The organism is Pantoea sp. Tr-811 (assembly GCF_011752535.1).
GTDB lineage: Bacteria > Pseudomonadota > Gammaproteobacteria > Pseudomonadales > Pseudomonadaceae > Aquipseudomonas.
Genome location: NZ_VWXJ01000004.1, coordinates 1 through 113,767, shown reverse-complemented (window position 1 = coordinate 113,767; position 113,767 = coordinate 1). Strand labels below are relative to the sequence as shown.

Below are 113,767 nucleotides of genomic sequence, written 5' to 3'. Positions count from 1 at the left end.
GATGCCCAGGGCCTGGTCAAGTCGGCCTGGCTGACCCGCTACGTGAAGGCGCCGGTGGCTGGCCTTGACCGCTATTCGGCCCGTGAAGGCTGGGCCAGCCGTTTCTACGACCGGCGCCTGTCGGTTGCCGTTGGCCAGCATGCCGTGGAGCGTGTGCGCCAGCTGTTCGCCATGGCCCTGGCCTACGACCTGCCCGAGGGCATCGGCAACTACGGCCTGGACCTCGACCGCCTGCAACTGCCGCCGGCGGCGCCCTACGTGGTGTTCCTGCACGGTACCACCTGGGCCACCAAGCACTGGCCCGAAGCCTACTGGCGCGAGCTGGCCGAGCGCCTGGGCCAGCGCAAGCTGCAAGTGCGCCTGCCCTGGGGCAACCCGGCGGAGAAAGCCCGCGCCGAGCGTATCGCCCAGGGCTTGAACAATTGCCAGGTGCTCCCCAAGTTGAACTTGGCAGGCGTTGCCCGCGTGCTGGCGGCGGCCAAGGCCTGCGTTGCCGTGGACACCGGCCTGGGTCACCTGGCCGCGGCACTGGATGTGCCGACCATTTCGCTGTTCGGCCCGACCAACCCGGGCCTGACCGGCGCCTATGGCCGGGTGCAGGTGCACCAGGCCAGCGACTTCCCCTGCGCCCCGTGCCTGCAGAAGAAGTGCACCTACAAACCGAGCGCCGACGACCTGCGCCGGTTCGATATCAAACGCGAGTGGCCGCTGTGCTTCACTCGCCTGAATCCCGAGCATGTGGCGAGCCGCCTGAGCGCGCTGCTGCTGGCTGAGGATGTTCGTTGATGCAACTGGCTTTCGTGCTTTACAAATATTTCCCCTTCGGCGGGCTGCAGCGCGACTTCATGCGCATTGCCCTGGAGTGCCAGAAGCGTGGCCACCAGATCCGTGTGTACACGCTGATCTGGGAAGGTGACATTCCGCCGGGCTTCGAGGTGCTGGTGGCGCCGGTGAAGGCGATCTTCAACCACCGCCGCAACGAGAAGCTCAGCGCCTGGATGGCCGCCGACCTCGCCAAGCGCCCGGTCGACCGCCTGATCGGCTTCAACAAGATGCCGGGGCTGGACGTTTACTATGCCGCCGACGGCTGCTTCGAGGACAAGGCCCAGACCCTGCGGGGTGGCCTGTACCGCCGCTGGGGCCGCTACCGGCACTTTGCCGAGTACGAGCGCGCCGTGTTCGCCAAGGACGCGCACACCGAAGTGCTGATGATTTCCGAAGTGCAGCAGCCACTGTTCATCAAGCACTACGGCACCCCCGTGGAGCGCTTCCACCTGCTGCCGCCGGGCATTTCCCAGGACCGCCGGGCACCGGCCAACGCCGCCGAGATCCGCGCCGAGTTCCGCAAGGAATTCAACCTGGGCGATGACGACCTGCTGCTGGTACAGATTGGCTCCGGGTTCAAGACCAAGGGCGTCGACCGCAGCCTCAAGGCCCTGGCCGCGCTGCCCTCGGCCCTGCGCAAGCGCACCAGGCTGATGGTCATCGGCCAGGACGACCCCAAGGTGTTCCAGCTGCAAAGCGCCACCCAGGGGCTGGGCGAGCAGGTGCAGTTCCTCAAGGGCCGCAGCGACATCCCACGCTTCCTGTTGGGCGCCGACTTGCTGATTCACCCAGCCTACAACGAGAACACCGGCACCGTGCTGCTTGAAGCCCTGGTGGCCGGGCTGCCGGTGCTGGTGTCCAAGGTGTGCGGTTATGCCCACTACATTGCCGAGGCCAACAGCGGCCTGGTGCTGGACGAGCCGTTCGAGCAGGAACAGCTCAACGGCCACCTGCAGCGCATGCTCGAAGACCCGCAGGCGCGTGCCGATTGGGCGCGCAATGGCCTGGCCTTCGCCGACACCGCCGACCTGTACAGCATGCCCCAGCATGCTGCCGATGTGATTCTGGGGCAGGAGACTGCATGAAGCTGAAGCTGGCCGAACCGTTCAAGCGCCTGTGGGCCGGGCGCGACCCCTTCGAGGCTGTGGAGGCGCTGCAGGGCGAGGTGTTCCGCGAACTGGAAGGCCGCCGCACGCTGCGTACCGAAGTGGAGGGCGAAGGCTACTTCGTGAAGATCCACCGGGGCATCGGCTGGGGCGAGATCTTCAAGAACCTGCTGACCGCCAAGCTGCCGGTGCTGGGCGCCGGCCAGGAATGGCAGGCCATCGAGCGCCTGCATCAAGTGGGCGTGCCGACCATGACCGCCGTGGCGTATGGCGAGCGGGGCAGCAACCCGGCTGCCCAGCATTCGTTCATCGTCACCGAGGAGCTGGCGCCGACCATCAGCCTTGAAGACTACAGCATCGACTGGGTTCGCCAGCCACCTGAGCCACGCCTCAAGCGTGCGCTGATAGCCGAGGTGGCGAAAATGATCGGCACCATGCACCGCGCCGGGGTCAACCACCGCGACTGCTACATCTGCCATTTCCTGCTGCACACCGACCGCCCGGTGACGCCGGACGACTTCAAGCTGTCGGTGATCGACCTGCACCGCGCCCAGACCCGCCCTGCCATCAGCCGCCGCTGGCGCGACAAGGACCTGGCCGCGCTGTATTTCTCGGCGCTGGACATCGGCCTTACCCGGCGCGACAAGCTGCGCTTCTTGCGCGGTTACTTCCAGCGCCCGCTGCGCCAGGTGCTGGCCGAGGAAGCGGCGCTGCTCGCCTGGCTGGAGCGCAAGGCGCAGAAGCTTTACGACCGCAAGCTACGTTATGGGGATGCACTCTGATGGCGGGTTGGACACTGGCGCCGGGCTATGAGCACCTGGCGGCGGACTTCGGCAGCCTCGATGCGGTGTTCGCCATCAAGGGCGAACGCCTGACCCGCGACCCGCTCAGCGAGGTCATTCGCATCGAGCGCGACGGGGTCAACTATTACGTCAAGCGCTACACCGGCGCCGGCAAGCACATGCGCCGCTACCTGGGCCGCCCACGGATCAAGGCCGAGTGGCAGAACCTCAAGCAGTTCGCCAAGTGGGACATCCCTACCGCTGAAGTGGTGGCCTGGGGCCTGGAGCGCAATGGCCTGGCCTTTGGCCGGGGCGCCATGGTCACCCGCGAGCTGCCGCGCACCGAAGACCTGTCGGCCCTGGCCGAGCGCAACGACCCGCGGCTGGCCGACCGCCTCTGGGTCGACAAGCTCAGCCGCCAGCTGGCGCGCCATACCCGGGTGATGCACGAACACCGCTTCGCCCACAACGACCTGAAGTGGCGCAACCTGCTGGTCGACGACCTGGGCACGCTATTCTTCATCGATTGCCCCACCGGCGATTTCTGGCGCGGCTTCATGTGGCGCCACCGGATGATCAAGGACCTGGCGTGCCTGGACAAGGTCGCCAAATACCACCTGTCGGCGACCCAGCGGCTGCGTTTCTACCTGCAGTACCGCGGGCGCCAACGCCTGAACGCTCGCGACAAGCGGCGTATCCGCCAGGTGCTGAGCTTCTTCGAGGGAAGGGAATGACCGATTACCTGGCCAGCGCGGAGCTCGCGCTGCTCAAACGCCATGGCTTGAACGACTTCGAGGCGCTGTGGGCGCTGCAGCTCGACGCCGTGGACGAACCCAACACCGGCCGTGGCGGCTGGAGCAGCGTCTATCGGCTGGAGCTGGAGGGCAAGGGGTACTACCTCAAGCGCCAGAGCGACTACCTGACCCGCACCCTGCACAGCCCGTTCGGCGAGCCCACCTTCGCCCGCGAGTTCCGCAACATCAGCCGCTACCAGAAGCTGCGCATTCCAGCGCTGCAGGCGGTGTTCTACGGTGAGCGCAAGCAGGGCGGCAAGCACCGGGCCATCCTCATGACCCGCGCCCTGGACGAATGGCGCGACCTGGACGGCCTGCTGGCCGAGTGGGCGCAGCTGGACGCTGGCGCGCGTGCCGGCATCCTCAAGGCCTGTGGCCGGCTGGCGCGCACCCTGCACGGGGCTGGCCAGGTGCATGGCTGCTTCTACCCCAAGCATATTTTCCTGCGCCAGCGCCGCGAAGGCTGGGAAGCCCAGCTGATCGACCTGGAAAAGACCCGGCCGCTGCTGTTTGGCATGCGTGACCGCCTCAAGGACCTGGAGCCGCTGCTGCGCCGCGCGCCGGCATGGGCCGAGGCGGAGGTGCGCGAGCTGTTGGCTGCCTACCTGGAACAACCCGCCAGCAGCCCGCTGGTGGGCACCTGGCTCAAGCGCCTGACGCAACGCCGTCGTGAAAAAGAGGCCCGCTGATGCGTTTGTCTGAACTCAAGGACGCTGGCCGCAGCCCGTCCTTGCCCCTGAGCATTACCCTGGCCGATGCCGCAGGCCCAGCCGACCTGCAACTGCTGAGCCTGTTGCGCGTGTTGCCCGGCCAGCGCTATGTCGGCGCCGGCGTCTGGCGCGGCACCCCAGTGCTGGCCAAGCTGTTGGTCGGCAGCAGCGCCGCCCGGCATTTCCAGCGTGAGCTGGACGGCGTGAAGCGGCTGGCCGAGCAGCGCCTGACCACCCCACAACTGCTGGCCGATGGCCTCAAGGAAGGCGAGGGCGGCTGGCTGTTGTTCGAATACCTCGACGGTGCGCAAAGCCTGGCCGATGCCTGGGCGGCGGTAGAGCAGTTGCCGGTGCTGGCCGACGAGCAGCACCTGGTGTTGGGCGAAGCGTTGACCGCCGTTGCCCAGATGCACGCCCAGGGCCTGTGGCAGGAAGACCTGCACCTGGACAACCTGCTGCGCCATGGCGGCAAGCTGTACCTGATCGACGGCGCCGGCATCAAGGCCGAAACCCCCGGCCAGCAGTTGTCGCGGCCACGGGTACTGGAAAACCTCGGGGTGTTCTTCGCCCAGTTGCCCAAGCGCCTGGAGCCGTTCATCGAGGAGTTGCTGGTGCACTACCTGCTGGCCAACGCCGAGCATGCGCTGCCGATGGAAGCGCTGCAGAAGCAGGTGGACAAGGTGCGCAACTGGCGCCAGAAGGACTACCTGGAAAAGGCTGGCCGTGAGTGCAGCCTGTTCAGTGTCGAACGTAGCCTTTCAGGCCTGCGGGCGATTCGCCGTGGCGAGGTCGAGGCCATGCTCCCGGTGCTGGCGCGGGCCGACGAATTGATCGACCAGGGCCATTTGTACAAGACCGGCGGCGCCGCCAGCGTGGCCCGCATCGACGTCGATGGCCGCACGCTGGTGCTCAAGCGCTACAACATCAAGAACACCGCCCACTGGTTCAAGCGCTTCTGGCGCCCGAGCCGGGCCTGGCATTCCTGGATCGAAGGGCATCGCCTGGAATTTCTCGACATCGCCACGCCGCGCCCGCTGGCCGTGCTGGAGCAGCGGGTGATGGGGCTGCGCAGCCGCGCCTACCTGGTGACCGAGTACGTCGATGGCCCGGACCTCACCGCGTGCTTTGCGCCCTATGTGGAAAACGGCGATGCACCTGAAGAGCAGGTCGATGCCCTGGTGCAGGTGATGCAGCAGCTGATTCGCGAGCGCATCAGCCATGGCGACTTCAAGGGCCATAACCTGTTCTGGCACAACGGCCAGTGGTCGCTGATCGACCTGGACGCGATGTGCCAGCATGCCACCCAGCTCAGCTTCGCCCCGGCCTTTGCCCGTGACCGGGCGCGGCTGCTGCGCAACTGGCCGAGCAGCAGTGCCCTGCATCAGCGGCTCGACCGGCTGTTGCCACGGCTGGCCGAGTAAGCGCCGGGCAGCGCCAGCCAACTGCTGCTGCGCCCCGCCTGGCGCACGCGAATGCGCCATTGCGCGTCCTGCCAGCGCAGCACCGCCCAAGGCACCACCCCGGCCCCCGTGGCCTGGGGAATGGGCAAGTGGTAGTGCCCGGGCAGCAGGTGGCGGCGTAGCGGCAGCTGGCCGCCCGGGGTTTGCAGGTAAAGCTGCCCATCGACGCTGAACAGGCCGCTGGCATCGCTGGCGGTGGCGTCGGTAATCGGCTCGGGTAGGCGGCAATCGTCGAACAGGCGCTTAAGGTCCGGCAGGCCGTCGTGCCAGAGCAAGGGCGAGTCGATGACCCAGTTGCCATCGGCCAGGCGCTTGACCGGCTGCGTCAGGTAGGCATCCGGGCGGTCGGGGTCGATGGCCCGCCAGCGGCTGCCGTCGAACGACACCTTGAAATAGCGCCCCTGGGCATCCTGCACGAAATACTCGGACAACCCCTCGACCGTCGAGGCCTTCTCGTAGACTTCTTCGCCATACAGCCCGTCGATGCGGTAGCGCAGGTTGCTGGTTTCAGGTGTGACGGCGAAGCGCAGCGGCAATGGCAAGGGCGGTTGCTTGGGCATGCCGCGCAGTACCCGGCGCATCAGCCCGGTGCTGAGCAGGCTGGTGCCGGCATCGTTGAAATGGCTCAGGGCGTTGTAGGCGTGGCTGAGCACTTCGTTGAGGTCTTCATTGCGGTAGGCCGCCACGCCGTTCCAGATTTCCAGGGCCATGCGCCCCAGGGCCAGCGGGATCATCACTTTTACCGGCAGGAAGATGCTGATCAGGTCGAGCAGGGTCCAGCCCAGCTTCAACGCCTGTTCGGCATCGGACTCGGCGGTGCTGTGGCTGTTGGCGTCGGCGGCGGCCAGCATGGCGCGCACTTCGGCCCTGTAGCAGGCCAGGAACAGCTCGTCGGTGATGGCTGGGGTTTGCAGCACTTTGCCCAGGCGGCCCTTGAGCAACAGGCCCTCGACCTGTGCGCTGGGCAGCAGGGGCAGGCGCTGGGCGAGGTAGCTGCGCAGTGCCGGCTTGTTGCGCAGCAGGCGTAGCAGGGCGCGGGTATTGGCGAACGAGCGCCAGGCGCGCCGGTCGGGGGCGTCGGGGGTGTAGAGCACGAACGAGGTGTCGTTGGGGGATTCGCTGGCGAGCAGTAGCAGGCCTTGCAGCGTATTGCCATCGACCAGCAATTGCCGGGCAATCACCGGGTGGCCGTCTACCCGTGGCCGTAGGGTGTTGTGCGGTTGTGCCAGCACCTGCTGCACCCAACGGTAGTGCCGCTCGGCCCAGTCCGGGGCCAGGTGCCCGGCATAGCGTGCCTTGGCCATTTCGGCGCGCATGCGGGCGTAGTTGACCTTGCGGTGGGCCTGCAGCCGCCAGATGCCCAGTGGTGAATCAAGCAACTGGGTGCGCAGGTAGCTGGCGTAGCTGTCGCCGACATTCAGGTTCCTGACCAGCGCCTTGACGTAGCCCGGGGTTAATCCGGCCGGCAGGGCAGTGCCGTCGGCGGTGCTTACCCGCGCTGTCAGCCAGTAGTCGTAGTCGAACCAGGCCACATTGCGCACGGCCAGTTCGTCCAGTGGGTAGCGCGCGCGATAGGCTTCGACCAGCTCGCCGCCTACGCGCTCGAAACCACGCCAGGTCACATAGGAGGAGGGTTGCAAGGGGTTGAGCCAGGGGCCCGTCTGGCGGGTGTGGGTGACCGTGATGTAAATGGCGGAAGGCTCGATGGCCAGGCCCAGGTCGTTGCGCAGCTGTTCTTGCACCCGCTCCCGCGCCCAGCGTTGCAGGGTTTCACGCTGCTGGAACTGGCGCAACGTAAGGATACCGGGGGCCGCGACCTGCTCACCGGCCGCCACCAGTTCCTGCATGCCTTGCATGATATGGGCAAGTGCTTGCGGGCTGGCCGAGCGCAGCCAGTTGGGCAGGTTCTGTTCGAGCAGGGCCGCATAGCGGCTGTCGAGCAGTACCTTGCTGCCGGCTTCCAGCTCCAGCGCCATGGCCTTGCGCAGCTGTTCAGCGGTTGGCGCAGGTTCGCTTGCCCAGGCTTGGTTCAGGCGCAGGCGCTGGGCTTCCAGCAAGTGCTCGACCTGCGCGTGCAGCGGGTCGTCGGCATACCATTCATAGCGCAGGCGGTCGGCCTGGCCGGCCTGTTCGATCTGCGCCGGGTCCACCAGCAGGCGCAACAAGGGGGCACCTTGCAGCGGGTCATCCAGGCGCTCGCACAGCTCCTGGTGCAGGTGGCCCAGGGTCGGGTAGGCCTCCAGGCCCTGGGCCAGGCCCCAGAGCAGCACCGGGCCGGTGGCCTGGTCGGCTTCAAGGTTTTGCCCTTCCTCGGTTCCGCTGACGATCACGAACATGCCAGGCAATGCCGCACGCCAGGCAGGGCGGCTACGTGAGAGCACCGGGCGGTAGGCCTGGGCACGCCCGGCGAGCGGTTGATGCCGGCGCTGCCAGGCGTAGGGCAGGTCGAGAAACAGGCTGAGGGTGTTGGCCAGTGCTGCGCTCAAGGTTTGGTCGGCCAGGCGCAGGTCGGCTTCGGCTTGCATCATCGCCCGGCGGATGTCGGCCAGCCGGGTCGTGCGTGAGCGGCCCTGGCTGTCGGCCTCGGCCCAAAAGGCGGCGAGGTCGCCATGCAGCTGCTGGCGTGTGGGCAAGGGTGAGGGAATGCCTGGCATGGTGTCGAGCAGGGCCAGGGCCTGTTGGTGCAGGAAGTTGATGCGTTGCAGGGGTAGCATGCGCCGCTCCTTGGATGAGGGAGCGGGCATGCTGAAAGGGGCGTGTGCTGGCCGGGGGGTAACCGGCTACCTCATTTGCACAGGCCGCGCAGGCTGAACCACGCCGGAAGGCCAAGCCCAAGCCAGGCGAGCATGTCCCAGGCGCCGTCACCCAGTAGCGCGGCGAACAGCCCCAGCGCCCCGAGCAAGGCAATGGCGGCGGGCCAGGCGAACACCTTGGCGGTGGATTGCGAGCGGTGGCTCATGCCCTGGCCTCCCGGGGGCGGCGGTGCTTGCCCAGCCAGAGGTACAGGCCACTGCCCAGGACGATGATGGTCAGCACGTCGAGCACGGCCCACAGTACCTGCATCGGGCGGCCGCCGTAGTCACCGAAATGCAGCGGTTGCGACAGGCCCATGGCGTCCATGTACCAGGGCCGCTCGCCCACGGCGGTGACTGCCAGGGTGCGGGCATCGATCAGCACGGGGGTGAGCAGGTGCGAGGTCAGGTGCGTGGCGCCTTTCATGAACACCGCGTAGTGGTGCTCGCTGGAAAAGCGTGTGCCGGGGAAGGCGATGAAGTCCGCGCGCATGCCGGGCGCGGCCCGTTCGGCGATGGCCAGCAGGCCGCTGGCGGGGGCGCGCTCGGCCAGCGGCGGGGCGTTTTGGTAGGGGGCGACCATGGCCGCCAGGCTGTCGTTGCGCCAGGCGGCGATCACCAGGTCGGACAGGGCGCTGATTACTCCGGTGACGCCGACGGTCAGCGCCCAGGCCAGGGTGACGATGCCGATCAGGTTGTGCAGGTCGAGCCAGCGCAGGCGCCGGGACTTGTCATGGCGCACGGTGGCAAATTCCAGGCGGCGCATGAAGGGCGCATAGAGCACGGTGCCGGAGACGATCGCGACGATGAACAGCACGCCCATGAAGGCCAGCAGCAGCTTGCCGGGCAGGCCTGCGAACAGGTCCACGTGCAGGCGCAGCATGAGCATCATGAAGCCGCCGTTGGCAGCGGGCATGGCCACGGCTTCGCCGGTGCGGGCGTCGAGCATGAAGGTGTGCGACGAATTGGGTTCGGTGCCGGCGGTGGCGGCGGTGATTGCCACGACGCCGTTGGGTTCGTCTTCGTCGAAGCCAAAGTATTGCATCACTTCGCCGGGGCGGTGCTGCTCGGCCTTGATGACCAGTTGCTGCAAGTCCAGGTGGGGGGTGTTGGCGGGCATTTCGCGCAACTCGGCGGCGTCGCCGAGCAGGTGTTCGAGTTCGTGGTGGAAGATCAGGGGCAGGCCGGTGAGTGCCAGCAACAGCAGGAACAGGGTGCAGACCAGGCTGCTCCAGGTGTGGATCACGGACCAGCGGCGGATGGTTGGGCTTTTCATCACGGTACCGTTTTTGTCTGTTGGAGCGGGGGGCTGCTTTGCAGCCCAATCGCGACCTTTGGTCGCTCCTACAGGGGGGCGATGTGTTTTCCCCGGTAGGAGCGACCAAAGGTCGCGATTGGGCCGCAAGGCGGCCCCGGCTCACTCAGAACTTATAAGAAGCACTGGCCACGACGCTGCGCTCGTCGCCGTAGTAGCAGTAGTACGAGTCACAGGTGGAGATGTAGTCCTTGTTGAACAGGTTGGTGGCGTTGACTGCCACCGACGCGCCCTTGAGGCTGGTGCTCAGGCGGCCCAGGTCGTAGTGCACGGAGGCATCGAACACGGTGTAGGCGTTGGCCTTGCCCAGGTAGGTGTTGGCCTGGTCGCCGTAGGTGTTGCCGGTGTAGCGCGCGCCACCGCCGATGCCGAAGCCATCGAGGATGCCGCTGTGCCAGGTGTAGTCGGCCCACAGCGAGGCTTGCTGGTTAGGCATCAGTTGCAGGCGGTTGCCTTTGTACTGGCCGTCCTGTACTTCCGATTTGGCCAGGGTGTAGGCGGCGGTCAACTTGAGGTTTTCGGTGACGTCGGAAACGGCTTCCAGTTCAAGGCCGCGTACCTTCACTTCGCCGTTCTGGCTTGTCACGCTGGTGTTGCCGTCATTGTTGGTGACCAGTACGTTTTTCTGAGTCAGGTCGTACACGGCCGCAGACAGCAGAGTGTTGGAGCCTGGCGGCTGGTACTTGATACCCAGCTCCCATTGTTTGCCTTCGGTTGGCTTGAACGAGCTGGTTGGGTCAACGTCCGCCTTGCTTGCCGGCTGGAAAGACTCGGCATAAGACAGATACGGCACGAAGCCAGAATCGAAGACGTAACTGATTGCTGCGTTACCGCTGAAGTTACTGTCGCGCTGAGTGTTGGTGGCATTGCCCTTGTTGAAGAATTTGGTGTCTGTATGTACCCAATCTTCGCGGCCACCTAAGGTCAGGCGCCAGTTGCCGAGTGCCATTTGGTCTTGGATGTAGACACCAGTCTGACGGGTTTTCTGGTCGTAGTCGTAGTAGGCGCCAGAACGGTCTGGACGGGTGATTGGCAAACCGTAAACGGGATTGTTGACGTTGATGCTTGGTGCAGTGCCGTAAATGGTCAGGAAATTGTTGTTGGTCCGCTGATGGTCCAGGCCGATCAGCAGGGTATGGCTGATGTCGCCGGTTTTAAAGTCACCCTGGAAGTTGTTGTCGACGGCGAATTGACTAATGTCCTCATCGACATTGGTGGTGCTGCGACCGACGTTACCGTCGTTATCCACCACCATGCCGTACTGGGGGAAGTAGCTATTGACGGTAATCGTCTGGAACGACAGGTCCGACTTGGTATAGCGCAGGTTCTGGTGGAACTGCCAAACGTCGTTGAAGCGGTGCTCGAAGGCATAGCCCAGGGCGTAGTAGGTGCGGTCGTAGTATTCGTAGTTCGGGTCGCCCAGGTTCTTGTGGTGCGAGATCTTGCCAAACGGCATGTCGATCTTGGTGCCTTGGATCGGCCGGAACTGGCTGGTGACGCCGGTATCGTCACGGGTGAACTGGGTGAGCAAGGTCAGCGAGGTGTCCTCGTCGATGTTCCAGGTCAGGCTCGGGGCGATGTTGTAGCGCTTGTCGTCGATATGGTCGATTTGCGTGCCGCCGTCGCGGATCACGCCGCTGACGCTGTACAGGAACTGGCCCTGGTCGTCGATCTTGCCGGTGCTGGCGAAGTTGATCTGGCGGTGGTTGTCGCTGCCGTACTGCACCTCGATTTCATGGGAGGCTTCGGCTTGCGGGCGGCGGCTGACCATGTCCAGCAGGCCGCCGGGCGGGGTTTGGCCGTAGATCGACGAGGCCGGGCCGCGCAGCAGGGCGAGGCGGTCGAGGTTCCAGGTTTCGGCTTTCGGGTTGGCGTACACGCCGCGCGGCAGGGGCAGGCCGTCGAGGAACTGGGTGGGCTCGAAGCCACGCACGCGCATCCAGTCGTAGCGGGTGTCGCTGCCGAAGCTGGCTGAAACGATACCCGGCATGTATTTCACCGCGTCGTCCAGGCTGTGCACGCCACGGTCGCTCATCTGCTGGCGGGTGGCCACGGAGATCGAGCGTGGCACCTCCACCAGGGCGGTGTCGGTCTTGGTGCCGACGGCGGTGCGCTTGGCCAGGTAGCCATCCACCGGGCCCCAGGCGCTTTCGCCAACGCTGGCGGCATTCACCGTGGTTTCCGGCAGGGCCAGGGCGCCCTCGGGCACGGCTACCAGGCTGTAGCTGCCAACGCTGCTCTGCTGCAGCTGCAAGCCGGTGCCGAGCAAGGCGGCCTGCAGCGCGCCGAGGCCGGTGTACTGGCCGTTGACCGGGGCCGACGTACGGCCACTGACCAGCGCCGGGTCGATGGCCAGGGCGATGCCCGACTGGCTGGCGATCTGGTTGAGGGTGGTGGCCAGCGGCGCGGCGGGCAGGTTGTAGGCGCGCGGTGCGGACTGCTCGGCGGCGAACAGGGCAGGGCTGGCAAGTGGTGCGGCCAGGGCGACGGCCAGGGCCATCAGGCTGGGACGCAGGATACGATCAACGGCACGGGACATTCAGCGGCTCCTCAAGGGATAAGTGCTAACTGCTTCCTTGCCGCACGAGAATTGGAAAGTGACAGGGGGAATCGGAAAAAAAGTGAGAATTATTTGAGGTTGGGATTTTCATGTGCCGGCCCTTTCGCGGGGCAAGCCCGCTCCTACAAGAGCGGGCTTGCCCCGCGAAGAGGCCGGTACAGGTTTACTTGGAAACGACAGTCACCCACCAAGGCGTACGCTGCTCGACCTTCACCGGCAGCGCCGGCACCAGCGAGGCCAGCGCCAGGTCGGTGTCGGTCAGCGGGAAGCTGCCGGTTACACGCAGGTCGGCAACTTCCTTGGCGACGCCCAGGTGGCCGCTGCGGTACTGCCCCAACTGCGCCAGCAGGTCAGCCAGGCGCACGTTGTCGACCACCAGCATGCCGCGGGTCCAGGCATCGGCGCCGGCCTGCACCGGGCTTACCCGGCCCAGGCCATCGGCGGTCATCAGCACTTGCTGGCCTTCGTGCAGCACCTGTTCGTCGCCACTGTTGTGCGCCATGGCGGCTACCGACGACTGCAACACCTCCAGGCGCGTGCCGGCCTGTTCGCGGCGCACCAGGAAGCGCGTGCCCAGCGGGCGCAGGCGGCCGTCGTCGGTGCGCACCAGCAGCGGGCGTGGGTCGTTGTGGCCGGTTTCCACGGAAATCTCGCCCTGGTGCAGCACCAGCACGCGCTGGTCGCCGTTGTAGTCGATGTCTACGGCGGTGTGGGTATTGAGGCTGAGCAGGGTGCCGTCTTCCAGGCGCAGGGTGCGCAGCTCGCCGGTGGCGGTACGCTGGTCGGCCAGCCAATAGCTGGGCGCCAGCGACGGGGCGCCGACCCAGGCCAGCAGCGCGCCGAGCACGAACATGCCGGCCAGCCCGCTGCCGGCCTTGCCGATGCGCCGGCGCAAGCTGACGCGCGATTGCAGCAAGGCCTGGCGTGCCGGCCCTGCGGCGGCGCTGACGCGCTGGTCGAGTGCACCGAGCTGGCGCCAGGCGCGGGCGTGTTCTTCGCTGGCGGCATGCCAGCGCATGAAGGCGCTGCGTTCACCCGGTGTGCCGCTGCTTTCATCGAGGCTCATCTTCCAGGCAATGGCAGCTTCCAGCACCTGGGCCGAGACGGGCGCGTTGTTCACGTCGGCTCCCCGTACAGCGCCACGTAGCACTGGCGCATGCCCTGGGCGATGTACTGGCGCACGCGGGAAACCGAGACGCCCAGGCGCTCGGCGATTTCGGCGTGGCCCAGGCCGTCCAGGCGGTTGTGCAGGAAGGCGGCGCGGGCTTTGCTCGACAGCTTGCCGAGCAGGCGGTCGATGGCCTTGAGGTCTTCGAGGATCAGGTGCTGAAGCTCCGGTGAGGGGTGTTCGGCTTCCGGCAGCACGGCCAGTTCCGCCAGGTAGGCCTGTTCCAGCGCCGAGCGACGGAAGTGGTCGAACATCAGGCCTTTGGCTACCGCGGCTAGGAAGGCGCGGGGTTCACGCGGGGTGTCGAGCTGCTCGCGGCCGAGCAGGCGCACGAAGGTGTCCTGGCTCAGGTCTTCGGCGCGTTGGCGGCAGGCCATGCTGCGCTGCAGCCAGGCGAGCAACCAGCTGCGGTGGTCGCGGTAGAGCGAACCGACCAGATCGGCATGTGGGCTGTTGGCAGAAGGCATGCAGCGTCCCCCCGGAACGAATGCATTAACTAACGATAATTATTCGCGATTGTTGCAGAGCCGAGGGGGTGGGTGCAATGGACGCTTATCGGATTGCCATCATGGAAAAGGCTGATGGCCCTTTCGCGGGGCAAGCCCGCTCCTACAGCGGTCCCATCAATCCAAAGGTTTGTGCGGTCCCTGTAGGAGCGGGCTTGCCCCGCGAAGAGCCCCACGCCGATCTAAAGCCCGTGATTGTGCACCTTGCGCCGTCGCCATCCACCCAGCCGTTGTTCCAGCTGCAACGGGCTGTCGAGCTGCTGGCGGCGGGCCTGGCTGAACAGGATCAACGCCAGTTCCGCCGTCACCTGGGCGTCGGCACTGGCGTGGTGACGCTCCTGCACCTGCAGGCCAAAGCGCGCCACCCAGTCATCCAGCCCGGCCTCGCGCAGCACGGTGTCGGGGTTGAGCATCGGCGCCAGTTCGGCGACGTCGAGAAACGCCAGTTGCAGGCGCTGGCCCAGGCTTTCCTTCAGGGCACGGGCCAGCATGCGCTGGTCGAACGGTGCATGGAAGGCCAGCACCGGGCTGTCACCGATGAACTCCAGCAGGTCCAGCAGTGCCTCGGCCGGGTCGCAACCAGCCGCCAGGGCGCTTGGCCCCAGGCCGTGGATCAGCACGCTGGCGTTGGTTTTCTGCGCCGGCCGGCACAGGGTGCGCTCGAACTGCTGGGCAAAGTCGATGGCACCGTCCTCGATGGCCACCGCGCCGACCGACAGCACTTGGTCGCGGTTGGGGTTCAGGCCGCTGGTTTCCAGGTCGAGTACCACCCAGCGCTGCTCGCGCAGCGAACACACCCCCAGCGGCCTGGCCTTGGGCAGGCGTGCCAGGCGCTGGCGCTGGCCAGCGTCCAGCTCGGGGGCCGCAGGGCGCAGCCAGGCGAACAGGCTCATAGCTGGTACCGCAGGGCCAGGCTGCTTTGCAGGCGCTGGGCCTGGCGCAGGGACTCGCGCAGGATGCGCCGGTCCAGGTGGTTGAGGCTGTCGGGGTCGAGGCGGTTGGAGTACGGCAGGTTGTCGCGGCTCTGGCGCTGGTGTTGCTGCATGCGGGTTTGCTGGATGAAGTGGTAGGCCTCTTCGTAGGCGGCGCCATCCAGGGCCTCGATCACCCCCTTGGCGACCAGCTGGCGCAGGCGCTCCTGGGTGTTGCAGGCGCCAATGCCATGGGCCAGGGCGAGCAGCCGGGCGCCATCGACGAAGGGCGTCAGGCCCTGCACCTTGAGGTCCAGGGTGGCGGCCTTGTCGTTGCCCTGGCGTGTCAGCACGAACTCGCGCAGGCGGCCCACCGGTGGCTTCTGGCGCAGGGCGTTGTCGGCCAGCATGCGCTGGAAAATCCGGTTGTCGGCCACCTGCTCCAGCAGTTGCGCGCGCAGTTGCTCGCCGCCGCGCTCGTCACCCCAGACCACCCGCAGGTCGAAGTAGATGCTCGACGCCAGCAGGTTTTCCGGGCTGGCTTCACGCACGAACCCGGCAAAGCGCCGCGACCACTCGCTGCGCGACAGGCACAGCTCGGGGTTGCTGGCCATGACGTTGCCCTTGCACAGGGTGAAGCCACACTGGGCAAGGCCCTGGTTGATGGCCTGGGCCAGGGGCAGCAGGCGCGCGCGAATGGCTTCGGCCTCGGCGCTGCTGCTGGCCTCGAACAGGATGCCGTTGTCCTGGTCGGTGTGCAGGGTCTGCTCGCGGCGCCCTTCGCTGCCGAAGCACAACCAGCTGAACGGCACGCCAGGGTCGCCGCGCTCGGCGATGGCCAGCTCGATCACCCGGCACACGGTGTGGTCGTTGAGCAGGGTGATGATCTGGGTGATCTGTGTGGACGACGCGCCGTGGGCGAGCATGCGCTCGACCAGCTGGCCGATCTCGCCGCGCAGTTGCACCAGCGACTCCAGGCGCGGTGCATGGCGGATGGTGCGTGCCAGGTGCACCAGGTCGACCCGCTGCAGGGAAAACAGGTCGCGCTCGGACACCACGCCGCACAGGCGGCGGTTTTCCACCAGGCACACATGGGCGATATGCCGCTCGGTCATGGCCATGGCGGCGTCGAACGCGCTGGCCTGGGGGCTGAGGTAGAACGGCTGCAGGGTCATGTGGCGCTCGGTGGGCGCGCCCAGGTCGGTGTCGGCGCTGGCCACCACCTGGCGCAGGTCGCGCAGGGTGAAGATGCCCACCGGGTAGCGCTGCGGGTCGACTACGACAATGCTGCCCACCTGCTGCTCGTGCATCAGCCGCACGGCCTCGCGCAGGGGGGTATCCGCCGCGCAGACCACCGGGTGGCGCATGGCCAACTCGCCCAGCGGGGTGTTCAGCGAATACTGGCTGCCCAGGGTTTCCACGGCGCGCTGGCGCACCTGCTGGTTGACCTGGTCGAGCAGGCTGCTGACGCCGCGCAGGGCAAAGTCGCGGAACACTTCCGACAGGGAGAACACGCGGATGAACGCCGCCTTGTTCAGTTGCAGGCAGAAGGTGTCTTCGCCGGCCAGGTGCTCGGTGCGCGTGGCGCGTTCGCCCAGTAGCGCCGCCAGCGGGAAGCACTCGCCACTGGTGATTTCGAAGGTGGTTTCCACGCCGGGCTTGACCAGGTGCTGGCGCTCGCCCACCACCCGGCCCTGCTTGACGATGTAGAAGTGTTCAACCGGCCCGTCGGCGGGCTTGATGATGCTTTCGCCGCTGGCATAGAAGCGCAGCTGGCATTGCTCCACAAGGTAGGCCAGGTGGCTGTGTTCCATCTGGTTGAACGGCGCAAAGCGTTGCAGGAGCTGCAAGGTGCCCTGGATGTTCTGCAGCACTGCCGTTCTGCCCGCCTGGCTGTAGGCGTCCTTTTTGCTCATGACACTGACCGTATCGCTACGCCGAACTATATATATCTATATATAGGTGCGGCCTTGTTGTTCTCGGTCCCCATGGTCGGCTGGCGGCGCCATGGTGCCCATTGGACGTAAGTCTAGGAGCGGCGCTGTCAAAGACCCGACGAAAGGCGAACAGGGTTACACGGCTTTTGCGGTCCTACCCGATGAGCGAGATATTTTTGACGAGATGACCATGGCTGAGCATGACCAAATCCTGAGTGACGCAGAACGTGAAGCCTTGGCCGTGGTGAGTGCACCCGTGGCGCCGAGCCCGGTGGTGCTGGTTGTCGATGACAATCCGGTCAACAGCGAGGCGCTGAAGCTGTACCTGAAAAGCCGGGGCATCGAATGCATGACGGCGGATGGGGCGCAGGAGGCGATGCTCAAGTTGCATTACGAACCGCGTATCGCCTTGATGATTACCGACCTGCGCATGCAGCCCAGCGATGGCCTGGAACTGATCCGGCGGATTCGTGAGACGGAGCGGGCGGCGTTGTCGATCATCGTGGTGTCGGGCGACACCGATGTGAAGGAGGCGGTGGACGTGATGCACCTGGGGGTGGTGGATTTTCTGCTCAAGCCAGTGGATTTGGGGAAACTGCTGGAGCTGGTGAAGAAGGAATTGAAGATCGAGTAATGGCAATCGCGAGCTGTGCTCGCTCCTACGGGTAGGAGCGAGCACAGCTCGCGATTGGGACGCAAAGCGGCCCCGTGCGATTACAGCCCGTTACGCGCCTTGAACTCGCGACGACGGCGGTGCAGCACCGGCTCGGTGTAGCCGTTCGGTTGCTTGGCGCCTTCGATCACCAGCTCGATGGCCGCCTGGAACGCGACGTTGTCGTCGAAGTTCGGCGCCATCGGGCGGTACAGGGCATCGCCGGCGTTCTGCTTGTCCACCACCGCGGCCATGCGATTGAGGCTTTCCAGCACCTGCTCCTGGCTGACCACGCCGTGGCGCAGCCAGTTGGCCAGCAGCTGGGCGGAGATGCGCAGGGTGGCGCGGTCTTCCATCAGGCCGACATCGTTGATGTCTGGCACTTTCGAGCAACCCACGCCCTGGTCGATCCAGCGCACCACGTAGCCGAGGATGCCCTGGGCGTTGTTGTCCAGCTCGTTGCGGATCTCTTCAGCCGACCAGTTGGTGTTGGCCGCCAGCGGGATGGTCAGGATGTCATCGACCGATGCCGGGGTGCGCGATGCCAGCTCGCGCTGGCGGGCCTGCACATCGACCTTGTGGTAGTGCAGGGCGTGCAGGGTGGCGGCAGTTGGCGACGGCACCCAGGCGGTGTTGGCACCGGCCAGTGGGTGGGCGATTTTCTGCTCAAGCATGGCGGCCATCAGGTCCGGCATGGCCCACATGCCCTTGCCGATCTGCGCGCGGCCTTGCAGGCCGGTGGCCAGGCCCACGTCGACGTTGTTGTTCTCGTAGGCGCCGATCCATTTCTCGTTCTTCATGGCGCCCTTGCGCACCACGGCGCCGGCTTCCATCGAGGTGTGGATTTCGTCACCGGTGCGGTCGAGGAAGCCGGTGTTGATGAACACCACGCGCTCGGCAGCAGCCTTGATGCACGACTTCAGGTTCACCGTGGTGCGGCGCTCCTCGTCCATGATGCCCACCTTGACGGTGTTGCGCGGCATGCCCAGCAGGTCTTCGATGCGGCTGAAGATTTCGGCGGCGAATGCCACTTCTTCAGGGCCGTGCATCTTCGGCTTGACGATGTACACGCTGCCGCTACGGGTGTTCTTGCGGGTGGTGTTGCCGTTGAGGTTGTGCAGGGCGATCAGGTTGGTGAACAGGCCGTCCTGGATGCCTTCGGGAATTTCATTGCCCTGGCCATCGAGGATCGCCGGGTTGGTCATCAGGTGGCCAACGTTGCGCACGAACAGCAGCGAACGGCCGTGCAGGGTAACGCTGCCACCGTTGGGGGCGGCGTACTCGCGGTCCGGGTTCATGGTGCGGGTGAAGGTCTTGCCGCCTTTGCTCACGCTTTCGGCCAGGTCGCCTTTCATCAGGCCCAGCCAGTTGCGGTAGACGATTACCTTGTCGTCGGCGTCGACGGCGGCCACCGAGTCTTCGCAGTCCATGATGGTGGTCAGCGCCGATTCCATCAGGATGTCTTTCACGCCAGCGGCGTCGGTGCTGCCCACTGGGGTGCTGGCGTCGACCTGGATTTCGAAGTGCAGGCCGTTGTGCTTGAGCAGCACGGCGGTCGGCGCCTTGGCATCGCCATGGAAGCCGATCAGCTGGGCATCGTCACGCAGGCCGCTGTTGCTGCCACCCTTGAGGGTGACCACCAGCTTGCCGGCTTCGATGCGGTAGCCGGTGGAGTCGACGTGGGAGCCGGCAGCCAGTGGCGCGGCTTCGTCGAGGAAGGCGCGGGCAAAGGCGATGACTTTGTCGCCACGCACCTTGTTGTAGCCCTGGCCTTTTTCGGCGCCGCCTTCATCGCTGATGGCATCGGTGCCATAGAGCGCGTCGTACAGCGAGCCCCAACGGGCGTTGGCGGCGTTCAGGGCGAAGCGGGCGTTCATCACCGGCACCACCAGCTGCGGGCCGGCCATGTGGGCGATTTCTTCGTCCACGTTCTGGGTGGTGGCCTGGAAATCGTCGGCTTGTGGCAGCAGGTAGCCGATTTCCTGAAGGAATGTCTTGTAGGCGGCGGCGTCGTGGGCCTGGCCTTTGCGCGCCTGGTGCCAGGCGTCGATCTTGGCTTGCAGCTCGTCGCGCTTGGCGAGCAGGGCTTTGTTCTTGGGAGCGAGGTCGTTAATGATCTCTGCCGCCCCGGCCCAGAACTTCTCGGCTTCGATGCCGGTTCCAGGAATGGCTTCGTTGTTGACGAAGTCGTACAGGGCCTTGGCGACCTGAAGGCCACCGACTTGAACGTATCCAGTCATTGCTTGCCTCACCTCTGCTCAGCTATTTCGCTCTTCTGTATTAAGCCTGTAGCGCTTCTCTAAACACGTACCAGTGCATGCCAACGGACTAGACCCGAGGGCGGCTGGGTGCAGCCTGCCAGGCAATCTGGCAGACAGTGTGCGTATTTTCACAGGCGCCTTGGCAGACATCCAAACGACGTTTTGTAGTCCGCGCCACGGGATACTACATGATGCAGTAGGCGAGGCAACATCAGACTAAAAGCGCCGTTATGCGACCGGCTGGTCGCGTATGGTCACGCTGGGAGTGCGTATGTTCGCAAAAAACCAGTGGATTGTTCCAGATAAATCTTGAAACAGTACACGATTGTTTGTGCGGGTTGCCCTGCGGCAGGTTGCCGCGCCTTGCCTATACTGAACCGATCCCCCGTATTTTCGCCGCCCCGGGCGGCCCGACGCAGAGGAAAGGCCCTGTGGATCATCTTGTACTGACCGTGATCGCCCCGGACAAGGCCGGCCAGGTGGAGCGCATTGCCCAGTGCATCGCCGACCACAACGGTAACTGGTTGGAGAGCCGCATGTCGCGCATGGCCGGGCAGTTCGCCGGGATTCTGCGGGTGGCGGTGCCTGCGGAAAACTACGACGAACTGGTGAAGTCGCTGCAGGCACTGGGCAAGCATGACATACGGGTGCTGATCGCCCAGAGCGGGATCGAGCCGTCCTGTACCTGGAAGCCAATTGCCATGGAGCTGGTGGGCAATGACCGGCCGGGCATCGTGCGCGACATCACCCGGCTGCTGGCAGAGCAGGGGGTGAACCTGGAGCGCTTCACCACCGGCGTGCGCCCGGCGCCGATGAGCAGCGAGCCGCTGTTCTATGCCGATGCCTTGCTGGCGCTGCCGTTGACGCTGTCGCTGGATGACCTGCAGCAGAAGCTGGAGAGCCTGGCGGATGATTTGATGGTGGAGTTGACGCTGCGGGCGGAGGATTGAGCTGGGAATGCCGGGGCCGCTTCGCGCCCCATTCGCGGCACAAGGCCGCTCCTACAAGAGAATGCGAACTTCTGTAGGAGCGGCCTTGTGCCGCGAATGGGGCGCGAAGCGGCCCCAGGGTTATCCCGTTTTACCGGGGAAGGCCCTGTGGATAACCTTTGGAGACAATGCTACAGGCCACAACCCTCGTGGCCTGTAGATCTTTGATCATTTATCGATCAAGCGCGCTTGCGCAAATTCAGCCAGGCATCGACGCTGTAAACCGCCAGCCCCGCCCAGATGAACACGAACGCCATCAGGCTGCTCGGCGACATGTGCTCATCGAACAGCAGCACCGCCTGCAGCAGCACCAGGGTAGGCGCCAGGTACTGCAGGAAGCCCAGGGTGGTGTAGGGCAGGTGGCGCGCCGCAGCGTTGAAGCACACCAGCGGCACCAGGGTGACCGGGCCCGCTGCCATCAACCACAGCGCTTCGCTGCTGGTGTAGAAATCAGCCTGGGCGCTCATCGCCGTCGGGTGCAGCAGCAGCCAGCCGGCTGCCAGTGGCACCAGCATCCAGGTTTCCACCACCAGGCCGGGCAAGGCGGCCACCGGTGCCTTCTTGCGAATCAGGCCATAGAAGCCAAAGGTCAGTGCCAGCACCAGCGACACCCAGGGCAGGCTGCCCACTTGCCACACCTGCTGCGCCACGCCCACCGCCGCCATCATCACGGCCAGCCATTGCAGGCGGCGCAGGCGCTCGCCGAGCAGCAGCATGCCCAACAGCACGTTGACCAGCGGGTTGATGTAGTAGCCCAGGCTGGCTTCGAGCATGCGGCCGTTGTTCACTGCCCAGACATAGGTCAGCCAGTTGCCGGCAATCAAGGTACCGCTCAGGGCCAGGATGGCCAGGCGCTTGGGGTTTTCACGCAGTTCGCGCCACCAGCCGGGGTGCTTCCACACCAGCAACAGCAACGAGCCGAACAGGGCCGACCAGAGCACCCGGTGGACGATGATCTCCACCGCCGGAACGCTCTGGATGGCTTTGAAGTAAATCGGGAACAGGCCCCAGATGATGTAGGCACCAAGGCCCAGGAGGTACCCGCGGCGCGGGTTTGCAGCTTGCATGGAGAGTCCTTGCTGAACAAAGCGACGCCTATTGTAGACAGAGGCGCGCCTGCATCTAGAACAATTTCAGCGGCGCTTCATCCAGTGCGGCCATTTGCTCGCGCAGGGCGAGCACCTGGTCCCCCCAGTAGCGTGGCTGGCCAAACCACGGGAAGCTCGGCGGGAACGCCGGGTCATCCCAGCGCCGTGCCAGCCAGGCGCTGTAGTGCAGCTGGCGCAGGGCGCGCAGGGGTTCGATCAGGGCCAGCTCGCGCGGGTCGAAGTCGTGGAACTCGTTGTAGCCGTCGATCAGCTCGGCCAGTTGGCCCAGACGCTCCTCGCGGCTGCCGGCCAGCATCATCCACAGGTCCTGCACGGCCGGGCCCATGCGGCAGTCGTCGAGGTCGACCACGTGGTACACCTCGTCGCGGTGCATGAGGTTGCCGGGGTGCAAGTCGCCGTGCAGGCGGATCACCTGGTGCGGGGTGCGGGCGTAGGCGTCCTCGACCCGCTTGAGCAGGTCGCGGGCCACGGATTCGTAGGCAGGCAGCAACTCCTTGGGCACGAAGTTGCCTTCGAGCAGGGTGTTGAGCGAGGCATGGCCGAAGTTGTCCACAGCCAGCGCCTCGCGGTGGGCGAACGGGCGTGCGGCGCCGACGGCGTGCAGGCGGCCGAGCAGTTGGCCCAGGCGGTAGAGCTGGTCGAGGTTGCCGGGCTCTGGCGCGTGGCCACCGCGGCGGGGGAACAGGGTGAAGCGAAAGCCCTGGTGTTCGAACAGGCTCTGGCCTTCATGCTGCAGCGGGGCCACCACCGGGACTTCGCAATCGGCGAGTTCGGCGGTGAACTGGTGTTCTTCGAGGATCGCCTCGGTGCTCCAGCGGCCTGGGCGGTAGAACTTGGCGATCAGGGGTTGCGCGCCTTCGATGCCGACCTGGTAGACACGGTTTTCGTAGCTGTTCAGCGCCAGGACCCGCGCGTCGCTGAGAAAGCCGAGGCTTTCCACGGCGTCCAGGACCAGGTCGGGGGTGAGGGTGTCGAAGGGGTGGGACATGGGGGCTCCGGGGGTGGGCGGCATGTCGGCATGGTAACCCATTCCATGGTCTGGCCTGGGGGTTGCCTGTGCCGGCCCTTTCGCGGGGCAAGCCCGCTCCTACATCAGCGAAAGGGCCGACACTGGCTAAACCGGCACCCCGAGCAACACATAGGACGGATGAAACTGCACCCGCACTCTGCGCCCTTCACCTACCGACTGCCCAGCCAACCACTCGGCATCGGCAAACGCACACAATGTTTGCCCATTGCCCAGCGCCAGCCGCACCTCGCTGTCGCCCTGGGTATCGGGCAGCACCTGCTCGACCGTCGCGTTCAGCACATTGCTGCCAGCCTCGGCCTGTTCATCATCACCCAGCAACCGTACCCAGCCAGCCTTGAGCAGCGCCATTACCGTGGTACCCAGGGTCAGCTCCAGGCGCGCCGTGCTGTCGTGGGTAATCAGCGCCTCGATCTCCAGCCCGCCGCCCAGGGCCAGGCTTACCCGGTCATGCCGGCCTTCGCGGCGTAGCCCGCTGACCTGCCCCTGCAACTGGTTGCGGGCGCTGGTGCGCAGCATCAGGCGGCCCAGCAGGTCGAGGTCGCTGGACTCTTCAGCCGCTTCCAGAATCTGTGCCTGCAGGGCCTGCACCTTCTGGTACAGGCGCAGCACCCGCTCGCCCTCCGCCGACAGCCGGGCACCGCCGCCGCCCCGGCCCCCGGTGCTGCGCTCGACCAAGGGCTGGCTGGCCAGGTTGTTGAGTTCGTCGATGGCATCCCAGGCGGCCTTGTAGCTGATGCCGGCGGCCTTGGCCGCGCGGGTGATCGAGCCTTGTTCGGCAATGTGCTGCAGCAAGGCGATGCGCTGTGGGCGGCGGGCAATGTGTTGGGTAAGGACGGTGGGCAGGGACATGTGGGCGCCTAGGGGTAGGGGACCTGTCAAGCTTGCCCCGGTTTTGCCGTGCGTGCCAGGCAATACACATCCACCCGGCTTGCGCCCGCTTGGCGCAGCACCTGGGCGATGGCCTGGGCGGTGGCGCCAGTGGTTACCACGTCATCCACCACGGCCACATGACGGCCCTCGCAGGCGCCCTGGTCGGCCACGCTAAAGGCCTGGCGCAGGTTGCGCCTGCGGGCCCTGGCATCGAGCGTTTGCTGGGCCGGGGTGTCCCGGGTGCGCAGCAACACACTTTCCTGGCAGGCGATGCCCAGCTCCTTGGCCAACCAGTGGGCGAGCATGCCGGCCTGGTTGAAGCCGCGTTCACGCAACCTGCGCCTGGCCAATGGCACCGGCAGCAGCAAGGTGGGGCGGGCAAGGCCCTGGGCATAACGGTGGCGCAAGTTCAGGCTGAGCATTTGCGCCAGCAGGCGGCCCAGGGGCCATTGGCGGTTGTGCTTGAAGCGGCTGACCAGGGTGTCCAGCGGGAAGCCGTAGTGCCAGGGCGCCACGACCTGCTCGAAGGCCGGCGGGCGGCGGCTGCAATGGGCGCAGGTCAGGCCGGCCATGGGCAGCGGCAGGGCGCAGCGCAGGCAATATTCGTCCAGCCACGGCAGCGCCTGTTCGCAGGCGGCGCAGATAGGGTGGGGCTGTTCGGCGAGTTCGTCGCAGAGTAAACAGGTGTGGTTAATATTCGTACACTTGTAAACCAGAGCTTTTAACCAAGGTTGACAGTTCATAGGCCTTCCATGACTATGCGAGCTATCCGTGATGCGCTGGCAGGCACTTGTGCCTCGGCGCCAGCTACAGCCTAAACAAGGAAACGCCGATGAGCGCCAGCACAACTGCAACAACACGTCACGACTGGTCCCTGCCTGAGGTCAAGGCACTGTTCCAGCAACCGTTCAACGACTTGCTGTTCCAGGCGCAATCCGTGCACCGCGCGCATTTCGACCCGAACCGCGTCCAGGTGTCGACGTTGCTGTCGATCAAGACCGGCGCCTGCCCGGAAGATTGCAAGTACTGCCCACAGTCCGGCCACTACAACACCGGGCTGGAAAAGCAAAAGCTGATGGAAGTGCAGAAGGTGCTGGAGGAAGCCGCCCGGGCCAAGGCCATCGGCTCCACGCGCTTCTGCATGGGCGCGGCCTGGAAGCACCCGTCGGCCAAGGACATGCCCTACGTGCTGGAGATGGTCAAAGGGGTCAAGGCCATGGGCCTGGAAACCTGCATGACCCTCGGCAAGCTCGACCAGGAGCAGACCGTGGCCCTGGCCCAGGCCGGCCTTGACTACTACAACCACAACCTCGACACCTCGCCTGAGTTCTACGGCAGCATCATCACCACCCGCACCTACAGCGAGCGCCTGCAAACCCTGGCCTACGTGCGCGACGCCGGGATGAAGATCTGCTCTGGCGGCATCCTGGGCATGGGCGAGTCGCTGGACGACCGCGCAGGCCTGCTGATCCAGCTGGCCAACCTGCCCGAGCACCCGGAGTCGGTGCCGATCAACATGCTGGTGAAAGTGGCCGGTACGCCCCTGGCCGATGAAGAAGATGTCGACCCGTTCGATTTCATCCGCATGCTGGCGGTTGCCCGCATCCTGATGCCCAAGTCGCACGTGCGCCTGTCCGCCGGCCGTGAGCAGATGAACGAACAGATGCAAGCCCTGGCCTTCATGGCCGGCGCCAACTCGATCTTCTATGGCGAGAAGCTGCTGACCACCGCCAACCCGCAGGCCGACAAGGACATGCAGCTGTTCGCCCGCCTCGGCATCAAGCCCGAAGCCCGTGAAGAGCACGCCGATGAAGTGCACCAGGCGGCCATCGAGCAGGCCCTGGTGGAACAACGCAGCAGCGAGCTGTTCTACGACGCCGCGACGGCCTGATGGCCTTCGACCTCGCGGCGCGCCTGGCCGAACGGCGCGCCGCAGACCTGTATCGGCAGCGGCCAATGCTGGAAAGCCCGCAAGGGCCGCAAGTGGTGGTCGATGGCCAGCACCTGCTGGCCTTCTGCAGCAATGACTACCTGGGCCTTGCCAACCACCCCGACGTGATTGCCGCCTGGCAGGCCGGTGCCGAGCGCTGGGGTGTCGGCGGTGGCGCCTCGCACCTGGTGCTTGGCCACAGCACCCCGCACCACCAGGTGGAGGAGGCGCTGGCCGAACTCACCGGCCGCCCGCGCGCGCTGCTGTTTTCCACCGGCTACATGGCCAACCTTGGGGCCATCACCGCGTTGCTGGGGCAGGGCGATACCGTTCTGCAAGACCGCCTGAACCATGCCTCGCTGCTCGATGGCGGGTTGCTCAGTGGCGCCCGCTTCAGCCGTTACCTGCACAACGGCCCGGCAAGCCTGGCCAGCCGCCTGGAGAAAGCCACCGGCAACACCCTGGTGGTCACCGATGGTGTGTTCAGCATGGACGGCGACCTTGCCGATTTGCCGGCGCTGGCCGCTGCCAGCCGCGCCCGCGGCGCCTGGCTGATGGTCGATGACGCCCATGGCCTGGGCACTTTGGGCGCCCAGGGTGGCGGTATCGTCGAGCACTTCGGCCTGGGCGTGGACGATGTGCCGGTGCTGATCGGCACCTTGGGCAAGGCGTGCGGCACGGCCGGTGCCTTCGTGGCTGGCAGCGAGGAATTGATCGAGGCGCTGGTACAGTTCGCCCGGCCTTACATCTACACCACCAGCCAGCCCCCGGCCTTGGCCTGCGCCACGCTCAAGAGCCTGGAGTTGCTGCGCCGGGAAACCTGGCGCCGTGAGCACCTGGCCGCGCTGATTCGCCAGTTCCGCGAGGGCGCTGCGCAGATCGGCCTGCAGCTGATGGACAGCCCCACGCCGATCCAGCCGATCGTGATCGGCGACAGTGCCCAGGCCTTGAAACTGTCCCGCCTGTTGCGCGAGCGCGGCCTGCTGGTAACCGCCATTCGTCCGCCCACCGTGCCAGCGGGCAGTGCACGCCTGCGGGTAACCCTGAGCGCCGCCCACAGCGCGGCGCAGGTGCAGCTATTGTTGAATGCATTGGCCGAGTGTTATCCACAGCTGGAGGCCGCCGATGCGTAACCGAATGATCCTTCTGCCCGGCTGGGGCCTGGGCACCGCCGCCCTGGAGCCGCTGGCCGCCAGCCTGCGCGCTCAGGATGCGCGCCTGCACGTTGAGCTGATGCCCCTGCCGGAACTGGCCGACACCGATGTGCAGGCCTGGGTCGACTACCTGGACCGCAAGCTGCCCACCGACACCTGGCTGGGTGGTTGGTCGTTGGGCGGCATGCTGGCCAGTGAGCTGGCGCGCAAGCGCGGCGACCACTGTTGCGGCTTGCTGACCTTGGGCAGCAACCCCAGTTTCGTGGCGCGCGCCGACTGGCCGCATGGCATGGCCGACGACACCTTTGGCACCTTCCTCGACGGTTGCCGCAGCCACACCTCGGTCACCCTCAAGCGCTTTCGCAGCTTGTGCAGCGACGGCGCCCTGCAGCCGCGCACGCTGTTGCGCCAGCTGGGCGTTGGCGTGCCGGACACCGACCCGCTGTACCTGGCAAACGGCCTGGAGGTGCTGGCCCAGCTCGATACCCGTGAAGCGCTGCAGGCCTATGCTGGCCCGCAACTGCACCTGTTCGCCGGCAGCGACGCGCTGGTGCCGGCCGAGGCGGCCAAGGCGCTGAGCGAGTTGCTGCCGGACGTCGAGGTTGGCCTGGTCGAAGACAGTTCCCACGCCTTCTTGCTGGAATACCCACAAGAGCTGGCGGCGGGCATCAAGAGTTTCCTGCATGAGAGTGGCGATGACTGACCTTTCCCGTCCAACCCTGCCCGGCGCCTTGCCAGACAAGCGCCAGGTGGCCGCTTCGTTTTCCCGCGCCGCAGCCAGCTACGACAGCGTGGCGGCCCTGCAGCGGGCGGTGGGCATAAGCCTGCTGGAGCAGTTGCCGGAGGGCCTGGCGCCATCGCGCTGGCTCGACCTTGGCAGCGGCACCGGGCATTTCAGCCGGGTGCTGGCCGAGCGTTTCGCCCCGGCCAGCGGCGTGGCGGTGGACATCGCCGAGGGCATGCTGCGCCATGCCCGCAACGAGCAGGGCGGCGCCCGCTACCATGTGGCGGGCGATGCCGAACGGCTGCCGCTGCGCGATGGCAGTGTCGACCTGGTGTTCAGCAGCCTGGCCGTGCAGTGGTGCAGCCAGTTCGCCAGCGTGCTTGAGCAAGCGCTGCGAGTGCTTCGCCCAGGCGGGGTGCTGGCCTTCAGCAGCCTGTGCGTGGGCACCCTGGATGAACTGCGTGCCAGTTGGCAGGCCGTTGACGGCATGGTGCATGTAAACCGCTTCCGCCGTTTCGAGGACTACCAGGGCCTGTGTGCCGCCAGTGGCTTCGAAACGCTCGGCCTGCAACGCCTGGCCCATGTGCTGCACTACCCGGACGTGCGCAGCCTGACCCATGAACTCAAGGCCCTCGGTGCCCACAACCTGAACCCGGGGCGCCCTGCGGGCCTGACCGGGCGGGCCCGGATGCAGGGGCTTTTGCAGGCGTATGAAGCGTTCCGCCAGCCCCAGGGGCTGCCGGCCACCTATCAGGTGGTCTATGGTGTGTTGCGCAAGCCACAGGCATGAGAGGAGCGACATGAGCCAGGCCTATTTCATCGCCGGGACCGACACCGATGTCGGCAAGACCACCATCGCCGCCGGGTTGCTGCATGCGGCGCGCCTGCAGGGGCTGAGTACGTTGGGGGCAAAGCCGGTTGCCTCGGGCTGCAGCATGACCCCCAAGGGCCTGCGCAACAGCGATGCGCAGGCGCTGATCGATGAGAGTTCGATCAAGCTGCCCTATGCGGAGGTGAACCCGTTTGCCTTCGAGCCTGCGATCGCCCCGCATGTGGCGGCGCGCGAGGCGGGCGTTACGCTGGACGTGCCGGTGTTGCTCAAGGCCATGCGCCATGTGCTGGCCCAGGAAGCGGACTTCACCCTGGTGGAAGGTGCGGGGGGCTGGCGAGTGCCGCTGTCTGCCCATGCCAACCTGTCGGACCTGGCCATTGCCTTGCGGCTGCCGGTGATCCTGGTGGTGGGCGTGCGCCTGGGGTGCATCAACCATGCCTTGCTCAGCGCCGAAGCCATCGACCGGGACGGCCTGCAATTGGCGGGGTGGGTGGCGAACATCATCGAGCCGAAGACCGCTCGGCTGGAAGAGAACCTGGCCAGCCTGGCGGAGCGCCTGCCGGCGCCATGCCTGGGGCGGGTGCCCAAGCTCAAGCTGGCCACGGCCGATGCGGTGGCCGAGCATCTGCAACTGGACCTGCTGGATTGACCGCCTCTTCGCGCCTGTAGGCGCGGGCTTGCCTTGCGAAAAGGCCGGCCCAGGAATACCCATGGCCTATCAGCTAGCACCGAGCCATTAGGGATTTAAACGGGCCTTTTCGCCCCTGGGCTGCTTTAATTGGGCCAGTTCCTATCCAGCGTCATTGGAGTTCTGACATGGAAATCACCGGCAGCACCGCGTACTACGCGGGCCTCAACGCCATCTACAACGGCCAGAACCGTGTCGATCAGGCCGCCGGCCAGATCGCCAACGCTTCGGTCGAGCGCGCCGCCACCAGCCAGTCCAGCGACTTTCAGGCCGAGCGCCTGCGCGCAGTGGACCGCAGCCAGCAGATGGACATGGCCACCAGCACCGTGCAACTGGCGTTGGGCAAGACCGAAGTCGAAGCCGGCGCCAAGGTCGCCAAGGCGTCCGACGAAATGCTCGGGCGGTTCATCGACACCTACGCCTGATTCCAGCCTGCACGCAGCCCCCTGTAGGAGCGGGTTTACCCGCGAATGCGTCCGCCCAGACATCTCTGTTGTCTGGGCGGGCCCTTTCGCGGGTAAACCCGCTCCTACAGTCGTTTGTGGGTGCCCAAAATGTCGAATGGCACAAACGCCATCTTTCGCGGCGAAAATGGCACCATAGTCCCTCCTTGACATCGGGCGGTCCTAAACGTAAGTTTCAAACAACTGTTTGACCGAAAGCCACCAAGAGCTGGTCGGTATCAGCGGTCCCCCACCGAACTCATCACAGAGGTTCATCGCAATGCCTGATTACAAAGCCCCCTTGCGTGATATTCGTTTCGTGCGCGATGAGCTGCTCGGCTACGAGGCGCACTATCAGAGCCTGCCGGGTTGCCAGGACGCAACGCCCGACATGGTCGACGCGATCCTTGAAGAAGGCGCGAAATTCTGTGAGCAGGTGCTGTCCCCGCTGAACCGCGTCGGTGACCTGGAAGGCTGCACCTGGAGCGAGTCGGGGGTGAAGACCCCAACCGGCTTCAAGGCGGCGTACCAGCAGTTCGTCGAAGGTGGCTGGCCGAGCCTGGCCCATGACGTCGAGCACGGCGGCCAGGGCCTGCCGGAGTCGCTGGGCCTGGCCCTGAGCGAAATGGTCGGTGGTTCGAACTGGTCGTGGGGCATGTACCCAGGCCTGTCCCATGGCGCGATGAACACCATTTCCGCCCACGGCACTGCCGAACAACAGCACACCTACCTGACCAAGCTGGTGTCTGGTGAGTGGACCGGCACCATGTGCCTGACCGAGCCCCACTGCGGCACCGACCTGGGCATGCTGCGTACCAAGGCCGAGCCACAGGCCGATGGCAGCTACAAGGTGTCTGGCACCAAGATCTTCATCTCGGCCGGTGAGCACGACATGGCCGACAACATCGTCCATATCGTCCTGGCCCGCCTGCCGGATGCACCGGCCGGCACCAAAGGTATCTCGTTGTTCATCGTGCCGAAATTCCTGCCCAACGCCGAAGGCGGCGTAGGCGAGCGCAATGGCGTGACCTGCGGTTCGATCGAACACAAGATGGGCATTCACGGCAACGCCACCTGCGTGATGAACTTCGACGGCGCCACCGGCTACCTGATCGGCCCGGCCAACAAAGGCCTGAACTGCATGTTCACCTTCATGAACACCGCTCGCCTGGGGACCGCGCTGCAAGGCCTGGCCCATGCCGAAGTGGCGTTCCAGGGTGGCCTGAAATACGCCCGCGACCGCCTGCAAATGCGCTCGCTGACCGGCCCGAAAGCACCGGACAAGGCGGCTGACCCGATCATCGTCCACCCAGACGTGCGCCGCATGCTGCTGACCATGAAGGCGTTCGCCGAAGGCAACCGCGCCATGGTCTACTTCACCGCCAAGCAGGTCGACATCGTCAAGTACAGCCAGGACGAAGAAGAGCGCAAGAAGGCCGATGCCTTGCTGGCGTTCCTGACCCCGATCGCCAAGGCGTTCATGACCGAAGTCGGTTTCGAGGCCGCCAACCACGGCGTGCAGATTTACGGTGGCCATGGCTTCATCGCCGAGTGGGGCATGGAGCAGAACGTGCGCGACAGCCGTATCTCGATGCTGTACGAAGGCACCACTGGCATCCAGGCCCTCGACCTGCTGGGCCGCAAGGTGCTGATGACCCAGGGCGAAGCACTCAAGGGCTTCACCAAGATCGTGCACAAGTTCTGCCAGGCGCAGGAGGGTGTCGATGCGCTCAAGGAATTCGTCGAGCCGCTGGCCGCCATCAACAAGGAATGGGGCGAACTGACCATGAAAGTGGGCATGGCCGCCATGAAGGACCGCGAGGAAGTGGGCGCTGCTTCGGTGGATTACCTGATGTACTCCGGTTATGCCTGCCTGGCCTACTTCTGGGCCGACATCGCCCGCCTGGCCGCCGAGAAACTGGCCGCCGGCACCAGCGAGGAAGCTTTCTACAACGCCAAGTTGCAAACGGCGCGCTTCTACTTCCAGCGCATTCTGCCGCGCACCCGTACCCATGTGGCTACCATGCTGTCGGGCGCAAACAACCTGATGGACATGAAAGAAGAAGACTTCTCCCTGGGTTATTGATACCGAGTAAGAAGTTTGACAAAGCGCCGCTCCCCAGTGAGCGGCGTTTTTGTACGCGCGCAAAAACACAACTTCACCGGTAGGAGCGAGCAAAGCTCGCGATGCACTTTCAGCCAAATAAAACTTCTATCAGCAAACACCCTGCCAGCTTTCAGCCTCCCTAAAGCAATGCTTTCGGGCCATAAAACCCACTAATGGGCCCACCTCGCCACCAACACTGAGGAATTCCCCAGTTCAGTATTTATCGGTATGCCTCCCTAAATAAACCGGTATAAAAAAATCCCCTTCCTCTACTGTTGAAATGCTTTGTTACAGCTATGGTGGCATTAAGCGCACCCAACTGCGCGATCAATCAGTTTGAAAACCTGAGCCAAGAGATTGCTTTGCCAGTGAGGGCTTGCCGTGCCCGCGCAACTTCAACTAGAAGTGCATGGCCATGTGAACTGCAGGATCAACATCTCGTAACAGGGCAACTACGGAGCCTGGCTACTCCGTACTGAATCGGGAAGTCCATCATGGTTACGTATTGGAGTGCTTTGCGAATACCCCGCCTGGCCTGTGCGATGGCCGTGGCCCTCTGCGCCGCCGGGTTGCCGTTCACCGGTGCCCGGGCCGCAGACCCGGCCGGCACTGAACCGGTGGTGCCGGAGGTGCCCACACTGAATTCGCTGCGCGGCATGACCCCGCCAGACCCCTCAGGCACCGAGGGTGGGCGCAAGGTCGACCTGATGTCGGACTACGTCACCAACCGCGTGGCGGCAGTGCTGCTGGGCAAGGCGCTGTTCTGGGACATGGCCATCGGCAGTGACGGCGCCACCGCCTGCGCCTCCTGCCACTACCATGCCGGTGTCGATCATCGGGTCACCAACCAGATCAACCCTGGCCAGGCCAACACCAATGCCAATGTGGCGTCGATTTTCAACAAGCCCTTCATGGCCGGCGACATCCCCGGTGACGTGCCAAGCTACGCCACCCGCTCCGGGGGCAAAGGTGGCCCGAACTACACCCTGCTCAAGGGCGACTTCCCGACCCACGTGCTGGCCAACCCCCTGGACCGCAATTCGGCGATCGTCTATTCGAGCGATGACGTCATCGGCTCCCAGGGCGTGTTCGATGCCAACTTCGTCAAACCCCACCAGTCGCGGTACGACAAGTGCACCCAACAACCGGACGGCATTTTCCAGGTGGGCGGCATCAACGTGCGCCGCGGCACCGGCCGCAACGCGCCGTCGGTGATCAACGCCGCCTTCAACGTGCGCAACTTCTGGGATGGCCGGGCCAACAACGTGTTCAACGGTTTCTCGCCGTTCGGCAATCGTGACCCGGATGCGGGGATCTTCGTGACCAACGACCGTAGCGGCGTGGCGGTGAAGGTTCGCCTGGCCCTCAGGGATGCCTCGGCGGCCTCGCAAGCGGTCGGCCCACCCGGCAGCACGGTGGAGATGTCCTGCGGCGGGCGTACCTTCGCCGACATTGGCCGGCGCATCCTCGACACCATGATGCTCAAGGGGCAGAAGATTTCACCGACCGACTCGGTACTCGGGCCTGTCTCCAGCGCCCGCCGGCCCACCTACCGCGAGCTGATCAAGAATGCCTTCCAGCCGCGCCTGTGGAACGCCACCCAGCAGGTTGCCTTGGGCGGCGAGCCCTACAGCCAGATGGAGGCGAACTTCCCGCTGTTCTTCGGCTTGGCAATTCAGATGTACGAGGCCACGCTGATCTCCGACCAGGCGCCGCTGGATGCCTACCTGCAGGGTGACCACAGCGCCATGAACGCCCAGCAGGTGCAAGGCATGGAACTGTTCCTGGGCAAGGGCAAGTGCATCGCCTGCCATGGTGGCGCGGAGTTGACCAATGCCGGTAGCCGGCTGCTGTTCCAGCCCCGTGAACGCATCGAGCGCATGGTGATGGCCGACGGGCTGACCACCCTCTACGACAACGGCTTCTACAACACCGGCGTGCGCCCGACGTCCGAAGACTTGGCGCTGGGTGGCTCGGATGCCTGGGGCAATCCGTTGTCCTTCACCCGCCAGTACAACACCCTGCTGCAAGGGGGGAATATTCCCGACCCGCTGGATGTCGATGTCTGCACCTTCGAAGTGCCGCTGAGTGCAGCGGTTCCTTGCGACCCTTCACTCAAGCCCAGTATCGGTTTTCGCGATGCGGTCGATGGTGCCTTCAAAACGCCGACCCTGCGCAACATCGCGTTGACCGGGCCGTACTTCCACAACGGCAGCCGCTCGACGCTGCAACAGGTGATGGAGTTCTACAACCGCGGCGGTGACCGGCGTGGCGAGGATGCCAGCAACACCAGCGGCTTCGACCCCCCGGCCGTCAATCAGCACAACAGTTCGAACCTGGACCCGGACATGACGGCGTTGAACCTCACCAGCGATGAAGTGGATGCGTTGGTGAAATTCATGGAGATCAGCCTGACCGACCCGCGTGTCGCCTGGGAACGGGCGCCGTTCGATCACCCGTCACTGATGCTGCCGCAGGGGCAGAAGGGCGATGAAAATGCCGTGGCGCAGAAAGCCGGCTCGCGCCAGGCACTGGATGCCACGTTCCAGCTCAATGCCGTGGGTGCCGAAGGCCGCTCCGCCCAGCAAGGGCCGCTGCAGCCGTTCAACAACGACCTGTAGCAAGCATCACCGCGCTGTCGCGCCGCGATCTCCCTGTAGGAGCGAGCGCAGCTCGCGATGGGCTGCAAAGCAGCCCCGGCGTTATCAGCCGCGAAGCTGAAACCCTGGGGCCGCTGCGCGTCCCATCGCGAGCTTTGCTCGCTCCTACGGGGTTCTGAACTGCTCCCTTGGGCGTAAGAAAAGCTCAAGCCCTGCCCCCCAGCTGCCGTTAACCCTCCCGTGTATTCATCTATTCACGTGTGCTGCCGATGCAGTGAAGGCACAATGCTACTATTGATCTGCCGGGTCGGAGATTACCCTTGTTTCGTTTAAACGCTGTACGCACGAGCCACTTCCTGCCCTCGCTGTTACTGTTGCTGGCAGGGCTTGCGGCGGCTTATGTAAGAGACCTCAGTGTCTTTTTCACATCCCTGTTCAATGTCCTGCCCACCTTGGTACTGCTGCTGGGCGGGGCCTACTGCGCCGTGTACCGTCGCCAGCGCGAGCTGTTCCTGATGGTGACGGTGTACATCGCCTACTTCCTGCTGGACACCCAGACCGACTACTACCGTGACAACGGCCGTGTGCGCGAGGACGCGGCGGTGATCTTCCACCTCGTTTGCCTGCTGCTGCCCACGCTGTATGGCCTGTTCGGCGCCTGGCAGGAGCGAACTCACCTGGCCCAGGACCTGCTGGCGCGCTTTGCCGTGCTGTTCGCCGTCGGCAGCGTGGCCGTGGCCCTGGAGCAGAGCTTTCCCCAGGCGCTGCTGAGCTGGCTGGCGGAAATCCGCTGGCCGGCGCTGCATGGCCAGTGGATGAGCCTGATCCAGATGGTGTACCCGGTGTTCCTGCTGGTGCTGATCCTGCTGGTGGTGCAGTACCTGCGCGAGCCGCGGCCCTTGCATGCCGCCCAGCTGATCGGCCTGATCGGCATTTTCTGGATGCTGCCCAAGACCTTCATCCTGCCCTTCACGCTGAACATCATGTGCAGCCAGGTGATGCTGATGATCGCAGCGGCAGTTTCCCACGAGGCCTACCAGATGGCCTTTCGCGATGAGCTTACCGGCCTGCCGGGGCGCCGTGCGCTCAACGAGCGCATGCAGCGCCTGGGGCGCAACTACGTGATCGCCATGACCGACGTCGACCACTTCAAGAAATTCAACGATACCCACGGCCACGACGTCGGTGACCAGGTACTGCGGCTGGTGGCCAGCCGCTTGTCCAAGGTGACCGGCGGCGGGCGGGCCTACCGCTACGGCGGCGAGGAGTTCGCCCTGGTGTTCGCCGGCAAGACGGCCGAAGAGTGCGTGCCCCACGTGGAGGCCGTGCGCGAGATGATCGCCAACTACACCATGCACCTGCGTGACCAGAACAATCGCCCCCAAGACGATACGGCCGGGCGCCAGCGCCGCACTGGCAGCGCTTCGGCCACCGTTTCGGTGACCATCAGCATTGGCGTGGCCGAGCGCCAGGTCGACCACCGCAACCCCGAGGAAGTGCTCAAGTCTGCCGACCAGGCGCTTTACAGCGCCAAAGGCGCCGGGCGCAATTGCGTCATGGTCTATGGTCAACAATCACGACGCGGGGCGGTGCGGATGGCGTGACCATACTAGACCATACGGTCGCGTGATGACCCTATGTCTCGCAAAAGTTGTTCGGTTACACTGGATTCAACCCCCGTGCCGCGGCCCCTGGTGGCCGCCCCGACCCGATTAGCGAGAGGTTGTGATGGCTGACTATAAAGCGCCCCTGCGCGACATGCGCTTCGTTCTGAATGAAGTCTTCAAGGTGGCCGAGTTGTGGGCGCAACTGCCCGAGCTGGCCGAGGCCGTGGATGCGGACACCGCCTTGGCCGTGCTGGAAGAAGCCGGCAAGGTCACCAGCAAGACCATCGCCCCGCTCAGCCGCGCCGCCGATGAAGAAGGCTGCCGCTGGGACAACGGCGCAGTGCGCACCCCAGCCGGGTTCATCGAGGCTTACAACACTTACGCCGAAGGCGGCTGGGTAGGGGTGGGCGGTGACCCGCTGTTCGGCGGCATGGGCATGCCCAAGGCGATTTCGGCCCAGGTCGAAGAGATGGTCAACGCTTCGAGCCTGGCCTTCGGCCTGTACCCGATGCTGACCGCCGGTGCCTGCCTGTCGATCAATGCCCACGCCAGCGAAGCGCTGAAGGCGCGTTACCTGCCAAACATGTACGCCGGTGTATGGGCCGGCTCCATGTGCCTGACCGAGCCCCATGCCGGCACCGACCTGGGCATCATCCGCACCAAGGCCGAGCCACAGGCCGATGGCAGCTACAAGGTCAGCGGTACGAAGATTTTCATCACCGGCGGTGAACACGACCTGACCGAGAACATCATTCACCTGGTGCTGGCCAAGCTGCCAGATGCCCCGGCGGGGCCGAAAGGCATCTCGCTGTTCCTGGTGCCGAAGTTCCTGGTGAACCCCGACGGCAGCCTGGGTGCGCGCAACCCCGCCACCTGCGGCTCGATCGAGCACAAGATGGGCATTCAGGCCTCGGCCACCTGCGTGATGAACTTCGACGAGGCCGTGGGCTACATCGTCGGCGAGCCGAACAAAGGCCTGGCGGCGATGTTCACCATGATGAACTACGAGCGCCTGGGCGTGGGCATCCAGGGCCTGGCCTCGGCCGAGCGCTCCTACCAGAACGCCGTGGAGTACGCCCGCGACCGCCTGCAGAGCCGTGCCCCGGTCGGCCCGCAGGCCAAGGACAAGGCTGCCGACCCGATCATCGTGCACCCGGACGTGCGGCGCATGCTGCTGACCATGAAGGCGCTGATCGAAGGTGGCCGGGCGTTCTCCACCTATGTGGCGATGCAGCTCGACAGCGCCAAGTACAGCGAAGAACCGGCGACCCGCAAGCGCAGCGAAGAGCTGGTGGCGTTGCTGACGCCGGTGGCCAAGGCTTTTCTCACCGACCTGGGCCTGGAGTGCACGGTGCATGGCCAGCAGGTCTTCGGTGGCCATGGTTACATTCGTGAGTGGGGCCAGGAGCAGTTGGTGCGCGATGTGCGCATCACCCAGATTTACGAGGGCACCAATGGCATTCAGGCCCTGGACCTCATGGGCCGCAAGGTGGTGGCCAGCGGCGGGGCTTACTACAAGCTATTCTCCGACGAGATTCGCCAGTTCATCGGTGGCGCCGGCAGCCAGCTGGCCGAGTTCAGCAAACCCCTGGGGGCTGCGCTGGACCAGCTCGATGGGCTGACTGAATGGGTGCTGCAGCAGGCCAAGGGCAACCCCAACGAGATTGGTGCGGCGTCGGTGGAGTACCTGCATGCCTTCGGCTATGTGGCCTACGCCTACATGTGGGCGCTGATGGCGCGCGCGGCGCAAGCTGGGGAGGGGGATGAGGCGTTCTACTCGGCCAAGCTGGGCACGGCGCGGTTCTACTTTGCGCGGCTGCTGCCACGGGTGAATTCGCTGGTGGCGTCGGTGAAGGCGGGCAGTGAGTCGTTGTATTTGCTGGATGCGGAGCAGTTCTGATAAGTCGGGGGTTGGGCCGTTCGCGGGGCAAGCCCGCTCCTACAGGGCGCGGTTTAGCGCGAACGGGCTTTCCTGGGGTATCTGAGAATGATTACCCCTTGTAAGCTTTTTCCTACATGACGCGGTGCTTTTTCGCCACTGGTGTCAGATTGGATCCACGGTTAATCTTTGTACATGGACGTTGCGCAGGAAGCGCAAAGGACAGAACAGGGACAACGAAGGATTTCCTGCCAGGACGGCGGGGCGATAGGGATGTCACAGGGAAACAGTCTAGAGAACCCCGCTTCGGCGGGGTTTTCTTTGTGCGCGTGTTTCAGCTGCCCGGCAGGCGAGCATCGGTTTCCTCTTCGAGCAGCGTGCGCAGCAACTCCACCGATGCCTGCTGGCGCTGGGCATCGCGAAACACCAGGCCCACCTTCAACGGCACCCGCGGCTCGCTCAGCGGTTTCCACAGCAGCCCCTGGTCGTCCTCGGCGGCATCCTTGGCCCGTCCCGGCAGGATGGTAGCCAGCGAGGTGTGCGCCAGGCTGTCGAGAATCCCCGCCATGTTGTTCATCTCGGCCTGCACCTGGGGCCGGCGCCCTTGGGCGGCCAACTGTTCTTTCCAGATCTGGCGGAGCTGAAACTCCTCACCCAGCATCAGCATGGGCAATTCGGCCGCCTGCTTGATGGAAACCTTCTTGAATTCCTTCAGGGGGTGGGTATCGGGGATGACAACCTGCAGTTCATCTTCGTACAGCAGCAACCCGTGCAGCCCTGGCTGGCGCGGGGGCAGGTAACTGATGCCGATATCCAGGTTGCCGTTGAGCAGCCGCCGTTCGATCTCCAGCCCCGACAGTTCGTAGATCTGCACCACCAGGTGCGGCTGGGCCTTGCGCAGGCGTTCAAGCAATTGCGGCACCAGGCTCGGGCGCACGGTCTGCAGCACGCCGATGGCCAAGGTGCGCAGTGACTGGCCCTTGAAGTTGCGCATTGCCTCGTGGGCGCGCTGCAGGCCGTCGAGCAGGGGCAGAGCGTGGTTGTACAGCGTGTGCGCGGCCAGGGTGGGCAACAGGCGTTTGTTGCTGCGCTCGAACAGGCTCAGGTCCAGGCTGTGCTCCAGCTGGCGGATCTGCTGGGAAAGCGCAGGCTGGGACAGGGAAAGGCGCTCGGCGGCGCGGCCCACATGGCCTTCTTCATACACCGCGACGAAATAACGCAGTTGGCGAAAATCCATAAGTAACACTTATCGAAAAAGCTGGGAAAACGAAATGGCCGGCATAACCGCCGGCGCCTAGTCTATCGCCGTATTCCAACGGGTTACAGCAGCCGATCGGTGCATTGTTACCGCGTTCGAGAAACACTTTTGATAGGCAAGACAAAATATCCAGCGCCGGCAACAAGACCGGACCCCTGGCCCCCCCTTACCGTGATTGGTTGGAGCCCCGATGAACCTGTTCAACCTGCGCCGTTCGGCCCCCGCCGCGGTTGCCGAGCGCAAACCTGCGCCTGTGCTGGAGGCGGATGCGCCGTTGGCGCGTGAGCGGCTGATGGCCGGCAGCGAGCGTGCGGCCCAAGTGTTCGTCAGGGGCCAGGGCTCGTGGCTATGGGACAACGCCGGGCATGCCTACCTGGACTTCACCCAAGGTGGGGCGGTCAATAGCCTTGGGCATAGCCCGAGTGCACTGGCCAAGGCGCTGGGCAACCAGGCTCAGGCATTGATCAACCCCGGTGCTGGCTACCTCAGCCGGGGGTTGCTGGCCCTGGTAGAGCGCCTGTGCCAGAGCACTGGCAGCGACCAGGCCTACCTGCTGAACAGCGGCGCCGAAGCCTGTGAAGGGGCGATCAAGCTGGCACGCAAGTGGGGCCAACTGCATCGCAATGGCGCCTACCACATCATTACCGCCAGCCAGGCTTGCCATGGCCGCAGCCTGGGGGCGTTGTCGGCCTCCGACCCGTTGCCGTGCAACCGCTGCGAACCGGGTTTGCCAGGTTTCAGCAAGGTGCCGTTCAACGACCTGGCGGCGCTGCATGCCGAGGTCGACTCGCGCACCGTGGCGATCATGCTCGAACCGATTCAAGGTGAGGCCGGGGTGATTCCGGCCACCCGCGAGTACCTGCAGGGTGTACAGAAACTGTGCCGGGAGCTGGGCATCCTGCTGATTCTTGACGAGGTGCAGACAGGCATTGGCCGCTGCGGCGCGTTGCTGGCCGAAGAAACCTACGGCGTGCGCGCCGACATCGTCACCCTGGGCAAGGGCCTGGGCGGCGGTGTGCCGCTGGCGGCGCTGCTGGCCCGTGGCACGGCGTGCTGCGCCGAGCCGGGTGAGCTCGATGGCAGCCACCATGGCAATGCGCTGATGAGCGCCGCGGGCCTGGCCGTACTGGACACCGTGCTGGAGCCGGGCTTTTTCGAGCAGGTGCAGGACAGTGGCCGCCATTTACGCGATGGCTTGAGCCGCCTGGCTGGCCGCTATGGCCAGGGCCAGGTGCGCGGGCAGGGTTTGCTCTGGGCGCTGCAGTTGCAGGAACACCTGGCCCGGGAGCTGGTCGAGGCTGCCTTGCAGGAGGGGCTGCTGATCAACGCGCCGCAGGCTGACGTGGTGCGCTTCTCACCGGCGCTGACCGTGAGCAAGGGCAATATCGACGAGATGCTGCTGCGCCTGGCCAGGGCCTTTGCCCGGCTGCATGCGCAACAACAGGCCCGCCGCGTGATGCCGGCCTGATCTGGAATTCAACGAACCGTCTGGCGTTTCTGCGCATCGCCCCTGGCCTGATTTTGGCCCGGGGCGTTTTTTTTGCCTATGCGCCAAACCTGCGGAACGCCCGTAGGAGCGAGCGTAGCTCGCGATTTGCGATTGGCCCACGGAACCTCTGCCAAGCGAAGCGGGTCACTCTTGTAACCCCTTCAGGAGAACTTCCCATGGACTTCATTCGTATCATCATCGCCATCATCCTGCCGCCGCTGGGCGTATTTCTGCAGGTCGGATTTGGCGGGGCGTTCTGGCTGAATATTCTGCTGACCCTGCTGGGGTACATTCCTGGGATCGTGCATGCGGTGTATATCATTGCCAAGCGTTGAGGGCCCGGGGCTGCTCTGCAGCCCTTCGCGGGTCAAGCCCGCTCCTACAAGGGACCGCGATCTCCTGTAGGGGCGGCCTTGCGCCGCGAAAGGGCTTGGGTATCAGCCCTCCAGCACGCGGCAATAGAACTTCCATTCCTCTTCAAGCGCATGCGCCAGGTTCTCGGCTTTGCGAAAGCCATGCCGCTCTTCAGGGTAGAAATGCCCGACGGCTTCGATGCCATTGGCCTGCAGCACTTCCAGCATCGAGCGTGTCTGCGCTGGCACCACCACTGCATCCAGCTCGCCCTGGAAGAAAATCACCGGCACCTTGATCTGGCTGGCATGCAACAGCGGCGTGCGCTGGCGATAGCGCTCGGCGTCGTGCAGTGGGTCGCCAATCAGCCAGTCCAGGTAATCCCCTTCGAACTTGTGGGTGGCTTTGCCCAGGGCGACCGGGTCGCTGACACCGTACAGGCTGGCGCCGGCACGGAAGATGTTCTGGAAGGCCAATGCGCACAGCGCGGTATAGCCACCGGCACTGCCGCCGCGAATGAAGGCCTTGCTGCGGTCGACCAGGCCCTGCTCGGCCAGGTGCCGGACTGCGGCGCAGGCGTCCTGGACATCGCTCTCGCCCCAGCTCAGGTGCAGTGCCTGGCGATAAGCGCGGCCATAGCCGGTGCTGCCACGGTAGTTCAAATCAGCCACGGCGAAGCCGCGCTGGGTCCAGTACTGGATGCGTGGGTCGAGTACCGGGTAGCAGGCCGAAGTAGGGCCACCGTGGATGAACACCACCAACGGCGGCGGCAGCTTGCTGCCCGGTGCCGGGTAGAAGAACCCGTGTGCGGTGGTGTCACCGCTGCCGTAGTGAATCGGCTGCGGCAGGCTGATGCGCTCGGCGGGCAGCACTTCGGCGCCCCCGGCCAGCACACTGACTTCGTGGTGGCTGCGGGCGATGGCGATGACGGCGGGTGGGCTGATGGGTGAGGCGGCCACGGCATAAATGTGCTCGGCGTCCATCGCCAGGCTGCGAAAACGGGTATAGGCACTGGCAAAGCGCTCGACCCGGCCATCTTCCCCGCGCAGGCCCAGTTGCCCGAAGCCGCTTTCGAACCAGGTGGCCAGGTAGCCCTGCGGGCCTGACGGCAACCAGGTGCTGGCGCCAAGCTGCCAAGGGGCAGGCGCGTGATCGGCAGGCTCGGCCGGCAGCGCTTGCCAATGGCCGTCGACCTCGCCCCAGGGCTGCCAGAAGCCATTGCGGTCGCTCAGGCAATACAAGCGGCCCTCGGCATCGAAGCGCGGTTGCTGCAGCGACTCGTCTGCGCCTGCAATACAGCGTGCCTGGCCCCAGTTGCCATTGGCGTCGCGCTCGCGGCACATCAGCCGGGTGCGGGTCCAGGGCTGGGCCGGGCGGTCCCATTCGACCCAGGCCAGGCGCCGGCCATCGTCACTGAGTACGGGCGAGGCATAGAAGTCGGCGCCTTCGGCCAGTACCTGGCGGGTGCCCTCGGCCAACGCGACCAGGCGGTGCTCGGCGCCCTCGGCGTGGCGCTCCTCGACCGCCAGCACCAGGCCTGCGTGCCACTGCAGGTCGCCGTAGCGGCAGGCGCCATCAGCTGTAAGGGCGCGGGGTGGGCTGGCGTCGAGGGCCTGGGTGTAGACCTGTTGGTCTTTCTCGTTGACGAACAGCACGCCATCGCCGCCCAGGCAGAAGCTGCCGCCGCCGTATTCGTACACCCGGCTGCGCACGCTGAACCCGTCCGGGGTCAGGCAGCGCGCCTGGTGGGCGTGCCAGTGCCAGAGGCGACAAGCGCCGTCGGCGGGGCGAAACTCGTTCCAGAACAACCCCGCCGCGCTGACCTTGAGCTCTGCGAAGTCGGTGCCGGCGGCGACGGCCTGGGCGGCGCTGAAGTCAGCCGCGGACGATGACACGGGAGTTTCGTTCATTGCGGAAGGTCATCTGTTCAATGGCGAGAGTGGCGGTTTGCGCCTCCTCGCGGGCCTTGAGAATGATGCCGTGGTCGGCCGACTTGGCGCACACCGGGTCGGCCTTGCTGGCATCGCCGGTGAGCATGAAGGCCTGGCAACGGCAGCCGCCAAAGTCCTTTTCCTTCTCGTCGCACGAGCGGCAGGGCTCTGGCATCCAGTCGTAACCACGGAAGCGGTTGAAGCCAAACGAGTCGTACCAGATGTGGTGCAGGTCGTGGTCACGCACGTTGGGGAACTGCACCGGCAGCTGGCGCGCGCCATGGCAGGGCAGGGCGGTGCCGTCCGGGGTAATGGTCAGGAACAGGCTGCCCCAGCCGTTCATGCAGGCCTTGGGGCGTTCCTCATAATAGTCCGGGGTGACGAAGATCAGCTTGCACGGGTTGCCCTCGGCCTTGAGCTTTTCCCGGTATTGGTTGGTGATGCGTTCGGCCCGTTCCAGCTGTTCGCGGGTGGGCAGCAGGCCCAGGCGGTTGAGGTGGGCCCAGCCGTAGAACTGGCAGGTGGCGAGCTCGACGAAGTCGGCCTGCAGGGCGATGCACAGCTCGATGATGCGGTCGATCTTGTCGATGTTGTGCCGGTGGGTCACGAAGTTGAGCACCATCGGGTAGCCGTGGGCCTTCACTGCCCGGGCCATCTCCAGTTTCTGCGCGAAGGCTTTCTTCGAGCCGGCCAGCAGGTTGTTCACCTGCTCGTCGCTGGCCTGGAAGCTGATCTGGATATGGTCCAGCCCGGCAGCCTTGAAGGCGGCGATGCGCGCTTCGGTCAGGCCAATGCCGGAGGTAATCAGGTTGGTGTAGTAGCCCTGCCGGCGGGCTTCGCCGATCAGTTCGGCGAGGTCCTGGCGCACCAATGGCTCTCCACCGGAGAAGCCGATTTGCGCCGCGCCCATTTCGCGGGCCTCGGCCATCACCTTGAACCACTGCTCGGTGCTCAGCTCCTTGCCCTGGGCGGCGAAGTCCAGTGGGTTAGAGCAGTACGGGCACTGCAACGGGCAGCGGTAGGTCAACTCGGCCAACAGCCACAGCGGCAGGCCGACCGGTACCTCAGGCGAGGACGATCCAGTGTTCGGCACGGGCCACCTCCATGAATTGCTCGATGTCGTCGCCGACTTCGGGCACACCAGGGAATTGTTCTTCCAGCGCGGCGATAATCGCTGCCACATCGCGCTTGCCGTCGATCAGGCCGCCGATCAGGGCAGCGCTGTCGTTGAGCTTGATCATACCTTCGGGGTACAGCAGCACGTGGCCTTTCTGCGCCGGTTCGTACTGGAAGCGGTAGCCGGGGCGCCAGTTCGGCACCTGGTTGCGGTCGAAGCTCATAGGGCGATCCCCTTGTGCCATACCCGTTGCTGGGTGACGGAGTGATAAGGCGGGCGGTTCAGCTCGTAGGCCATGCTCATGGCATCGAGCATGCTCCAGAGGATATCCAGCTTGAACTGCAGGATTTCCAGCATGCGGTCTTGTCCGGCGCGGGTGGTGTAGTGCTGCAGGGTGATCGCCAGGCCGTGCTCCACGTCGCGCCGGGCCTGGCCCAGGCGGGTGCGGAAGTATTCGTAGCCGGCGGGGTCGATCCACGGGTAGTGCTGCGGCCAGCTGTCCAGGCGCGACTGGTGGATCTGCGGGGCGAACAGTTCGGTCAGCGAGCTGCTGGCCGCCTCCTGCCAGCTGGCGCGGCGGGCGAAGTTGACGTAGGCGTCGACGGCGAAGCGTACACCGGGCAGCACCAGTTCCTGGGAGCGCAGTTGGTCGGGGTCCAGGCCTACTGCCTGGCCCAGGCGCAGCCAGGCTTCGATGCCGCCGTCTTCGCCGGGCGCGCCGTCGTGGTCGAGCAGGCGTTGAATCCACTCGCGGCGAACCTCGCGGTCCGGGCAGTTGGCCAGGATCGCGGCATCCTTCATCGGGATGTTCACCTGGTAGTAGAAGCGGTTGGCCACCCAGCCCTGGATCTGCTCGCGGCTGGCGCGGCCTTGGTACATCGCCACGTGGTAAGGGTGGTGAATGTGGTAGTAGGCGCCCTTGGCGCGCAGGGCCTGCTCGAACTCGGCAGGGGACATCGGCAATGCGTCGCTCACAGGGCCTCCTTACAACTCGATGCTCATGCCGTCGAAGGCCACTTCGACGCCGCGGCGCACGACTTCGGCGCGCTCGGGGGAGTCTTCATCGAGAATCGGGTTGGTGTTGTTGATGTGAATAAGCACCTTGCGCTGGCGTGGGAAGCCATCGAGCACTTCGAGCATGCCGCCGGGGCCGTACTGCGCCAGGTGGCCCATTTCACGGCCGGTGCGGGTGCCGACACCGCGGCGCTGCATTTCATCATCCTCCCACAGCGTGCCATCGACCAGCAGGCAGTCGGCGCCGTCCATCATCTGCAGCAGCTTGGCGTCCACCTGGCCCAGGCCTGGGGCGTAGAACAGCTTGCCGCCGGTGCGGCTGTCTTCTACCAGCAAGCCAAGGTTGTCACCAGGGTGCGGGTCGAAGCGGTGCGGCGAGTAGGGCGGCGCTGCGCTGCGCAGCGGGAAGGGGGTGAAGCGCAGGTTCGGGCAGGCGTCGATGACGAAGCTGCCTTCAAGCTCGATGCGGTTCCAGCGCAGGCCACCGTTCCAGTGGCTGAGCATGGTGAACAGCGGGAAACCGGTGGACAGGTCCTGGTGGACCATGTCGGTGCACCAGACCTGGTGCGGGCAGCCTTCGCGCAGGCTGAGCAGGCCAGTGGTGTGGTCGATCTGGCTGTCGAGCAGGACGATGGCGTCGATGCCGGTGTCGCGCAATGCACGTGCCGGTTGCATCGGCGCAAAGGCCTGGAGCTGGGCGCGGATGTCGGGTGAGGCGTTGCACAGGATCCAGTGCTCACCGTCGTCAGACAGGGCGATGGACGACTGGGTGCGTGCCGTGGCGCGCAGGCTGCCGTCGCGAAAGCCCTTGCAGTTGACGCAGTTGCAGTTCCACTGCGGGAAACCACCGCCGGCGGCGGAACCGAGAATCTGGATGTACATGGCCGCTCCTTTTGCGAAAAGCCGAATGCAAAAAACGACGACGCCCCGGCGGGCCGAGGCGTCGAGCCGCAAGGCAGGGCTTAGCGGTTGGCGAAGTACATGGTCACTTCGAAGCCGATACGCAGGTCAGTGTATGCAGGTTTGGTCCACATGGGCGTTCTCCTTCAGGTTGGGTTGGGGTACTTCAGCTACTGGTTGGGCGCCACCTGGAGCAGGAGGTTCCGTTGGCTGAGATAGCATTTATCTTACAAGAAAAGTTTGTACCGAAAGGTTAATTCTTTGATAAGCAACCTTGCGTCAAACGTAACAATCCGGCTGTCGTCAGTGCCAGGAGGCGTCTGGTGCAGCGGCATTGGCCAGGCAAAGCCAGGTGCGATCGGCGCCGAGCAGGTGGGCCAGCAGGGCATCCAGGTCGGCTTGGCGTATCATCAGGATAGACCGCTGCAGTGCAGGCAGGTCGGCCGGTTGTGTGGCCAGGTGTGTCTGCCAGGCCCATTCGGCAACCTCGGCGTTGGCCATGGCCGCTTCGTCGAACTGTTCGGCCAGTGCCTGTTGAGCGTTGCTGTCGAGGTTTACACCCTGGCTCAGCAGGGCATGCAGGTGCCCGAGGATTTCGCCGTGGCTGGCGTGGGGCGATTGCACGCCGAACAGCAGGCCGCCGAGGCCTTCGACCTGACGGAAGGCACTGAACACGGCATAGCCCAGTTGCAGCTCGACCCGCAGGCGCTGGTACACCGGGCCCTGCAGAAGCTGGGCGAGCAGGCGGCCGCAGGCTTGCTGCGCGGCGGGCAGCGGGCAGAACAGCAACAGGGCGTTTTCGCTGCCTGCCAGCTTGGTGTGGTGCCAGCGCTGGCCTTGCCAGTGCGGGGCGGGCGTGGGGCTGGCCGCTTGCCCGGGGCAGTTCTGCAGCACTGCAGCCAACCCTTGCAGGGCACTGGCATCGAAACCCGTGGCAAGGCCATGCCAATGGCTGTTTTGCCACGCAGCCGCGAGCCGCGAAGGTTCCAGGGGGCTGGTGGGCGACGGCGCAGGTTGAGTGCCATGCACGGCGTTGGGCAACTGGTTGATCAGCGCCCGAATGGGGATCAATGCTGGCCCTTCCTGTTCAGGCGGTTGCCACTCGTTGGGTGAGCGCAGGGCCGCCAGGGCGTATTCCACCGCGCGAACCACAGCGGCCGGGTGGCCGGTGCAGCGCAACTGCCAGTGCTCGCCCAAGGTGCTGAACTGCAGCTGCACGCTGGCGTGCTCGCAGCGCGCCTGCAGGGGCAGCAGGCTGCGTTCGAGAACCGCGTGCAGGCCTTGGCCCAGGGCTGGCGGCACCTGCCAGCGCAGGTGAAGGGCTGCGTACTGGCGGGTAGGTGGCAGCAGGGCGCAGGTGTTCAGGGCATGCGGCATCGCCACGGCCCGGGCGTTGGGCAAGTCGTCGAGCAGCAATGGATCGGCGGCAGGCAGTTGCCATTGCCCGTGATCGAGGCAGGGCAGCTGTTCGAGCAATGTCTGGAACGCGGCCATCGCCTGGCCATCCAGCGCTACGAAGGGCTGCCCGGCGCTGTCGCGACGGGCCAGTTCCAGGGCGCTGGCGCTGCGTTCGCGGCGTTGTTGCAGCAGGGCGAAAGCCTGGTTCAATTGGTTGGGGTTTGCCTGGCGGATAAAGCCGAACCAACCGTGCAATAGCCTCAGGGCCTCTTCTCGGTCGGCCTGCGGGTGGAGTTTCAGGTCGATGTGCCAGAGCAGTTGCCCGGCAAAGCCATACAGGGGCTCGGCCTTGAATGCCTTGAGCCAGCCGTGCTGCTGCAGTGCATTCAGCCAACTGCCGGGGCGGTTGTCGGCAAGGCCCGCCAACAGCAGTTCCAGCGCTTGCTCCGCGCCGTGGGGCAGGGCTTGGTGGGCGAACAGCAGGGGTTCGTTGGTAGACAGGGCCGGGGGCTGGGCCTGCGTTAGCGCGGCGCCTGTGGCGAATGCACCGGTGAGTTGCCTGGCGAGCTGTTCCAGTTCGTCCAGGGGCTGCGGGCCACACAGGCTCAAGGTGATCTGGCCGCTGCGGTAGAAGCGTTGGTGGAAACCGCTGAGCGCGTGCTGGAAGCCAGTGTTGCGGATTGCGAGAGAATAGCGATTGCCCGCATGAAAGCCGACCAACGGATGATCGCCCGCCACGGCCTGCAGCAGGGCGAACTGTTGCTGCGCCTGGGCATTGCGTGACCAGGCAATGAACTCGGCGTGGATCACTTCCCTTTCGCGGGCTTGCCGTTCGATGCCCAGGTCGGGTTCGGCGAGCATCTGGCACAGGCGCTCCAGCCCACCGGCCAGGGCAGCGGGCGGAACTTCGAAGAAGAAGTCGGTGGTGCGCTCGCGGGTGCTGGCGTTGACCTGGCCGCCCAGTGCCTGGACGTAGCGCATCAGGCCGTCTTCCAGGGGAAAACGCGCGGTGCCGAGGAAGAACAGGTGTTCAAGAAAATGCGCCAGGCCTGGCCACTGACGCGGAGCATCGTGGCTGCCCGCGTGCACCCGCAAGGCAGCCGCTGAACGCTTCAGGCGCGGGGCATGGCGCAGGGTCAGTTGCAGGCCGTTGGCAAGGGTGAGGTGGCGGGTGGTGTCAGGCATGGGAACTCCGGGGCAGGTGTTCATGCTAACCCCTATCGCGACCTGCGGCCGCTCCTACAAAATTATTTTTAAATCAGATAGTTAAGGCTGATCAGCCCTCACGCAGATGCAGCTCCCGCCGCAGGTCAGTCAAGTACGGAAACGCCTCTCGCCCCCGCTGCAATTGCTCACGCGATAGGTCAGCCAGCAGCACACACTCCTCATGCCCAGCCATCGCCAGCAAGCTGCCATCCACTCCGACAATACTGCTTTGCCCACAGTACCGAATGTCATCCTCGGCCCCGCAATAGTTGGCATACACCAAGTAACACTGGTTCTCCTGCGCCCTGGCGCGCACGGTCACCTGGCAAACGAAATCGTAAGGCGCCATGTTCGCAGTCGGCACCAGGATCAACTCGGCCCCGGCCAATGCCAGGCGCCGGGCATTTTCCGGAAACTCGATGTCGTAGCAAATCAGCAGCCCGACCTTCCAGCCCTCCAGCTCGACCACCGGGAAATGGTCGGCACCGGCGCTGAACATCGCCCGGTCCAGTTCGCCGAACAGGTGAGTCTTGCGGTAATTGCACAGGCTACGGCCATGGGCGTCGATCAACTGCACGCTGTTGTAGATCGTCCCATCGTCGGCGCGCTCGGGGTAGCCGTAGGCGATGGCGATGCGGTGCGCCTGGGCAATCTCCACCACTTCCATGGCCGCCGGGCCATCCTCGGCCTCGGCCTGCCGTTCGACCTGTGCCAGGCCAATGTTGTAGCCGCTCAGGAACATTTCCGGGCACACCAGCAACTGCGCGCCTTGCTCCGCCGCCTGGTGTGCCTGGTGGCGCAGCCGTTGCAGGTTGCCGGGAACGTCCAGTGGGTGGGGGGCGCCCTGGAACAAAGCGATGCGCATGCTGCCTCCTTGGTGTCAGTCGGCCAGGGCGATGGGCCCGATTGCATCGAACACGTCGCCTGGGCCAGGGTTGTCCGGGTGGGTGCGGCCACCGAAGTGGTTCATGATACCCCACACCGCATTCAGCGACGTCTGCACCGCGCCCTCGACCCAGGCCGGGGTCCACGACACATCGTCACCGGCGATGAACATGCCGCGCTGTTCGGCGGGCATGTCCTGCTGCATGAAGTGCGCGTACATGCGTTGGTTGTAGCGGTAGTGGCCCGGCAGGGCACCCTTGAAGGCGCCGAGGAAATGCGGGTCGGCTTCCCAGGAGATGGTGATCGGGTCGCCGATGATATGCCCGGCGATGTCGGTTTTCGGGTAGATCTTCTTCAGCGCGTCCAGGGCCAGTTGCACGCGCTTCTCCACCGGGTGCGGAAGCATCTTCAGGGCGTCGCTCATCCAGGCATAGGACAGGCAGATGACCCCAGGCTTGTCGTCGCCATTGTCGAACAGGTAGGTGCCGCGGGTGAGGCGGTCGGTCAGGGTCATGCTCATCAGGTCGCGGCCGGTCTGCGGGTCTTTATCCTTCCAGAACGGCCGGTCGACCATGACGAAGGTTTTCGACGATTGCATGTAGCGGGTGCGGTCCAGGGCCATCCACATCTTTTGCGAGAACAGCGACTCTTCGCAGTCGATCTGGGTGGTCAGCAGCCAACTCTGGCAGGTGGCGAGCACCGCGCCATAGTGGCGGGTATCGCCCCAGTTGTCGGTCACTGCCAGGCGCCCGTCGCTGGCGCGGGCGATGCGCTTGACCCCGGTGCGCGGTGCACCGCCATGCAACGCGCTGAGGCTGGTGCCTGCGGGCCAGTGTGCGCAGCGCTCCGGCACATGGCGCCAGATGCCCTGGGGCACTTGCTCCACGCCGCCGACGATCAGGTGCTGGTGATCGTCGCAATTGGTCATCACCACGCGGAAGATTTCCAGCATCGAATTGGGGAAGTCCGAGTCCCAGCCACCGGTGCCGAAGCCAACCTGGCCGAACACTTCGCGGTGCTGGAAACTCAGTTGGGCGAAGGCGCGCGAGGTGGCGACGAAGTCGTAGAACGTGCGGTCGTCCCACAGCGGCACCAGCTTGTTCCACAGTGCCTTGAGGCGGGGCACGTCGCGGTCGCGGATTGCCTGCTGGATGTCGGCGAATTGCGCGCCGCTTTCCAGGGCGTCGGCCCAGGCGTCAGCGACTTCGTGGAACAGCGCAGGCAGGTCGCTTGCGTGTTCGGCGTAGTAGGTTTGGCCTTCAAGGTCGATCACCGTGCTGTGCGAGGCGGCAGTCAGCGGGTTGGGGAAAGGCTTGGTTTCCAGGCCCAGTTTGTCGACATAGTGATAGAACGCGGTGGAGGACACCGGAAAGCGCATGCCGCCCAGCTCGGCGATGATCCCGTCGGTTCCGTTGAAGGCTTGGGAACGTAGGCGCCCGCCGAGTTTCGAGGCCTCGTACACCACGGGCTTGAGGCCCAGCTTCATCAATTCGTAGGCCGCCACCAGCCCGGCGATACCGGCGCCGACGATGGCCACTTCCTCACCCTGGCGCTCTGCCGGGATGCTGCCCAGGCCGGCAGGGTGTTCCAGCCAGTCGTCGAAGGCGAAGGGAAAGTCCGGGCCGAAGATGGTGATGGGCGCCTTGCCGTCGGCGGGGTGGCGGTTTTTCTTGTTCATGAATTGACCTTGCCAGAGCGGCTGCGCGGGGGGCGGAGCCTGAGTATAGGAGATGGCTGAGGGTCATTTTAGGGAGTGGGGGATTCGTAATTAAGGCGCACAAGTTTGGCAAATGGCTGCTTTTTCCGTCATATCGACGAGTCGGTCATTAAATACGACGAATCACGTTAGCGAGGCGAGGTGTTCCACTGTTTCCGGGAATTTCTGAACCAGACGGATCAGCGCAACAGCTTGTGCATTAGGTTTGGAACGGCCTTGCTCCCAGTTCTCCAAGGTTCGCACATTGGTCCGCAGGTAATTGGCGAACAGCGCCCTGGACATATTCAACTGCTGGCGCAATTCAATGAGTTCGTTGGGCGCTAGCACCAGCTCCGAGAAGCTGACCTTGTGCGAGCGCAGGGTCATTTTTCCGGTACGTTCTTCGGACAGAGCATCGAAGCCTTGGGTGAGCTCAGTGAAGAGGTTGCGGGGCATGATTTGTCCTCATCAGGTATTCGCGTTCGAGCATGGTTTTTAGCGCCTTGCGTTGCTGCTCTGTCAGGTCGTCCTGCACGTCTTCCTTTCAGCCTATACACCTTGGGCTCCCTTCGTGGGCGCCATTGAATTGCAGCATGTAACGCTTGTAGGAAATGCCGGGCAGGCTATTCGGAGGCTTCTGAATCAAGGGGGTGGGTGCCGCTTTGGTGCCAAAGGTGATTCAGATCGGTTGCCCCCGGTCCACCTTGCTGCTGAGGATGATCGATGTGGTGGTCTTGTCGACGCCATCGACACTGCCAATCTGGTCCAGCAGTTGGTCGAGCTGCTCCGGCGAATCACAGCGCAGCCAGGCGACATAGTCGAATTCGCCACTCACCGCACACAGTTGCTGCACCTGCCCCATGGCGCTCAGCCGCCGCACCACCTCCTTGCCGGAGCGCGGTTGCACCTTGATGCCGACATAAGCCTGCAGCCCGCCACCGATCAGGCGCTGGCCCAGGCGTACGCCGTAACCGGTGATGACCTTGTGCTTCTCCAGCCGCTCCAGGCGCGAGTTCACCGTGGTGCGCGCAATGCCCAGCTGGCGGGCCAGGGTGGCGACACTTTCGCGGGCGTTGATTTGCAGCAGGGCGATCAGTTGGCGGTCGATTTCATCGAGGGTGATGGGGCGGGAATCGAGCATGGCAAGTCTCGGCAGTGGGCCCGCTAGCCTAGCGAGGCCGGGGCGGGGAGGGCAATATCGGGAGCTCAGGCGATGAGCCTTGAGTGAAGCCATGGAATGGGCTTCATTCAACAGGCCTCAGTTGCTTGCCAAGTGGAAGGAGTTGAACCAATGACCCGTAAGCGTTTCATGCTTGAAGATATCGCGGTTTCCGCCCCAGGGGCCTTGTTGCTGACGTTCGCGGACGGTGAACGGTTTCCAGTGAGGCTGGATGAAATCATCGCCAGGCACCCTACATTGCACGCGCTTTCAATGCCCGACGTTTTTGCAACCGCCGCGATCGGCGAGTGGAAGGACACGGTCATTTGGGCTGACGATGACAATTTGGAGTTGGCCGCTGACAACCTGAGGGCGCTGGCCGTAGAGCAGGCTGGGGACTAACGCCGTGCGCGGTGAGGTGTGTTCTGACACCCCTTGATAGCGGGTGCTTCGCCCGCCGCCCGGCAGGCGCAATATGCAGCCTTTTTCCAGTAAATCAGCCAAGTGCCGATTCGCCGTGGCCTTGGAGACTTTCGCTACGGTGCCTCAGGGCGGGCGGTGAGACGAATAGAGCGCCTATTCGGCTCATGTTTTGAGCCGATTAAGGTGCTTATTCGGCTCATCGTCCAACACGCGGGTACGCCAGGAATGTACCGGCGTTGCTGGCTGTGCAGTACGTCGGGCACAAAAAAGCCGCGCAGTGCGCGGCTTTGTCGTGTCTGGTGGGCCCACACGGACTCGAACCGTGGACCAAAGGATTATGAGTCCTCTGCTCTAACCGACTGAGCTATAGGCCCTCAGTAAGTGCCCGGATTATAACGAGGGTTTCGATACCGTGCCATCCGAAAGATCGCTTAGTGATATACGAAGGAACGTCGCTGCGAATTCGTCGGCTGGCAAGGGCAGGCTGACGATGTAGCCCTGGATCTGTTCGCACCCCTCGGCGGCCAGGAAACGCTGCTGCGCCTGGTTCTCCACGCCCTCGGCAATGATGGTCAGTTGCATGCTGCGCCCCAGGGCGATGATGGCGCGGGCGATGGCGGCGTCGTGGGGGTCGTCTGGCAGGCCGCGGATGAACGACTTGTCGATCTTGAGGATGTCCAGCGGCAGGCGCTTGAGGTAGCTCAGCGACGAATAGCCGGTGCCGAAGTCGTCGATCGCCAGTTGCACGCCCAACAGCTTGAGCTGGTGCAGCACGGCCAGGGCTTCCTCGGCCTGGCTCATGATGAAGTTCTCGGTGATCTCCAATTGCAGGTCGCCGGCCTTGAGCTGGTAGGCCTTGAGCAGGTGCTCGATGCGCTTGGCCAGGTTGGGCTGGCGCAACTGGGCGCCGGCCAAGTTGATCGACAGCGGGCCGAACGCCTGGTAACGCTTCTTCCAGCGGTGCATCTGCTGGCAGGCCTGTTCCAGCACCCAGTCGCCAAGCTGGAGGATGCTGCCGTTTTCCTCGGCGAGGTGAATGAAGTGCTCCGGCGGCACCTCGCCGAAGGTTGGGTGGCTCCAGCGGATCAAGGCTTCGGCACCCACCAAGGTCTGGGTCTTGAGGCTGAACTTGGGCTGGAAACTCAGGCTCATCTCGTTGCGTTCGATGGCGCGGCGCAGTTCGTGCTCCAGGGCAATGCGTTCACTGGCCTGGGCGGTGAGGTCGCGGGTGTAGGCCTCGACGCGGTTGCGGCCCTTGGCCTTGGAGCGGTACATGGCCGCGTCGGCATTGCGGATCAGGCTGGCGACGTCGCTGCCGTCCTGTGGATACAGGCTGATACCGATGCTCGCGCTGGTGAAGAACTCATGCTCGCCGGCCTGGAACGGCGCGACGAAACAGGCCAGCAGTTTATTGGCAATGGCGCCGGCATCGGTGGGCTTGTGCAAGCCAGGTAGCAGGATGATGAATTCGTCGCCACCCAGGCGGGCCACCGTGTCGACATCGCGCACTTGCTCCTTGAGGCGCTGGGCGATGCCTTTGAGCAGCAGGTCGCCGACCGGGTGGCCGAGGCTGTCGTTGATGTGCTTGAAGCGGTCGAGGTCGAGGAACAGCACCGCACCCTGGCGGTTGGACACCTGGGCGCAGGTTAGCGCTGCCTGCAGGCGGTTCTCGAACAGGGCGCGGTTGGGCAGGCCGGTGAGCGGGTCGTGGTGGGCCTGGTAATCGAGCTTGGCCTGGGCGTGCTTGAGGCTGGAAATATCTGCGAACACGGCGACGAAGTGGGTGATCGCCCGTTCCGGGTTACGCACGGCGCTGATGGTCAGCCAGCCTGGGTACAGTTCGCCATTCTTGCGCTTGTTGAAGATCTCGCCCTGCCAGTGCCCCTCATCGGTCAACTGGTGCCACATGGCGGCATAGAACGCGCTGTCATGCTGGCCCGAGGCGAGCAGGCGAGGCGTTTGGCCGAGGGCTTCGATCTCGCTGTAACCGGTGATTTCGCTGAAGGCACGGTTAACCGCGCTGATGCGCTGGTCGATGTCGGTGATCAGCACGCCTTCTGCGGTGTTTTCGAACACCGTGGCGGCCAGTTGCAGTTTTTCCTGCATCAGGTGGCGCTCGGTGATGTCGCGGGCGATGGTCAGCATGCAGTCCACGCCGGCAATCGGCAATGGCCTTGCCGACAGCTCGCACAGGCGAATTTGCCCGTCGCTGCGGCGCAAGTGGGAGGTGAAGTCGCGCACGTAGCCATCGCGGGCCAACTGTTCGACCATGCGCTTGCGTTCGTTGAGGTCGACCCAGATGCCTAAGTCGAACGAGGTCTGGTCCACCGAAGGGTTGAAGTCGTAGCCGGTCAGGCGGCAGAAACCGTCGTTCACCTCCAGCAGCAGGCCATCGCTCTGGCGCGACAGCAACAAGCCGTCGGGCGAGGCGTGGAAGGCCTTGGCGAACTTTTCCTCGGAGGTTTGCAACTGCTGCTGGGTTTCCTTGAGCTGGCTGATATCGCGCACCGCCACCACCAGGGCCAGCGTGCCGTCGAGCTCGAAGGTTTCCGCCGAGGTGAGGCCGGTGAACAGCTGGCCGTTGCTGCGGCGGAAGGTCATTTCCAGGTTTCGGATACCGCCCTGGTGCAGGCGTTCGAGCAGTTTCGGCCCCATGCCCTCGCTGCCCCACAGGTTGAGTTCAGTGGCGGTGCGGCCAATCACTTCGCCTGGGCTCAGGCCAATCTGTTCCTCGAATGCCTCGTTGACTTCCAGCAGCGCGCCATCGCTGTGGCGGGCGATCAGCAGGATGTCCGGGCACTGCTCGAAGACCGAGGCGAACTTCTGTTCCGAAAGGCGCAGTGCGTCTTCGGTGCGCTTGGTTTCGCTGATGTCGATCATCAGCCCGCGCATCACCGGCTGGTGGCCGTGCTCGATCATGCTGACGATGTTGCGAACCCACAGCGCCTGGCCATCGGCGCGGATAACCCGGTAATCCAGGCTATGATCGCGCCCGGCGGCAGTTTCGCTTTCGCAGTAGGCTTGGGCCCAGAGGGCGTCGTCCGGGTGCAGGATGCTGCGCCAGAAACCGGGCTTGAGCCAGTCGTGCAGGGCGTAGCCCAGCAGGTCTTCGGCATGGGGCGAGACATAGCTGTAGGTGAAGTCGTTGGCATCGGCTTCCCAGGCGATCGCCGACAGGCTTTCGATCAGGCCGCGGTAATGGTACTCGCTGCTGCGCAGTTCCTGCTCCAGGGCGATGCGCCGGGAAATTTCCGAGCTGAGCCGGCGGTTGATGCGTATCACCACGGCGAGCACACCGATCAGCAGCACCATCGCCGGCAGGCCGTAGATCAGCGTGTCATGCCAGAAGCTGCGCTGGTCGATGACATTGCCGACCCAGCGTTGCTGGATCTGGCTGATTTCCTCGTCGGACATGTCGGCCATGACCTTGTCGAGAATGCCGACCAGCACCTTCTGATCGCGCGGCGCGGCCATTGCCAGCTGGTAGCGGTAGGGCGTTTCGCCGCTGACGTACAGCCCTTCGAGCTTGAGCTGGCGCAAGCTCCAGATACTCGATGCAAGGTCGCCGACCACGGCGTCCACTTCGTCGGTGGCCAAGGCTTGCAGGGTGGAGCTCACATTCGGCATGGCCACCAGGTTGAGGTCCGGGTGGTGGGTGCGCAGCAGCTCGTGGGGGGCATAGTTTTCCACCACGGCGACCTTCAGCCCGTACAGGTCCTTGAGGGTGCGTGGTTGCGGCCCGCCATCATGGGCCAGGATGACAATCGGGAAATCGAGGTAGGGGCGGGTGAAGGCCAGGTAGTCCTGGCGCTCCGGGGTCGACATGATGCCGGGCAGCAAATCGATGCGCCCTTCGCGTGCCTGCTGCAGCACTTGGGTCCAGTTGCTTGGCTCGACCGGGTCGAGGGCAACGCCAAGGCGCTCGTGAAGCAAGGCGATGTAATCGGCGGCCAATCCCTGGTACCGGCCTTCCTGGTCCCGAAATTCGAACGGTGGCCAGGAGGCGTCGACGCCCAGCCTCAACTGCGGGTGGGCAGTGAGCCAGGTTTTTTCCTCGTCTGTCAGGGTGAGGGCGCCGGCCGTTGTGTTCCACAGAATCAGGAGCAACAACAGAATGGCCGGCATCGGCGGCATAGCAGCCTCGCATTCAGGAAGTCTGAAGTCGAGTGTAGACGGGCAATATGCCGCGTGGGTAGCTACTTGCCACAGCCATTTGTCACATAAGAAAAACCCCGGCCTGGGCCGGGGTTCGTCATCACTCGTCGAGGAAGGAGCGCAGGTGTTCGCTGCGCGTCGGGTGGCGCAACTTGCGCAACGCCTTGGCTTCGATCTGACGGATCCGCTCACGGGTCACGTCAAACTGCTTGCCCACTTCTTCAAGGGTGTGGTCGGTGTTCATGTCGATACCGAAACGCATGCGCAGCACTTTGGCTTCACGTGCGGTCAGGCCCGAGAGCACGTCGCGGGTCGCTTCCTTGAGGCTTTCGACCGTGGCCACGTCGATCGGGGACTGCATGGTCGAGTCCTCGATGAAGTCGCCCAGGTGCGAATCTTCGTCGTCACCGATCGGGGTTTCCATGGAGATCGGTTCCTTGGCGATCTTCAGCACCTTGCGGATCTTGTCCTCAGGCATCTCCATGCGCTCACCGAGCTCTTCCGGGGTCGGTTCGCGACCCATTTCCTGCAGCATCTGGCGGGAAATACGGTTGAGCTTGTTGATCGTCTCGATCATGTGCACCGGAATACGGATGGTGCGCGCCTGGTCGGCGATCGAGCGGGTGATCGCCTGGCGGATCCACCAGGTGGCGTAGGTCGAGAACTTGTAGCCGCGACGGTATTCGAACTTGTCCACCGCCTTCATCAAGCCGATGTTGCCTTCCTGGATCAGGTCAAGGAACTGCAGGCCACGGTTGGTGTACTTCTTGGCGATGGAGATCACCAGACGCAGGTTCGCCTCGACCATTTCCTTCTTGGCGCGGCGGGCTTTCGCCTCACCGATGGACATGCGACGGTTGATTTCCTTGATCTCGGCGACGGTCAGGCCGGTTTCGGTTTCAAGGTCGATCAGCTTCTGTTGGCAAGCAACGATGGCGGCGTCCTTTTCACCCAGGGCAGCAGCCCATTTGGTGCTGCGCTTGGCCAGGTCACCGGACCAGGTCTGGTCGGTTTCGTTGCTTGGGAACAGGCGCAGGAAGTCGGCACGCGGCATGCGGGCGTCACGCACGCACAGCTGCATGATCGCACGCTCTTGCTGACGCAGGCGGTTCAGGGCATCGCGTACGCGCTCCACCAGAACGTCGAACTGCTTGGGCACCAGCTTGATCGGCATGAACAGGTCAGCCAGGGCCTGCAGGGCCTCGATGCTTTCCTTGACGTCACGGCCGTTCTTCTTCAGGACCTTGGAAGTGGCCTGGAGCTGATCGGCGACGGCACCGAAACGCTGGGCTGCAACGACCGGATCGGGGCCGCTTTCGGCCTCTTCCTCGTCGTCACCGCCTTCGCTTTCTTCGTCTTCGTCGTCCGACTCTTCCTTGGCCGCAGGGGCCTTGGCGCCGGGAACCGGCACTTCGTCGGTTGGCGCGGCGATGTTGTCGTCAGGGTCGATGTAACCGCTGAGAACGTCGGACAGGCGGCCGCCTTCGGCGGTGACGCGGTCGTATTCGCCGAGGATGTAGTCGACAGTACCCGGGAAGTGAGCGATGGCGCCCATGACTTCACGGATGCCTTCCTCGATCCGCTTGGCGATTTCGATCTCGCCTTCGCGGGTCAGCAGCTCGACGGTACCCATTTCGCGCATGTACATGCGCACTGGGTCGGTCGTGCGGCCGATATCGGTTTCAACTGCCGCCAACGCAGCAGCGGCTTCTTCGGCCGCGGCTTCGTCGGTGTCGGCTTCCGCCAACAGAAGGGCATCCGCATCCGGAGCACTCTCGAATACGTTGATCCCCATGTCGTTGATCATGCGGATGATGTCTTCCACCTGTTCCGGATCTGAAATATCCTCAGGCAGGTGGTCGTTGACCTCCGCGTAAGTCAGGTAGCCCTGCTCACGACCGCGGGTGATCAACTCTTTGATACGAGACTGCTGTTGCGCTTTTCCGGACATAACACCCTATCCACTGAAGGTCTTGGCGGGCAAAAAACAAGCCGAGGATTATACCCGAGCATGGGCCTCACGCGCCAGATGAGGTCGGCGTTTGTGCGGGAACATTCCGGCTCAGCAGGGCGAGGAGCTGGGTTTTTTCCTCGCTGGTCAATTCGCTTTGACGTGATTTCCTGAGCAGTTGTTCCAGGCTGCGCTCGCGTTGGCGGGCGGACAAGCTAGTTATAGTGTCGAAAAATTGTTGTTCAAGGCTGTCGGCCACGATCAACCATTCCTTTTCCGCCAGGGCCCGCAGCAGGCGGCCCTGTTCGGTGCCGTGCCAGCGTGCGATCAACTGCATTGAGCTTAGCCCAGGATTTTTCTGCGCGGCTTCAATCAGTGCTACCAGCAGCTGGCTGTACAGGTGTTCTTCGTCGGCGAAGTGGCTGGCGTCCTCGACTTTGCCCGCCAGCAGCGGGTGATGCAGCAGGGTGCGCAGGGCCGCCAGGGTCGGCGGCTCGACGGGCGCCGGCACCCGGGGCGGTGCCTCGTCGCGTTGCTGCCACGGTTTGCCGCCCTTGCGGTTCTTGTCCCAGGGCTTGTCGCTCCAGGGCTTCTTGCCGCCCCCTTTGTTCGGCTTCCACTCCTGTTCCTGGTGAACAGGGGCGTAATCGTGCTGCGGCACGTCGCCGTAGTCGGGGGTGAAGCTGGCCATGGCATCGTAGTCATAGCCTGGGTCGTAGTCCGGCACGCTGCTCGGCGCCGGGGCCTGTTGCGCCAGTTGCTCGACCTGCTGGGTGTCCAGGCCGGTGATTTCCTTGAGGCGGTTGCGCATCAGCTGGCGCAGATTGGCGCCGGGAATCTTTTCGATCAACGGTGCGGCCAGGGTTGCCATGTGCGCCTTGCCTTCGAGCGAGCGCGGGTCGGCCTCGGCGCTCAGTTGCTCGAAGAAGTAGTCGGCCAGCGGTTGGGCGTGCTGGTTGATGCGGGCCTTGAAGGCATCGGTGCCCTCGGCGCGCACCAGGCTGTCGGGGTCTTCGCCTTCGGGCAGGAACAGAAAGCGCGCGCGGCGCCCGTCCTGCAGGGCAGGCAAGGTCGACTCCAGGGCGCGCCAGGCCGCCTTGCGCCCGGCCTGGTCACCGTCGAAGCAGAACAACACGCTGGGCACCACGCGGAACAGGCGCTTGAGGTGTTCTTCGCTGGTGGCGGTGCCCAGGGTGGCCACGGCGTTGCGCAGGCCTTGCTGGGCCAGGGCGATGACGTCCATGTAGCCTTCGACGACGATGATCTCGTCGAGGTTGCGGTTGTGCTTGCGCGCCTCGTACAGCCCGTAGAGCTCCTGGCCCTTGTGGAACACCGGGGTTTCCGGGGAGTTCAGGTACTTGGGCTTGTCGTCGCCGAGTACCCGGCCACCGAAGGCGATGATGCGGCCGCGGCTGTCGCGGATCGGGAACATCACCCGGTCGCGGAAACGGTCGTAGCGCTTGCCGCTCTCGGCGTTCTCGATCAACAGGCCGGCGTCGATCATCACCTTCTGCTGCAGGGTGTCGGCGCCCAGGTGCTTGAGCAGGTTGTCCCAGCCAGGCGGCGCGAAGCCCAGGCCGAAGTCGCGGGCGATCTCGCCCGACAGGCCGCGGCCCTTGAGGTAATCCACCGCCGCCTTGCGGGTCGGGTGGTTGCGCAGGGCCTGGCGGTAGAACTCCGAGGCAGCGTCCAGCAGCGGGTACAGGGGCGAGTCGGTGGGCTGGCGCGGCTTGTGGTCGCGGCGGCCTTGCTCGCGGGGTACTTCCATGCCGGCGGCGCGGGCCAGTTCCTCAACGGCCTGGGGGAAGTCCAGGTTGTCGTGGTCCATGACGAAGCCAAGGGCGTTGCCACCAGCCCCGCAGCCGAAGCAGTAGTAGAACTGCTTGTCGGGGCTGACCGTGAAGGAGGGGGTTTTCTCCTTGTGGAACGGGCAACAGGCCGAGTAGTTCTTGCCGGTTTTTTTCAGCTGGACGCGCGAACTCACCACGTCGACGATGTCGAGGCGGTTGATCAGGTCGTCGATGAAGCTTTGGGGAATCAGCCCGGCCATGGCAGTCTCGTCATCTGGCAACTGGCAAGTCTAATCGCTAACGCGCCGAAGAGGGGCGAATGCTGATAGGGGAAGTGCGAGGGAGTGTGTGCTCGTCGGTAGCCGCAAGGGCTCGTCAGTCAGGACGTGCACGCCTGGCCGTAGCCAGCTCTGACGTTGTGAAACATGCCCGCTGCAGGTTGCGAAGGGCGCCTTGAGCTAGCTGCCCAAGGTTTGAAGCAAACCGCTGCCATTGGCCCGGCATTGAGCCGGGCTGGGCAGAAGCTCTTGCGTAGAACGCCTGTATTAGTACAGACGAACGGCGCGGCGCTGTTCGCGCTGAACTTTCTTGGCGTGACGCTTAACAGCAGCAGCTGCTTTGCGCTTACGCTCGGCGGTCGGCTTCTCGTAAAACTCGCGGCTACGAACTTCAGCCAGTACACCGGCTTTTTCGCAGGAGCGCTTGAAACGACGCAGAGCTACGTCGAAGGGTTCGTTCTCTTTAACTTTGACGGCTGGCATCCAGGGCTACCTTAATTCATTACCGGGGTAGACGTGCTCCTGGCAAAACAAAAGGTGTGCTGGAGAACGTCGGTTTTCAAGGGTTGCGGATGTTAACCCTTAGTACGCCGGAATGCAAAGCCTCTGATCGAAAACCGCTGGTCGGCACCCGGCACGGGGACTATCATGCGCGGCTTCGAATTCAGCCCCCACAAGGGACGAGCCCATGCTAGTACTGGGATTGGAAACATCCTGCGACGAAACCGGCGTCGCATTATACGACAGTGAGCGCGGTTTGTTGGCCGACGCGCTGTTCAGCCAGATCGACCTGCACCGTGTGTTCGGCGGGGTGGTGCCCGAGCTTGCCTCGCGCGACCACGTCAAGCGCATGCTGCCGCTGATCCGCCAGGTGTTGGCCGAGGCCGACTGCGTGGCCACCGAGATCGACGCCATCGCCTACACCGCGGGCCCCGGCCTGGTCGGTGCGCTGCTGGTGGGGGCCTCGTGCGCCCAGGCCCTGGCCTTTGCCTGGGACATTCCGGCGGTTGGCGTGCACCATATGGAAGGCCACCTGCTGGCACCGATGCTGGAGGAAAATCCGCCGGAATTTCCGTTCGTCGCCTTGTTGGTGTCCGGCGGCCACACCCAGTTGGTGCGGGTCGATGGCATTGGCCGCTACGAGCTGCTGGGCGAGAGCCTGGACGACGCGGCCGGCGAGGCGTTCGACAAGACCGCCAAGCTGATCGGCCTGAATTACCCAGGTGGCCCGGAAATCGCCCGCCTGGCCGAACAGGGCGTGCCCGGGCGCTTCGTGTTCCCGCGGCCGATGACCGATCGCCCAGGGCTTGAGTTCAGCTTCAGTGGCCTCAAGACCTTCGCCCTGAACACCTGGCAGCAGTGCAAGAATGCCGGTGACGACAGCGAGCAAACCCGTTGCGACCTGTCCCTGGCATTCCAGCAGGCAGTGGTGGAGACTCTGACCATCAAGTGCAAGCGTGCGCTGAAGCAAACCGGCCTCAAGCGCCTGGTGATCGCCGGTGGCGTGAGCGCCAACAAGGCGCTGCGTGCGTCGCTGGAAGACATGCTGGCCAGTATCAAGGGCAATGTGTACTACGCGCGCCCCCAGTTCTGCACCGACAACGGCGCGATGATCGCCTATGCCGGCTGCCAGCGCCTGTTGGCCGGGCAGCAGCAGGACCTGGCGATCAGCGTGCAGGCACGCTGGCCGATGGAGCAGTTGCCGCCGGTGTGAAGGGCGCGTCAGAAGTGCCGTTCGCGCCCGGCGAACAGGTCGCGCAGGTTGTTGCGGTGGCGCCAGACGATCATGACCGTGAGCACGGCGATCGGCAGCAGCGCCTCCGGCTCGCGCCAGGCCAGCAGTGGCAGGGTCAGCGGCGTGGCAACCAGCGCTGCCAGCGAGCTGGTGCGGGTGAGGTAGAAGGTCAGCAGCCAGGCGCCGATGGCCAGCAGTGCGGCCGGGAAGTACAGGCCCATGAGCATGCCTGCGGCAGTGGCGACGCCCTTGCCGCCTTTGAAGCGAAAGTACAGCGGGAACAGGTGGCCAAGCACCGCGCACACCCCGACCCAGGCCTGCTCCTGCAGGCCCAGGCCGGCAGCGCGGGCCAGCAGTACCGGCAACAAGCCCTTGCACAGGTCGCCCAGCAGGGTCAGGATCGCCAGTCTACGGCCCGCCAGGCGAAGCATGTTGGTGGCGCCGGCATTGCCCGAACCGCAGGAACGCGGGTCTGGGCTGCCCGACAGGCGGCTTAGGACGATGGCGAAGGACAGCGAGCCGAGCAGGTAGGCGAGCAGCGCCAATAACCAAAACATGCTAACTATTCCGGGCGAGGACGCCCTGATTCTAACGGCGCCCGTCGCCCTTGTCGTGCTGTGGAGAGAAGTGCTTGGACAGAGTGTTCATCGAAGGCCTGGAAGTCGATACCGTCATCGGTGCCTATGACTGGGAGCGGGATATTCGCCAGTGCCTGCGCCTGGACCTGAGTTTCGCCTGGGACAACCGCCCGGCGGCGGCGGATGACGACCTGGGCAAGGCGCTGGACTACGCCAGTGTCACGGCACGCATCCAGGCCTTTGCCGAACAAGCGCGCTTCGAGCTGGTGGAAACCTTCGCCGAGCGCCTGGTCGCGACGTTGATGGAAGAATTCCACATCCCGTGGGTGCGGCTCAAGCTGACCAAGCCGGGTGCGATCCCGGCGGCCCGCGGCGGTGTTGGCGTGGAGATCGAGCGCGGATGTCTCTGAGCACGGTTTACCTGGGGCTGGGCAGCAACATCGACCGCCACCGGCACCTGGGTGCCGGGCTCGATGCCCTGGCGGCCATTCTTACGGATATGCGCTGTTCCCCGGCCTTCGAAAGCCAGGCGGTGGGGATCAAGAGCGGGCCGTTCATCAACTTCGTGGTGACTGGCAAGACCGAACTGCCACTGTTGGAGCTGGACCGCCGGCTCAAGTTCATCGAGGCCGACAATGGCCGCTATGCCCCGGACCGCAAGGGCTTGCCGCTGGATATCGATGTGCTGATGTATGACCAGCTGCATGGCACGTTCGATGGGCTGGTGCTGCCCAGGGCGGAAATCCTGAAGAATGCGTTCGTGCTGTGGCCGTTGTCGTTGCTTGCGCCGGAGCTGGTTCACCCTGGGGCGGGGAAAAGCATGGCGCAGTTGTGGCAGGAGGCGCAGATCGACCAGGTGCTGGCACCGGTTGCCTTCGAGTGGCGGGGGTTGCAGCTGACCCAGGTGTAAGCCTGTGGCGGCCCTTTCGCGGGGCAAGCCCGCTCCTACAGGGCCCGCGTGTATGCGGGCCTTGTAGGAGCGGGCTTGCCCCGCGAAGAGGCCGGTAGGGTCAACCGCGCGCGTAAGCCTCAAGCGCTTTAAGCCGCTCAGCTTTAAGCGCCTCACCCAAACCTCGCCCGCTCAGCCCCGCTGCCACCAGCGGCTTCACGTCCACAGCCCGAACCGCTGCCACCGCCCCGCGCAAATAATCGGCCTGTGGATAACCCTCAGGCGCTGCCATTTCACACGCAGCAATAAAATCCTCAAACCGTTGCGGGCGCCGATAAACGTCGAATTTCTGCAGCATTTCCAGCAGGTTCGAAGGCGTTAGCTGCAGCGCGTCATCGGCATGCCCGGCAAATTCCCCTACCAGCACGGCCAATTCCTGGCATTCACGCGGTGCCTTGAAGCGCTGGTTGAGCGCCTTGATCTCTGCAGGGCCAAGCCCACGCAACAAGCACGCCCAACGCACCGCCAGGGGCTGCTGGTGCTGCGCCGCCCGGTGCAGCGCTGGCAGGGTGTCCGGGCCGCGCTCCAGTTCCGGCATCAACTGCACCAGGGCACCACAGGCGCGCAGCACTTCAATGAACACCTGCGGCTGGCTTTCCATCAGCGCCCGTTCTATCTCCTTCCAGCTGCGCTCTGCAGTCAAGGCCTGCAGCTCGCCCGACTCGGCAATCTGGCGCATCAGTGCCAGGGTTGGCTCGGCAACCTGGAAGCCCAGCGGTGCGTAACGCGCGGCAAAGCGGGCGACGCGCAGCACGCGCAAAGGGTCTTCGGCAAACGCTGGGGACACATGGCGCAGCAGGCGCTGTTCAAGGTCAGCCTGGCCACCGTAGGGGTCGTACACGGTTCCCTGCTCATCCTCGGCCATGGCATTGATGGTGAGGTCGCGGCGAATCAGGTCTTCTTCCAGGGTTACGTCGGGGCTGGCGTGGAAGGTAAATCCGCCATAGCCACGGCCGCTCTTGCGCTCAGTGCGGGCCAGGGCATATTCCTCACCCGTCTTCGGGTGCAGGAAAACCGGAAAATCAGCGCCCACGGGCCGAAAACCCTGGGCGTGCATGGCTTCGACCGTGGCGCCAACCACCAGCCAGTCGATATCGCTGACCGGGCGCCCGAGCAGGCGGTCACGTACCGCGCCGCCAACTTTGTAGATGTGCATGTGCAGCCTCCATTACTGCCCACAGGATACCCTGTCGGCAGTAATGGTGGGGCGTGGAAGGTCAGAGGTGGTGGATGACGGCCAGGTCCATGCGGCCATAATCACCGCTGTCGCCATGCTCCCCGCGCGGTGGCATATGGTGGGTTTTCATCACCTGGTCGCCTTGCACGGTTTCCAGGTGAATATCGAAGCCCCACAGGCGGTGCAGGTGCTTGAGCACTTCCTCGGTGGAGTCGCCCAGCGGTTTGCGGTTGTGCTGCTGGTGGCGCAGGGTCAGCGAGCGGTCGCCGCGGCGGTCGATGCTCCAGATCTGCACGTTGGGTTCACGGTTGCCCAGGTTGTACTGGGCCGCCAGTTGCTCGCGGATGATCCGGTAACCTGCCTCATCGTGGATCGCCGGGACCAGCAGGTCATCGCGCTGGTCGTCGTCGAGGATGCTGAACAGCTTCAGGTCGCGCATCACTTTGGGCGACAGGTACTGCAGGATGAAGCTCTCGTCCTTGAAGCTGCTCATGGCGAACTTCAGGGTAGACAGCCAGTCACTGCCGGCAATGTCGGGGAACCAGCGGCGATCCTCCTCCGTTGGGTTCTCGCACATGCGGCGGATGTCGGTGTACATGGCAAAGCCCAGCGCGTAGGGGTTGATGCCGCTGTAGTAGGGGCTGTCGAAGCCTGGCTGGAACACCACGCTGGTGTGCGACTGCAGGAACTCCATCATGAAGCCTTCGGTGATAAGGCCTTCGTCATACAGGTCGTTCATCAGGGTGTAGTGCCAGAAGGTCGCCCAGCCCTCGTTCATCACCTGGGTCTGGCGCTGCGGGTAGAAATACTGGGCGATCTTGCGCACGATGCGCACCACCTCGCGCTGCCAGGGTTCGAGCAGCGGGGCGTTTTTCTCGATGAAGTAGAGGATGTTTTCCTGCGGTTCGGAAGGGAAGCGCGCATCGTCTCGCTCGCCACCTTTTTCGGCGCTCTTGGGAATGGTGCGCCACAGGTCGTTGATCTGCCGCTGCAGGTGCTCCTCACGGTCTTTTTGCCGGCGGCGTTCTTCCTCGGCAGAGATGGGGTAGGGGCGCTTGTAGCGGTCGACACCGTAGTTCATCAGCGCATGGCAGGAGTCGATCAGGTCTTCCACCGCATCGATGCCATGGCGTTCCTCGCACTGGGCGATGTACTGCTTGGCAAACACCAGGTAGTCGATGATCGAGGTGGCGTCCGTCCAGGTGCGGAACAGGTAGTTGCCCTTGAAGAAGCTATTGTGGCCGTAGCAGGCATGGGCGATCACCAGTGCCTGCATGCACATGGTGTTTTCTTCCATGAGGTAGGCGATGCACGGGTCGGAGTTGATCACGATCTCGTAGGCCAGGCCCATCTGGCCCCGGCTGTAGGACTTCTCGGTGCTGAGGAATTGCTTGCCGTAGGACCAATGGTGATAACCCAGCGGCATGCCGACGGAGGCGTAGGCGTCCATCATCTGCTCGGCGGTGATCACCTCGATCTGGTTGGGGTAGGTGTCCAGGGCGTAGCGTTCGGCCAGGCGGCTGATTTCCCGGTCGTACGTCTGGATCAGCTCGAACGTCCACTCGGACCCGGTGGAAATGGGTTGGCGTCTCTGTGCTCTGGCGGTCATGTGGCTAACCTGCGCTGGAAGAGTTCACGGAAGACCGGGTAGATATCGCCGGCCGAAACCAACTGCTGCTGGGCGAATGTGTCGGGGAAAGCCTCGCCGATTCGCTCGTACTCGTACCACAGCGCCTGGTGCTCACGCGGGGTGATCTCGACGTAAGTGTAGTACTGCACGTGGGGCATGATCTGCTTGGAGAGGATCTCGCGGCAGATGGGCGAGTCGTCGTTCCAGTTGTCGCCGTCGGAGGCCTGGGCGGCGTAGATGTTCCAGTCGGCGGCTGGGTAACGTTCGGCCATGATTTCCTGCATCATTTTCAGCGCGCTGGAAACGATGGTGCCGCCGGTTTCCCGGGAATAGAAGAATTCTTCCTCGTCGACTTCACGGGCGCTGGTGTGGTGGCGGATGAACACCACCTCGATGCGGTCGTAATTACGCTTGAGGAACAGGTACAGCAGGATGAAGAAGCGCTTGGCGATGTCCTTGGTGGCCTGGGTCATCGAGCCGGACACGTCCATCAGGCAGAACATCACCGCCTTGGAGCTGGGGTTGGGCTGCTTGACCAGCAGGTTGTACTTGAGGTCGAAGGTGTCGAGGAAGGGCAGGCGGTTGATGCGTGCCTTGAGCCGTTCGATCTCTTGCTCGACTTCCTGGATATCGGTGAAGTTGTCCGGCTCCTCGACCTTTAGCCGGGCCAGCTCCTTCTGCGCTTCGCGCAGCAGGGCGCGGCTGCTGCCGGTCAGGGCAATACGCCGGGCATGGGCCGAACGCAGGGTGCGAACGATGTTGATGCGCGACGGGTTGCCTTCGTTGGCGATACCGGCACGTACGGTTTTGAAGGTGTCGGCGCCGGTCAGGTGGCGCTTGACCAGGTTGGGCAGTTCGAGGTCTTCGAACATGAATTCGAGGAATTCTTCCTGGGTGATCTGGAAGACGAAATCGTCCATGCCCTCGCCGGAATTGCCGGCCTTGCCGCGGCCACTGCCGCCGCCACCGCCCTGGGGCCTGGGGATATGTTCGCCGGCGGTGAATTCCTTGTTGCCGGGGTGCACGATGGTTTGCTTGCCGCCACGACCGTGGTGCAGCACCGGTTCGTCGATGTCGCGCCCCGGAATGCTGATCTGTTCGCCGTGTTCCATGTCCATGATGGAGCGGCGGCTCACGGCCTCTTCGACGGCCTTCTTGATATGTTCACGGTAACGCCGCAGGAAGCGCTGGCGGTTGACCGTGCTCTTGTTCTTGCCGTTCAGGCGTCGGTCGATAACGTAGCTCATGGTCCCTCCGGTGACTGGATGCAGCTGCAAGCCACAAGCTTCAAGCTGCAAGAATGAGCAGCCACCGCTGCCGCAAGCCCTGGCGCGGGCGGCAATGCCCACGCCAGGCCGCTTGCAGCTTGCGGCTTTTCGCTTGCCGCTTTATTGCGACTTCCTGACCCGCAGGTACCATTCCGACAGCAGGCGCACCTGTTTGTCGGTGTAGCCACGCTCCACCATCCGCGTGACGAAGTCGTTGTGCTTCTGTTGGTCCTCCTTGCTGGCCTTGGCGTTGAAGCTGATGACCGGCAGCAGGTCCTCGGTGTTGGAGAACATTTTCTTCTCGATCACCACCCGCAGCTTCTCGTAGCTGAGCCAGCTCGGGTTCTTGCCATTGTTGTTGGCACGGGCACGCAGCACGAAGTTGACGATCTCGTTGCGGAAGTCCTTCGGATTGCTGATGCCTGCCGGCTTCTCGATCTTCTCCAGTTCCTCGTTGAGGGCGATGCGGTTGAGGATTTCGCCGGTTTCCGGGTCGCGGTATTCCTGGTCCTGAATCCAGAAGTCGGCGTACAGCACATAGCGGTCGAAGATGTTCTGGCCGTATTCGCTGTAGGACTCCAGGTAGGCCGTCTGGATTTCCTTGCCGATGAACTCGATGTAGCGCGGCGCCAGGTACTCTTTGAGGTAGCGCAGGTAGCGCTCGCGCACTTCGGCCGGGAACTGCTCCTGCTCGATCTGCTGTTCCAGCACATACAGCAGGTGCACCGGGTTGGCAGCCACTTCGTGAGGGTCGAAGTTGAACACCTTGGAAAGGATCTTGAAGGCGAAGCGCGTCGACAGGCCGTTCATGCCTTCGTCCACGCCCGCGGCGTCACGGTACTCCTGGATCGACTTGGCTTTGGGGTCGGTGTCCTTGAGGTTTTCGCCGTCGTACACCCGCATTTTCGAGTAGATGTTCGAGTTTTCCGGCTCTTTGAGGCGCGAGAGCACGGTGAACTGGGCAAGCATCTTCAGGGTGTCGGGGGCGCAATGGGCCTTGGCCAGCGAGCTGTTGATCAACAGCTTGTCGTAGATCTTGATCTCGTCGCTGACGCGCAGGCAGTACGGCACCTTGACGATGTAGATCCGGTCGATGAAGGCCTCGTTGTTCTTGTTGTTGCGGAAGGTGTGCCACTCCGATTCGTTGGAGTGGGCCAGCAGGATACCGGTGTAGGGAATGGCGCCAAGGCCTTCGGTGCTGTTGTAGTTGCCTTCCTGGGTGGCGGTGAGCAAGGGGTGCAGGACCTTGATCGGCGCCTTGAACATTTCGACGAATTCCATCAGGCCCTGGTTGGCCCGGCACAGTGCGCCCGAATAGCTGTAGGCATCGGCGTCGTTCTGTGGGAATTCTTCGAGCTTGCGAATATCCACCTTGCCGACCAGGGCAGAGATGTCCTGGTTGTTTTCATCGCCAGGTTCGGTCTTGGCGATGGCAACTTGGTTAAGGATCGAGGGGTACAGCTTCACCACCCGGAACTTGCTGATGTCGCCGCCGAACTCTTGCAGGCGCTTGGTGGCCCAGGGCGACATGATGGTGTTCAGGTAGCGCCGCGAAATGCCGTATTCCTCTTCGAGGATGGCGCCGTCTTCGGTGGCATTGAAAAGCCCCAGGGGCGATTCGAACACCGGCGAACCCTTGATCGCGTAGAAGGGCACTTTTTCCATCAGTTGCTTGAGCTTTTCGGCCAGCGACGATTTACCGCCACCGACGGGGCCCAGCAGGTAGAGGATCTGTTTCTTCTCTTCCAGGCCTTGGGCGGCATGGCGGAAGTACGAGACGATCTGGTCGATGCACTCTTCCATGCCATGGAAGTCGGCAAAGGCCGGATACCGGCGAATCACCTTGTTGGAGAAAATTCGCGACAGCCTGGAGTTGGTAGAGGTGTCGATCAGCTCCGGCTCGCCGATGGCCAGCAACAGCCGTTCAGCCGCGGATGCGTAAGCACTGCGATCCTCTTTGCACAGCTCGAGGTACTCCTGCAGCGAGAGTTCTTCCTGACGCGTGGACTCGAAGCGTTGTTGGAAGTGGCTAAAAATACTCATGACGTCACCTCGCTCGATACGTGGAGACGACGCCGGATCAGTCAGCTGATGCTGGCATGCAACCGGGTTCGCCGATTGCTGTATACCCCCCAGAACACCCTGAAACGCTACCGATGACCCGCACGCCGGTGTACCGGCTCTCCCCTTTTTTTGGATGGCCTGCGCTTAAGAATAGTTGGTTATCTGCAAGGTCAAGGGCAAGCGGCGCAGAAGTTGCCTGCTACCGTTCGTCAGGTGAGGCGCGAGCCCGCGTAGGGCGCGGGCTGCAGTAAAAATGAAAAAATTATTCGGCGCTGCCCTGGGCGGTTTCGGCCGGGTAGGTGGCGCGCCACAGCTCGAAGCCGCCGTCGACGCTGTACACATCGGAGAAGCCCTGGCCCACCAGATAGGCGGCGGCGCTCTGGCTGGAATTGCCGTGGTAGCAGACCACCAGGGTGGGCGCATCGAGGTCGGCGTTACGGATGAAGTCGGCGACCGAATGGTTGTCCAGGTGCTTGGCACCGGTGATGTGGCCGGCGGCGTAGGCTTGCGGGTCGCGAATATCGACGACTACCGCACCTTGCGCGCGCAGGGCCAGGGCCTGCTCGGGAGGGATGCGTTTGAATTCGCTCATGGCGAGGGCTTTCCTTCAGGGGTGATCGTTCAGTGTAGTGGGTTGTGCCGGCGGGCGGACATGGCCGTCGTCGGTGCAGTCGCAGTGGTGGTACTCGCCGCTGTCGACGTTGTACAGGGTCATCGCGCCGCCCCACACGCAACCGGTGTCCAGGGCGATGATGCCGGGTTCGTCGACCTTGCCCTGCAGCGCGGCCCAGTGGCCGAAGATGATCTTCACATGGCGCGAGCGGCGGTCCTTGTGGGCGTACCAGGGCTTGTAGCCCTTGGGGGCGGTGCCCAGGCCTTCCTTGCTCTTGAGGTCGAGCTTGCCCTCGGCGGTGCAGAAGCGCATGCGCGTGAGGTAGTTGGTGATGACCCGCAGGCGCTCCACGCCAGCCAGGTGCTTGCTCCACTTGTTCGGCTCGTTGCCGTACATGCCGTCCAGGTAGGGTTGCAGGCGGTTGTCGTCGCGCAGCACCTGCTCGACCTCGGCGGCCAGCTCCAGGGCCTGGCCAAGTGTCCATTGCGGTGGGATGCCGGCATGGACCAGGGCGATGCCGCGGGGCTCGTCGTAGTGCAGCAGCTTTTGCTGGCGTAGCCAGTCGAACAGCTGGTGGGCGTCGGGGGCTTCGATGATCTCGCGCAGGGTGTCGCTTTTCTTCAGGCGCTCGACGTTATGCCAGGCGGCCAGCAGGTGCAGGTCGTGGTTGCCCAGCACGCACACCAGCGACTGACGGATCGAATACAGGTAACGCAGGGTTTCCAGTGATTCAGGGCCGCGGTTGACCAGGTCACCAACCAGCCACAGGCGGTCGACCGCCGGGTTGAAACCCACCCGCGCCAGCAGGCACTTGAGCGGCTGCAGGCAGCCCTGCAGGTCGCCGACGGCGTAGGTGGCCATCAGTGCAGGGCCCCGGGGACCGCCAGGCGGAAGGGGGCGATCTCGGCGTCGAAGCGTTTGCCGTCTTCGGCGAACATCTGGTAGCTGCCCTGCATGGTGCCAACGCGGGTGCTGATGACGGCACCGCTGCTGTAGGTGTGGCTGGCGCCGGGCTCGATGGTCGGCTGTTGGCCAACCACGCCGGCGCCGCGCACTTCCTCGACCTCGCCGTCACCGTTGGTGATCAGCCAGTGGCGCGACAGCAGCTTGGCCGTGACCGAGCCGCTGTTTTGCACGGTGATGGTGTAGGCGAACGCGAAACGACTGTTTTCGGGGTCGGATTGGTCTTTGAGGTAGCGGGTGACGACGGTGACGTCGATTTGATAGCGGGGGTCGGACATGCAAGGGCCTTGGGCGAGCTGACGCAATAATGCAGTCTAGGCCATTGGCGGGGGGGAGGGCCAGCGGTGTGGGGGGTGGGGGAATGTGGGGGCGGTGGTGGGGGCTTCGCGGGGCAAGCCCGCTCCTACAGGAAGCGGGGTTGCCGGGCGGAGGAATCAGGCTTGCTGATTGGCCAGCTGGTCGGCCAGGAGCACGAAGGCGGCCAGGTCGAGCTGTTCGGGGCGCAGGCTGCCATCAACGCCGGCGGCCTCGATGGCGGCGCTGTCGAGCAGGCCTTTGAGGGTGTTGCGCAGGGTCTTGCGGCGCTGGTTGAACGCTTCGCGCACCACTTGCTCCAGCAACCGGGCGTCCTTGGCTGGGTGCGGCAGCACCTCATGGGGCACCAGGCGCACGATGGCCGAGTCAACCTTCGGCGGCGGGTTGAACGCCCCAGGGCCGACGTTGAACAGGTGCTCCACGCGGCAGTGGTACTGCACCATGATCGACAACCGGCCCCAGTCACCACCGCCTGGCCCTGCGGCCATGCGCTCGACCACTTCCTTTTGCAGCATGAAGTGCATGTCGCGGATCAGCCCGGCGTGGCTGAGCAGGTGGAAAATCAGCGGGGTGGAGATGTTGTAGGGCAGGTTGCCGACCACTTTCAGGCTGCGCGGCGGTACGCCCAGCTGGTTGAAGTCGAACTTCAGGGCATCGCCCTGGTGCAGGCGGAAGTTACCGCGCCCGGCGAACTTGTGCTGCAGGATCGGCACCAGGTCCTTGTCCAGCTCCACCACATCCAGCTGTGCGCCGCTGCCCAGCAGGCCTTCGGTCAGGGCACCTTGGCCCGGGCCGATTTCCAGCAGGTGTTCGCCGGCCTTGGCGTTGATGGCACGCAGGATGCGGTCGATGATGCCGGCGTCGTGCAGGAAGTTCTGGCCGAAGCGCTTGCGCGCCCGGTGTTGGTATTGCTCGTTCATGGTCGTGTCTCGGCCATCTGGTAGGCGGTTTCCAGGGCGACGCGCAGGCTGCCGGTGTCGACCTTGCCGCTGCCGGCCAGGTCCAGGGCGGTGCCGTGGTCAACCGACGTGCGGATGATCGGCAGGCCCAGGGTCACGTTCACTGCAGCGCCAAAGCCTTTGTACTTGAGTACGGGCAGGCCCTGGTCGTGGTACATCGCCAGCACCGCGTCGCAGTGCTCCAGATATTTGGGGGTAAACAGGGTATCGGCCGGCAGTGGGCCGCGCAGGTCCATGCCTTCGGTACGCAGGCGTTCCAGCGTCGGCTCGATGATGTCGATTTCTTCGCGGCCAAGGTGGCCGCCTTCCCCGGCATGCGGGTTGAGGCCACACACCAGGATCCGCGGGTTGTCGATGCCGAACTTGTCACGCATGTCGGCATGCAGGATGCGGGTGACCCGCTCCAGGCGTTCAGCGGTGATGGCGTCGGCAACGTCGCGCAGCGGCAAGTGCGTGGTCACCAGGGCCACGCGCAGGCCATGGGTTGCCAGCATCATCACCACCTGGGCGGTGTGGGTCAGTTCGGCGAGAAATTCGGTATGGCCGGAGAAGGCGATACCGCTTTCATTGATCACGCCCTTGTGTACCGGGGCGGTGATCATCCCGGCGAAGTCCCCGTCCAGGCAGCCTTGGCCTGCGCGGGTCAGGGTGTGCAGCACGAACGCGGCGTTGGCCTTGTTCAGCTGGCCCGGCACCACGGCGGCGGCCAATGGCGTATCCCAGACGTACAGGCTGCCAGCGGCAGCAGGCTGGTCGGGCCATTGGCCCGGTGCTACCGGCAGCAGGGTGACGGCCAGCCCCAGCTGGGTGGCCCGCTCGGCGAGCAGGTCACGGCTGGTGATGGCGATCAGGGGATGGGGCTGGGCGTCGGCGGCGAGCAGCAGGCACAGGTCGGGGCCTATGCCGGCTGGCTCGCCGGGGGTGACGGCGAAGCGCAGGGGCTTCACTGTGCGGCCTGGTCAGCGCCAGGCAGCTTGATTTCAACGTAGGCTTCGTCGCGGATCTGGCGCAGCCAGGTCTGCAGCTCTTCGTCGTACTTGCGGTTACGCAGCACGCTCAGGGCTTGTTGCTCACGCGCCTGCTCGGTGCTGTCGGTGGCGCGACGGCCCAGCACTTCAAGGATGTGCCAGCCGAACTGGGTTTTGAACGGTTTGGTCACCACGCCTTGTTGGGCATTGGCCATTTGCTCGCGGAATTCCGGCACCAGGCTGTTCGGGTCAACCCAGTTGAGGTCGCCGCCGTTCAGCGCCGAACCTGGGTCTTCCGAGAAGCTTTTCGCCAGTTCAGCGAAGTCTTCGCCGTTCTGGATGCGGTCGTACAGGCGCTCGGCCAATTGCTTGGTGGCCGCTTCGCTGCGGATTTCGCTTGGCTTGATCAGGATATGGCGCACGTGCACTTCGTCACGCAGCACGTTCTCGCCGCCACCGCGCTTCTCCTCAAGCTTGAGGATGATGAAGCCGTTGGGGATGCGGATTGGCTGGGTGATGTCGCCGGTGGCCATGCTGCTGAGCATCTTGGCGAAGTCCGGTGGCAGTTGGCCGGCTTTACGCCAGCCCATCTCGCCGCCTTCCAGGGCGTTCTCGCTGGCGGAGCGGGCGATGGCCATCTGGCCGAAGTCCGCGCCTTGCTTGAGCTGCTGGTAGACGTCGCCAACCTGGCGGGCAGCGGCCTGGATGGCTTCGGAGTTGGCGCCTTCCGGGGTTGGGATGAGGATGTTGGCCAGGCGGTACTCTTCCGACATCTGCATCTTGCCCAAGTCGGAGTTGAGGAAGTTCTTCACTTCCTGCTCCGACACCTGGATGCGTTCGGCCACGCGACGCTGGCGCACGCGGCTGATGATCATCTCGCGCTTGACCTGCTCGCGGGCGTCATCGAACGACAGGCCGTCATGGGCCAGGGCAGCGCGGAACTGCTCCAACGACATGCCATTGCGCTGGGCAATGGTGCCGATGGCCTGGTTCAGCTCCTCGTCGGTGATGCGGATGCCCGAGCGTTCGCCAATCTGCAGTTGCAGGTTCTCGACGATCAGGCGTTCAAGTACTTGCTGCTCCAGGGCGCTGGTCGGCGGTACGCCGCCGCCGCGCTTGGCGATGGTTTGCTGCACTTCGTGGACCCGTTGGTCCAGTTGGCTTTGCATGACCACGTCGTTATCGACGATGGCCACCACGCGGTCCAGGGGTTGTACCGCGGCATGCACCGCGCCACTCAGCAATGCAGCGCCCAGCAACACTGGGCGCAGTCGATCAATAAGCTTGGTCTTCACGTTGACGATAACCTTGAATGCCTTGGTCGAGGAACGATTCCACCTTGTTGCCCACTACGCCGCCGAGGCCTTTCAGGACGATCTGCAGGAAGATGCCGTGGTCGCCTTTTTCGTTGGCTGGAGTGGCCTGGCTGAAGTCGTCGTAGTCGACCCAGTAACGGTTGATCAGGCGCAGTTTCCAGCAGCAGTTGTCGTACTCGAAACCGCCCATGGCTTCCAGGGTGCGGTTGCGGTTGTAGTCGTGCTGCCAGCGGGCGATCACGCTCCATTGCGGCACGACCGGCCAGATGACCGAGAAGTCGTGCTGCTGGATCTTGTAGTAATCCTTGATGTAGTTCGCAGTGCCCGGCGTACCGTAGTCGCCGCCGCCCACTTTCCAGGTACCGGTGGTGGAGTCGTAGGCGATGGTGTCGTTGCGGTAGCGATAACCGAGGTTGACCACCTTGTTCGGGTTGTCTTCAGGCTGGTAGTGGAACATCGCGCTGCCCGAGCGGGTGCTGCGGCTGTCCGGGTCCCAGTTGAAGTCCGAATTGAAGCGCCAGTCGCGGTTGAAGTAGTAGTTGTACACCAGCGCGTAAGGCGAAACATCGGACTGCGAGTCTTTGCGAGTGCGGTAGTCGATGCCTGGCAGCTGGACCTTGCGGTCCTTGAAGTAGTACGCCTGGCCGATGCTGAAGTTCTGCCGCTCGAAGCCGTTGTCCTCGATCCAGCGGGTGGTCACGCCCAGCGACAGCTTGTTCTCGTCGCCGATGCGGTCGGTGCCGCTGAAGCGGTTGTCGCGGAACAGCGAATCGTAGCTGAACAGGGTTTCACCCGAGTCGAACAGCGGAATGTCCGTCTGGTCCTTGTATGGGACGTAGAGGTAGAACAGGCGCGGTTCGAGGGTCTGGCGGTAGTTGGTGCCGAACAGCGACGTGTTGCGGTCGAAGTACAGGCCGCTGTCGACGCTGAAGATCGGGACGTCGCGGTTCTGGGTGCTCGAGAAATCGCCTTGTACAGCAAGTCCTTCCGCGTCGAGCCCGGCAATGTCGCTTTTCCCTTTACTGTCCAGATCGAGGTCGTAATGGGTGTACATGTACTTAAGCTTCGGCGTGATATAGCCGTAGCTGGCGGTCATCGGCAGGCTGATAGCCGGAGCCACGTTGAGACGGGTACCGTTGGCGCGTTGGATGCCGAAGATGTTTTCATCCAGCCGGCGACCTCCGAGAATATTCCCCAAGGAGTCTGTAACAACGCCAGCAGTAGTGTCCGGATTGCCGTCCTTGTCGAAGACAAGATCATCCTTCAGATCACGATCAAAGCGCACGGCCTCGGTCTGGTAGCTGAAGTCGAATCCACCTGGATGGTACGGCAGCATGCCGTCGAAGGTGATCTGCGGCAGCCTGTTGTACGGAGTGATCTGCGACAAGGTCGCCATCTCGTACGCCTGCGCATTCAGGCGCGCAGTATAGGTATCACCACGCCAGGTCAGGGCACCTTGCTGGTTAACCACATCGCGGCTCTTGACGCCGATCTGGTCGGTTTCAAGGTCCTGGAAGTAGAACGGATCGCTGATGTCGGTGTAATCGACTTCAGTCATCAGGCGCTCATCCAGGCCGCCCTTGTGCTGCCAGTTGATCATCCAGCGCTGTTTTTCGTAGTCCGTCTGCTTCTTGCGGTCATCGTCCTCGTCGTTGAGGTACGCGCCGCCGAACTGGCCTTCGCTGGACTTGGTCAGGTAGCGGAACTCGCCTTCCATCAGCAGGCCGCGCTTGGTCATATAGCGCGGGTACAACGTGGCATCGTAGTTCGGTGCCAGGTTGAAGTAGTACGGCGTAACCAGCATGAAGCCGGTGTCGCTGGTGCTGCTGAACGATGGCGGCAGGAAGCCGGACTGGCGACGGTCGTCGATCGGGAAGTAGATGTACGGTGTGTAGAGCACCGGAATATCTTTGACCCGCAGGGTGACGTTGGTCGCGGTACCGAAACCGGTGGCCGGGTTCAGGGTGATGTTGTTGCCCTTGAGCTGCCAGGCGTTGCTGCCCGGTTCGCACGTGGTGTACGTACCGTCCTTGAGACGGATGATGGCGTTTTCACCACGCTTGGCGTACAGGGCGTTGCCGCGGATGTGCGACTTGTGCATCACGTATTCGGCGTTGTCGACCTGGGCTTCGCCCGTGTCGAGCTGGATCTGCGCCTCGTCGCCAACCACCAGCGAGCCGTTGTCGCGGATCTTGACGTTGCCCTTGAGCTCGCCGCGGTTTTCGGCCTGGTACAGGTTGGCCTCGTCGGCTTCGACCTGCATGCTGCCCTGGCGCATCACCACGTTACCGGCGAGGGTAGCGATCTGCTGCTCCTGCTGGTACTTGGACACCTTGGCATTGATGTAGGTCGGCGACTCGTCCTTGGGCGTGGTGTCTGCCATGCCTGGGCGGGTTGGCTCGATGTACGCGCCACCGCAATACGGGCCGGTTTCGGCCAGCTGGGCAGCGGTGAGCTTTTCACGCGGTACCCAGTCCAGGTGGCTGTAGTCGGCGCTGCGCGCTTTCAGGCCACGGCCCTTGGCCTCGGTAACCAGCACGGGCTTGTCGGCGCTCTCGGCCTCGGCCGCAGGGGCTTCGGTGCCGGACGTGAGCGCAGCGCCCTCGTGCACCGGGCGCGGAGGCAGGTTGTTGACGGGGGCCTTGGGCTTGCAGTCCCAGCCACCGGAGGCGGACACTTGGCAGTCGAACTGCTCGGCTGCCACCACGTACGAGGTGGCAAGAGGTTGCAGGGCCAGCAGACCGCCGGTCACCAGCAACGGAAACTTTCTACGAAACGCGGGGGATTTCAATGCCATCTTATTAGTCCGGGCTTCCTGCGTGCCATCTGCCCGCGTGTGGGGGCCGCACGCCTCTCGATGGTCTGAAAGTCGGGTGGGAACTGGCCATTGCTGGCCAATCCCCCCCTAAGAACCGTACGTGCGCCTTTCAGCGCATACGGCTCAAGCCTTTACAAAGCTCCCAATGGGAGCCGGTTTGCTCACGTGCAGACCACGCGTGTGGAGCTGGTTGTGACAGTTGGGGTGCAAGAGTACCCGATTGCCTAGTTCATCGCCACCGCCCTGAGAGCGGTGAATGATGTGGTGATCGTGCCACCCGGTTTCCCTAGTGATCGGTTGCTCGCATAGCCGACATAGACCGTTTTGGCTGGCGAACAAAGTGCCGATTTGTTTCCGGTATTTGAGCTGTTTCAGCATCCGGTCGGCCCTTAGTTTCTCGCCTGCTGCCTCCATGGCTGGATCATAGGGGTTGTATTCTCCACTCACCTTTTTATGTCGCTCGATCGGTGTACTCGCAAGCGAGTACAACTCGACCTCCCGTTTGACTCCAGCTTCATCTGTTACCGTGGTGGCAAACACCCAGTTCCTCTCGCCTGAGGGCCGGAAATACTTCTTCCTTACCCATTCGAGGGATTTATTCGGGTGCCGCCGTTTCGCCCAACGCCAGAGTTTGATGAAAACTCTGTAGTCCATTCGGCTATACGCCTGCTTGGCAACCACTGGCTGGTGGTAAAGCGCCCAGCCTCTCAGTTTTGGGTTGAGCAGTCGGATCAGGTCCTCCTGTTTGCCCGTCTTGAGAGAGTCAACCGCCTCTCTGATCTTGCTATAGAACGCCTTGACGTTCTTCTTGCTCGGCTTGATCAGCAACGTTCCATCGTATTTCCGGAAATTCCATCCAAGGAAGTCGAAGCCTTCGTCGATGTGGGCGAGCCGTGTCTTCTTGAGGGACAGCCGCAGCCCGCGCGCTGCGAGGAACTGCTCCACCCAAGGTTTTACCTCGTTTTCCAGAACCTCCGGGGAAGTCCCTGTAACCACGAAGTCATCGGCGTATCGCACCACGTTCACCTTCAGCTTTTTCGCCCTTGTCACCCCCAAGTGTTCCTTGAGGTGTGTTTCCAGACCATCCAGTGCCAGATTTGCCAGCGTAGGGGAGACGATCCCTCCTTGCGGCGTACCCGCGTCCGTTGCGTGTAGTTGCCCCTTGTGAATGACTCCGGCTTTTAACCACTGTCGGAGCATTCGCATATCCATGGGCGCCTTCCTTAGTAGCCATTCATGGTTGATGTTGTCGAAGAATCCTTCGATGTCCGCGTCCAGTACCCAGCAGGCCGAGGCCCGCTTGGACAGGCACAGGAACAACTGCGCCATCGCATCTGCCGTACAACGTTCGATCCTGAAACCGTAGCTATTCGGATCGCCCTGGGTTTCTGCGATGGGAGACAGTGCCAGCATGTACAGCGCTTGCATGGCTCTGTCTGTCATGGTCGGTATACCCAAAGGGCGTTCCCGGCCATCCGACTTCGGGATATAGACACGCCGTAAGGGGCGTGCTCGATATCCCCGCTTCTTCAACTGACCAACCGCATTCCATTTTGCGTTGGGTGTATCCCAGAGTTGCTTATCGACTCCCGCCGTGCGGCTTCCCTGGTTTTCCGTGACTCGTCGCACAGCCAGGAATCTGGCTGACTTCGAGCGGGTGAGCATTCGTTGCAGGGATTTGACCCTACGCCATTTGCCTTCCCGACAAGCCTTCGCAATTCGCACCTGCATTTCCCGAACGTTCCGCTGAACTCGACGCCAATCGACGTCGTGCCACTGTTGCGGTTCGCTGGAAAGCGCAGGCTCCGGGCATTGCTGCTTGAGCGCTAACATGCTGCTTTCCTCTCATTGTTGGATCCACCCATATTGAGAGGTGCACGTACGACTTCCCCTGACGGGGATGAGTGCACCCCGCCAGAGCGGAAAAATTTGGTCCATGGACCTAGGGATTAATGAGACAGTTTCCTGTCAGTGTCATTGCGACGAAAGACCACGCAGAAGTCTGCCCGGTTTCCCGTGAGGTGATGTTTCAACCTCTATCCAGATGATTAAGGTCTGGCATTCGCTTTCTCTGCGATCCCATACCCGCACGGCTGACAGTGTTCCTTACGGTTCACCTGCCCAGACGGGCAGCTGTACGGGCTTACCACGTTCCCTGCCTGTCACACGACTGGGTTAGGCCCCGCCTTTTCACCGGAGGTTATTGATGGCGACGTATTCCCACATCCCACAGGAATATCCAACCTCATACCATTTTGGTTCATGCCTGACAGCAGCTTCGGCATGGTTATCCTTACGGTGTTTATCAGCGATTCACTTGTGTTGGCCATACCAGCCAGCCTAGCGCCTCAACCCGGTACTGCTCCGAGTCTCTCCAGACTGCCTCGCGGAAGAACTGGACCCCGAGGGGGGCTACATTGTCAGACGAGCTTCGAACACCACCGTTGCCAGTGATGCACGTCGTCTTAGGCTACCGTTGGTCGCACAACGAGTCCGCTACCATGCCTGGTGGGCAATGGTTGGACAATGACAGACAGAGCTTTCGCTCATGTCTCCGGTGGGGAAGAGCGGGGACCGCTTGCGCAGCTCGCTCACATTGGATTACTCCTGTTTTTGAGGCAGGAGAAACCCCAGCGGGGATTTCTCCCGCAAGGGTGGAGCCACAAGGGCTGAGATTAGTGCCCGGTAGATGACCGTTCGAAAAGTTTCTTGATCCTTGGCCAGTCCGCCCAGGCTGCCATCCCTAAACAGAGAACAAGCAGTGCTGTGAGGCAGATGATTCCAAACGTATCTTGACTCATTTCGTTCATGTCACCCTCCGATGGGCAGGCACTCCAGAACCGGAGGTCCGGTTCGCAGTCGCGCTTCCGAGTGCTAGGCGACTTTGGGATACCACCGCCGCTGCGGCAAGCCCTTGAAGGTACTGGGCTTCTGGGTTGGTTTTGTTTCCCGGGGTTGGGTGCCCGGGCTCTCGATTTCCTCTCGGAAATCCTTCAAGGTGACGCCACACCTCGAAGCTGGAGACACGCTACGCGTGTCGCACAAGATGCTGGATAATAAAGCATGACCCGCTTGACGGCTAGGGCCGTCGGAGACCCTTGTAATGCCTGAACACGATGTACGCCTGCAACAACTGACGGCCTGGCTCCATGAACAGCTCGACGGCCTATTCCGCGACAACGCCTGGGGCGAGGTGCCACAAGGCACGCTGACCGCCGCCAGCAGCGATGCCAGCTTCCGCCGCTACTTCCGCTGGCAGGGTGCAGGCCACAGTTTCGTGATCATGGACGCACCGCCCCCGCAGGAAAATTGCCGACCGTTCGTCGCCATCGACCACCTGCTGGCCAGCGCTGGCGTGCACGTGCCGCAGATTCACGCCCAGGACCTGGAGCGCGGCTTCTTGTTGCTCGGCGACCTGGGGCACCAGACCTACCTGGACATCATCGGCAACGACAACGCCGATGCCCTGTTCGCCGATGCCATCGACGCCTTGCTGGCCTTCCAGCGTCTGCCGATGGACGCGCCACTGCCCAGCTACGACGATGCCTTGCTGCGCCGTGAGGTCGAGCTGTTCCCCGAATGGTATGTCGGCCGCGAGCTTGGCCTGGCCTTGAGCGATGCACAGAAAGCCCGCTGGCAGCGCATCAGCCAGTTGCTGATCGACAGCGCCCTGGCCCAGCCCAAGGTGCTGGTGCACCGCGACTACATGCCGCGCAACCTGATGCAGAGCACGCCCAACCCAGGTGTGCTGGACTTCCAGGATGCGGTCTACGGCCCGGTCACCTACGACATCACCTGCCTGTTCAAGGATGCCTTCCTCAGCTGGCCGCAGCCGCGCGTCGAAGCCTGGCTGCGCAATTACTGGGAACAGGCGCAGGCGGCCGGCATCCCGGTACAGCCTGTATTCGAAGACTTCCAGCGCGCCAGCGACCTGATGGGGGTGCAGCGCCACCTCAAGGTGATCGGTATCTTCGCGCGTATCTGCCACCGCGACGGCAAACCGCGCTACCTGGCCGACGTGCCGCGTTTCTTCGCCTATATAGATGAAGTGATCAGCCGTCGCCCGGAACTGGCCGAACTGGGCGAGCTGATTGCCGAACTCAAAGCCGGAGCGCGTGCATGAAGGCAATGATCCTGGCGGCAGGCAAAGGCGAGCGCATGCGCCCGCTGACCCTGCACACGCCAAAACCCCTGGTGCCGGTGGCGGGCCAGCCGCTGATCGAATACCACCTGCGTGCCCTGGCCGCTGCCGGCTTCACCGAGGTGGTGATCAACCATGCCTGGCTTGGCCAGCAGATCGAAGACCACCTGGGCGACGGCAGCCGTTTTGGCCTGAGCATCCGCTATTCGCCCGAGGGCGAGCCGCTGGAAACCGGCGGCGGTATCTTCAAGGCCTTGCCGTTGCTCGGTGACGCGCCGTTCGCCCTGGTAAACGGTGATGTCTGGACCGATTTCGATTTCACCCGCCTGCGCGCGCCGCTGCAGGGCCTGGCGCACCTGGTACTGGTGGACAACCCCGGGCACCATGGGCGTGGTGACTTCCGCCTGCTGGGCGAGCGCGTGGTGGACGGCGATGAGGCCCCCGGCACCCTGACCTTCAGCGGCCTGTCGGTGCTGCACCCGGCATTGTTCGCGGGTTGCCAGGCCGGCGCCTTCAAGCTGGCGCCGTTGTTGCGCAAGGCCATGGCAGAGGGGCAGGTGAGTGGCGAGCATTACCCGGGGCATTGGGTGGATGTCGGCACCCTGGAGCGCCTGGCCGAGGTTGAACGCCTGATTGGCGAGCGCGCCTGAGATGTGGTGGCCAGGGACGGTAATCGGCCTGGGCGCGGGGTTCGCGGTTGCCAGCATTCCCGGTGCACTGCTGGGTGCGCTGCTGGGCCAGGCCATGGACCGGCGCATCCGCGTGCAGGGCTGGGACGACATGCGCGAGCGCCTGGGCGGGCGCCCGGCTCTGCGCGACGAAGAACTGTTGTTCGTGTTGCTTGGGCGCCTGGCCAAGAGTGATGGGCGGGTGGCCGAGCAGCATATCCAGCAGGCGCGCCAGGAGATGGTGCGCCTGGACCTGGCCGAGGCGGCCCGCCTGCGTGCCATCGCTGCATTCAACCGGGGCAAGGCCGGCAAGGACCGGCTGGCCCGCCATCTGCAGCGCATCCGCCTGCAGCCGCATGCCGCCGAAGGCACCTTGCGCGCCTGTTGGCGCATGGCCTGGGCGGATGGCAAGGCCGGGCAGCACGAGCGCGACCTGCTGTTGGACTGGGGGCAGAAGCTCGGCCTGAGCCGGCGCCAGGTGCAGGCCATGTCGCTGGAGTACGAGCCGCGCAAAGTGGCCGTTGCCAGCAATGTCATGACCTATGCAGCGGCGCTGCGGTTGCTCGGGGTGTTGGCCGATACCGAGGGCGACAAGGTCAAGCAGGCCTACCGGCGCCTGGTCAGTCGGCATCACCCCGACAAGCTGGCCGGCAGCGGCGCCAGCGAGGCCCAGGTGCGCGAGGCGACCGAGCGGACCCGCGAGCTGCACCAGGCCTATGCCATCATTCGCAAGCGGCGGGGGCTGTAGCGCCCTGGGGGCGCATCGTTATCAACGTTAACGATGCCCCTGTAGGAGCGGGCTTGACCCGCGAAGCAAGCACCGCGGTGCATGGCACCGGCTTCGCCGGTGTTCGCGGGGCAAGCCCGCTCCTACAGAGAATGGCTGCGCGCTACTGCTGGGGGCTTATCCAGCCTCTGATCCGGCGGAACAATTGTTCCTGCTCGCCCGCCGGGTTCGCTGGCATGGCAATCAGCGACAGCTGCTTGTACTGGCTGTCTTTCTGCCGCTTGCTGGCCTGCAGGCGCAGTGCGGCAGCATTACGGTCGGCGGTACGGGTGGCGTAGTAGAGGTCGGCAGCCGGCACTTTCAGGGTGGGAGTCAGGCCTTCCAGGTCGTGTTCGACCCGCGCGGGGGTCTGCGCTGCCACCATCACCAGTTTCTGCACCTGCGGCGGTTGCTTCTCGCTCAGGTAGCGCGCTGCCCAGTAGGCACCGCTGCCATGGCCAATCAGCACGATGCTGCGTGCCTGGTGCTGTTGGGCATAGGCCACCGCCGCATCGAGGCGGGCGAAGATGCGCTCGGCATCGGCCTTGTCGTTCTGCTCGTCGGCCTTCGCCGCATCGGTGCTTTCCGCGGTGTCGGCATCCGCCGCGGTGGCCTGGGCAACATTGGCATTGGCGTCGGCGGGGGTGTCCTTGGCCGGGGCGCTTTCGCCCTTGCCGGGCTCCGGCTGAGCGGCGGGTGTGGCCTCGACCCGTGCCTGCGGGGCATCGGCGAGCAGGTCGGGCAGGCTGACGCTCAGGCTGTGCCAGCCAACATCTGGGAATTTGCGCCGCAGTGGGCCGACCGTATTGGGCCAGTCGGCATTCTCGCCGGCCCCGGGCACGATGATCACCGCCCCCTTGGGGTCGCTGTCGTTGGCTGGCTTCCACAAGGCCAGGAAGTTGTCCGCACCGGCCTGCAGGGTTTGCTGCTCGGCCTTGGGCGCCAGGCGCTCAAGGGCGGCAGCGTCTTCCTGGCTGCGCTCCAGCAGCGGTGGGCGCGTGGCCTCAGCAGCGGGCGCTTCGGCGGCAGCCTTGGGGGGTTCGGCATCGGCAGCCAGGGCGCCGAGTGGAAGAAGCGAGGCCAGGCAGCACATTGCCAGCGTCGTGCGATAAAGTGTGGACATGAATCAACCCAAGGCCAGAATGATACCGGCAGCCTAATAGTATTTGCCCGTGACGGCCATGCTGCAGGGCCGCCTTTGCCAAGACGAGCGTGTAGATGAAGCGATTGCGTCGCCTGTGGGTTATCGGCTGGTTGTGGCTGCCCTTGATCGCCCTGGCAAGGCCCGAGCTGCCCCCACCGCAGCTACTGGAGCCCGCCCAGCAGCAGTGGCTCGACAGCCATCGCAACCTGCGCGTGGGCGTGGTGCTGCAGGCGCCCTACGCACAGTTCGACCGGCGCCTGCAGCAGCTCTACGGGGCCAACGTCGAGCTGGTCAACGCCCTGGCACAGGCCCTGCAACTGGACCTTACCTGGCGCAACTTCACCGACCAGACCAGCCTCGAACATGCCTTGCAGGCCGGTGAGATCGACTTCGCCCCAGGCCTTACGCAAACCCCGGCCAGCCTGCGCCTGTGGCTGTTCAGCGACCCCTACATGCGCGTGCCGCAACTGGTGGTTGGGCCGCGTACCGGGGCAATGGCCGTGGAGCTGGAAAAACTCGACGGCAACGAGCGGGTGGCGGTGCGCATGCCCAGCCCACTGGCCGACTACCTGCGCGGCAACTATGGCGCCCTCAACCTGCAAGGGGTGCCCAGCGAGCGCGAGGCCCTGCAACTGGTGGTAGGTGGCCAGGCCAGCTACGCCGTGCTCGACGAGGCCCAGCTCAGCCGCCTGTCGCGCGAAAGCGAATTCGGCGAGCTGGCGGTGGTTGGCGATATCGGCTTGCCGCAGCTGCTGCGCGTGGGCTCGCGGCGCGACTGGCCGGTACTGGCCGATGTGCTGGAGCGCGGGCTGCAGGCCATGCCGGCCAAGGCGCTGGAACAGTTGCACCAGCGCTGGTTGCAGCCCAAGTACCCGCGCTTGAGCGAATCGCCAGGCTTCTGGCAGAACCTTGCGCTGTTGTTCGGCATGCTGTTGCTGTGCGCCATGGCCACGTTGGTGTGGCAACGCCGGCAGCAGCGCCGCTTGGAGCGCAGCCTGCTGGCCACGCGGGAAAGCCTGGCCGAGCGGCAAGTGCGCGAGGAGGCGCTGCGCCTGAGCCAGTTCGCCATCGACCAAAGCACCGTGGGCATTCTCTGGGTCAACTGGGACAGCCACGTGCGCTACGCCAACCACGCCGTGGAGCGCATGCTCGGCTACGCCGAGGCGCAGTTGCTGGAGCGGCCGCTGATCGACTTCGAGCCGAGCCTGAGCATGGACCGCTGGCTGCAACTGTGGCGGGGCGCGCGTGCCGGCGATGGCGGGGCACTGCAGTTCGAAACCCACTGCCAGCGCGCCGATGGCAGCCTGCTGCCGGTGGAGCTGTCGCTGAGCTTCCTGCGCTTTCGCGATGCCGAATACCTGGTGGTGTACCTGGCCGATGTAACCGAGCGCCACCGCGCCCTGGCGGCGTTGCGTGAAAGTGAAGCACGGCTCAAGGGCATTGCCGGCAACGTACCGGGGCTGGTGTTCCGGCTGGAACCGGCGGCTGCCGAAGGTGAAGCGGAGTTTCCCTACATCAGCGAGGGCAGTGAGGCGCTGGTCGGCTACACGCCCGCGCAAATTCAGCACCCGCACATGGGCCTGCGCAACCTGGTGCACCCGGACGACCGGGCGCACTACCACCAGGTGCAAGACCTGGCCATCGCCAGCGAGCAGGACTGGTCGTGGCAGGGGCGCATCCTGACCCGCCAGGGCGAGCAGCGTTGGGCCGACATCAAGGCCAGTGCCCGGCGCCTGCCCAATGCCCGGGTGGCCTGGGACGGTATTGTCTGGGACATCACCCAGAGCAAGCGTGCCGAACTGGCCCTGGCCCGCTCCCAAGAGCAGTTGCGCGAGCTGTCGGCGCACCTGGAAAGCGTGCGCGAGGAAGAAAAGGCCCGCATCGCCCGGGAAGTGCACGATGAGCTGGGGCAGATGCTGACCGTGCTCAAGCTGGAAGTGTCGATGTGCGAACTGGCCTTCGCCGAGCTGGACCCTGGCCTGAACGAGCGCCTGGCCAGCATGAAGCGCCTGATCGCCCAGCTGTTCCAGTTGGTGCGCGATGTGGCCACGGCGCTGCGGCCACCGATTCTCGATGCAGGTATCGCCTCGGCCATCGAATGGCAGGCCCGGCGTTTCGAAGCGCGCACGCAGATCCCGTGCCTGGTGCAGGTGCCCGATAATCTGCCAGCATTGAGTGATGCCAAGGCCACCGGCCTGTTCCGCATTCTTCAGGAGGCGCTGACCAATGTCATGCGCCACGCCCAGGCGCACAGTGTCGAGATCGCCCTGGTGCGCGAGGGCGGGCAATTGCGCCTGACCGTCAGTGACGACGGTAACGGTTTCTGCCGCGAACAGGCGCGGCCCACGTCGTTCGGCCTGGTTGGGGTGCGTGAGCGGGTGTTGATGCTGGGGGGCAGCATGGCGCTGGACAGTGAACCGGGCGAGGGCACCAGCCTGAGCGTTGCCATACCGTTGGAGTAGGAGAGCGAGCGTGATACGAGTGCTGGTGGCCGAAGACCACACCATTGTCCGGGAAGGCATCAAGCAGTTGATTGGCCTGGCCAAGGACATGCAGGTGGCCGGCGAGGCGGGCAATGGCGAGCAGTTGCTGGAAACCTTGCGCCATACGCCGTGCGAGGTGGTGTTGCTGGATATCTCGATGCCGGGGGTCAATGGCCTGGAGGCGATCCCGCGGATTCGCGCGCTTCACGATGCGCCGGCGATCCTCATGCTGTCGATGCACGACGAAGCGCAGATGGCGGCCCGCGCGCTGAAGGCGGGCGCCGCGGGCTATGCGACCAAGGACAGTGACCCGGCGCTGCTGCTCACGGCAATTCGCCGGGTGGCCGGGGGCGGGCGCTACATCGACCCGGCCCTGGCTGACCGCATGGTCTTCGAAGTGGGCCTGACCGAAACCCGGCCGCTGCACACGCTGCTGTCGGAGCGCGAGTTCTCGGTGTTCGAACGGCTGGCCCAGGGCGCCAACGTCAACGACATCGCCCAGCAGCTGGCGCTGTCGAGCAAGACCATCAGTACCCACAAGGCCAGGCTGATGCAGAAGCTCAAGGTCAACTCGCTGGCGGAGCTGGTGAAGTATGCGATGGAGCACAAGCTGGTCTGATTGCGACAACTGCGGTTTTGCGTTTGGCACTGAACCTTGCAGGAGCGGGCTTGACCCGCGAAAGGGCCTGGCCTGCTGATCTCGGTGGCTGGGCCGGCCTCTTCGCGGGGCAAGCCCGCTCCTACAAGGGGCCTCATCCTGTCTTGAAAACGCCATCTTTGTAGGGCAATCCCTACAGCCGATCTTCCAACCGGATGATGGCATTCTCTCAGCCCCCCCGATTTTCCGGTGCTTGCGTCTCTTCTACTCTTTTGCCTACGCAGTCAGTCCAACAAGAAGGTGCAGGCATGAGCGAGGCGAATTCGAACGCGGCCACCGGTGAGACGCTGGTCAGCTTCCGGGGTGTGCAGAAGAGCTACGACGGCGAATCGCTGATCGTCAAAGACCTCAACCTGGACATTCGCAAGGGTGAGTTCCTGACCCTGCTCGGGCCCTCGGGCTCGGGCAAGACCACCAGCCTGATGATGCTCGCCGGCTTCGAAACCCCCACCGCCGGGGAGATCCAGCTGGCCGGCCGTTCGATCAACAACGTGCCGCCGCACAAACGCGACATCGGCATGGTGTTCCAGAACTACGCGCTGTTCCCGCACATGACCGTGGCCGAGAACCTGGCCTTCCCCCTGAGCGTGCGCAACCTCAGCAAGACCGACATCAGCGAACGGGTCAAGCGGGTGCTGGGCATGGTCCAGCTCGATGCCTTCGCCAAGCGTTACCCTGGCCAGCTGTCCGGTGGCCAGCAGCAGCGCGTGGCCCTGGCCCGGGCGCTGGTGTTCGAGCCACAGCTGGTGCTGATGGACGAACCCCTCGGCGCCCTGGACAAGCAACTGCGTGAACACATGCAGATGGAGATCAAGCATATCCACCAGCGCTTGGGCGTCACCGTGGTCTACGTGACCCACGACCAGGGCGAAGCGCTGACCATGTCCGACCGGGTGGCGGTGTTCCACCAGGGCGAAATCCAGCAGATCGCCGACCCGCGCACCCTCTATGAAGAGCCGCGCAACACCTTCGTCGCCAACTTCATCGGCGAGAACAACCGCATCAACGGCACCTTGCTGGCCAGCGACGGCAAGCGCTGCCAGGTACAGCTGGCACGGGGCGAGCGGGTGGAGGCGCTGGCGGTGAACGTTGGCCAGGCCGGTGAACCGGTGACCCTGTCGATTCGCCCGGAGCGCGTGCGCCTGAATGGCCACAGCGAAAACTGCGTGAATCGCTTCTCCGGCCGCGTGGCCGAGTTCATCTACCTGGGCGACCACGTGCGGGTGCGCCTGGAAGTCTGCGGCAAGGCTGACTTCTTCGTGAAGCAGCCGATCGCCGAACTCGACCCGGCCCTGGCCGTGGGCGATGTGGTACCGCTGGGCTGGGAGGTGGAGCACGCCCGCGCGCTCGATCCGATTACCGAAGCCCACTGATCGATTGCTTCACCAACCCTGTACTGTGGAGAGAATAATAATGCGCAAGCAGTTGAAACTGACCGCCCTGGCCCTTGGCCTGTGCGTCGCAGGCCATGCCATGGCGGCTGACCTGACCGTGGTTTCCTTCGGCGGTGCCAACAAGGCAGCCCAGGTGAAGGCGTTCTACGAGCCGTGGGAGAAGGCTGGCAAGGGCAAGATCGTCACGGGCGAATACAACGGGGAAATGGCCAAGGTCAAAGCCATGGTCGACACCAACAGTGTGTCGTGGAACCTGGTGGAGGTCGAGTCGCCGGAACTGGCCCGGGGCTGTGACGAGGGCATGTTCGAAGAACTTGACCCGGCCCTGTTCGGCAACGAGTCGGACTACGTGAAAGGCGCCATCCAGCCCTGTGGCGTGGGCTTCTTCGTCTGGTCGACGGTGCTGGCCTACAACGCCGACAAGCTCAAGACCGCGCCAACCAGCTGGGCGGATTTCTGGGACACCAAGAAATTCCCGGGCAAGCGCGGCCTGCGCAAGGGCGCCAAGTACACCCTCGAATTCGCCTTGATGGCTGATGGCGTGGCGCCGAAGGACGTGTACCAGGTACTGGGCACCAAGGAGGGCCAGGACCGTGCCTTCAAGAAGCTCGACGAGCTCAAGCCGAACATCCAGTGGTGGGAAGCCGGCGCACAGCCGCCGCAATACCTGGCCTCGGGTGACGTGGTCATGAGTTCGGCCTACAACGGCCGCATTGCGGCGGTGCAGAAGGAAAGCAACCTCAAGGTGGTGTGGAACGGCGGTATCTACGACTTCGACGCCTGGGCGATTCCGAAGGGTGCCAAGAATGCCGATGAGGCCAAGAAGTTCATCGCCTACAGCGTGCAGCCCGAGCAGCAGAAAACCTATTCGGAAAACATCGCCTACGGCCCGGCCAACTCCAAGGCCGTGCCGCTGCTGGCCGATGCGGTGAAGAAAGACATGCCGACCACGCCTGAGAACATTGCCAACCAGGTGCAGATCGACGTGGCCTTCTGGGCTGACAACAGCGAGCAGCTGGAGCAGCGTTTCAACGCCTGGGCGGCCAAGTAAGGCGCCTGCAGGAGCGCTGGCCGTGTGGCTGGCGCTCCCCGTTTCCCCTGTCTTGCGGAGTTCGCCATGGCCATTGCAGTGCCCCTCAACGAAGGCGCCGGTCCAAGTCTCAAACAGCGCCTCAAGCACGCCGAGCGGGTCAACCGCTGGAAGGCGCAGGCGTTGATCGCGCCGCTGGCGCTGTTTCTCCTGCTGGTGTTCCTGGTGCCGATCGCGGCGCTGTTGTACAAAAGCGTCGGTAACCCGGAAGTGGTCGGCGGCCTGCCACGCACGGTCGAGGTGATCGGCCAGTGGGACGGCAAGAGCCTGCCCGGCGAGGAGGCCTACAAGGCGCTGAGCCAGGACTTGGCCGAGTCGCGCAAGAACCAGACCCTGGGCGACCTTTCCAAGCGCCTGAACATGGAGCTGGCCGGCTACCGCAGCCTGTTGGCCAAGACCGCGCGGGCATTGCCGTTCAAGGCCGAGCCGGCCTCCTACAAAGATGCCCTGCAGGCCCTGGACGAACGTTGGGGCGACCCGGCCTACTGGCAGGCGATTCGCCGCAACACCAGTTCGGTTACCTCGTTCTACCTGCTGGCCTCGCTGGACCACCGTATCGATGACCTCGGCGAGCTGGCCAAGGCCACCCCCGACCAGGCCATCTACCTGGATATTTTCGCCCGCACCCTGTGGATGGGGGTGGTAATCACCGTCATCTGCCTGGTGCTGGCCTACCCCTTGGCCTACCTGCTGGCCAACCTGCCGACCCGGCAGAGCAACCTGCTGATGATTCTGGTGCTGCTACCGTTCTGGACCTCGATTCTGGTGCGCGTGGCCGCGTGGATCGTACTGCTGCAGTCCGGTGGCCTGATCAACAGCGCGCTGATGGCCATGGGCATCATCGACCAGCCGCTGGAGTTGGTGTTCAACCGCACCGGCGTGTACATCTCCATGGTGCACATCCTGCTGCCGTTCATGATTCTGCCGCTGTACAGCGTGATGAAGGGCATCTCGCCCAGCTACATGCGCGCGGCGATCTCACTGGGCTGCCACCCGTTCGCCAGCTTCTGGCGGGTGTACTTCCCGCAGACCTACGCAGGCGTAGGCGCCGGCTGCCTGCTGGTGTTCATTTTGGCAATTGGCTACTACATCACCCCGGCGCTGCTCGGCAGCCCGAACGACCAGATGGTCAGCTACTTCGTTGCCTTCTATACCAACACCAGCATCAACTGGGGCATGGCCACCGCGCTGGGTGGGCTGTTGCTGCTGGCGACCGTGCTGCTGTACCTGATCTATAGCTGGCTGGTCGGCGCCAGCCGCCTGCGCCTGAGCTGAGGAGCCTTGAGATGCTGAGCCCCTACATGTCGCCCGTCGAGCGGGTGTGGTTCTACACCCTGCGCATCCTCTGCGGGCTGATCCTGCTGTTCCTGGTGTTGCCGGTGCTGGTGATCGTGCCGCTGTCGTTCAACAGCGGCAGCTTCCTGGTGTACCCGCTGCAGGGTTTTTCGCTGCAGTGGTACCACGACTTCTTCGCTTCCGCCGAATGGATGCGGGCCTTGAAGAACAGCATCATCGTCGCCCCGGCGGCCACGGTGCTGGCGATGGTCTTCGGCACCCTGGCCTCGATTGGCCTGACCCGTGGCGATTTCCCCGGCAAGTCGTTGGTGATGGCGCTGGTGATCTCGCCGATGGTGGTGCCGGTGGTGATCATCGGTGTCGCCAGCTACCTGTTCTTCGCGCCGCTGGGCATGGGCAACAGCTTTGTGTCGTTGATCCTGGTGCATGCGGTGCTGGGCGTACCGTTCGTCATCATCACGGTGTCGGCAACCCTGCAGGGCTTCAACCACAACCTGGTGCGCGCTGCCGCCAGCCTCGGTGCCTCGCCGCTGCTGGCCTTCCGCCGGGTAACCTTGCCGCTGATTGCCCCTGGGGTGATTTCCGGGGCGTTGTTCGCCTTTGCCACCTCGTTCGATGAAGTGGTGGTGACGCTGTTCCTCGCCGGCCCCGAGCAGGCGACCCTGCCGCGGCAGATGTTCAGTGGCATTCGCGAGAACCTGAGCCCGACCATTGCGGCAGCGGCGACCTTGCTGATCGCGTTCTCGGTGGTGTTGTTGCTGACACTTGAGTGGTTGCGCGGGCGCAGCGAGAAGTTGCGGACCCAGCAGCCGGCCTGATGGTGGTGGTGGACCTGGTAGGAGCGAGCGCAGCTCGCGATGGGCTGCAAAGCAGCCCCGGCATTATCATCTGCGAAGCTGAAACCCAGGGGCCGCTGCGCGCCCCATCGCGAGCTACGCTCGCTCCTACCAGGGTTAGTGCAGCCTGTGGGGGCGGGTTTACCCGTGAAGAGGCCGGCACGGGTTAAAACGGTTACAATGCGCGCCACCGTGATTCTGCCAACAGGTGCGCCATGCAGCCCTACGCTATTGCCCCCTCCATTCTTTCCGCCGATTTCGCCCGCCTGGGCGAGGACGTCGACAAGGTTCTGGCCGCAGGTGCCGACATCGTTCACTTCGATGTGATGGACAACCACTACGTGCCCAACCTGACCATCGGCCCGATGGTCTGCAGCGCCCTGCGCAAGTACGGCGTTACCGCGCCCATCGACGTGCACCTGATGGTCAGCCCGGTCGACCGCATCATCGGCGACTTCATTGAGGCCGGCGCTACCTACATCACCTTCCACCCGGAAGCCTCGCAGCACATCGACCGTTCGCTGCAGCTGATCAAGGACGGCGGTTGCAAGGCCGGCCTGGTGTTCAACCCGGCCACCAGCCTGGATGCACTGAAGTACGTGATGGACAAGGTCGACATGGTGCTGCTGATGAGCGTCAACCCAGGTTTCGGCGGCCAGAAGTTCATCCCCGGCACCCTCGACAAGCTGCGCGAGGCCCGTGCGCTGATCGATGCCAGTGGCCGTGACATCCGCCTGGAAATCGACGGTGGCGTCAACGTCAACAACATCCGCGAAATCGCTGCCGCTGGCGCCGACACCTTCGTTGCCGGCTCGGCGATCTTCAACGCCCCGGACTACAAGGCCGTGATCGACAAGATGCGCGCCGAACTGGCCCAGGCCCGCCCATGAGCGGCTTCGAGCAGCTGTTCCCGGGAGCGCTGCCCAGGCTGGTGATGTTCGATCTGGACGGTACCCTGATCGACTCGGTACCGGACCTGGCCGCCGCCGTGGACCGCATGCTGCTCGAACTGGGGCGCCCGCCGGCAGGCCTTGAGGCGGTGCGCCACTGGGTCGGCAACGGTGCCCAGGTGCTGGTGCGCCGGGCCCTGGCCGGGGGCATCGATCACGCAGCCGTCGACGATGCCCTGGCCGACCAAGCCCTGGCTCTGTTCATGGAGGCCTATGCGCAAAGCCATGAGCTGACCGTGGTCTACCCCGGTGTGCAAGACACCCTGCGCTGGCTGCGCAAGCAGGGCGTGGAGATGGCGCTGATCACCAACAAGCCCGAGCGCTTCGTTGGCCCGCTGCTGGACCAGATGAAGCTCGGCAGCTATTTCCGCTGGATCATCGGCGGCGATACCTTGCCGCAGAAAAAGCCCGACCCAGCGGCCCTGCTGTTCGTCATGCAGATGGCCGGGGTTAGCCCGCAGCAGTCGCTGTTCGTCGGCGATTCGCGCAGCGATGTGCAGGCGGCCAAGGCAGCAGGTGTACAAAGCGTGGGGCTGACCTATGGCTACAACCATGGCCGGCCGATCACCGACGAAGCCCCGAGCCTGGTGATCGACGATTTGCGTGCACTGCTGCCCGGTTGCACAGACCCGGCCACTGGGATAACGTTGGCGGACCTTCAAGCCTCCCAAGACAGAGAGTCCACCGTGGCGGTCACTGGCAAATTCTGGATGAAAGTCATCAAGGCCCTGGCCCGTTGGCGCTGGCGCGCCTGACTTCTGCCCGCCGGCGCCTGCCGGCCCGTCCGCTTGCCCGACCCTATTGCTGCTTGCCACGAGGCTACCCATGATCCGCGAAGAATTCCTGCGCCTGGCCGCTGCCGGCTACAACCGCATCCCCCTGGCCTGCGAAACCCTGGCCGACTTCGACACGCCGCTGTCGATCTACCTGAAACTGGCAGACCAGCCCAACTCCTACCTGCTCGAATCGGTGCAGGGCGGCGAGAAGTGGGGCCGTTACTCGATGATCGGCCTGCCGTCGCGCACCGTGATGCGCGTGCACGGCTACCACGTCAGCATCCTTGAAGACGGCGTTGAGGTGGAAAGCCACGACGTCGAAGACCCGCTGGCGTTCGTCGAGGCGTTCAAGGACCGCTACAAGGTTGCCGACATTCCCGGCCTGCCACGTTTCAATGGCGGCCTGGTCGGCTACTTCGGCTATGACTGCGTGCGTTATGTGGAAAAGCGCCTGGGTGCCAGCCCGAACCCGGACCCGCTGGGCGTGCCGGACATCCTGCTGATGGTGTCTGACGCGGTGGTGGTGTTCGACAACTTGGCGGGCAAGATGCACGCCATCGTGTTGGTCGACCCGGCCGCCGAGCAGGCCTTCGAACAGGGCCAGGCACGCCTGCAGGGGCTGCTTGAAACCCTGCGCCAGCCGATCACCCCGCGCCGTGGCCTGGACCTGAGCGGGCCCATGGCTGCCGAGCCGGAATTCCGTTCCAGCTACACCCGTGACGACTATGAGAACGCGGTGGGCCGTATCAAGGAATACATCCTGGCCGGTGACTGCATGCAGGTGGTGCCGTCCCAGCGCATGTCGATCGACTTCCAGGCAGCGCCCATCGACCTGTACCGTGCGCTGCGTTGCTTCAACCCGACGCCGTACATGTACTTCTTCAACTTTGGCGACTTCCATGTGGTCGGCAGCTCGCCCGAGGTATTGGTGCGGGTGGAAGACAACCTGGTTACCGTGCGCCCGATCGCCGGCACTCGCCCGCGTGGCGCGACCGAGGAAGCCGACCGGGCGCTGGAAGATGACCTGCTGTCGGACGACAAGGAAATCGCCGAGCACCTGATGCTGATCGACCTGGGGCGCAACGACGTGGGCCGGGTGTCGTCGACCGGCAGCGTGCGCCTGACCGAGAAGATGGTGATCGAGCGTTATTCCAACGTGATGCACATTGTCTCGAACGTCACCGGCCAGCTGCGCGAGGGCCTGACGGCGATGGATGCGTTGCGGGCGATTCTGCCGGCGGGCACCTTGTCGGGTGCGCCGAAAATTCGTGCCATGGAAATCATCGACGAGCTGGAGCCGGTCAAGCGCGGTGTGTATGGCGGTGCGGTGGGTTACTTTGCCTGGAACGGCAACATGGACACTGCGATTGCCATTCGAACGGCGGTGATCAAGGACGGTGAGCTGCATGTGCAGGCCGGTGGCGGTATCGTGGCTGACTCGGTGCCGGCGCTGGAGTGGGAAGAAACCATCAACAAGCGCCGGGCGATGTTCCGTGCGGTGGCGTTGGCTGAGCAGACCACCGTCAAGTAGCGTGCTGAAATGGCGCCGCTTGCGCGGCGCATCGCGAGCTGCGCTCGCTCCTACACGGATTGCGATACAGCCCGTAGGAGCGAGCGAAGCTCGCGATCAAGCAGCACAGGTATTCCAGGATTTAAAAGTCGAAGCTGACCCCCAGGCTCACCCCTTGCTGGGTCAACTCATCGCTCTTGCGCCAGTTGTAGTTCCCCCGCACATGCACCCCTGCCACCACTTCATGGCTCACCCCCAGGCTGGCCCGGGTCAGGTCACTGTGCGGCGTATACCCCGTCAACGTGAAGTCATTACCCGGCAATGTGGTCAGGTGCATGGTCACATCCTGCTGGTCATCCTCGAACTCATGTTCCTGCGCCACCTCGGCGAACAGCCGGGTACTCGGCAGTACCTGCACGCTGCCTAGCACGCCTACCCCCAAGCGCCGCGACGTGCGTTCCTGGTCATCGAAGCCCAGTGCCGTCGAGCGGCCACTCTTCTCGTCATACCCATCGACCTTCACCCGTGCGTAGTCGGCGCTGATGAACGGCGCCAGTTGCCAGGGGCTGCTGTCGGCGGCCAGGTTGTAACCCAGCCGGCCGCTCATTGCCCAGGTCTCGCCATCGGTGTCGCCCTTTTCGCTGCGCTCGTTCACGCCCAGGGCGAAGGTGCGCTTGAGGTCGTGGTAGTCCAGGTGCCCGGCGGTGAGCGCGGCATCGGCCCACCAGCGGCCCTGGCGGTACTGGGCGAAGGCGCTGGCCAGGTAGCTGTCGAGCTTGTAGTCCGAGTTCTGCTCGCCGGCTTCGAGCTTCTGCCGGTACACCCCACCTGCCAGGCCCAGGCGCCAGGCATCATTGAGCCGGTAGCTGGCGCCCACGGTCAGGTTGTAGCCACGGCCATCGGCGCTGGCGGCGCTGCGCTGGTCGTCGAAGTCCAGGTCCTGGGCGCCGCTGCTGACGAACGCCTGCCACTGGCCGGCTGCTTGCCACGGCGCCTGCCACTGGTTGCGCAGCTCGTCTTGGTGGGCGCGCAGGCTGGCATGGGCCATTTCCGGCAGCAGGGTCAGCTCCCAGGGCGCGGCAAGAATCGAGTAGGCGTAGTCGGCAATCAGTTGCTGCCCGGCGATGGTGGGGTGCACCGCGTCGTTGAACAGCAGCTTGGTCGGGTCGGGCGAGGTGCCGTTGATGCCGTACACCGGGTTGCCAACGCAGTTGCTGGCGCTGTAGCAGGTGCCCACCAGGTTCTGCCCGCTGGCCAGGCCGAACTGGGTGGGGTCGGCCAGCGCCTCGCTGAGCAGCACGGGAATGTTGAGTGGGATGATCTCGGCATCGACCAGGCGCAGCTGGCTGAGCAGCGACTGGTTGAACACGCTGGACAACTGCGACAGCGGGGTTTGCTGGGCGGTGCCGCTGAAGTTCGGGGTTTGCCCCAGGTCTGGCAGCAACCACACCATGATGTAGCGCGCGCCGCCCTGTTGCAGCGCCTGGGCACTGGCGGCCAGACGGGCGCCTGCTGCTGCGGCGTCGGCGGGGCTGTTGACCAGGCCCTGGAGGAAGTCGTTGCCGCCGCCGGTCAGGTAGTACAGGGCATTCGGGTCGGCTTGCAGGCCGTTGGCCAGGTAACCCGGTTTTTCACGCAGCACCAGGCCGGCCCCGGTGTTGCCAGGCGGAATCACGGTTTCCGAGGTAGCGGTAATCGAGTCGAGGATTTGCTGCGTGGTGTAGCCGCCAACCGCCCAGTTGTTGCCATCGGCAAGGCCCAGCGTCTGGTAGGTCGGTGACGTCGACGGGCCCAGTTCGCCTGGGCTGATGCCAAGCCGGCCACCGAGAATCATCGGCGACACCGGCGCATAGTTGCCATTGGCGTCGCGGTTGGTGAAGCGCATGCCCAGGGTGCCGCCGGTCAGGTCAGGGAATTGCCCGGCATCGCTCAGGCTGTCGCCGAACACGACCAGCGTGGAGTAGGGCGAGGGGGCGGCGAAGGCCTGGCTGCAGGCCAGGGCCAGCGAGGCGAGGGCAAAGCGCAGTACGGGTATTTTTCGCATCAATGAACATCCTTTTCTTTGTTTTTATGAGGACTACCCGATCGACCATAGCAAATCGCCGGGCATCGCTTCCAAGTCCATTCGTTTCCCCGTGTTTACGGGCATGTTGCGCCCGCCGCCCCGGTAGGCTACTGTGCCGGAACGTATGAGCGAGACCTATCCTGTGTTGATCGTCAGCAAACTCTTGATGCGCGTTATCAAGGCCCACGCCCGTTGGCGTTGGCGCGCCTGACTTTATCTCCTGCCGGCCCGTCCGGCCCGCCCCTGTTTGCCTTCCTGTCCGATTAGCGACTGCCCTGCGTGGCCAAACCGTGCCTGTGGCCGGTGTAGGAAGGTTCGATTTTTGAAGTCAGTAGATTCAAGAGGTTTAGCCCGATGTTACTGATGATCGACAATTACGACTCATTCACTTACAACGTTGTTCAGTACCTGGGTGAGCTGGGTGCCGAGGTGAAGGTCATTCGCAACGACGAAATGACCATCGCCCAGATCGAAGCCCTCAACCCCGAGCGCATCGTCGTTTCCCCAGGCCCCTGCACCCCGAGCGAAGCGGGCGTGTCCATCGAAGCCATCCTGCATTTCGCCGGCAAGCTGCCGATTCTGGGCGTGTGCCTGGGCCACCAGTCCATCGGCCAGGCCTTCGGTGGTGACGTGGTGCGTGCGCGCCAGGTGATGCACGGCAAGACCAGCCCGGTGCTGCACCGCGACCTGGGCGTGTTCGCCGGGCTCAACAACCCGCTGACCGTGACCCGCTACCATTCCCTGGTGGTGAAGCGCGAAACCCTGCCGGACTGCCTGGAAGTCACTGCCTGGACGGCGCATGCCGATGGCTCGGTCGACGAGATCATGGGCCTGCGCCACAAGACCCTGAACATCGAGGGGGTGCAGTTCCACCCCGAGTCGATTCTGACCGAGCAGGGCCACGAGCTGTTCGCCAACTTCCTCAAGCAAACCGGCGGCCGCCGTTAAGGAACGATCATGGATATCAAGAGCGCGTTGAGCCGGATCGTCGGCCACCTGGACCTTTCCACCGATGAAATGCGCGATGTCATGCGCCAGATCATGACCGGCCAGTGCAGCGAGGCGCAGATTGGCGCCTTCCTGATGGGCATGCGCATGAAAAGCGAGAGCATCGACGAGATCGTCGGTGCGGTGTCGGTGATGCGCGAGCTGGCCGACAAGGTCGAACTGAAAAGCCTGGATTGCGTGGTCGATATCGTCGGCACTGGCGGCGACGGCGCCAACATCTTCAATGTGTCCACGGCCTCTGCATTCGTGCTCGCGGCGGCGGGCTGCACCGTGGCCAAGCACGGTAACCGCGCCGTTTCCGGCAAGAGCGGCAGTGCCGACCTGCTGGAAGCTGCCGGCATCTACCTGAGCCTGACCCCGATCCAGGTCGCCCGCTGCATCGACAGCCTGGGCATTGGCTTCATGTTCGCCCAGAGCCACCACAGCGCCATGAAGCATGCCGCTGGCCCGCGCCGCGACCTGGGCCTGCGCACCTTGTTCAACATGCTGGGCCCGCTTACGAATCCGGCAGGCGTGAAGCACCAGGTGGTGGGTGTGTTCAACCAGGCGCTGTGCCGCCCGCTGGCCGAGGTGCTGCAGCGCCTGGGCAGCAAGCACGTGCTGGTGGTGCACTCCAAGGACGGCCTGGACGAATTCAGCCTGGCGGCGCCAACCTTCGTAGCCGAGCTCAAGAATGACCAGATCAGCGAATACTGGGTCGAGCCCGAAGACCTCGGCATGAAGAGCCAGAGCCTGCACGGCCTGGCGGTCGAGAACCCGCAGGCGTCGCTGGAGCTGATTCGCGATGCCCTGGGCCGTCGCAAGACCGAGAACGGCCAGAAGGCCGCTGAAATGATCGTGCTCAATGCCGGCGCCGCGCTGTATGCCGCCGACCATGCGATGAGCCTCAAGGCGGGTGTGGAACTGGCCCACGACGTACTGCACACCGGCCTTGCCTGGGAGAAGCTGCAGGAGCTGGGTGCCTTTACTGCCGTATTCAAGGTGGAGAACGAAGCATGAGTGTGCCGACGGTGCTGGAAAGGATCATCGCCCGCAAGTTCCAGGAAGTGGCTGAGCGCAGCGCGCGGGTCAGCCTTGCCGAGCTGGAGCGCCTGGCCAAGGCGGCCGATGCCCCGCGTGGCTTTGCCAATGCCCTGATCGCACAGGCCAAGCGCAAGCAGCCGGCGGTGATTGCCGAAATCAAGAAGGCCTCGCCGAGCAAGGGCGTGATCCGTGAGCACTTCGCGCCGGCGGAAATCGCCGTCAGTTACGAAAAGGGTGGGGCGACCTGCCTGTCGGTGCTGACCGACGTGGACTACTTCCAGGGCGCCGACGAGTACCTGCAGCAGGCCCGTGCGGCAGTTTCGCTGCCGGTGATCCGCAAGGACTTCATGGTCGACCCGTACCAGATCGTCGAGGCCCGGGCCCTGGGTGCCGACTGCGTGCTGTTGATCGTTTCGGCGCTGGACGATGTGAAGATGGCCGAGCTGGCTTCGGTTGCCAAGGATGTCGGCCTCGACGTGCTGGTGGAGGTGCATGACGGCGATGAGCTGGAGCGTGCCTTGAAGACCCTCGACACGCCGCTGGTCGGGGTCAACAACCGTAACCTGCACACCTTCGACGTCAGCCTGGACACCACCCTCGACCTGCTGCCGCGAATTCCGCGCGACCGCCTGGCGATTACCGAGAGCGGTATTCTCAACCGCGCCGACGTCGAGCTGATGGAGATCAACGAGGTGTACTCGTTCCTGGTGGGGGAGGCATTCATGCGTGCCGAGCAGCCAGGGCTTGAGCTGCAGCGGTTGTTCTTCCCGGAGCAGGTGAAGAAGACTGTTCAGCCTCTGGACTGATGAGTAATGAAGCCGGCGTAGATGCCGGCTTTTTTGTGTGCCTGTTCCGGCCCTTTCGCGGGGCAAGCCCGCTCCTACAGAGCTACACCACCCCTTGTAGGAGCGGGCTTGCCCCGCGAAAGGGCCGGTGAACCCAACATCAAAGGTGGATCAATGACCGATCAACCCCTGGCCCTCACCGTCGAACAGGGCCTGCACGCCGAGCAGGACCTGCTGGCCGCGGTGTGCCGCGGCGAACACGACAGCGGCATGCTGTTCTGGCGCCCCACCGACCATGCGCTGGTGATGCCCCGGCGCATGAGCCGCCTGGATAATTTCGAAGCCGCCTGTTCGGAGCTGGCCATTGCCGGTTGGCCGGTGCTGCTGCGCGAAACCGGCGGCGAGCCGGTGCCGCAGTCGCATTCGACGGTGAACGTTGCACTGGTGTACGTCGCCCCGCGCAGCGAAGGTGACCATGGCCGTATCGAAAATGCCTATGAGCGGCTGTGCCTGCCCTTGTGCGAGGTGCTGCGCGAATGGGGCGGGGTGGCGTCGGTCGGGGAGATCGACGGGGCCTTCTGCGATGGCCGTTACAACGTCAACCTCAATGGCCGCAAATTGGTCGGCACGGCTCAGCGCTGGCGCCAGGGCCTGGGTGGCAAGCGCCCGGTGGTGCTGGTGCATGGCGCGCTGCTGCTGGACAACGAGCGCGAGTCGATGGTCGCGGCGGTCAACCGGTTCAATGAATGCTGCGGCCTGGAACAGCGCTGCCGCGCCGACAGCCACATCGCCCTGCACGAAGTGGCGCCTGCAGCGCCCTGGTTCGAGCGCCTGTCCCAGGCTTACCGCGACGTGCTGGCGGCACTGCCGCGGGATTAACGGGTGCCGTAGACCACCATGGTCTTGCCCTTGACCTGCACCAGGCTGCGTTCTTCCAAGTCCTTGAGGACGCGGCCGACCATCTCCCGGGAACAACCGACGATACGGCCAATTTCCTGGCGGGTGATCTTGATCTGCATGCCGTCGGGGTGGGTCATGGCGTCGGGCTGCTTGCACAGGTCGAGCAGGCAGCGGGCGACGCGGCCGGTGACGTCGAAGAAGGCCAGGTCGCCGACCTTGCGCGTGGTATTGCGCAGGCGCTGGGCCATCTGGCTGCCCAGTGCATAGAGGATGTCCGGGTCTTGGCGGGCCAGTTCGCGGAACTTGTCGTAGCTGATTTCCGCCACTTCGCATTCGGTCTTGGCGCGCACCCAGGCGCTGCGCTGCTGGTCGCTGCCAGCGGGCTCGAACAACCCCAGTTCACCGAAGAAATCGCCACTGTTGAGGTAGGCGATGATCATTTCATGACCTTCGTCGTCCTCGATCAGGATGGTGACCGAGCCCTTGATGATGAACGACAAGGTTTCGGCACGATCACCGGCGCAGATGATGTTGCATTTGGCGGTGTAGCGGCGGCGCTGGCAGTGGACCAGCAGCTTGTCGATGTTCTTGATCTTGGCGGGTAGGGCTGAGGCAACCATCACGAAATCCTGTTCGATGCGACGCATAGGCTCTTGTTAGTGATTGTCTGGCGCGACGCGCCAGTCAATTGGCGCCAGCTTATCAGACGTAGCAGGATGTTTCGGTACTAAAGCGAGTCGCGTTGAGCTTTTCCGACGGGCATACAAGGCTTAAGCTGACACCCTTTTGCGAAATTCAGGAGTATGGACAGATGAAGGCACGCATCCAGTGGGCCGGTGAAGCGATGTTCCTCGGCGAATCGGGGAGTGGGCACGTGGTGGTGATGGACGGCCCGCCCGAGGCCGGTGGCCGTAACCTGGGTGTGCGCCCGATGGAAATGCTCCTGCTGGGCCTGGGTGGTTGCAGCAGTTTCGACGTGGTGAGCATCCTGAAGAAGTCGCGCCAGGCGGTGGAAAGCTGCGAGGCATTCCTGGAGGCCGAGCGTGCCAGCGAAGACCCGAAGGTGTTCACCAAGATCCACATGAACTTCGTGGTGAAGGGCCGTGGGCTCAAGGAAGCCCAGGTCAAGCGGGCGGTAGAGCTGTCGGCGGAGAAGTATTGCTCGGCCTCGATCATGCTTGAGCGTGCCGGGGTGGAAATCACCCATGGCTACGAAATCGTCGAGTTGGGCTGAATTCGCTTGGGGCTGCTGCGCAGCCCATCGCAGGCAAGCCTGCTCCTACCCAGGCGGCCCCTGTAGGAGCAGGCTTGCCTGCGAATGGGCCGCAACGCGGCCCCGGCAACCTTCAGTCAGTCCCGCAGTGCCGGCAATGCACTGACCAACCATCCCGGCAAGCTGCTTCTCACCACCTGGCTCAACCGCTCCCGCCGTTTCTGATAGGCCAGCCCCAGGCCGATCACGCCCAGCCCGATCAAGGTCACCACCAGCGGGAACAACAACGAGTCGGCAAATACCTCATAGGACAGGTATCCCAGGTACCCCGCCACCCCCAGTGCCCCGAACACCATGAACACCGGCCGGCGCAGCACCACCGCCAGGCCCATCAGCGCCAGGTTGATAAGGCAATACAGCGCCTTGCCCAGCTCGCTGCCGCTTTCCATCAAATTCAGCCCACCCCAGAACGCGGCCAGCCCGGCCAGGTAGCCCCAGCGGGCATAATCCTCACGGGTTCGCCCATCGATCAGCACAAATATCAGCAGCATGCCCAACCCGAACCACAGCGACACCGTACGCCGTTGTTCCCAGTTGAACGGTGCGCCATAGGCCCACTCGGTCAGGTCCATCGACATGAACCACAAGGCCACGGCAATCGGCATGACGATGAACGGGTAGGGGATCAGGCGCAACATCAGCAGCCCGGCGAGCACCGTCGCCGCTTCCATCGCCAGCCAGCCACCTTGCACGTAGGTGTAGTAGTGGTGGTAGTCCGCCTGCATATCATCCAGTGGCCACCAGCCCGCCAAGCGTTCGATGGCAAAAACCGCCAACGGCACGATACTCACCGCGACGGCGGCGAGTACACCGGCTGCAACCGGTTGCTGGCGCTTGTGCAGGTTGAGGGCGAACAGGGTGAGCAGGGCGATATACAGGGTGGCAACGGCCAACAGGGCACCGTCGCCAATGCGCATCCAGGCTTCGGTGAGCAGCCAGCCCATCGCCCCCATGATCAGCAAGGCGCCGAAATAGAAGGCAACGTGGGCCAGCTGGAATGTACCGCGGCTTGCCGGTTGTTGGCGCAGGAAGGCCAGCAGGGCCTGGTCCTGGCCCGGCTGGAGAATGCCGGCTTGCACGGCGCGCGCCAGGTCCTTGGCGTCGATACGGTCCGTCATGGCTGGGCCTTCAGATACGGTAGGTGCTCTTGGTCATGACCTTGGCCAGCAGGCTCATGCCAAAGCGCACGGGCGCGGGGAAACGGTAGCCGCCGGCCTCAAGGGCAGATTCGGCGTGCTGTTCTTCGTCTACGCGCATCTGTTCGAGAATGGCGCGGGACTTTTCGTCCTCTTGCGGCAACTGCTCCAGGTGTTCGTCCAAGTGCTTGCACACTTGGTGCTCGGTGGCTGCGACGAAACCCAGGCTGACCTTGTCGCTGACCAGCCCTGCGAGCGCGCCGATACCGAACGACATGCCATAGAACAGTGGGTTGAGCACGCTCGGATGGCTGCCCAGCTGGCGGATGCGTTGTTCGCACCAGGCCAGGTGGTCGATTTCTTCCTCGGCAGCATGTTCCATGGCCTTGCGCACTTGCGGCAGCTTGGCCGTCAGGGCCTGGCCCTGGTACAGCGCCTGGGCGCAGACTTCGCCGGTGTGGTTGATGCGCATCAGGCCGGCGATATGGCGGGTCTGGGTGTCATCCAGGTCGGCATCGGGCTGGATGATTGCCGGTGACGGGCGGGACGGTTGGCCGCTGAAGGGCAGCAAGGTGCGCATGGCGGTATCGGCCTGCAGCAACAAGCGGTCGAGCGGCGAGTAGTGACGTTCGGTGGCCATCGGGCACCTCCGCTGAAGTGATGCCCGACAGTTTACCTCAATCGCCCGGGAGGGGCTTGCCTTGGGTCAGCCCGGTGGCCAGTTCATCTGGCGCTGGCCAAGCACGTGCATATGAATGTGGTAGACGGTCTGGCCGCCTTTGGGGTTGCAGTTCATGACCACGCGGAAGCCTTCTTCACAGCCTTGCTCGACGGCCAGGCGCTGGGCGGTGAACAGGATATGGCCAGCCAAGGCCTTGTCCTCTTCGGTCAGGTCATTGAGGGTGCGGATGTGTTTCTTCGGGATGACCAGGAAATGTACCGGCGCCGCGGGGGCGATGTCCTTGAAGGCGAGGATCTGGTCATCTTCGTAGATGATATCCGCCGGGATTTCCCGGTTGATGATTTTGAGGAAAAGATCGTCCACAGCACTTGCTCCATGGTGAGGGTCGGGCCGAGTGTACTCAGCCGGGCGCCGCTCGCCCAGTGCCTATTCCATGCCAACCGGGCAATAGCGGCGGTGGATGAAGCCCGCCAGCTTGCGCGCCAACCAGCGTGGCAGCAGCCGTGGTGCGAAGGCCAGCCAGCGGTTGCGGCGTACTGGCATGATCAGCGCGCGGTTCTTTGCCAGGGCACGCACGCTGTACAGCGCGACTTCTTCCGGGCTCAGGCAGCGGCTGCTGCCGTCGAGCCTGGGGATGCGCCGGCGCGATGAGCGAACCGGGCCGGGGCAGAGGACAGAAACCTTGATGCCGGCAGGCTTGAGCTCTTCGCGCAGGGCTTCGCTGAAACTCATCACATAGGCTTTGCTGGCGGCATAGGTGGCCATCGACGGCCCCGGCGCCATGGCCGCCAGGCCCGCGACGTTGAGGATCTGCCCGCCGCCCTGCACGGCCATCAGGTTGCCGATGGCGTGGCACAGGCGGCTCAAGGCGAGGATGTTGACCTCCAGCAGGTCTTGCTCATCGGCCCACTCGTGGGCCAGGAACGGGCCATAGGTGCGCTGGCCGGCGCAGTTGACCAGCAGGTCGATGCGCCGCTCGCCTTCTTCCAGTTCCAGCACGAAGCCCGACAGGCGCAGGGGCTGGCTGAGATCGCAGGCGCGCAGCAGCACTTCCACGCCAAAACGTTGGGCCAGTTCCAGTGCCACTGGCTCCAGGGTTTCCCGGTGGCGTGCCACCAGGATGAGGTTGCGCCCACGCCGCGCCAGGGCTTCCGCCAGGGCCAGGCCCAGGCCGCTGGAAGCACCGGTAATCATGGCGTAACGGGTCATGCAAGGCTCCTGGGGGCGGAAGAGGGCGCCTAGTGTACAGCTTGGCCGAACAAGGTGTTGCCTTTTGCTACAGGGCTTTACCGCGCAGGCGTTGGCTGCGCTCAAGGGCGGCCTGGTATTCGTCGCCCAAGCGCTCGATCAGTGCGCCGGCGCTGGGCAGGTCGTGGATATCGCCCACGCCCTGGCCGGCAGACCATACGGTCTTCCAGGCCTTGGCTTCGTCGTCGATGGGCTTGAGCTTGCCCTGCTCATGCCCGGTTTTCAGCGCGGCCATGTCATAGCCGGCCTGCTCAAGGCTCGGGCGCAGGAAGCTGGCCGGGATACCGGATACTGCCGGTGTGTGGATGATGTCCGCCGCGTGGGCGTCGAGCAGCATCTGCTTGTAGGCGTCCTGGGCGTGGCTTTCGCGGGTGGCGATAAAGCGTGTGCCCATGTAGGCGAGGTCCGCGCCCAGCAGCTGGGCAGCGAGGATTTCATGGCCGTGGTTGATGCAGCCGGCCAGCAGCAAGGTCTTGTCGAAGAACTGGCGGATTTCGGCCGCCAGTGCGAACGGGCTCCAGGTGCCGGCGTGCCCGCCAGCGCCTGCTGCCACGGCGATCAGCCCATCGACACCGGCTTCGGCCGCTTTTTCGGCATGGCGGCGCGTGGTCACGTCGTGGAACACCAGGCCGCCATAGCCGTGTACGGCATCGACCACTTCCTTCACGGCGCCGAGGCTGGTGATGACGATGGGCACCCGGTGCTCGACGCACAGGGCAAGGTCTGCCTGCAGGCGCGGGTTGGTCGGGTGCACGATCAGGTTCACCGCATAGGGCGCTGGCGCCTGCAATTGGGCCAGGCCCGCCTCGATTTCTTCCAGCCAGGCCTTGAAGCCTGCACTGTCGCGCTGGTTCAGTGCCGGAAAGCTGCCGACCACGCCATTGGCGCAGCAGGCCAGGACCAGCTGAGGGTTGGAAATCAGGAACATCGGCGCCGCCACCACGGGCAGGCGCAGGCGGTGTTCGAGCGAGGCAGGCAGGGACATGGGCAAGGCTCCAGTGCAGGGCGTTTATGTCAGAACGGTTTGACCACCACGAGAATCACGATGCCCAGCAAGAACAGCACGGGTACTTCGTTGAACCAGCGGTAGTACACGTGGCTGCGGGTGTTGCTGCCCGCTTCGAAGCGTTTGCGCTGGGCGCCACAGATGTGATGGTAGCCGGTCAGCAGGATCACCAGGGTGAGCTTGGCATGCAACCAGCCCTGGCTCAGCCAGCCGGGGGTGAGGTAGAGCATCCAGGCGCCGAACACGTAGGTAGCGATCATGGCCGGGTTCATGATGCCGCGGTACAGCTTGCGCTCCATGGTGACGAAGCGTTCCTGGCTGATGCTGTCCTGGCTCTGGGCGTGGTAGACGAACAGCCTGGGCAGGTAGAAGAGGCCGGCGAACCAGCAGACCACGCTGACGATATGCAGCGCTTTGATCCAGAGGTAGAGCATGGGGGGAGTTCCTTCAGGTATTCACGGTCGTCAGATAGTAGAGGCCTGGGGCCGCAAGAGGCACCCCAAGAGTTGTTACAGGCGCTTCGCGCCCCTATTATCGTGCGCTTTCCAGACGGCTCGTTGATAAGGGGCAAGCGTTATGATCAAGGTCGGTATCGTCGGCGGCACGGGTTACACCGGCGTCGAACTGTTGCGCCTGCTGGCACAGCATCCACAGGCGGAAGTTGCGGTCATCACTTCGCGCTCCGAAGCGGGCGTGGCGGTTGCCGACATGTACCCGAACCTGCGCGGCCATTATGACGGCCTGGCGTTCAGCGTGCCGGACAGCAAGACCCTGGCCGCCTGCGACGTGGTGTTCTTCGCCACCCCGCACGGCGTGGCCCACGCCCTCGCCGGCGAGCTGCTGGCGGCAGGCACCAAGGTCATCGACCTGTCGGCCGACTTCCGCCTGCAGGACGCCACCGAGTGGGGCAAGTGGTATGGCCAGCCGCACGGTGCGCCAGAGCTGCTCAAGGATGCGGTATATGGCCTGCCTGAGGTGAACCGCGAGAAGATCCGCCAGGCACGTTTGATTGCCGTGCCGGGCTGCTACCCAACGGCGACCCAACTGGGCTTCCTGCCGCTGCTCGAAGCCGGCCTGGCCGACCCGTCGCGCCTGATTGCCGACTGCAAGTCGGGTGTCAGCGGTGCTGGCCGTGGCGCGGCCGTGGGCTCGCTGTTCTGCGAGGCCGGTGAGAGCATGAAGGCTTATGCAGTCAAGGGCCACCGTCACCTGCCGGAAATCAGCCAAGGCCTGCGACTGGCAGCGGGCAAGGATATCGGCCTGACCTTCGTGCCGCACCTGACCCCGATGATCCGCGGTATCCATGCGACCCTGTACGCCAATGTCGTCGACACCTCGGTCGACCTGCAGGCGCTGTTCGAAAAGCGTTACGCCGATGAACCGTTCGTCGACGTAATGCCTGCCGGTAGCCACCCGGAAACCCGCAGCGTGCGCGGCGCCAACGTCTGCCGCATTGCCGTGCATCGCCCACAGGGCGGCGACCTGGTGGTGGTGCTGTCGGTGATCGACAACCTGGTCAAGGGCGCGTCGGGCCAGGCGGTGCAGAACCTCAACATCCTGTTCGGCCTGGACGAGCGCATGGGCCTGTCCCACGCCGGCCTGCTGCCGTAAGCGCTTGAAGCCATGCCTAGGCCCGCCCCGTGCGGGCCTTTTTGTTTGTCGCGACTAAAGGCGCACTATTGTTGACCGATTTTCTCGGAGAAGCGGATAATGCGCGTCATCGAGTTTTATGGCGGCTACCGCGCCGGGAGAATCAACATGAGCGTCGAAACCTTCACCCCTACGGCTTTGGAATTCACCCACGGCGCTGCGCAAAAGGTGAAGAACCTGGTTTCCGAAGAAGGCAATGACCGCCTGAAGCTGCGCGTGTTCGTCACCGGCGGCGGCTGCTCGGGCTTCCAGTATGGCTTCACCTTCGATGAAGATGTGGCCGAAGACGACACCATCGTCGAGCGCGAAGGCGTATCCCTGGTGGTCGACCCGATGAGCTTCCAGTACCTGGCCGGCGCCGAGGTGGACTACCAGGAAGGCCTGGAAGGTTCGCGCTTCGTCATCAAGAACCCGAATGCCGCCACCACCTGTGGGTGTGGTTCGTCGTTCTCGATCTGAACCTGGGTGATACGAAAACGCCGCGCAATTGCGCGGCGTTTTGCATTCAGGCGTAGCCCTTATGCCGGGTAGACGGCGCCGAGTACGCGCAAGCCCCGGGCTGCGGTAACGCTGGGGCGGTTGGCGGCAATGCCTTCCAGGCAGCAGTGGGCGAGCCAGGCGAAGGCCATGGCCTCGACCCAGTCCGGGTCCACGCCGTGTGCGCCAGTGCTGGCAACCTCTGCCGTGGGCAGCAGTTGGGCAAGGCGCGCCATCAAGGCACCGTTACGCGCGCCACCACCGCAGACCAGCACCGCTTCGGTGCCTTGCTGGGCGGCCAGCAGCGATTCGCTGATACTGCGCGCGGTAAGCTCCAGCAGTGTCGCTTGCACGTCTTCGTCATGGTAAGCCGGCAAGCCCGCCAGGTGGCCATCCAGCCAGGGCAGGTTGAACACTTCGCGGCCGGTGCTCTTCGGGCCGCTACCGGCGAAGAATGGGTCGCTCAGCAGGCTGCCGAGCAAGCCAGGCTGTACCGTGCCGCTGGCCGCCCAGGCACCATCGGCATCAAAGGCCTTGCCCTGTTTGCGGTCGATCCAGGCGTCCAGCAGGACGTTGCCGGGGCCACAATCGAAACCGTGTACCGGCGTGTCGCGCTCGATCAGGCTGAGGTTGCTGAACCCCCCCACGTTGAGGATCGCCAGGCGCTGGCCAAGGTGGCCGAACAGGCTTTCATGGAAGGCCGGAACCAGGGGCGCACCCTGGCCGCCTGCCGCCACATCGCGGCGCCGGAAGTCGGCCACCACGCTGATGCCTGTGAGTTCGGCGAGCAGGGCCGGGTTACCGATTTGCACGGTGAAACCGCGGGCGGGTTCATGGCGGATGGTCTGGCCGTGGCTGCCGATGGCGCGAATGGCGCCGGGCTTGAGCCCCTGGCGGGCGAGCAGCTGCTGGATGCCCTCTGCCGCCAGGCTGGCCCAGCGGTTCTCGGCTAGCGCCGCACGGGCGATCTCGTCGGGGCCGCTGCTGCACAGGCCCAGCAACTGCTGGCGCAGGTCGGCGGGCATGGGCAGGTAATGGGTGGCGAGCAGTTCAAGCTGCTCGCCTTGCGCGATCAGGGCGATGTCCAGGCCATCGAGGCTGGTGCCGGACATCACCCCCAGGTAGTACGCCACCGGCTTAGCGCTTGTTCGCAGCGAGCAGGGTGGCCTTTTCCTGATCCATGCGGGCGATCAGCGGCTGGCTCTGCTGCAGGAAACGCTGGCGCTCGGCCTTGGCGATCGGGTCGGCCATCGGCACCTTCTGGCTCAGCGGGTCGACGTGTACGCCGTTGACCTGGAACTCGTAATGCAGGTGCGGGCCGGTGGACAGGCCGGTGGTGCCGATGTAGCCGATGATCTGGCCTTGTTTCACGCTGCTGCCGGTCTTGATGCCCTTGGCAAAGCCTTGCATGTGGCCGTACAGGGTCTTGTAGCTGTTGCCGTGGGCAATGATCACGGTGTTGCCGTAACCGCCGCGGCGGCCCGCCAGCTCGATGCGACCGTCGCCGGCTGCCTTGATCGGTGTGCCGCGCGGGGCGGCGTAGTCGACGCCTTTGTGGGCGCGGATCTTGTTCAGGATCGGGTGCTTGCGGCCTGCCGAGAAGCGCGAGCTGATGCGGGCGAAGTCTACCGGCGTGCGGATGAACGCCTTGCGCAGGCTGTTGCCGTCGGCGGTGTAGTAGCTGGTGTTGCCCTGTTTGTTGGTGTAGCGAACGGCGGTGTAGGTTTTTCCGCGGTTGGTGAAGCGTGCGGACAGGATGTTGCCGGTGCCGACCACCTTGCCGTCCATGACCTTCTGTTCGAAGACCACGTCGAATTCGTCACCCTGGCGAATATCCTGGGCGAAGTCGATGTCGTAGCCGAGCACCTTGGCCATGTCCATGGTCATGCTGTGGGACAGGCCGGCACGCTGGGCCGAGGCCGACAGCGAGCTTTTGATCACGCCATGGGCATAGGCGGCACGCACCACCGGTTTGCTGATTTCGCGGTCGAAGGTGTAGCCCTTGGCGGTTTTGGTCAGGCGAATGGTTTCGAGGTTGCTGACCTTGCTGTGCAGGCTGGCCAGTTGGCCGTCCTTGTCGAGTTCGAACTGCAGGACCTGGCCGTGCTTGAGCTGGCTGAACTGCTTGGCCTGCTTGTTGCTGGCCAGCAGGTCGTGCACGGCGTTGGCCGGCAGCCCGACCTTGGCGAACAGGGTGGAGAGGGTGTCGCCGCTGGCCACGGTGACTTCGCGGTGGGCGGGGTCCTTGGCTTGGGCTTGGGTTTTGCTGTCGGTGGCCGGCGCTTGCTCGGACGCCTGCTCGGTGTTCGCTTCGGCGCCTTCGATTTGCGCGAAGGGCGAACCCTGGTCTGCCTCGGCCTGCACCAGTGGCGCGGCGTTGGACTCATCCTTCAGCTGTTCGGCCGGGCGTTCCAGCTCCAGGCTGAGGGTGGTCTTCTTGGCTTCGACTTCGCTGGACGGAAATACCAGCAGGGCCAGGCTGAGCAGGGCGGCGATGCCGCTGGCGGCCAACAGATGGCTTTTCGGATAAAGCGGGGGCGCTTTAGGCGTTTCGTTGGTCATAGGTACGGAGACTTTGAAGAAAAATGAATATGGAAAAGATGAATGACATGATGAAGATGAAATAACTGTATAAAATATAACCAAATCCATTTTCGCGCAAGGGCGCGTAGACGCTGTGACGCGGCGGTCGGGTCACATTTCATTTCGAAACTTGTAATTGATGGCCGATCTTGTATGGTTGGCTCCCTTTGAATCTGAGCCTTGCGGGTCTGTCTATGAAGTCGGTTGAAGAGCAGCTGGCGCTTATCAAGCGCGGTGCGGAAGAGGTGTTGGTCGAGTCGGAACTGGTCGAGAAGCTCAAGCGCGGCCAGCCTCTGCGTATCAAGGCAGGCTTCGACCCGACTGCGCCTGACCTGCACCTGGGGCACACGGTGTTGATCAACAAGCTGCGCCAGTTCCAGGAGCTGGGGCACCAGGTGATCTTCCTGATCGGTGATTTCACCGGCATGATCGGTGACCCGAGCGGCAAGAGCGCCACCCGTCCGCCGCTGACCCGCGAGCAGGTGCTGGACAACGCCGAGACTTATAAGCAGCAGGTGTTCAAGATTCTCGACCCGGCCAAGACCGAAGTCGCGTTCAACTCCACCTGGATGGACCAGCTGACCCCGGCCGATTTCATCCGCCTGGCGTCGCAGTACACCGTGGCGCGTATGCTTGAGCGCGACGACTTCGACAAGCGCTACACCACCAACCAGCCGATCGCGATTCACGAGTTCCTTTACCCGTTGGTGCAGGGCTATGACTCGGTGGCGTTGAAAGCTGACGTGGAGTTGGGCGGTACCGACCAGAAGTTCAACCTGTTGATGGGGCGCGAGCTGCAGCGTGCCTATGGCCAGGAAGCGCAGAACATCGTGACCATGCCGCTGCTCGAAGGGCTCGACGGCGTGAAGAAGATGTCCAAGTCGCTGGGCAACTATGTGGGCATCCAGGAAGCGCCGGGTGTGATGTACAGCAAGCTGGTGTCGATCCCGGACACGCTGATGTGGCGTTACTTCGAGCTGCTGAGCTTCCGTTCGATGGAAGAAATCGAGCAGTTGCGTGCCGACGTTGCCAATGGCGCGAACCCGCGTGATGTCAAGATCAAGCTGGCCGAAGAGATCGTTGCGCGCTTCCACGGTGAAGAGGCGGCGGCCAATGCTCACCGCGCGGCGGGTAACCGCATGAAGGAGGGTGAGCTGCCTGAGGACTTGCCGGAAGTGGAAGTGGCTGCGGCGGAAGACTTGCCGATCGCTGCTGTGCTGAACCGGGCGGGCCTGGTGAAGAACTCGGCGCAGGCTCGCGATTTGTTGAGCGGTGGTGCGGTGAAGGTTGATGGTGCGGTGGTCGACAAGGATTTCATGTTTGTCTTGGGTGCGACCCATGTGTGCCAGGCGGGTAAGAAGTCGTTTGCACGGGTTACGCTGAAGGCTGAGTGATTGGCGGGTGGTGTAGCTATATAGAAGCGGGGAGGCCGGTAGGCTTCCCCGCTTTGTTTTTGGGGTGGGGCTGGTGGGTGGCCTGTCTGAGGTTGGCGTGGTATTCGGGGTGTACGCCACGACGCATTTGGCGCCTATGAGATCGAGCGCCGCCCGCGCGGCGCATCGCGAGCTTTGCTCGCTCCTACGTTTGTTTCGGGCCAGTGTTCATGTGGCCACCGCGCGCGGCCCCTTGTTTGTACGTCGCGATATCCAGGCATGCGCCAAGGCGTTCGCGCGCCAATCCCCCAGGCCCCACTGGCCCGAAACAAACGTAGGAGCGAGCGCAGCTCGCGAAGCGCCGCGCGGGCGGCGCTCGATCTCCCAGGCGCTGAACGTGTCGTGGCGGGCACCTACCAGCCGTAACACGGTCTTTTCCTCCTATATTTCAATTTCTTGAAATTAAAGGTTGACGCCCCTCCGAATCCCCTTATAATGCGCCCCACTTCCAGCGACATCGGAACAACAAACTTCTTGAAATTCAACGAGTTAGCTTGTTAAGAAGTCACTGAAAGGGCTTCGATCGAAAGATTGCTAGCGGTTGAGATGAGTGTTGACAGCGTTTCAAAACGCTGTATGATTCGCCTCCCGCTACGAGAGATCGCAGCGAGTCAAGTGTTTGAAGCTAAACGAGTTTCTCGCAAAAAACTTCAAAATAAACGCTTGACACGAAATGAGGAAAGCGTAGAAT

General features: G+C 64.1%; 97 protein-coding genes and 1 tRNA gene (1 of these 98 cut by a window edge). 44 read left to right on the top strand and 54 right to left on the bottom strand.

Going from position 1 to position 113,767, the window contains the following annotated elements; genetic code table 11:
• The 6 genes in view from waaC to F3J44_RS07555 are tightly spaced (each overlapping or abutting the next) and all read left to right on the top strand, a layout consistent with a single transcriptional unit that may run on beyond the window.
• Window positions 1-786: the 3' portion of a lipopolysaccharide heptosyltransferase I gene (gene waaC / locus F3J44_RS07580; RefSeq protein ID WP_167066343.1), read on the top strand. 273 nt of this gene lie to the left of the window's left edge; the window shows 786 of its 1,059 coding nt (coding positions 274-1,059); its start codon lies off the left edge, out of view; it ends in the stop codon at window positions 784-786.
• A complete protein-coding gene (locus tag F3J44_RS07575; RefSeq protein ID WP_167271507.1) occupies window positions 786-1,910 on the top strand; it encodes a glycosyltransferase family 4 protein in 1,125 nt (374 codons plus the stop codon). The genes waaC and F3J44_RS07575 overlap by 1 nt, the downstream gene beginning before the upstream one ends.
• Complete coding sequence (gene rfaP, locus F3J44_RS07570) at window positions 1,907-2,713, top strand: lipopolysaccharide core heptose(I) kinase RfaP (RefSeq protein ID WP_167271505.1); 807 nt, start codon at window positions 1,907-1,909, stop codon at window positions 2,711-2,713. Before F3J44_RS07575 ends, rfaP begins: the two co-directional genes overlap by 4 nt.
• Entirely contained in the window at window positions 2,713-3,447 is a 735-nt protein-coding gene (locus F3J44_RS07565) for a lipopolysaccharide kinase InaA family protein (RefSeq protein ID WP_167271503.1), read from the top strand. The genes rfaP and F3J44_RS07565 overlap by 1 nt, the downstream gene beginning before the upstream one ends.
• Window positions 3,444-4,196 carry a lipopolysaccharide kinase InaA family protein gene (locus F3J44_RS07560; protein ID WP_167271501.1) on the top strand — a complete coding sequence of 251 codons (753 nt, stop codon included), beginning with the start codon at window positions 3,444-3,446 and terminating at the stop codon, window positions 4,194-4,196. The genes F3J44_RS07565 and F3J44_RS07560 overlap by 4 nt, the downstream gene beginning before the upstream one ends.
• Entirely contained in the window at window positions 4,196-5,638 is a 1,443-nt protein-coding gene (locus F3J44_RS07555) for a lipopolysaccharide kinase InaA family protein (RefSeq protein ID WP_167066358.1), read from the top strand. The genes F3J44_RS07560 and F3J44_RS07555 overlap by 1 nt, the downstream gene beginning before the upstream one ends.
• Here the strand turns inward: F3J44_RS07555 and F3J44_RS07550 are convergent.
• The 8 genes from F3J44_RS07550 to F3J44_RS07515 all read right to left on the bottom strand — a co-directional run bounded on the left by F3J44_RS07550 (window position 5,599) and on the right by F3J44_RS07515 (window position 16,845).
• Window positions 5,599-8,391 carry a dermonecrotic toxin domain-containing protein gene (locus F3J44_RS07550; protein WP_167271499.1) on the bottom strand — a complete coding sequence of 931 codons (2,793 nt, stop codon included), beginning with the start codon at window positions 8,389-8,391 and terminating at the stop codon, window positions 5,599-5,601. The genes F3J44_RS07555 and F3J44_RS07550 overlap by 40 nt on opposite strands.
• 71 nt (window positions 8,392-8,462) lie before the next feature.
• Window positions 8,463-8,636 carry a hypothetical protein gene (locus tag F3J44_RS07545; protein WP_167066363.1) on the bottom strand — a complete coding sequence of 58 codons (174 nt, stop codon included), beginning with the start codon at window positions 8,634-8,636 and terminating at the stop codon, window positions 8,463-8,465.
• Window positions 8,633-9,745 carry a PepSY domain-containing protein gene (locus F3J44_RS07540; protein ID WP_167271497.1) on the bottom strand — a complete coding sequence of 371 codons (1,113 nt, stop codon included), beginning with the start codon at window positions 9,743-9,745 and terminating at the stop codon, window positions 8,633-8,635. The genes F3J44_RS07545 and F3J44_RS07540 overlap by 4 nt, the downstream gene beginning before the upstream one ends.
• A gap of 145 nt (window positions 9,746-9,890) precedes the next feature.
• Entirely contained in the window at window positions 9,891-12,323 is a 2,433-nt protein-coding gene (locus F3J44_RS07535) for a TonB-dependent siderophore receptor (RefSeq protein WP_167271494.1), read from the bottom strand.
• 184 nt (window positions 12,324-12,507) lie between these two features.
• Window positions 12,508-13,464 (bottom strand): FecR family protein, encoded by a 957-nt coding sequence (locus tag F3J44_RS07530; protein ID WP_167066372.1) that lies wholly within the window; start codon window positions 13,462-13,464, stop codon window positions 12,508-12,510.
• Window positions 13,461-13,979 (bottom strand): RNA polymerase sigma factor, encoded by a 519-nt coding sequence (locus F3J44_RS07525; RefSeq protein WP_167066375.1) that lies wholly within the window; start codon window positions 13,977-13,979, stop codon window positions 13,461-13,463. Before F3J44_RS07525 ends, F3J44_RS07530 begins: the two co-directional genes overlap by 4 nt.
• Window positions 13,980-14,200: 221 nt before the next feature.
• Entirely contained in the window at window positions 14,201-14,911 is a 711-nt protein-coding gene (locus tag F3J44_RS07520) for a PolC-type DNA polymerase III (RefSeq protein WP_167066378.1), read from the bottom strand.
• The gene (locus F3J44_RS07515; protein WP_167271492.1) at window positions 14,908-16,845 is read right to left on the bottom strand and encodes a DUF294 nucleotidyltransferase-like domain-containing protein; all 1,938 of its coding nucleotides are present in this window, start codon (window positions 16,843-16,845) and stop codon (window positions 14,908-14,910) included. Before F3J44_RS07515 ends, F3J44_RS07520 begins: the two co-directional genes overlap by 4 nt.
• Before the next feature lie 211 nt (window positions 16,846-17,056).
• Between F3J44_RS07515 and F3J44_RS07510 the strand changes: the two genes are divergently transcribed.
• Entirely contained in the window at window positions 17,057-17,500 is a 444-nt protein-coding gene (locus F3J44_RS07510) for a response regulator (protein ID WP_205299753.1), read from the top strand.
• A gap of 80 nt (window positions 17,501-17,580) precedes the next feature.
• Here the strand turns inward: F3J44_RS07510 and F3J44_RS07505 are convergent, their stop codons facing one another.
• Window positions 17,581-19,758 (bottom strand): malate synthase G, encoded by a 2,178-nt coding sequence (locus F3J44_RS07505; RefSeq protein WP_167271488.1) that lies wholly within the window; start codon window positions 19,756-19,758, stop codon window positions 17,581-17,583.
• 452 nt (window positions 19,759-20,210) lie between these two features.
• Between F3J44_RS07505 and F3J44_RS07500 the strand changes: the two genes are divergently transcribed.
• Complete coding sequence (locus F3J44_RS07500) at window positions 20,211-20,729, top strand: ACT domain-containing protein (RefSeq protein ID WP_167066403.1); 519 nt, start codon at window positions 20,211-20,213, stop codon at window positions 20,727-20,729.
• A gap of 218 nt (window positions 20,730-20,947) precedes the next feature.
• Here the strand turns inward: F3J44_RS07500 and rarD are convergent, their stop codons facing one another.
• From rarD to F3J44_RS07480, 4 genes are all read right to left on the bottom strand, one after another.
• A complete protein-coding gene (rarD, locus tag F3J44_RS07495; protein ID WP_167066406.1) occupies window positions 20,948-21,835 on the bottom strand; it encodes an EamA family transporter RarD in 888 nt (295 codons plus the stop codon).
• 55 nt (window positions 21,836-21,890) lie between these two features.
• Window positions 21,891-22,865: a serine/threonine protein kinase gene (locus tag F3J44_RS07490; protein WP_167066409.1), complete on the bottom strand. Its 975-nt coding sequence runs from the start codon at window positions 22,863-22,865 to the stop codon at window positions 21,891-21,893.
• A gap of 126 nt (window positions 22,866-22,991) precedes the next feature.
• Window positions 22,992-23,756 (bottom strand): TOBE domain-containing protein, encoded by a 765-nt coding sequence (locus tag F3J44_RS07485; protein WP_167271486.1) that lies wholly within the window; start codon window positions 23,754-23,756, stop codon window positions 22,992-22,994.
• Window positions 23,757-23,782: 26 nt separating this feature from the next.
• Window positions 23,783-24,520, bottom strand: coding sequence for a ComF family protein (locus tag F3J44_RS07480; protein ID WP_167271484.1), 738 nt, complete (start codon window positions 24,518-24,520; stop codon window positions 23,783-23,785).
• Window positions 24,521-24,609: 89 nt separating this feature from the next.
• Here F3J44_RS07480 and bioB point away from each other — a divergent pair, with 89 nt between their 5' ends.
• The 10 genes from bioB (at window position 24,610) to F3J44_RS07430 (ending at window position 37,762) form a co-directional block, all read left to right on the top strand.
• Window positions 24,610-25,668, top strand: coding sequence for a biotin synthase BioB (gene bioB / locus F3J44_RS07475; RefSeq protein WP_167271482.1), 1,059 nt, complete (start codon window positions 24,610-24,612; stop codon window positions 25,666-25,668).
• Complete coding sequence (gene bioF, locus F3J44_RS07470) at window positions 25,668-26,840, top strand: 8-amino-7-oxononanoate synthase (RefSeq protein ID WP_167271480.1); 1,173 nt, start codon at window positions 25,668-25,670, stop codon at window positions 26,838-26,840. The genes bioB and bioF overlap by 1 nt, the downstream gene beginning before the upstream one ends.
• Window positions 26,833-27,564 (top strand): alpha/beta fold hydrolase, encoded by a 732-nt coding sequence (locus tag F3J44_RS07465; protein ID WP_167066424.1) that lies wholly within the window; start codon window positions 26,833-26,835, stop codon window positions 27,562-27,564. Before bioF ends, F3J44_RS07465 begins: the two co-directional genes overlap by 8 nt.
• Window positions 27,557-28,375 carry a malonyl-ACP O-methyltransferase BioC gene (bioC, locus tag F3J44_RS07460; protein WP_167271478.1) on the top strand — a complete coding sequence of 273 codons (819 nt, stop codon included), beginning with the start codon at window positions 27,557-27,559 and terminating at the stop codon, window positions 28,373-28,375. The genes F3J44_RS07465 and bioC overlap by 8 nt, the downstream gene beginning before the upstream one ends.
• Window positions 28,376-28,385: 10 nt before the next feature.
• Window positions 28,386-29,066, top strand: coding sequence for a dethiobiotin synthase (gene bioD, locus F3J44_RS07455; RefSeq protein WP_167066430.1), 681 nt, complete (start codon window positions 28,386-28,388; stop codon window positions 29,064-29,066).
• Window positions 29,067-29,233: 167 nt separating this feature from the next.
• Complete coding sequence (locus F3J44_RS07450) at window positions 29,234-29,530, top strand: pyrroloquinoline quinone biosynthesis protein PqqE (protein ID WP_167066433.1); 297 nt, start codon at window positions 29,234-29,236, stop codon at window positions 29,528-29,530.
• A 298-nt stretch (window positions 29,531-29,828) separates the two neighbouring features.
• On the top strand, window positions 29,829-31,634 hold the full coding sequence (locus tag F3J44_RS07445) for a phenylacyl-CoA dehydrogenase (protein WP_167066438.1): 1,806 nt from the start codon (window positions 29,829-29,831) through the stop codon (window positions 31,632-31,634).
• A 563-nt stretch (window positions 31,635-32,197) separates the two neighbouring features.
• On the top strand, window positions 32,198-34,276 hold the full coding sequence (locus tag F3J44_RS07440) for a cytochrome-c peroxidase (RefSeq protein WP_167271476.1): 2,079 nt from the start codon (window positions 32,198-32,200) through the stop codon (window positions 34,274-34,276).
• A 431-nt stretch (window positions 34,277-34,707) separates the two neighbouring features.
• Window positions 34,708-35,859, top strand: coding sequence for a diguanylate cyclase (locus F3J44_RS07435; RefSeq protein WP_205299752.1), 1,152 nt, complete (start codon window positions 34,708-34,710; stop codon window positions 35,857-35,859).
• A 124-nt stretch (window positions 35,860-35,983) separates the two neighbouring features.
• On the top strand, window positions 35,984-37,762 hold the full coding sequence (locus F3J44_RS07430) for an acyl-CoA dehydrogenase C-terminal domain-containing protein (RefSeq protein WP_167271472.1): 1,779 nt from the start codon (window positions 35,984-35,986) through the stop codon (window positions 37,760-37,762).
• Between the two features lie 313 nt (window positions 37,763-38,075).
• On the opposite strand, the gene F3J44_RS07425 is transcribed toward F3J44_RS07430, so the two are convergent.
• A complete protein-coding gene (locus F3J44_RS07425; protein WP_167271470.1) occupies window positions 38,076-38,978 on the bottom strand; it encodes a LysR family transcriptional regulator in 903 nt (300 codons plus the stop codon).
• Window positions 38,979-39,189: 211 nt separating this feature from the next.
• Between F3J44_RS07425 and F3J44_RS07420 the strand changes: the two genes are divergently transcribed.
• On the top strand, window positions 39,190-40,467 hold the full coding sequence (locus F3J44_RS07420; protein WP_167066454.1) for an aspartate aminotransferase family protein: 1,278 nt from the start codon (window positions 39,190-39,192) through the stop codon (window positions 40,465-40,467).
• Window positions 40,468-40,664: 197 nt separating this feature from the next.
• Window positions 40,665-40,823, top strand: coding sequence for a YqaE/Pmp3 family membrane protein (locus tag F3J44_RS07415; RefSeq protein ID WP_009681539.1), 159 nt, complete (start codon window positions 40,665-40,667; stop codon window positions 40,821-40,823).
• A gap of 102 nt (window positions 40,824-40,925) precedes the next feature.
• On the opposite strand, the gene F3J44_RS30315 is transcribed toward F3J44_RS07415, so the two are convergent.
• From F3J44_RS30315 to F3J44_RS07360, 11 genes are all read right to left on the bottom strand, one after another.
• The gene (locus F3J44_RS30315; RefSeq protein WP_205299751.1) at window positions 40,926-42,734 is read right to left on the bottom strand and encodes a S9 family peptidase; all 1,809 of its coding nucleotides are present in this window, start codon (window positions 42,732-42,734) and stop codon (window positions 40,926-40,928) included.
• Window positions 42,715-43,863 (bottom strand): pyrroloquinoline quinone biosynthesis protein PqqE, encoded by a 1,149-nt coding sequence (pqqE, locus tag F3J44_RS07405; protein WP_167271465.1) that lies wholly within the window; start codon window positions 43,861-43,863, stop codon window positions 42,715-42,717. The genes F3J44_RS30315 and pqqE overlap by 20 nt, the downstream gene beginning before the upstream one ends.
• Window positions 43,835-44,110, bottom strand: coding sequence for a pyrroloquinoline quinone biosynthesis peptide chaperone PqqD (pqqD, locus tag F3J44_RS07400; protein ID WP_167066463.1), 276 nt, complete (start codon window positions 44,108-44,110; stop codon window positions 43,835-43,837). The genes pqqE and pqqD overlap by 29 nt, the downstream gene beginning before the upstream one ends.
• Window positions 44,107-44,844 (bottom strand): pyrroloquinoline-quinone synthase PqqC, encoded by a 738-nt coding sequence (gene pqqC, locus F3J44_RS07395; protein WP_205299775.1) that lies wholly within the window; start codon window positions 44,842-44,844, stop codon window positions 44,107-44,109. The genes pqqD and pqqC overlap by 4 nt, the downstream gene beginning before the upstream one ends.
• A gap of 27 nt (window positions 44,845-44,871) precedes the next feature.
• A complete protein-coding gene (pqqB, locus tag F3J44_RS07390; RefSeq protein ID WP_167271463.1) occupies window positions 44,872-45,783 on the bottom strand; it encodes a pyrroloquinoline quinone biosynthesis protein PqqB in 912 nt (303 codons plus the stop codon).
• Between the two features lie 80 nt (window positions 45,784-45,863).
• Complete coding sequence (pqqA, locus tag F3J44_RS07385) at window positions 45,864-45,935, bottom strand: pyrroloquinoline quinone precursor peptide PqqA (protein ID WP_003243383.1); 72 nt, start codon at window positions 45,933-45,935, stop codon at window positions 45,864-45,866.
• A 169-nt stretch (window positions 45,936-46,104) separates the two neighbouring features.
• Window positions 46,105-48,384, bottom strand: a complete 2,280-nt coding sequence (gene pqqF / locus F3J44_RS07380) for a pyrroloquinoline quinone biosynthesis protein PqqF (RefSeq protein ID WP_167271461.1) — start codon at window positions 48,382-48,384, stop codon at window positions 46,105-46,107.
• 91 nt (window positions 48,385-48,475) lie between these two features.
• Window positions 48,476-49,270: a carbon-nitrogen hydrolase family protein gene (locus F3J44_RS07375; RefSeq protein ID WP_167271459.1), complete on the bottom strand. Its 795-nt coding sequence runs from the start codon at window positions 49,268-49,270 to the stop codon at window positions 48,476-48,478.
• A gap of 15 nt (window positions 49,271-49,285) precedes the next feature.
• The gene (locus F3J44_RS07370) at window positions 49,286-50,968 is read right to left on the bottom strand and encodes an NAD(P)/FAD-dependent oxidoreductase (protein ID WP_167271457.1); all 1,683 of its coding nucleotides are present in this window, start codon (window positions 50,966-50,968) and stop codon (window positions 49,286-49,288) included.
• Window positions 50,969-51,130: 162 nt separating this feature from the next.
• Window positions 51,131-51,442 (bottom strand): DNA-binding transcriptional regulator, encoded by a 312-nt coding sequence (locus F3J44_RS07365; RefSeq protein WP_167271455.1) that lies wholly within the window; start codon window positions 51,440-51,442, stop codon window positions 51,131-51,133.
• Between the two features lie 223 nt (window positions 51,443-51,665).
• Window positions 51,666-52,127 (bottom strand): Lrp/AsnC family transcriptional regulator, encoded by a 462-nt coding sequence (locus F3J44_RS07360; protein ID WP_167066484.1) that lies wholly within the window; start codon window positions 52,125-52,127, stop codon window positions 51,666-51,668.
• Window positions 52,128-52,277: 150 nt separating this feature from the next.
• Between F3J44_RS07360 and F3J44_RS07355 the strand changes: the two genes are divergently transcribed.
• Window positions 52,278-52,547 (top strand): DUF2442 domain-containing protein, encoded by a 270-nt coding sequence (locus F3J44_RS07355; RefSeq protein WP_167271453.1) that lies wholly within the window; start codon window positions 52,278-52,280, stop codon window positions 52,545-52,547.
• Between the two features lie 318 nt (window positions 52,548-52,865).
• On the opposite strand, the gene F3J44_RS07350 is transcribed toward F3J44_RS07355, so the two are convergent.
• The 5 genes from F3J44_RS07350 to rpsU all read right to left on the bottom strand — a co-directional run bounded on the left by F3J44_RS07350 (window position 52,866) and on the right by rpsU (window position 61,225).
• Window positions 52,866-52,942 (bottom strand) — tRNA-Ile (locus tag F3J44_RS07350).
• 16 nt (window positions 52,943-52,958) lie between these two features.
• On the bottom strand, window positions 52,959-56,702 hold the full coding sequence (locus F3J44_RS07345) for a bifunctional diguanylate cyclase/phosphodiesterase (protein ID WP_167271451.1): 3,744 nt from the start codon (window positions 56,700-56,702) through the stop codon (window positions 52,959-52,961).
• Between the two features lie 121 nt (window positions 56,703-56,823).
• On the bottom strand, window positions 56,824-58,674 hold the full coding sequence (gene rpoD / locus F3J44_RS07340; RefSeq protein ID WP_167066496.1) for an RNA polymerase sigma factor RpoD: 1,851 nt from the start codon (window positions 58,672-58,674) through the stop codon (window positions 56,824-56,826).
• A 67-nt stretch (window positions 58,675-58,741) separates the two neighbouring features.
• Window positions 58,742-60,724 (bottom strand): DNA primase, encoded by a 1,983-nt coding sequence (gene dnaG, locus F3J44_RS07335; protein WP_167066499.1) that lies wholly within the window; start codon window positions 60,722-60,724, stop codon window positions 58,742-58,744.
• A gap of 285 nt (window positions 60,725-61,009) precedes the next feature.
• Window positions 61,010-61,225, bottom strand: a complete 216-nt coding sequence (gene rpsU / locus F3J44_RS07330) for a 30S ribosomal protein S21 (RefSeq protein WP_003255575.1) — start codon at window positions 61,223-61,225, stop codon at window positions 61,010-61,012.
• A gap of 205 nt (window positions 61,226-61,430) precedes the next feature.
• On the opposite strand from rpsU, the gene tsaD reads away from it, so the two are divergent.
• A complete protein-coding gene (gene tsaD, locus F3J44_RS07325) occupies window positions 61,431-62,456 on the top strand; it encodes a tRNA (adenosine(37)-N6)-threonylcarbamoyltransferase complex transferase subunit TsaD (RefSeq protein WP_167066502.1) in 1,026 nt (341 codons plus the stop codon).
• Window positions 62,457-62,464: 8 nt separating this feature from the next.
• On the opposite strand, the gene plsY is transcribed toward tsaD, so the two are convergent.
• Window positions 62,465-63,034 (bottom strand): glycerol-3-phosphate 1-O-acyltransferase PlsY, encoded by a 570-nt coding sequence (gene plsY / locus F3J44_RS07320; RefSeq protein WP_167066505.1) that lies wholly within the window; start codon window positions 63,032-63,034, stop codon window positions 62,465-62,467.
• An 83-nt stretch (window positions 63,035-63,117) separates the two neighbouring features.
• On the opposite strand from plsY, the gene folB reads away from it, so the two are divergent.
• Window positions 63,118-63,465: a dihydroneopterin aldolase gene (folB, locus tag F3J44_RS07315; protein ID WP_370526720.1), complete on the top strand. Its 348-nt coding sequence runs from the start codon at window positions 63,118-63,120 to the stop codon at window positions 63,463-63,465.
• Window positions 63,456-63,965, top strand: coding sequence for a 2-amino-4-hydroxy-6-hydroxymethyldihydropteridine diphosphokinase (gene folK, locus F3J44_RS07310; RefSeq protein ID WP_167066511.1), 510 nt, complete (start codon window positions 63,456-63,458; stop codon window positions 63,963-63,965). The genes folB and folK overlap by 10 nt, the downstream gene beginning before the upstream one ends.
• A gap of 100 nt (window positions 63,966-64,065) precedes the next feature.
• Here folK and cca read toward each other — a convergent pair whose 3' ends face one another.
• From cca to ltrA, 12 genes are all read right to left on the bottom strand, one after another.
• Window positions 64,066-65,160 (bottom strand): multifunctional CCA tRNA nucleotidyl transferase/2'3'-cyclic phosphodiesterase/2'nucleotidase/phosphatase, encoded by a 1,095-nt coding sequence (gene cca / locus F3J44_RS07305; RefSeq protein WP_167271446.1) that lies wholly within the window; start codon window positions 65,158-65,160, stop codon window positions 64,066-64,068.
• Between the two features lie 61 nt (window positions 65,161-65,221).
• On the bottom strand, window positions 65,222-66,790 hold the full coding sequence (locus F3J44_RS07300) for a SpoVR family protein (protein WP_167066517.1): 1,569 nt from the start codon (window positions 66,788-66,790) through the stop codon (window positions 65,222-65,224).
• Window positions 66,787-68,058: a YeaH/YhbH family protein gene (locus F3J44_RS07295; RefSeq protein WP_167066519.1), complete on the bottom strand. Its 1,272-nt coding sequence runs from the start codon at window positions 68,056-68,058 to the stop codon at window positions 66,787-66,789. Before F3J44_RS07295 ends, F3J44_RS07300 begins: the two co-directional genes overlap by 4 nt.
• Window positions 68,059-68,199: 141 nt before the next feature.
• Window positions 68,200-70,122, bottom strand: coding sequence for a PrkA family serine protein kinase (locus F3J44_RS07290; protein ID WP_167066522.1), 1,923 nt, complete (start codon window positions 70,120-70,122; stop codon window positions 68,200-68,202).
• A 283-nt stretch (window positions 70,123-70,405) separates the two neighbouring features.
• A complete protein-coding gene (gene glpE / locus F3J44_RS07285) occupies window positions 70,406-70,735 on the bottom strand; it encodes a thiosulfate sulfurtransferase GlpE (protein ID WP_167066525.1) in 330 nt (109 codons plus the stop codon).
• A 15-nt stretch (window positions 70,736-70,750) separates the two neighbouring features.
• Window positions 70,751-71,617, bottom strand: coding sequence for a symmetrical bis(5'-nucleosyl)-tetraphosphatase (locus tag F3J44_RS07280; RefSeq protein ID WP_167066528.1), 867 nt, complete (start codon window positions 71,615-71,617; stop codon window positions 70,751-70,753).
• Window positions 71,617-71,997, bottom strand: a complete 381-nt coding sequence (apaG, locus tag F3J44_RS07275) for a Co2+/Mg2+ efflux protein ApaG (RefSeq protein ID WP_167066531.1) — start codon at window positions 71,995-71,997, stop codon at window positions 71,617-71,619. Before apaG ends, F3J44_RS07280 begins: the two co-directional genes overlap by 1 nt.
• 156 nt (window positions 71,998-72,153) lie before the next feature.
• Complete coding sequence (gene rsmA, locus F3J44_RS07270) at window positions 72,154-72,954, bottom strand: 16S rRNA (adenine(1518)-N(6)/adenine(1519)-N(6))-dimethyltransferase RsmA (protein WP_167271444.1); 801 nt, start codon at window positions 72,952-72,954, stop codon at window positions 72,154-72,156.
• Window positions 72,951-73,940 carry a 4-hydroxythreonine-4-phosphate dehydrogenase PdxA gene (gene pdxA, locus F3J44_RS07265; protein ID WP_167271442.1) on the bottom strand — a complete coding sequence of 330 codons (990 nt, stop codon included), beginning with the start codon at window positions 73,938-73,940 and terminating at the stop codon, window positions 72,951-72,953. The genes rsmA and pdxA overlap by 4 nt, the downstream gene beginning before the upstream one ends.
• Window positions 73,937-75,256: a peptidylprolyl isomerase SurA gene (gene surA, locus F3J44_RS07260; RefSeq protein ID WP_167066541.1), complete on the bottom strand. Its 1,320-nt coding sequence runs from the start codon at window positions 75,254-75,256 to the stop codon at window positions 73,937-73,939. Before surA ends, pdxA begins: the two co-directional genes overlap by 4 nt.
• Window positions 75,237-78,074 carry an LPS-assembly protein LptD gene (locus F3J44_RS07255; RefSeq protein WP_167271440.1) on the bottom strand — a complete coding sequence of 946 codons (2,838 nt, stop codon included), beginning with the start codon at window positions 78,072-78,074 and terminating at the stop codon, window positions 75,237-75,239. The genes surA and F3J44_RS07255 overlap by 20 nt, the downstream gene beginning before the upstream one ends.
• 144 nt (window positions 78,075-78,218) lie before the next feature.
• On the bottom strand, window positions 78,219-79,928 hold the full coding sequence (gene ltrA / locus F3J44_RS07250) for a group II intron reverse transcriptase/maturase (RefSeq protein WP_167271438.1): 1,710 nt from the start codon (window positions 79,926-79,928) through the stop codon (window positions 78,219-78,221).
• Window positions 79,929-81,198: 1,270 nt separating this feature from the next.
• Between ltrA and F3J44_RS07245 the strand changes: the two genes are divergently transcribed.
• The 3 genes from F3J44_RS07245 to F3J44_RS07235 are packed head-to-tail and all read left to right on the top strand — an operon-like array spanning window position 81,199 to window position 83,652.
• The gene (locus F3J44_RS07245) at window positions 81,199-82,218 is read left to right on the top strand and encodes an aminoglycoside phosphotransferase family protein (RefSeq protein ID WP_167271436.1); all 1,020 of its coding nucleotides are present in this window, start codon (window positions 81,199-81,201) and stop codon (window positions 82,216-82,218) included.
• Window positions 82,215-82,886 (top strand): N-acetylmuramate alpha-1-phosphate uridylyltransferase MurU, encoded by a 672-nt coding sequence (murU, locus tag F3J44_RS07240; protein ID WP_167271434.1) that lies wholly within the window; start codon window positions 82,215-82,217, stop codon window positions 82,884-82,886. Before F3J44_RS07245 ends, murU begins: the two co-directional genes overlap by 4 nt.
• A gap of 1 nt (window position 82,887) precedes the next feature.
• Window positions 82,888-83,652, top strand: a complete 765-nt coding sequence (locus F3J44_RS07235) for a TerB family tellurite resistance protein (protein ID WP_167271432.1) — start codon at window positions 82,888-82,890, stop codon at window positions 83,650-83,652.
• A 142-nt stretch (window positions 83,653-83,794) separates the two neighbouring features.
• Here the strand turns inward: F3J44_RS07235 and F3J44_RS07230 are convergent, their stop codons facing one another.
• Window positions 83,795-84,793: an alpha/beta hydrolase family protein gene (locus F3J44_RS07230; protein WP_167271430.1), complete on the bottom strand. Its 999-nt coding sequence runs from the start codon at window positions 84,791-84,793 to the stop codon at window positions 83,795-83,797.
• Between the two features lie 95 nt (window positions 84,794-84,888).
• On the opposite strand from F3J44_RS07230, the gene F3J44_RS07225 reads away from it, so the two are divergent.
• From F3J44_RS07225 to trpE, 9 genes are all read left to right on the top strand, one after another.
• Complete coding sequence (locus tag F3J44_RS07225; protein ID WP_167271428.1) at window positions 84,889-87,276, top strand: transporter substrate-binding domain-containing protein; 2,388 nt, start codon at window positions 84,889-84,891, stop codon at window positions 87,274-87,276.
• 10 nt (window positions 87,277-87,286) lie between these two features.
• Window positions 87,287-87,916: a response regulator transcription factor gene (locus tag F3J44_RS07220; protein ID WP_054885209.1), complete on the top strand. Its 630-nt coding sequence runs from the start codon at window positions 87,287-87,289 to the stop codon at window positions 87,914-87,916.
• Window positions 87,917-88,203: 287 nt separating this feature from the next.
• Window positions 88,204-89,328: an ABC transporter ATP-binding protein gene (locus F3J44_RS07215; RefSeq protein WP_167066562.1), complete on the top strand. Its 1,125-nt coding sequence runs from the start codon at window positions 88,204-88,206 to the stop codon at window positions 89,326-89,328.
• 40 nt (window positions 89,329-89,368) lie between these two features.
• Complete coding sequence (locus F3J44_RS07210) at window positions 89,369-90,400, top strand: ABC transporter substrate-binding protein (RefSeq protein ID WP_167271426.1); 1,032 nt, start codon at window positions 89,369-89,371, stop codon at window positions 90,398-90,400.
• Window positions 90,401-90,466: 66 nt separating this feature from the next.
• The gene (locus tag F3J44_RS07205; RefSeq protein WP_167066568.1) at window positions 90,467-91,714 is read left to right on the top strand and encodes an ABC transporter permease; all 1,248 of its coding nucleotides are present in this window, start codon (window positions 90,467-90,469) and stop codon (window positions 91,712-91,714) included.
• Window positions 91,715-91,725: 11 nt separating this feature from the next.
• Window positions 91,726-92,553, top strand: coding sequence for an ABC transporter permease (locus F3J44_RS07200; protein WP_167066571.1), 828 nt, complete (start codon window positions 91,726-91,728; stop codon window positions 92,551-92,553).
• A 233-nt stretch (window positions 92,554-92,786) separates the two neighbouring features.
• Window positions 92,787-93,461 (top strand): ribulose-phosphate 3-epimerase, encoded by a 675-nt coding sequence (gene rpe / locus F3J44_RS07195; protein WP_167066574.1) that lies wholly within the window; start codon window positions 92,787-92,789, stop codon window positions 93,459-93,461.
• Entirely contained in the window at window positions 93,458-94,276 is an 819-nt protein-coding gene (locus F3J44_RS07190; RefSeq protein ID WP_167066578.1) for a phosphoglycolate phosphatase, read from the top strand. The genes rpe and F3J44_RS07190 overlap by 4 nt, the downstream gene beginning before the upstream one ends.
• Before the next feature lie 70 nt (window positions 94,277-94,346).
• Window positions 94,347-95,828 carry an anthranilate synthase component I gene (gene trpE / locus F3J44_RS07185; RefSeq protein WP_167066581.1) on the top strand — a complete coding sequence of 494 codons (1,482 nt, stop codon included), beginning with the start codon at window positions 94,347-94,349 and terminating at the stop codon, window positions 95,826-95,828.
• A gap of 121 nt (window positions 95,829-95,949) precedes the next feature.
• On the opposite strand, the gene estP is transcribed toward trpE, so the two are convergent.
• On the bottom strand, window positions 95,950-97,851 hold the full coding sequence (estP, locus tag F3J44_RS07180; protein ID WP_167271424.1) for an esterase EstP: 1,902 nt from the start codon (window positions 97,849-97,851) through the stop codon (window positions 95,950-95,952).
• 375 nt (window positions 97,852-98,226) lie between these two features.
• Between estP and F3J44_RS07175 the strand changes: the two genes are divergently transcribed.
• The 4 genes from F3J44_RS07175 (at window position 98,227) to F3J44_RS07160 (ending at window position 101,567) form a co-directional block, all read left to right on the top strand.
• A complete protein-coding gene (locus F3J44_RS07175) occupies window positions 98,227-98,820 on the top strand; it encodes an aminodeoxychorismate/anthranilate synthase component II (protein ID WP_167066587.1) in 594 nt (197 codons plus the stop codon).
• A 9-nt stretch (window positions 98,821-98,829) separates the two neighbouring features.
• Window positions 98,830-99,879: an anthranilate phosphoribosyltransferase gene (gene trpD / locus F3J44_RS07170; protein WP_167271422.1), complete on the top strand. Its 1,050-nt coding sequence runs from the start codon at window positions 98,830-98,832 to the stop codon at window positions 99,877-99,879.
• Window positions 99,876-100,709: an indole-3-glycerol phosphate synthase TrpC gene (gene trpC / locus F3J44_RS07165; protein ID WP_167271420.1), complete on the top strand. Its 834-nt coding sequence runs from the start codon at window positions 99,876-99,878 to the stop codon at window positions 100,707-100,709. Before trpD ends, trpC begins: the two co-directional genes overlap by 4 nt.
• Window positions 100,710-100,862: 153 nt before the next feature.
• Window positions 100,863-101,567, top strand: a complete 705-nt coding sequence (locus F3J44_RS07160; RefSeq protein ID WP_167066596.1) for a lipoate--protein ligase family protein — start codon at window positions 100,863-100,865, stop codon at window positions 101,565-101,567.
• Here the strand turns inward: F3J44_RS07160 and crp are convergent.
• A complete protein-coding gene (gene crp, locus F3J44_RS07155) occupies window positions 101,564-102,208 on the bottom strand; it encodes a cAMP-activated global transcriptional regulator CRP (protein WP_167066599.1) in 645 nt (214 codons plus the stop codon). The two genes, F3J44_RS07160 and crp, sit on opposite strands and share 4 nt — an antisense overlap.
• Window positions 102,209-102,399: 191 nt before the next feature.
• Here crp and F3J44_RS07150 point away from each other — a divergent pair, with 191 nt between their 5' ends.
• Window positions 102,400-102,822, top strand: coding sequence for an OsmC family protein (locus tag F3J44_RS07150; protein WP_004376171.1), 423 nt, complete (start codon window positions 102,400-102,402; stop codon window positions 102,820-102,822).
• A 116-nt stretch (window positions 102,823-102,938) separates the two neighbouring features.
• Here the strand turns inward: F3J44_RS07150 and F3J44_RS07145 are convergent, their stop codons facing one another.
• The 6 genes from F3J44_RS07145 to hemJ all read right to left on the bottom strand — a co-directional run bounded on the left by F3J44_RS07145 (window position 102,939) and on the right by hemJ (window position 107,367).
• Window positions 102,939-103,979 carry a DUF2157 domain-containing protein gene (locus F3J44_RS07145; RefSeq protein WP_167271418.1) on the bottom strand — a complete coding sequence of 347 codons (1,041 nt, stop codon included), beginning with the start codon at window positions 103,977-103,979 and terminating at the stop codon, window positions 102,939-102,941.
• Window positions 103,980-103,989: 10 nt separating this feature from the next.
• Complete coding sequence (gene coq7 / locus F3J44_RS07140; protein WP_167066605.1) at window positions 103,990-104,637, bottom strand: 2-polyprenyl-3-methyl-6-methoxy-1,4-benzoquinone monooxygenase; 648 nt, start codon at window positions 104,635-104,637, stop codon at window positions 103,990-103,992.
• A 66-nt stretch (window positions 104,638-104,703) separates the two neighbouring features.
• Entirely contained in the window at window positions 104,704-105,042 is a 339-nt protein-coding gene (locus tag F3J44_RS07135; protein WP_003255518.1) for a histidine triad nucleotide-binding protein, read from the bottom strand.
• 63 nt (window positions 105,043-105,105) lie between these two features.
• Window positions 105,106-105,888, bottom strand: a complete 783-nt coding sequence (locus tag F3J44_RS07130) for an SDR family oxidoreductase (RefSeq protein WP_167066608.1) — start codon at window positions 105,886-105,888, stop codon at window positions 105,106-105,108.
• A gap of 67 nt (window positions 105,889-105,955) precedes the next feature.
• Window positions 105,956-106,912 (bottom strand): nitronate monooxygenase family protein, encoded by a 957-nt coding sequence (locus tag F3J44_RS07125; RefSeq protein ID WP_167271416.1) that lies wholly within the window; start codon window positions 106,910-106,912, stop codon window positions 105,956-105,958.
• Between the two features lie 29 nt (window positions 106,913-106,941).
• A complete protein-coding gene (gene hemJ, locus F3J44_RS07120; RefSeq protein ID WP_167271414.1) occupies window positions 106,942-107,367 on the bottom strand; it encodes a protoporphyrinogen oxidase HemJ in 426 nt (141 codons plus the stop codon).
• Window positions 107,368-107,509: 142 nt separating this feature from the next.
• Here hemJ and argC point away from each other — a divergent pair, with 142 nt between their 5' ends.
• A complete protein-coding gene (gene argC, locus F3J44_RS07115) occupies window positions 107,510-108,544 on the top strand; it encodes an N-acetyl-gamma-glutamyl-phosphate reductase (RefSeq protein ID WP_016715798.1) in 1,035 nt (344 codons plus the stop codon).
• A gap of 147 nt (window positions 108,545-108,691) precedes the next feature.
• A complete protein-coding gene (gene erpA, locus F3J44_RS07110; protein ID WP_015268740.1) occupies window positions 108,692-109,042 on the top strand; it encodes an iron-sulfur cluster insertion protein ErpA in 351 nt (116 codons plus the stop codon).
• Window positions 109,043-109,101: 59 nt separating this feature from the next.
• On the opposite strand, the gene F3J44_RS07105 is transcribed toward erpA, so the two are convergent.
• On the bottom strand, window positions 109,102-110,193 hold the full coding sequence (locus tag F3J44_RS07105) for an anhydro-N-acetylmuramic acid kinase (protein WP_167271412.1): 1,092 nt from the start codon (window positions 110,191-110,193) through the stop codon (window positions 109,102-109,104).
• Between the two features lie 4 nt (window positions 110,194-110,197).
• The gene (locus F3J44_RS07100; protein WP_167271410.1) at window positions 110,198-111,622 is read right to left on the bottom strand and encodes a peptidoglycan DD-metalloendopeptidase family protein; all 1,425 of its coding nucleotides are present in this window, start codon (window positions 111,620-111,622) and stop codon (window positions 110,198-110,200) included.
• Between the two features lie 215 nt (window positions 111,623-111,837).
• On the opposite strand from F3J44_RS07100, the gene tyrS reads away from it, so the two are divergent.
• Window positions 111,838-113,037 carry a tyrosine--tRNA ligase gene (gene tyrS / locus F3J44_RS07095; RefSeq protein WP_167066624.1) on the top strand — a complete coding sequence of 400 codons (1,200 nt, stop codon included), beginning with the start codon at window positions 111,838-111,840 and terminating at the stop codon, window positions 113,035-113,037.
• Window positions 113,038-113,767: the final 730 nt, after the last annotated feature.

What these genes read in the sequence shown, in the direction of transcription:
- F3J44_RS07575 (WP_167271507.1), top strand. Translation starts at nt 786, where the DNA reads ATGCAACTGGCTTTCGTGCTTTACAAATATTTCCCCTTCGGCGGGCTG.
- rfaP (WP_167271505.1), top strand. Translation starts at nt 1,907, where the DNA reads ATGAAGCTGAAGCTGGCCGAACCGTTCAAGCGCCTGTGGGCCGGGCGC.
- F3J44_RS07565 (WP_167271503.1), top strand. Translation starts at nt 2,713, where the DNA reads ATGGCGGGTTGGACACTGGCGCCGGGCTATGAGCACCTGGCGGCGGAC.
- F3J44_RS07560 (WP_167271501.1), top strand. Translation starts at nt 3,444, where the DNA reads ATGACCGATTACCTGGCCAGCGCGGAGCTCGCGCTGCTCAAACGCCAT.
- F3J44_RS07555 (WP_167066358.1), top strand. Translation starts at nt 4,196, where the DNA reads ATGCGTTTGTCTGAACTCAAGGACGCTGGCCGCAGCCCGTCCTTGCCC.
- F3J44_RS07550 (WP_167271499.1), bottom strand. Translation starts at nt 8,391, where the DNA reads ATGCTACCCCTGCAACGCATCAACTTCCTGCACCAACAGGCCCTGGCC.
- F3J44_RS07545 (WP_167066363.1), bottom strand. Translation starts at nt 8,636, where the DNA reads ATGAGCCACCGCTCGCAATCCACCGCCAAGGTGTTCGCCTGGCCCGCC.
- F3J44_RS07540 (WP_167271497.1), bottom strand. Translation starts at nt 9,745, where the DNA reads ATGAAAAGCCCAACCATCCGCCGCTGGTCCGTGATCCACACCTGGAGC.
- F3J44_RS07535 (WP_167271494.1), bottom strand. Translation starts at nt 12,323, where the DNA reads ATGTCCCGTGCCGTTGATCGTATCCTGCGTCCCAGCCTGATGGCCCTG.
- F3J44_RS07525 (WP_167066375.1), bottom strand. Translation starts at nt 13,979, where the DNA reads ATGCCTTCTGCCAACAGCCCACATGCCGATCTGGTCGGTTCGCTCTAC.
- F3J44_RS07520 (WP_167066378.1), bottom strand. Translation starts at nt 14,911, where the DNA reads ATGAGCCTGTTCGCCTGGCTGCGCCCTGCGGCCCCCGAGCTGGACGCT.
- F3J44_RS07515 (WP_167271492.1), bottom strand. Translation starts at nt 16,845, where the DNA reads ATGAGCAAAAAGGACGCCTACAGCCAGGCGGGCAGAACGGCAGTGCTG.
- F3J44_RS07510 (WP_205299753.1), top strand. Translation starts at nt 17,057, where the DNA reads ATGGCTGAGCATGACCAAATCCTGAGTGACGCAGAACGTGAAGCCTTG.
- F3J44_RS07505 (WP_167271488.1), bottom strand. Translation starts at nt 19,758, where the DNA reads ATGACTGGATACGTTCAAGTCGGTGGCCTTCAGGTCGCCAAGGCCCTG.
- rarD (WP_167066406.1), bottom strand. Translation starts at nt 21,835, where the DNA reads ATGCAAGCTGCAAACCCGCGCCGCGGGTACCTCCTGGGCCTTGGTGCC.
- F3J44_RS07490 (WP_167066409.1), bottom strand. Translation starts at nt 22,865, where the DNA reads ATGTCCCACCCCTTCGACACCCTCACCCCCGACCTGGTCCTGGACGCC.
- F3J44_RS07485 (WP_167271486.1), bottom strand. Translation starts at nt 23,756, where the DNA reads ATGTCCCTGCCCACCGTCCTTACCCAACACATTGCCCGCCGCCCACAG.
- F3J44_RS07480 (WP_167271484.1), bottom strand. Translation starts at nt 24,520, where the DNA reads ATGAACTGTCAACCTTGGTTAAAAGCTCTGGTTTACAAGTGTACGAAT.
- bioB (WP_167271482.1), top strand. Translation starts at nt 24,610, where the DNA reads ATGAGCGCCAGCACAACTGCAACAACACGTCACGACTGGTCCCTGCCT.
- bioF (WP_167271480.1), top strand. Translation starts at nt 25,668, where the DNA reads ATGGCCTTCGACCTCGCGGCGCGCCTGGCCGAACGGCGCGCCGCAGAC.
- F3J44_RS07465 (WP_167066424.1), top strand. Translation starts at nt 26,833, where the DNA reads ATGCGTAACCGAATGATCCTTCTGCCCGGCTGGGGCCTGGGCACCGCC.
- bioC (WP_167271478.1), top strand. Translation starts at nt 27,557, where the DNA reads ATGACTGACCTTTCCCGTCCAACCCTGCCCGGCGCCTTGCCAGACAAG.
- bioD (WP_167066430.1), top strand. Translation starts at nt 28,386, where the DNA reads ATGAGCCAGGCCTATTTCATCGCCGGGACCGACACCGATGTCGGCAAG.
- F3J44_RS07450 (WP_167066433.1), top strand. Translation starts at nt 29,234, where the DNA reads ATGGAAATCACCGGCAGCACCGCGTACTACGCGGGCCTCAACGCCATC.
- F3J44_RS07445 (WP_167066438.1), top strand. Translation starts at nt 29,829, where the DNA reads ATGCCTGATTACAAAGCCCCCTTGCGTGATATTCGTTTCGTGCGCGAT.
- F3J44_RS07440 (WP_167271476.1), top strand. Translation starts at nt 32,198, where the DNA reads ATGGCCGTGGCCCTCTGCGCCGCCGGGTTGCCGTTCACCGGTGCCCGG.
- F3J44_RS07430 (WP_167271472.1), top strand. Translation starts at nt 35,984, where the DNA reads ATGGCTGACTATAAAGCGCCCCTGCGCGACATGCGCTTCGTTCTGAAT.
- F3J44_RS07425 (WP_167271470.1), bottom strand. Translation starts at nt 38,978, where the DNA reads ATGGATTTTCGCCAACTGCGTTATTTCGTCGCGGTGTATGAAGAAGGC.
- F3J44_RS07420 (WP_167066454.1), top strand. Translation starts at nt 39,190, where the DNA reads ATGAACCTGTTCAACCTGCGCCGTTCGGCCCCCGCCGCGGTTGCCGAG.
- F3J44_RS07415 (WP_009681539.1), top strand. Translation starts at nt 40,665, where the DNA reads ATGGACTTCATTCGTATCATCATCGCCATCATCCTGCCGCCGCTGGGC.
- pqqD (WP_167066463.1), bottom strand. Translation starts at nt 44,110, where the DNA reads ATGAGCTTCGACCGCAACCAGGTGCCGAACTGGCGCCCCGGCTACCGC.
- pqqC (WP_205299775.1), bottom strand. Translation starts at nt 44,844, where the DNA reads ATGTCCCCTGCCGAGTTCGAGCAGGCCCTGCGCGCCAAGGGCGCCTAC.
- pqqB (WP_167271463.1), bottom strand. Translation starts at nt 45,783, where the DNA reads ATGTACATCCAGATTCTCGGTTCCGCCGCCGGCGGTGGTTTCCCGCAG.
- pqqF (WP_167271461.1), bottom strand. Translation starts at nt 48,384, where the DNA reads ATGCCTGACACCACCCGCCACCTCACCCTTGCCAACGGCCTGCAACTG.
- F3J44_RS07375 (WP_167271459.1), bottom strand. Translation starts at nt 49,270, where the DNA reads ATGCGCATCGCTTTGTTCCAGGGCGCCCCCCACCCACTGGACGTTCCC.
- F3J44_RS07370 (WP_167271457.1), bottom strand. Translation starts at nt 50,968, where the DNA reads ATGAACAAGAAAAACCGCCACCCCGCCGACGGCAAGGCGCCCATCACC.
- F3J44_RS07365 (WP_167271455.1), bottom strand. Translation starts at nt 51,442, where the DNA reads ATGCCCCGCAACCTCTTCACTGAGCTCACCCAAGGCTTCGATGCTCTG.
- F3J44_RS07360 (WP_167066484.1), bottom strand. Translation starts at nt 52,127, where the DNA reads ATGCTCGATTCCCGCCCCATCACCCTCGATGAAATCGACCGCCAACTG.
- F3J44_RS07355 (WP_167271453.1), top strand. Translation starts at nt 52,278, where the DNA reads ATGACCCGTAAGCGTTTCATGCTTGAAGATATCGCGGTTTCCGCCCCA.
- F3J44_RS07345 (WP_167271451.1), bottom strand. Translation starts at nt 56,702, where the DNA reads ATGCCGCCGATGCCGGCCATTCTGTTGTTGCTCCTGATTCTGTGGAAC.
- rpoD (WP_167066496.1), bottom strand. Translation starts at nt 58,674, where the DNA reads ATGTCCGGAAAAGCGCAACAGCAGTCTCGTATCAAAGAGTTGATCACC.
- dnaG (WP_167066499.1), bottom strand. Translation starts at nt 60,724, where the DNA reads ATGGCCGGGCTGATTCCCCAAAGCTTCATCGACGACCTGATCAACCGC.
- rpsU (WP_003255575.1), bottom strand. Translation starts at nt 61,225, where the DNA reads ATGCCAGCCGTCAAAGTTAAAGAGAACGAACCCTTCGACGTAGCTCTG.
- tsaD (WP_167066502.1), top strand. Translation starts at nt 61,431, where the DNA reads ATGCTAGTACTGGGATTGGAAACATCCTGCGACGAAACCGGCGTCGCA.
- plsY (WP_167066505.1), bottom strand. Translation starts at nt 63,034, where the DNA reads ATGTTTTGGTTATTGGCGCTGCTCGCCTACCTGCTCGGCTCGCTGTCC.
- folK (WP_167066511.1), top strand. Translation starts at nt 63,456, where the DNA reads ATGTCTCTGAGCACGGTTTACCTGGGGCTGGGCAGCAACATCGACCGC.
- cca (WP_167271446.1), bottom strand. Translation starts at nt 65,160, where the DNA reads ATGCACATCTACAAAGTTGGCGGCGCGGTACGTGACCGCCTGCTCGGG.
- F3J44_RS07300 (WP_167066517.1), bottom strand. Translation starts at nt 66,790, where the DNA reads ATGACCGCCAGAGCACAGAGACGCCAACCCATTTCCACCGGGTCCGAG.
- F3J44_RS07295 (WP_167066519.1), bottom strand. Translation starts at nt 68,058, where the DNA reads ATGAGCTACGTTATCGACCGACGCCTGAACGGCAAGAACAAGAGCACG.
- F3J44_RS07290 (WP_167066522.1), bottom strand. Translation starts at nt 70,122, where the DNA reads ATGAGTATTTTTAGCCACTTCCAACAACGCTTCGAGTCCACGCGTCAG.
- glpE (WP_167066525.1), bottom strand. Translation starts at nt 70,735, where the DNA reads ATGAGCGAATTCAAACGCATCCCTCCCGAGCAGGCCCTGGCCCTGCGC.
- F3J44_RS07280 (WP_167066528.1), bottom strand. Translation starts at nt 71,617, where the DNA reads ATGGCCACCTACGCCGTCGGCGACCTGCAGGGCTGCCTGCAGCCGCTC.
- apaG (WP_167066531.1), bottom strand. Translation starts at nt 71,997, where the DNA reads ATGTCCGACCCCCGCTATCAAATCGACGTCACCGTCGTCACCCGCTAC.
- rsmA (WP_167271444.1), bottom strand. Translation starts at nt 72,954, where the DNA reads ATGAACGAGCAATACCAACACCGGGCGCGCAAGCGCTTCGGCCAGAAC.
- F3J44_RS07255 (WP_167271440.1), bottom strand. Translation starts at nt 78,074, where the DNA reads ATGGCATTGAAATCCCCCGCGTTTCGTAGAAAGTTTCCGTTGCTGGTG.
- ltrA (WP_167271438.1), bottom strand. Translation starts at nt 79,928, where the DNA reads ATGTTAGCGCTCAAGCAGCAATGCCCGGAGCCTGCGCTTTCCAGCGAA.
- F3J44_RS07245 (WP_167271436.1), top strand. Translation starts at nt 81,199, where the DNA reads ATGCCTGAACACGATGTACGCCTGCAACAACTGACGGCCTGGCTCCAT.
- murU (WP_167271434.1), top strand. Translation starts at nt 82,215, where the DNA reads ATGAAGGCAATGATCCTGGCGGCAGGCAAAGGCGAGCGCATGCGCCCG.
- F3J44_RS07235 (WP_167271432.1), top strand. Translation starts at nt 82,888, where the DNA reads ATGTGGTGGCCAGGGACGGTAATCGGCCTGGGCGCGGGGTTCGCGGTT.
- F3J44_RS07230 (WP_167271430.1), bottom strand. Translation starts at nt 84,793, where the DNA reads ATGTCCACACTTTATCGCACGACGCTGGCAATGTGCTGCCTGGCCTCG.
- F3J44_RS07225 (WP_167271428.1), top strand. Translation starts at nt 84,889, where the DNA reads ATGAAGCGATTGCGTCGCCTGTGGGTTATCGGCTGGTTGTGGCTGCCC.
- F3J44_RS07215 (WP_167066562.1), top strand. Translation starts at nt 88,204, where the DNA reads ATGAGCGAGGCGAATTCGAACGCGGCCACCGGTGAGACGCTGGTCAGC.
- F3J44_RS07210 (WP_167271426.1), top strand. Translation starts at nt 89,369, where the DNA reads ATGCGCAAGCAGTTGAAACTGACCGCCCTGGCCCTTGGCCTGTGCGTC.
- F3J44_RS07205 (WP_167066568.1), top strand. Translation starts at nt 90,467, where the DNA reads ATGGCCATTGCAGTGCCCCTCAACGAAGGCGCCGGTCCAAGTCTCAAA.
- F3J44_RS07200 (WP_167066571.1), top strand. Translation starts at nt 91,726, where the DNA reads ATGCTGAGCCCCTACATGTCGCCCGTCGAGCGGGTGTGGTTCTACACC.
- rpe (WP_167066574.1), top strand. Translation starts at nt 92,787, where the DNA reads ATGCAGCCCTACGCTATTGCCCCCTCCATTCTTTCCGCCGATTTCGCC.
- F3J44_RS07190 (WP_167066578.1), top strand. Translation starts at nt 93,458, where the DNA reads ATGAGCGGCTTCGAGCAGCTGTTCCCGGGAGCGCTGCCCAGGCTGGTG.
- trpE (WP_167066581.1), top strand. Translation starts at nt 94,347, where the DNA reads ATGATCCGCGAAGAATTCCTGCGCCTGGCCGCTGCCGGCTACAACCGC.
- estP (WP_167271424.1), bottom strand. Translation starts at nt 97,851, where the DNA reads ATGCGAAAAATACCCGTACTGCGCTTTGCCCTCGCCTCGCTGGCCCTG.
- F3J44_RS07175 (WP_167066587.1), top strand. Translation starts at nt 98,227, where the DNA reads ATGTTACTGATGATCGACAATTACGACTCATTCACTTACAACGTTGTT.
- trpD (WP_167271422.1), top strand. Translation starts at nt 98,830, where the DNA reads ATGGATATCAAGAGCGCGTTGAGCCGGATCGTCGGCCACCTGGACCTT.
- trpC (WP_167271420.1), top strand. Translation starts at nt 99,876, where the DNA reads ATGAGTGTGCCGACGGTGCTGGAAAGGATCATCGCCCGCAAGTTCCAG.
- F3J44_RS07160 (WP_167066596.1), top strand. Translation starts at nt 100,863, where the DNA reads ATGACCGATCAACCCCTGGCCCTCACCGTCGAACAGGGCCTGCACGCC.
- crp (WP_167066599.1), bottom strand. Translation starts at nt 102,208, where the DNA reads ATGGTTGCCTCAGCCCTACCCGCCAAGATCAAGAACATCGACAAGCTG.
- F3J44_RS07150 (WP_004376171.1), top strand. Translation starts at nt 102,400, where the DNA reads ATGAAGGCACGCATCCAGTGGGCCGGTGAAGCGATGTTCCTCGGCGAA.
- F3J44_RS07145 (WP_167271418.1), bottom strand. Translation starts at nt 103,979, where the DNA reads ATGACGGACCGTATCGACGCCAAGGACCTGGCGCGCGCCGTGCAAGCC.
- coq7 (WP_167066605.1), bottom strand. Translation starts at nt 104,637, where the DNA reads ATGGCCACCGAACGTCACTACTCGCCGCTCGACCGCTTGTTGCTGCAG.
- F3J44_RS07130 (WP_167066608.1), bottom strand. Translation starts at nt 105,888, where the DNA reads ATGACCCGTTACGCCATGATTACCGGTGCTTCCAGCGGCCTGGGCCTG.
- F3J44_RS07125 (WP_167271416.1), bottom strand. Translation starts at nt 106,912, where the DNA reads ATGTCCCTGCCTGCCTCGCTCGAACACCGCCTGCGCCTGCCCGTGGTG.
- hemJ (WP_167271414.1), bottom strand. Translation starts at nt 107,367, where the DNA reads ATGCTCTACCTCTGGATCAAAGCGCTGCATATCGTCAGCGTGGTCTGC.
- argC (WP_016715798.1), top strand. Translation starts at nt 107,510, where the DNA reads ATGATCAAGGTCGGTATCGTCGGCGGCACGGGTTACACCGGCGTCGAA.
- erpA (WP_015268740.1), top strand. Translation starts at nt 108,692, where the DNA reads ATGAGCGTCGAAACCTTCACCCCTACGGCTTTGGAATTCACCCACGGC.
- F3J44_RS07100 (WP_167271410.1), bottom strand. Translation starts at nt 111,622, where the DNA reads ATGACCAACGAAACGCCTAAAGCGCCCCCGCTTTATCCGAAAAGCCAT.
- tyrS (WP_167066624.1), top strand. Translation starts at nt 111,838, where the DNA reads ATGAAGTCGGTTGAAGAGCAGCTGGCGCTTATCAAGCGCGGTGCGGAA.